The sequence below is a fragment of the Deinococcus maricopensis DSM 21211 genome (genome assembly GCF_000186385.1).
Taxonomy (GTDB): Bacteria; Deinococcota; Deinococci; order Deinococcales; family Deinococcaceae; genus Deinococcus_B; species Deinococcus_B maricopensis.
In genome coordinates, this window is the sequence record NC_014958.1 from 420,705 (window position 1) to 520,000 (window position 99,296).

At 69.2% G+C, this 99,296-nt stretch carries 85 protein-coding genes and 1 riboswitch (2 of these 86 cut by a window edge); of the genes, 44 read left to right on the forward strand and 41 right to left on the reverse strand.

The window, feature by feature from the left end; genetic code table 11:
* Positions 1-15, reverse strand: a riboswitch (cyclic di-GMP riboswitch) (it extends 61 nt beyond the left edge of the window).
* A 207-nt stretch (positions 16-222) separates the two neighbouring features.
* The gene (locus tag DEIMA_RS01800) at positions 223-1,863 is read right to left on the reverse strand and encodes a polysaccharide deacetylase family protein (RefSeq protein WP_013555523.1); all 1,641 of its coding nucleotides are present in this window, start codon (positions 1,861-1,863) and stop codon (positions 223-225) included.
* Between the two features lie 216 nt (positions 1,864-2,079).
* Positions 2,080-3,234 carry a family 16 glycosylhydrolase gene (locus DEIMA_RS01805; protein ID WP_013555524.1) on the reverse strand — a complete coding sequence of 385 codons (1,155 nt, stop codon included), beginning with the start codon at positions 3,232-3,234 and terminating at the stop codon, positions 2,080-2,082.
* Positions 3,235-3,405: 171 nt separating this feature from the next.
* Here DEIMA_RS01805 and DEIMA_RS01810 point away from each other — a divergent pair, with 171 nt between their 5' ends.
* Positions 3,406-3,816 (forward strand): hypothetical protein, encoded by a 411-nt coding sequence (locus DEIMA_RS01810; RefSeq protein ID WP_013555525.1) that lies wholly within the window; start codon positions 3,406-3,408, stop codon positions 3,814-3,816.
* 19 nt (positions 3,817-3,835) lie between these two features.
* On the opposite strand, the gene DEIMA_RS01815 is transcribed toward DEIMA_RS01810, so the two are convergent.
* Positions 3,836-5,260 carry a replication initiator protein A gene (locus DEIMA_RS01815; RefSeq protein ID WP_013555526.1) on the reverse strand — a complete coding sequence of 475 codons (1,425 nt, stop codon included), beginning with the start codon at positions 5,258-5,260 and terminating at the stop codon, positions 3,836-3,838.
* A 1,314-nt stretch (positions 5,261-6,574) separates the two neighbouring features.
* Between DEIMA_RS01815 and DEIMA_RS01820 the strand changes: the two genes are divergently transcribed.
* The 3 genes from DEIMA_RS01820 to DEIMA_RS01830 are packed head-to-tail and all read left to right on the forward strand — an operon-like array spanning position 6,575 to position 8,297.
* Complete coding sequence (locus DEIMA_RS01820; RefSeq protein ID WP_013555527.1) at positions 6,575-6,973, forward strand: hypothetical protein; 399 nt, start codon at positions 6,575-6,577, stop codon at positions 6,971-6,973.
* Positions 6,974-6,995: 22 nt separating this feature from the next.
* A complete protein-coding gene (locus DEIMA_RS01825) occupies positions 6,996-8,051 on the forward strand; it encodes an NAD-dependent epimerase/dehydratase family protein (protein WP_013555528.1) in 1,056 nt (351 codons plus the stop codon).
* A gap of 39 nt (positions 8,052-8,090) precedes the next feature.
* Positions 8,091-8,297, forward strand: a complete 207-nt coding sequence (locus DEIMA_RS01830; protein ID WP_043816371.1) for a helix-turn-helix transcriptional regulator — start codon at positions 8,091-8,093, stop codon at positions 8,295-8,297.
* A 148-nt stretch (positions 8,298-8,445) separates the two neighbouring features.
* Here the strand turns inward: DEIMA_RS01830 and DEIMA_RS01835 are convergent, their stop codons facing one another.
* Positions 8,446-9,462: an FUSC family protein gene (locus tag DEIMA_RS01835; protein ID WP_013555530.1), complete on the reverse strand. Its 1,017-nt coding sequence runs from the start codon at positions 9,460-9,462 to the stop codon at positions 8,446-8,448.
* 164 nt (positions 9,463-9,626) lie between these two features.
* Between DEIMA_RS01835 and DEIMA_RS01840 the strand changes: the two genes are divergently transcribed.
* Positions 9,627-10,169, forward strand: a complete 543-nt coding sequence (locus DEIMA_RS01840) for a 3'-5' exonuclease family protein (RefSeq protein WP_013555531.1) — start codon at positions 9,627-9,629, stop codon at positions 10,167-10,169.
* On the opposite strand, the gene DEIMA_RS01845 is transcribed toward DEIMA_RS01840, so the two are convergent.
* The 3 genes from DEIMA_RS01845 to DEIMA_RS01855 form a co-directional block, all read right to left on the reverse strand.
* A complete protein-coding gene (locus DEIMA_RS01845) occupies positions 10,162-10,758 on the reverse strand; it encodes a DUF2239 family protein (protein WP_013555532.1) in 597 nt (198 codons plus the stop codon). The two genes, DEIMA_RS01840 and DEIMA_RS01845, sit on opposite strands and share 8 nt — an antisense overlap.
* Positions 10,759-10,830: 72 nt before the next feature.
* Positions 10,831-12,195, reverse strand: a complete 1,365-nt coding sequence (locus DEIMA_RS01850; protein WP_013555533.1) for a HAMP domain-containing sensor histidine kinase — start codon at positions 12,193-12,195, stop codon at positions 10,831-10,833.
* Positions 12,192-12,872, reverse strand: a complete 681-nt coding sequence (locus DEIMA_RS01855; RefSeq protein ID WP_245528340.1) for a response regulator transcription factor — start codon at positions 12,870-12,872, stop codon at positions 12,192-12,194. The genes DEIMA_RS01850 and DEIMA_RS01855 overlap by 4 nt, the downstream gene beginning before the upstream one ends.
* Before the next feature lie 139 nt (positions 12,873-13,011).
* On the opposite strand from DEIMA_RS01855, the gene DEIMA_RS01860 reads away from it, so the two are divergent.
* Together DEIMA_RS01860 and DEIMA_RS01865 are read left to right on the forward strand one after the other, a co-directional pair.
* Positions 13,012-13,602 carry a YceI family protein gene (locus tag DEIMA_RS01860; protein WP_013555535.1) on the forward strand — a complete coding sequence of 197 codons (591 nt, stop codon included), beginning with the start codon at positions 13,012-13,014 and terminating at the stop codon, positions 13,600-13,602.
* Between the two features lie 16 nt (positions 13,603-13,618).
* A complete protein-coding gene (locus DEIMA_RS01865) occupies positions 13,619-14,059 on the forward strand; it encodes a hypothetical protein (protein ID WP_013555536.1) in 441 nt (146 codons plus the stop codon).
* A 51-nt stretch (positions 14,060-14,110) separates the two neighbouring features.
* Here DEIMA_RS01865 and DEIMA_RS01870 read toward each other — a convergent pair whose 3' ends face one another.
* From DEIMA_RS01870 to cuyA, 4 genes are read right to left on the reverse strand one after another with little or no spacing between them, the layout of a single operon-like run.
* Entirely contained in the window at positions 14,111-15,154 is a 1,044-nt protein-coding gene (locus DEIMA_RS01870; RefSeq protein WP_013555537.1) for an LLM class flavin-dependent oxidoreductase, read from the reverse strand.
* A gap of 32 nt (positions 15,155-15,186) precedes the next feature.
* Complete coding sequence (locus DEIMA_RS01875; RefSeq protein ID WP_013555538.1) at positions 15,187-16,467, reverse strand: carboxylate--amine ligase; 1,281 nt, start codon at positions 16,465-16,467, stop codon at positions 15,187-15,189.
* Positions 16,464-17,195 (reverse strand): cysteate racemase, encoded by a 732-nt coding sequence (cuyB, locus tag DEIMA_RS01880; RefSeq protein WP_013555539.1) that lies wholly within the window; start codon positions 17,193-17,195, stop codon positions 16,464-16,466. The genes DEIMA_RS01875 and cuyB overlap by 4 nt, the downstream gene beginning before the upstream one ends.
* Positions 17,192-18,187 (reverse strand): D-cysteate sulfo-lyase, encoded by a 996-nt coding sequence (gene cuyA, locus DEIMA_RS01885; RefSeq protein WP_013555540.1) that lies wholly within the window; start codon positions 18,185-18,187, stop codon positions 17,192-17,194. The genes cuyB and cuyA overlap by 4 nt, the downstream gene beginning before the upstream one ends.
* Positions 18,188-18,309: 122 nt before the next feature.
* On the opposite strand from cuyA, the gene DEIMA_RS01890 reads away from it, so the two are divergent.
* The gene (locus DEIMA_RS01890; RefSeq protein WP_148234869.1) at positions 18,310-19,335 is read left to right on the forward strand and encodes a branched-chain amino acid aminotransferase; all 1,026 of its coding nucleotides are present in this window, start codon (positions 18,310-18,312) and stop codon (positions 19,333-19,335) included.
* A 218-nt stretch (positions 19,336-19,553) separates the two neighbouring features.
* Here the strand turns inward: DEIMA_RS01890 and DEIMA_RS01895 are convergent, their stop codons facing one another.
* From DEIMA_RS01895 to DEIMA_RS01905, 3 genes are read right to left on the reverse strand one after another with little or no spacing between them, the layout of a single operon-like run.
* Positions 19,554-20,219: a 3-oxoacid CoA-transferase subunit B gene (locus DEIMA_RS01895; RefSeq protein ID WP_013555542.1), complete on the reverse strand. Its 666-nt coding sequence runs from the start codon at positions 20,217-20,219 to the stop codon at positions 19,554-19,556.
* Entirely contained in the window at positions 20,219-20,923 is a 705-nt protein-coding gene (locus DEIMA_RS01900; protein WP_013555543.1) for a CoA transferase subunit A, read from the reverse strand. Before DEIMA_RS01900 ends, DEIMA_RS01895 begins: the two co-directional genes overlap by 1 nt.
* Positions 20,920-22,992, reverse strand: a complete 2,073-nt coding sequence (locus DEIMA_RS01905; protein ID WP_013555544.1) for a 3-hydroxyacyl-CoA dehydrogenase NAD-binding domain-containing protein — start codon at positions 22,990-22,992, stop codon at positions 20,920-20,922. The genes DEIMA_RS01900 and DEIMA_RS01905 overlap by 4 nt, the downstream gene beginning before the upstream one ends.
* Positions 22,993-23,151: 159 nt before the next feature.
* Here DEIMA_RS01905 and DEIMA_RS16655 point away from each other — a divergent pair, with 159 nt between their 5' ends.
* The 7 genes from DEIMA_RS16655 (at position 23,152) to DEIMA_RS01940 (ending at position 31,231) form a co-directional block, all read left to right on the forward strand.
* Entirely contained in the window at positions 23,152-23,808 is a 657-nt protein-coding gene (locus tag DEIMA_RS16655) for a TetR/AcrR family transcriptional regulator (RefSeq protein WP_013555545.1), read from the forward strand.
* A gap of 46 nt (positions 23,809-23,854) precedes the next feature.
* The gene (locus DEIMA_RS18930) at positions 23,855-24,439 is read left to right on the forward strand and encodes a putative glycolipid-binding domain-containing protein (protein WP_148234870.1); all 585 of its coding nucleotides are present in this window, start codon (positions 23,855-23,857) and stop codon (positions 24,437-24,439) included.
* 428 nt (positions 24,440-24,867) lie between these two features.
* The gene (locus DEIMA_RS01920; protein ID WP_013555546.1) at positions 24,868-25,998 is read left to right on the forward strand and encodes a hypothetical protein; all 1,131 of its coding nucleotides are present in this window, start codon (positions 24,868-24,870) and stop codon (positions 25,996-25,998) included.
* A 100-nt stretch (positions 25,999-26,098) separates the two neighbouring features.
* Positions 26,099-27,568, forward strand: a complete 1,470-nt coding sequence (locus tag DEIMA_RS01925) for a hypothetical protein (protein WP_013555547.1) — start codon at positions 26,099-26,101, stop codon at positions 27,566-27,568.
* 18 nt (positions 27,569-27,586) lie between these two features.
* On the forward strand, positions 27,587-28,063 hold the full coding sequence (locus DEIMA_RS01930; RefSeq protein ID WP_013555548.1) for a hypothetical protein: 477 nt from the start codon (positions 27,587-27,589) through the stop codon (positions 28,061-28,063).
* A complete protein-coding gene (locus DEIMA_RS01935; protein ID WP_013555549.1) occupies positions 28,060-29,466 on the forward strand; it encodes a hypothetical protein in 1,407 nt (468 codons plus the stop codon). Before DEIMA_RS01930 ends, DEIMA_RS01935 begins: the two co-directional genes overlap by 4 nt.
* A gap of 88 nt (positions 29,467-29,554) precedes the next feature.
* Positions 29,555-31,231, forward strand: a complete 1,677-nt coding sequence (locus DEIMA_RS01940) for a hypothetical protein (RefSeq protein WP_013555550.1) — start codon at positions 29,555-29,557, stop codon at positions 31,229-31,231.
* Between the two features lie 84 nt (positions 31,232-31,315).
* Here the strand turns inward: DEIMA_RS01940 and DEIMA_RS16665 are convergent, their stop codons facing one another.
* The 3 genes from DEIMA_RS16665 to DEIMA_RS17690 form a co-directional block, all read right to left on the reverse strand.
* Positions 31,316-32,323: a serine hydrolase domain-containing protein gene (locus DEIMA_RS16665; protein ID WP_013555551.1), complete on the reverse strand. Its 1,008-nt coding sequence runs from the start codon at positions 32,321-32,323 to the stop codon at positions 31,316-31,318.
* 89 nt (positions 32,324-32,412) lie between these two features.
* Positions 32,413-33,867, reverse strand: a complete 1,455-nt coding sequence (locus DEIMA_RS01950) for a hypothetical protein (protein WP_013555552.1) — start codon at positions 33,865-33,867, stop codon at positions 32,413-32,415.
* Positions 33,868-34,205: 338 nt separating this feature from the next.
* A complete protein-coding gene (locus DEIMA_RS17690; protein WP_148234871.1) occupies positions 34,206-34,856 on the reverse strand; it encodes a hypothetical protein in 651 nt (216 codons plus the stop codon).
* A 307-nt stretch (positions 34,857-35,163) separates the two neighbouring features.
* On the opposite strand from DEIMA_RS17690, the gene DEIMA_RS01960 reads away from it, so the two are divergent.
* A complete protein-coding gene (locus tag DEIMA_RS01960; protein ID WP_013555554.1) occupies positions 35,164-35,985 on the forward strand; it encodes a nucleotidyltransferase family protein in 822 nt (273 codons plus the stop codon).
* Positions 35,982-36,734 carry a metallophosphoesterase family protein gene (locus DEIMA_RS01965; RefSeq protein WP_013555555.1) on the forward strand — a complete coding sequence of 251 codons (753 nt, stop codon included), beginning with the start codon at positions 35,982-35,984 and terminating at the stop codon, positions 36,732-36,734. The genes DEIMA_RS01960 and DEIMA_RS01965 overlap by 4 nt, the downstream gene beginning before the upstream one ends.
* 98 nt (positions 36,735-36,832) lie before the next feature.
* Here DEIMA_RS01965 and DEIMA_RS01970 read toward each other — a convergent pair whose 3' ends face one another.
* Together DEIMA_RS01970 and DEIMA_RS01975 are read right to left on the reverse strand one after the other, a co-directional pair.
* The gene (locus DEIMA_RS01970) at positions 36,833-37,168 is read right to left on the reverse strand and encodes a hypothetical protein (RefSeq protein WP_013555556.1); all 336 of its coding nucleotides are present in this window, start codon (positions 37,166-37,168) and stop codon (positions 36,833-36,835) included.
* Positions 37,165-37,806, reverse strand: coding sequence for a ParA family protein (locus tag DEIMA_RS01975; protein WP_148234872.1), 642 nt, complete (start codon positions 37,804-37,806; stop codon positions 37,165-37,167). Before DEIMA_RS01975 ends, DEIMA_RS01970 begins: the two co-directional genes overlap by 4 nt.
* Positions 37,807-38,063: 257 nt before the next feature.
* On the opposite strand from DEIMA_RS01975, the gene DEIMA_RS01980 reads away from it, so the two are divergent.
* Entirely contained in the window at positions 38,064-40,211 is a 2,148-nt protein-coding gene (locus tag DEIMA_RS01980; RefSeq protein ID WP_013555558.1) for a HelD family protein, read from the forward strand.
* A 101-nt stretch (positions 40,212-40,312) separates the two neighbouring features.
* Here DEIMA_RS01980 and DEIMA_RS16670 read toward each other — a convergent pair whose 3' ends face one another.
* Positions 40,313-42,643: an EAL domain-containing protein gene (locus tag DEIMA_RS16670; protein ID WP_013555559.1), complete on the reverse strand. Its 2,331-nt coding sequence runs from the start codon at positions 42,641-42,643 to the stop codon at positions 40,313-40,315.
* A gap of 271 nt (positions 42,644-42,914) precedes the next feature.
* Positions 42,915-44,066 (reverse strand): S8 family serine peptidase, encoded by a 1,152-nt coding sequence (locus tag DEIMA_RS16675; RefSeq protein ID WP_013555560.1) that lies wholly within the window; start codon positions 44,064-44,066, stop codon positions 42,915-42,917.
* A gap of 181 nt (positions 44,067-44,247) precedes the next feature.
* Here DEIMA_RS16675 and DEIMA_RS01995 point away from each other — a divergent pair, with 181 nt between their 5' ends.
* Positions 44,248-45,198 carry an aldo/keto reductase gene (locus tag DEIMA_RS01995; protein WP_013555561.1) on the forward strand — a complete coding sequence of 317 codons (951 nt, stop codon included), beginning with the start codon at positions 44,248-44,250 and terminating at the stop codon, positions 45,196-45,198.
* Between the two features lie 174 nt (positions 45,199-45,372).
* Here the strand turns inward: DEIMA_RS01995 and DEIMA_RS02000 are convergent, their stop codons facing one another.
* Entirely contained in the window at positions 45,373-46,428 is a 1,056-nt protein-coding gene (locus DEIMA_RS02000; protein WP_013555562.1) for a hypothetical protein, read from the reverse strand.
* Positions 46,429-47,057: 629 nt separating this feature from the next.
* Between DEIMA_RS02000 and DEIMA_RS02005 the strand changes: the two genes are divergently transcribed.
* Entirely contained in the window at positions 47,058-48,128 is a 1,071-nt protein-coding gene (locus DEIMA_RS02005) for a GAF domain-containing protein (RefSeq protein ID WP_013555563.1), read from the forward strand.
* 154 nt (positions 48,129-48,282) lie between these two features.
* Positions 48,283-48,591, forward strand: coding sequence for a hypothetical protein (locus DEIMA_RS02010; protein WP_013555564.1), 309 nt, complete (start codon positions 48,283-48,285; stop codon positions 48,589-48,591).
* Between the two features lie 61 nt (positions 48,592-48,652).
* On the opposite strand, the gene DEIMA_RS02015 is transcribed toward DEIMA_RS02010, so the two are convergent.
* The gene (locus DEIMA_RS02015) at positions 48,653-49,408 is read right to left on the reverse strand and encodes a MerR family transcriptional regulator (RefSeq protein WP_013555565.1); all 756 of its coding nucleotides are present in this window, start codon (positions 49,406-49,408) and stop codon (positions 48,653-48,655) included.
* A 297-nt stretch (positions 49,409-49,705) separates the two neighbouring features.
* On the opposite strand from DEIMA_RS02015, the gene DEIMA_RS02020 reads away from it, so the two are divergent.
* From DEIMA_RS02020 to DEIMA_RS02035, 4 genes are all read left to right on the forward strand, one after another.
* A complete protein-coding gene (locus tag DEIMA_RS02020) occupies positions 49,706-49,996 on the forward strand; it encodes a hypothetical protein (protein WP_013555566.1) in 291 nt (96 codons plus the stop codon).
* Between the two features lie 120 nt (positions 49,997-50,116).
* Positions 50,117-50,986 carry an alpha/beta fold hydrolase gene (locus tag DEIMA_RS02025; protein WP_013555567.1) on the forward strand — a complete coding sequence of 290 codons (870 nt, stop codon included), beginning with the start codon at positions 50,117-50,119 and terminating at the stop codon, positions 50,984-50,986.
* A gap of 233 nt (positions 50,987-51,219) precedes the next feature.
* Positions 51,220-52,221: a TerC family protein gene (locus DEIMA_RS02030; RefSeq protein ID WP_013555568.1), complete on the forward strand. Its 1,002-nt coding sequence runs from the start codon at positions 51,220-51,222 to the stop codon at positions 52,219-52,221.
* Positions 52,222-52,457: 236 nt separating this feature from the next.
* Positions 52,458-53,018: a carbohydrate-binding domain-containing protein gene (locus tag DEIMA_RS02035; RefSeq protein ID WP_013555569.1), complete on the forward strand. Its 561-nt coding sequence runs from the start codon at positions 52,458-52,460 to the stop codon at positions 53,016-53,018.
* A 42-nt stretch (positions 53,019-53,060) separates the two neighbouring features.
* Here DEIMA_RS02035 and topA read toward each other — a convergent pair whose 3' ends face one another.
* The gene (gene topA / locus DEIMA_RS02040; RefSeq protein WP_013555570.1) at positions 53,061-55,070 is read right to left on the reverse strand and encodes a type I DNA topoisomerase; all 2,010 of its coding nucleotides are present in this window, start codon (positions 55,068-55,070) and stop codon (positions 53,061-53,063) included.
* A gap of 335 nt (positions 55,071-55,405) precedes the next feature.
* Here topA and DEIMA_RS02045 point away from each other — a divergent pair, with 335 nt between their 5' ends.
* The 3 genes from DEIMA_RS02045 (at position 55,406) to DEIMA_RS02055 (ending at position 59,020) form a co-directional block, all read left to right on the forward strand.
* The gene (locus DEIMA_RS02045; protein ID WP_013555571.1) at positions 55,406-56,968 is read left to right on the forward strand and encodes a DEAD/DEAH box helicase; all 1,563 of its coding nucleotides are present in this window, start codon (positions 55,406-55,408) and stop codon (positions 56,966-56,968) included.
* Between the two features lie 336 nt (positions 56,969-57,304).
* Entirely contained in the window at positions 57,305-57,766 is a 462-nt protein-coding gene (locus DEIMA_RS02050) for a universal stress protein (RefSeq protein WP_013555572.1), read from the forward strand.
* 123 nt (positions 57,767-57,889) lie between these two features.
* Positions 57,890-59,020 carry an FAD-dependent monooxygenase gene (locus DEIMA_RS02055; protein WP_013555573.1) on the forward strand — a complete coding sequence of 377 codons (1,131 nt, stop codon included), beginning with the start codon at positions 57,890-57,892 and terminating at the stop codon, positions 59,018-59,020.
* Between the two features lie 8 nt (positions 59,021-59,028).
* Here the strand turns inward: DEIMA_RS02055 and DEIMA_RS02060 are convergent, their stop codons facing one another.
* Positions 59,029-59,871, reverse strand: coding sequence for an AfsR/SARP family transcriptional regulator (locus DEIMA_RS02060; RefSeq protein ID WP_013555574.1), 843 nt, complete (start codon positions 59,869-59,871; stop codon positions 59,029-59,031).
* Between the two features lie 140 nt (positions 59,872-60,011).
* Positions 60,012-63,113 (reverse strand): GAF domain-containing protein, encoded by a 3,102-nt coding sequence (locus tag DEIMA_RS18815; protein WP_013555575.1) that lies wholly within the window; start codon positions 63,111-63,113, stop codon positions 60,012-60,014.
* Positions 63,114-64,132: 1,019 nt separating this feature from the next.
* Between DEIMA_RS18815 and DEIMA_RS16685 the strand changes: the two genes are divergently transcribed.
* The 6 genes from DEIMA_RS16685 to DEIMA_RS02095 all read left to right on the forward strand — a co-directional run bounded on the left by DEIMA_RS16685 (position 64,133) and on the right by DEIMA_RS02095 (position 71,743).
* Complete coding sequence (locus DEIMA_RS16685) at positions 64,133-64,828, forward strand: hypothetical protein (RefSeq protein WP_013555576.1); 696 nt, start codon at positions 64,133-64,135, stop codon at positions 64,826-64,828.
* A 17-nt stretch (positions 64,829-64,845) separates the two neighbouring features.
* On the forward strand, positions 64,846-66,054 hold the full coding sequence (locus tag DEIMA_RS02075; protein ID WP_013555577.1) for a toxic anion resistance protein: 1,209 nt from the start codon (positions 64,846-64,848) through the stop codon (positions 66,052-66,054).
* A 185-nt stretch (positions 66,055-66,239) separates the two neighbouring features.
* Positions 66,240-67,589, forward strand: coding sequence for a vWA domain-containing protein (locus tag DEIMA_RS02080; protein ID WP_013555578.1), 1,350 nt, complete (start codon positions 66,240-66,242; stop codon positions 67,587-67,589).
* A 261-nt stretch (positions 67,590-67,850) separates the two neighbouring features.
* The gene (locus tag DEIMA_RS02085) at positions 67,851-68,447 is read left to right on the forward strand and encodes a TerD family protein (protein WP_013555579.1); all 597 of its coding nucleotides are present in this window, start codon (positions 67,851-67,853) and stop codon (positions 68,445-68,447) included.
* 903 nt (positions 68,448-69,350) lie between these two features.
* A complete protein-coding gene (locus tag DEIMA_RS02090) occupies positions 69,351-70,460 on the forward strand; it encodes a glycoside hydrolase family 43 protein (RefSeq protein ID WP_013555580.1) in 1,110 nt (369 codons plus the stop codon).
* Positions 70,461-70,558: 98 nt separating this feature from the next.
* Positions 70,559-71,743 (forward strand): alpha-hydroxy-acid oxidizing protein, encoded by a 1,185-nt coding sequence (locus DEIMA_RS02095; RefSeq protein ID WP_043816379.1) that lies wholly within the window; start codon positions 70,559-70,561, stop codon positions 71,741-71,743.
* 447 nt (positions 71,744-72,190) lie between these two features.
* On the opposite strand, the gene DEIMA_RS02100 is transcribed toward DEIMA_RS02095, so the two are convergent.
* Both DEIMA_RS02100 and DEIMA_RS02105 read right to left on the reverse strand, forming a co-directional pair.
* On the reverse strand, positions 72,191-72,709 hold the full coding sequence (locus DEIMA_RS02100; RefSeq protein WP_013555582.1) for a DinB family protein: 519 nt from the start codon (positions 72,707-72,709) through the stop codon (positions 72,191-72,193).
* A 53-nt stretch (positions 72,710-72,762) separates the two neighbouring features.
* On the reverse strand, positions 72,763-73,521 hold the full coding sequence (locus tag DEIMA_RS02105; protein ID WP_013555583.1) for a DeoR/GlpR family DNA-binding transcription regulator: 759 nt from the start codon (positions 73,519-73,521) through the stop codon (positions 72,763-72,765).
* Between the two features lie 371 nt (positions 73,522-73,892).
* Between DEIMA_RS02105 and DEIMA_RS02115 the strand changes: the two genes are divergently transcribed.
* The 6 genes from DEIMA_RS02115 to DEIMA_RS02140 all read left to right on the forward strand — a co-directional run bounded on the left by DEIMA_RS02115 (position 73,893) and on the right by DEIMA_RS02140 (position 79,707).
* Positions 73,893-74,870 (forward strand): ABC transporter substrate-binding protein, encoded by a 978-nt coding sequence (locus DEIMA_RS02115; protein WP_013555584.1) that lies wholly within the window; start codon positions 73,893-73,895, stop codon positions 74,868-74,870.
* A gap of 78 nt (positions 74,871-74,948) precedes the next feature.
* Positions 74,949-76,505 carry a sugar ABC transporter ATP-binding protein gene (locus tag DEIMA_RS02120; protein ID WP_013555585.1) on the forward strand — a complete coding sequence of 519 codons (1,557 nt, stop codon included), beginning with the start codon at positions 74,949-74,951 and terminating at the stop codon, positions 76,503-76,505.
* Positions 76,492-77,508 (forward strand): ABC transporter permease, encoded by a 1,017-nt coding sequence (locus DEIMA_RS02125; RefSeq protein ID WP_013555586.1) that lies wholly within the window; start codon positions 76,492-76,494, stop codon positions 77,506-77,508. Before DEIMA_RS02120 ends, DEIMA_RS02125 begins: the two co-directional genes overlap by 14 nt.
* Positions 77,509-77,520: 12 nt before the next feature.
* The gene (locus DEIMA_RS02130) at positions 77,521-78,531 is read left to right on the forward strand and encodes an ABC transporter permease (RefSeq protein ID WP_013555587.1); all 1,011 of its coding nucleotides are present in this window, start codon (positions 77,521-77,523) and stop codon (positions 78,529-78,531) included.
* 82 nt (positions 78,532-78,613) lie between these two features.
* Positions 78,614-79,447 carry a phytanoyl-CoA dioxygenase family protein gene (locus tag DEIMA_RS02135; RefSeq protein ID WP_013555588.1) on the forward strand — a complete coding sequence of 278 codons (834 nt, stop codon included), beginning with the start codon at positions 78,614-78,616 and terminating at the stop codon, positions 79,445-79,447.
* A gap of 5 nt (positions 79,448-79,452) precedes the next feature.
* Positions 79,453-79,707, forward strand: coding sequence for a hypothetical protein (locus DEIMA_RS02140; protein ID WP_013555589.1), 255 nt, complete (start codon positions 79,453-79,455; stop codon positions 79,705-79,707).
* Positions 79,708-79,755: 48 nt separating this feature from the next.
* On the opposite strand, the gene DEIMA_RS02145 is transcribed toward DEIMA_RS02140, so the two are convergent.
* The 5 genes from DEIMA_RS02145 to DEIMA_RS16690 all read right to left on the reverse strand — a co-directional run bounded on the left by DEIMA_RS02145 (position 79,756) and on the right by DEIMA_RS16690 (position 87,875).
* Positions 79,756-80,238 carry a hypothetical protein gene (locus tag DEIMA_RS02145; RefSeq protein WP_013555590.1) on the reverse strand — a complete coding sequence of 161 codons (483 nt, stop codon included), beginning with the start codon at positions 80,236-80,238 and terminating at the stop codon, positions 79,756-79,758.
* Positions 80,239-80,258: 20 nt separating this feature from the next.
* A complete protein-coding gene (locus DEIMA_RS02150; protein WP_076736909.1) occupies positions 80,259-80,900 on the reverse strand; it encodes a response regulator in 642 nt (213 codons plus the stop codon).
* A 40-nt stretch (positions 80,901-80,940) separates the two neighbouring features.
* A complete protein-coding gene (locus DEIMA_RS02155; RefSeq protein ID WP_148234873.1) occupies positions 80,941-82,143 on the reverse strand; it encodes a sensor histidine kinase in 1,203 nt (400 codons plus the stop codon).
* 59 nt (positions 82,144-82,202) lie between these two features.
* Entirely contained in the window at positions 82,203-83,357 is a 1,155-nt protein-coding gene (locus DEIMA_RS02160; RefSeq protein ID WP_013555593.1) for a hypothetical protein, read from the reverse strand.
* 468 nt (positions 83,358-83,825) lie between these two features.
* Positions 83,826-87,875: an ATP-binding protein gene (locus DEIMA_RS16690; protein WP_013555594.1), complete on the reverse strand. Its 4,050-nt coding sequence runs from the start codon at positions 87,873-87,875 to the stop codon at positions 83,826-83,828.
* A 102-nt stretch (positions 87,876-87,977) separates the two neighbouring features.
* On the opposite strand from DEIMA_RS16690, the gene DEIMA_RS02170 reads away from it, so the two are divergent.
* On the forward strand, positions 87,978-89,006 hold the full coding sequence (locus DEIMA_RS02170; protein ID WP_013555595.1) for a GAF domain-containing protein: 1,029 nt from the start codon (positions 87,978-87,980) through the stop codon (positions 89,004-89,006).
* 366 nt (positions 89,007-89,372) lie between these two features.
* Positions 89,373-90,824, forward strand: coding sequence for an MDR family MFS transporter (locus tag DEIMA_RS02175; protein ID WP_013555596.1), 1,452 nt, complete (start codon positions 89,373-89,375; stop codon positions 90,822-90,824).
* 59 nt (positions 90,825-90,883) lie between these two features.
* On the opposite strand, the gene DEIMA_RS18135 is transcribed toward DEIMA_RS02175, so the two are convergent.
* From DEIMA_RS18135 to DEIMA_RS02185, 3 genes are read right to left on the reverse strand one after another with little or no spacing between them, the layout of a single operon-like run.
* Entirely contained in the window at positions 90,884-91,054 is a 171-nt protein-coding gene (locus DEIMA_RS18135) for a hypothetical protein (RefSeq protein WP_013555597.1), read from the reverse strand.
* Between the two features lie 43 nt (positions 91,055-91,097).
* Complete coding sequence (locus tag DEIMA_RS18820; protein WP_013555598.1) at positions 91,098-92,606, reverse strand: AMP-binding protein; 1,509 nt, start codon at positions 92,604-92,606, stop codon at positions 91,098-91,100.
* Complete coding sequence (locus DEIMA_RS02185) at positions 92,603-93,418, reverse strand: SDR family NAD(P)-dependent oxidoreductase (RefSeq protein ID WP_245528341.1); 816 nt, start codon at positions 93,416-93,418, stop codon at positions 92,603-92,605. Before DEIMA_RS02185 ends, DEIMA_RS18820 begins: the two co-directional genes overlap by 4 nt.
* Before the next feature lie 129 nt (positions 93,419-93,547).
* On the opposite strand from DEIMA_RS02185, the gene DEIMA_RS02190 reads away from it, so the two are divergent.
* Entirely contained in the window at positions 93,548-94,036 is a 489-nt protein-coding gene (locus DEIMA_RS02190; RefSeq protein WP_043816385.1) for a hypothetical protein, read from the forward strand.
* Between the two features lie 24 nt (positions 94,037-94,060).
* On the opposite strand, the gene DEIMA_RS02195 is transcribed toward DEIMA_RS02190, so the two are convergent.
* From DEIMA_RS02195 to DEIMA_RS02205, 3 genes are read right to left on the reverse strand one after another with little or no spacing between them, the layout of a single operon-like run.
* Positions 94,061-94,495: a hypothetical protein gene (locus DEIMA_RS02195; RefSeq protein WP_013555601.1), complete on the reverse strand. Its 435-nt coding sequence runs from the start codon at positions 94,493-94,495 to the stop codon at positions 94,061-94,063.
* Positions 94,492-95,058: a GNAT family N-acetyltransferase gene (locus tag DEIMA_RS02200; protein WP_013555602.1), complete on the reverse strand. Its 567-nt coding sequence runs from the start codon at positions 95,056-95,058 to the stop codon at positions 94,492-94,494. Before DEIMA_RS02200 ends, DEIMA_RS02195 begins: the two co-directional genes overlap by 4 nt.
* Positions 95,059-95,060: 2 nt before the next feature.
* The gene (locus DEIMA_RS02205; protein WP_013555603.1) at positions 95,061-95,627 is read right to left on the reverse strand and encodes a helix-turn-helix domain-containing protein; all 567 of its coding nucleotides are present in this window, start codon (positions 95,625-95,627) and stop codon (positions 95,061-95,063) included.
* A 370-nt stretch (positions 95,628-95,997) separates the two neighbouring features.
* Here DEIMA_RS02205 and DEIMA_RS02210 point away from each other — a divergent pair, with 370 nt between their 5' ends.
* Positions 95,998-97,443, forward strand: coding sequence for a multicopper oxidase domain-containing protein (locus tag DEIMA_RS02210; protein WP_013555604.1), 1,446 nt, complete (start codon positions 95,998-96,000; stop codon positions 97,441-97,443).
* A 111-nt stretch (positions 97,444-97,554) separates the two neighbouring features.
* Here DEIMA_RS02210 and DEIMA_RS02215 read toward each other — a convergent pair whose 3' ends face one another.
* On the reverse strand, positions 97,555-98,205 hold the full coding sequence (locus tag DEIMA_RS02215; protein ID WP_013555605.1) for a LuxR C-terminal-related transcriptional regulator: 651 nt from the start codon (positions 98,203-98,205) through the stop codon (positions 97,555-97,557).
* Positions 98,198-99,296, reverse strand: the 3' portion of a protein-coding gene (locus DEIMA_RS02220) for a sensor histidine kinase (RefSeq protein ID WP_013555606.1). 341 nt of this gene lie beyond the right edge of the window; the window shows 1,099 of its 1,440 coding nt (coding positions 342-1,440); its start codon lies off the right edge, out of view — the gene reads right to left on this strand; it ends in the stop codon at positions 98,198-98,200. The genes DEIMA_RS02215 and DEIMA_RS02220 overlap by 8 nt, the downstream gene beginning before the upstream one ends.

Sequence of the window (99,296 nt, forward strand, 5' to 3'; positions counted from 1 at the left end):
TTGCCTGTTCGTGTGGATGCCTGTGGTCCGAAAACTACCCTCAACATAAAGGAAAACTTCAGGCTCTCCAAGGGGAAAACTCACACGCACGCCAAGGAACCCTTCGCCTTGGTGTGCGCGACCCACAGCTCTCCACCCCACGCGCCGGAACGCTGACCGTGGGATTCACCGAAACGACAAGGAGCGGCCCCGGAAGAACCGGGGCCGCTCTGAACGCTGCGCCTACCTGAGGCCGAGACGCGCCAGGGCGTCTGCCGCCGTCACGATGGGCACGCCCTGCTCGCGCAGGTAATCGATGGTCTGCGCCAGGTACTGCTGCTGCTGCTCATCATGCTGCTCGCGGTTGCCGGGGTGCAGCATGAACACCAGCCACCCGCGGCGGGCCACAGCGTCGTCGATGGCGGCGCGGTACGCGGCCATGGTGTTCTGCCCGGCGTCCGTCCAGGACCCGAACGCGACGCGGCGAATCTGGTAGTTCGTGTCGAGTGGCGTGTCATTCACGCCGCCACGGTCGATGAATGCCGTGCGGTACGTCTGGCAGACCTTTTCCCGCACGGTCGCGTTCTGACTGCCATACGGGTACACGAAGGTGTTCACCGTGAACCCCTGCTCCTCCAGGTCCTGCCTGGACCCCTGAATTTCCGCGTCGAGATCCGCGTCGCTGAGCGTCACGAGGTCGGGGTGCGTGCGGGTGTGGCTGGCGATTTCCCACCCGGCGCGCTGCAGGTCCCGCACCTGCTCGGGCGTGGCGAAGTACGGGTCGCCGGACAGCATGTTGCGGCTCTCGATGGCGGCGGTCGCCACGACGCCCTTCTGCCTGAACAGGGGCAGCAGGCGCGAGTGGTCCGCGGCCGTGCCGTCATCACTGAGGAACGTGACGAGGGGCCCGGCAGCGTTCAGCCGCCGCAGGCTGTTCGGGCTGACCCCCTGCACGCAGCTGCTGAGTGGGCCTTCCTGATCGAGCAGGTACGTGGGGTGGTCGCCGGTTGTGAGACGGAGGTTCGGGAGGCGCACCGTCGTGAACCCCCTGGGGGCGGTGGCCGCGTCCGGGCCGATGTACGCGATCTCGCGGGCGCCGCTGAGACGCGCACGCAGGGCCACGCTGTCGTTGCTTTCGCCAACGTTGCGGGTGACGCGGCGGGCGCCGCCGGTGCTGAGCAGCAGGCTCATGTTGAACTTCTGCGGGGCGTTCCCGGCGAGCAGCGGGAGTTTCGTGGCGAGGACCAGCGTGCCCGTTTCGCCGGGGCGCAGCACCTGGCTGCCGTCGCGCGGGTTGATGACCGTGAACCCGTACTCGAGGACGTCATCGCCGGCCGCGAGGGTGCCGCTGGCTTTGGCGCTGTTTTCCAGACGCTGCGCTTCAGCCGCCGCGAGGCCCTGGAAGGCGTAGCTGCTGAGGACGTTCAGGTGGTCGCCCGGGCGGATGTTCTGCGCGACGCGCTCGTTCAGGTACGGTCGGCCCTGCGCGTCCTGCAGGCGCGTGATGGCCGTGCCGCCGATACTGCCGTTCGCCTTGCTGTAGGCGACCATGGTGAGGTTCGTCAGGGTGGTCGCTGACGTGTTCGTGACCTCGAACACGCCCCACAGGTACCGGCGGTTGCTGCGCTCATCGTCGTACGTGCCGGTACCGGCCGTGCGGACGCGCACCGCGCCGGTGGGGGCCGCCGGGTCGAGGGCGACGCTGGCGGCGAGCTGACGCGCACCGACGGGGCCACCCAGCGGGTTACTGAAAGTCGCGTTGAACGTGCCGAGTTGCGTGAGGGTCTCGGGGGTGTCCGGTGTGGTGGGACGGACAGGAGCGGTCGTACAGGCGCTCAGCAGCGCCGTAAGGGTGATAAGGAGCGGGCGACAAGGTACGTGCATGGGGGTTCTCCGGGGCGTGTGAATGTCGCGGCGCCCAGGGCGTGTGGACGCTCGCTGGAGGCCGCTCAGGGGACGCACGCATGTTAAAGACCTCACACTTTGAACGTTCGCACGCCGAACTCATGGTTCGTTCATCCTTGATCCGTGAACCAATGAAGGCCACCCGTTGCCGTGTGACCCTCTGGGAATCCGCCTGAACCTGTCGGGCAACTGCCCTTACTGCACCGCGCCGCTGGCACTCACCGTGTATGTCGGCGTGCCGGAGGCCCACACCACCCGCACGAAGTACGTGGCATTCGGCTGCACCCGCACCGTCACCGACTCGGCGTTCGCTTTTCCGCGCGCGCTGCGGCCCAGCAGCGTCCGCCCATCAGCGGCGTACACCTCCAGGTCGCTGTTCGTGGCCGTCGTGAGTTTCACGGTGGCCGAGCCGCCCGCGCCATTCGCGCGCAGCGCGTACCAGTCCTGCGTGTCACTGGCGCTCACCGCGCCCGTCGCGGGCACGCCAGCGCGGAGGGTCGTGGCGCCCTGCGCCGTATCGTCTGTGAGCGCGGGCGTCCCGTCCACGACGGACGGCGTGAAGCTCACGTAATCCACCAGCAGGTATTTCGTGCCCGGCGTGGCCATCCCGCCCCACCCTGCCGAGTTGGTGGGCCAGAGGTTCAGCATCAGGTTCGCGGCGGCCTGCGGGACGTTCACGGTCGTGCTGCGCTTCAGCGTGCCGTCCAGGTAGAAATTCACCGCGGTGGGCGTCCAGTCCCAGCGGTAGGTATGGAAATCCTGGCTGAGGTCCGCGCCGGCGCTTACGGCCCCGACGTCGTGCAGGCTCGTCGTCTTCCAGGCGCCCGCCCAGGTGGTCGTGCGGTTCTGCCCCTCGACCTCGTGGTCGATTTCGGTTTCCGAGTCGTTGGTGTAGTTGAAGAAGGCGCTGACGTCACCGCTGCTGCCGACGCCCGTCATGGCGGGGTTTGCACTGGTGCTGGCGGAACGCAGGCGCGCCTCGTAGCGGCCGTAACCGTACCTGGCGAGGGTGGAGAGCTCTGCACCGCGCGCGGACAGGTCCGCGTTGACGTCGAGGCGCAGCACGAGGTAACCGTCCTGAACGCTGACGTTCTCGGGCGCCCAGGCGCCGGTCAGGCCGTTGTGCGCCCAGAACGGCGTCCATCCGCTCGTGGACAGCGCCCAGCGGCCCGTATCGAGGGTGTTGAAGTCGTCACGCCAGCTTCCGGCGACCGGCGCGGTCGGGTCACTGGTGCCGTTGGCACTGATGGCGGCCTCAGGCACGGCCACCGGTGAGGTGGCGGGCGCGCTGGTGCACGCGGCGAGCATGGTGGTGAGCGTGACGGCGAGCAGGTGCAGGTGACGCGGCATGGTGTTCCCCCACCGCTTAACCTAAAGGTTTGCTTAAGTGACGTCTGTTAAATCCTCGCGCCTTTTGTGCGCTGTACCAGAAAAAAGCCACACGCCCATGCCCACCGTCCCTGAAGTTCCCTTCAGCGGACCTCATCCCGGCACGCTGGCCGCCGTCAGTAGAGTCCGCCCATGCGCTCCCTCCTCGCCGCCGCTCTCCTCGGCTGGAGCAGCGCCGCCACCGCCACTCCGACCCTGCACGGCGCGTGCCTGCACCTGCTGACCAGCAACACAGCTCACGTGCCCTTCGGGGTGCGCGAATACGAGAACCTCATCCGCACGCACACCCAACCGCTGACCGGCCCACAACCGAACTGCACGCACACGGCCACCTTCCAGCTGGCCCTTACGCCCACCACCGCAGCGGACGTGCAGCTCACCCTCACCCTCGCCCTCGCCGATCACGACGTCACCCCCAGCGACCTTCAGGACACCGCGTACACGCAGACGCTCACGCGCACCCTCCACCCCAGCGACGACGCCCTCAGCGCCACCCAGGCCATCCTCCGCGAGCTGCTTGCACCCTTCCAGGCCCAGCAGTAGCGGGGCGTGACCGGACCCCTCAGCGCTCCACAGACGGCGCGTTCAACGCCGCCTGCGCACTCGCCTGCGTGAGCTCCTCCGCGAGGTCCTCCAGACCCAACTCCATCGCGGCGCGCGTCGTCCGGCGCACCAGGTCCCCGGGCGTGACCTGCCCGCTCAACATGGCGTCCCGCAGGTGCGCGAGCGTCTGCGTGGACAGCCGCTTCCCGAACATCACCATGACAGTCTTCATGGCCTGCTCCGTCTGCTCCACCAGCGGCAGATCCTGCCACGACGCTTCCCGCCGCGCCGCCTCCGCGTCCAACTGCTGCTCCGTGGCGCGCGCCCGCGCCTCCTGCTGCGTACGCAGGTGCTCACGGCGACTGCGGGACACGAACCCGGCCGGGTCACCGTACTTGCCCTCCTCGTCCCGCACGACGTCCACCAGGAGCGCCGCCCGGTTCCGGGCGCTGTACCCATTCGCCAGAATCGCGTGGTACCGCTCCAGACGCTCCTCCACCCGCGCGGCCCCGTATTGCCGCACCAGCTGCCGCGCGACCGTGGGGGTCACCCCGTGCTGCGTGAGCTGCGCCACCGTCGCCGGCTCCGCAACCTCCTCGGCCACGTCTGCCATGAACTCGTACCGGATGGTCTGCCTTACGCCGCGCCCCTCGTACGTCACGCCGCGCAGGTAGCCGTGCTGCACGAGCTCCGCGTGCGCGCCCTCCAGCGTCCGCTTCACCTTCGCGGGCTTGAGGTCCACGATCTTGCACGCCTGCGCCCACTCAATGATGTTCACCTCGTACGCGAGGACGGCGGGCGCGTCGGGCGCGGCGCGCTGCGCGTCGAGCAGGCGGTACAGGGCGCGCGTGAGCGGCCGCTGCAACCGCGAAAGCAGCGACAAATTGATGGGCTTGATGTACCGCGCCCGGACGGACTGCACGATCTCCCGCGCCAGGGAAATGCGCAGGATGCTCGCGCCGGACAGTTGCAGCCGGTCGTCGTCGCTCGTGAACTCCAGACGGTCGATGTACCGGAAGCGCACGGTTGTCCAGCGGTTCCCGGACCGCCAGGCTTCACTGACGCTGTAGGACGCTGTGGAGAGCCGGTCCAGACTGGCCCGCAGGGCGTTGTAGTAGTAGCCGCTGGTGTCCAGGCCCGTGACTTTCAGGATCTGGTACGCCGTGGTGCTGAACGTGCCGTCTTCGGGACTTCCCGCATCCAGGTACAGTGTAATGAGGGCCAGGGAGACGTCGTTGTCAAGGCCGTGGGGCACGCCACCGTGCTGCGGGAGGGCGTCGCAGGTAAGGCGTGCGCGGCGCCCGTCCACGACGTACTCGACGCGCCAGCTGTTGTGGTCTTCGGGGATGCGTTCCTGAATAGAGATCAGGCCGAGACGCACAGCGTTCGCTTCGTCAAATCGCTGCAGAACGGGCGTTTCTGGGGTTCGGCGCTTCCGGGTCATGACCTCAGCATCATTCTAGAGCTTTCCTCTGAACGCACTGCGTCAAGCACATTCGTGCTTGGAGAGCCTGGTATCGGAAGACTCGGGCCATTTTAGCCGCAGCGCCCGAGGCGCACACTGCGGGTATCGGAAGACTTGGGCCATTCTACCCGCTGTAGGTATCGGAAGACTTGGGCCAAAACCAGGGAAATGACTGATGCACTCGACGTTTTTCGCTGGCCCATCACTGTGGAAAAGCAATGGAGGTCTGGGTATCGGAAGACTTGGGCCGTTTGGCCTCCCGAGTATCGGAAGACTTGGGCCGTTTAGCCTCCCGAGTATCGGAAGACTTGGGCCGTTAAGAAGTTTTCCCCAGGAAAAGCACGGAAGACTTGGGCCAAATTATCCACAGAGGCATCGGAAGACTTGGGCCAAAACTATCGGAAGACTTGGGCCGTTTGGCATCCCAAGTATCGGAAGACTTGGGCCAAAACTATCGGAAGACTTGGGCCGTACGAGCCTCTTTTTATCGGAAGACTTGGGCCAAAAAGCTCCGTAAACATCGTCCAGCACAGGTCTCGACCAGTGCCTTGTTGTTGACATCAATATTTTCTTTTTTTAAAAACATATATCAATCAAAAACAAACAACAGGACCCGCCTAACCATCGCATTTTGGCTGCCTACCCCCAATGGCCTGGTCGAAGAAGGGAAAATCGCGTGCAGAAAACGGCCCGTGTCTTCCGATAACCATTTCTCCTCTCCCCTGCGCGACGCTGCCCTCAATCAGCTGGCGCACTGGCCATTGGTGTGAAGCGTTGCTCTGACAGACGTGCGTTTCTGTGCGCAGAGCTGGCTGGGTTCCGCTGTGGGTAACAAGGTCTTCAGGTGCTGGCCTGGCACACCAAGGGTGTTTACCGCTTCTGAGCTGTTTCTAGTCAGGCGGTTGAAAGTGCGGCATATACTCGAACGGCTATCCAGAAAACTTATCAGAAAGAAAACTAGTAAAACATTTATGGTATTTGGTGGACTGGCCATCTGGACTTGGTACGTCTGGAGCACGGTGAGGCCGACCAACTGACCGCAATTGGCTCGACTCCTAAACAGGAGGCTGGGCTTGCCCATAGCTTGTGGAACCCTGAGCGCCTGGGGCTTCGGCTTTTTGATGAGGTCGGCGTTGGGTGCCCGCTCCCTCGAACGGTCGGCTCCTGAACCTGTTTGCGGGAAAGCGATGAGGGGCCGTCAATTCCTATAGGTCTTTTGTCAAGTGATCTTGACATCCTGTGCTTCGCAACGCATCCTGTGTAAAGGAATGTTGACATTCCCCGGAGGATGCCATGAACGACCGTCCCGCTCCCCCCCTGGACCGCCTGTACCTCCTCAAAGTGCTGCTCGGCCTCCTGGCACTGGCCTCGCTGGTGCTGCTCGCGCAGACCCTCGACCTCCTCGGCCTTCCACTTCTTCAGCAACGACTGTTGCTCAGCCTGCTGGTCCTCCTTGCCGCCGCCATCGTGCCCGCCTCACGGATCATCTACCGACGAACGGACGAACTGGAGCAGATCCTGCATCAGCACGCCAGCATGAACAGCCTGGCCATCATCGCGTCAGCCTCGGCGATCCTCGGCATCCTGCAGGCCGGACACCTGCTCCCGGTCTTCAATCAATTCTGGACGCTCGGGCTGGTCATCGGCATCTGGGGTGTACAGCTGATGCTGACCGACCGTCGCTACAAGTAATACCCGCACGAACGGAGACTGTATGCCTGAGACGCCACAACGCATCCTGGTGACCGGCGCGGCCGGTTACCTAGCCTCCTGGATCGTGGAGGATCTGCTCCGCAACGGCCACACTGTTCACGGCACGGTGCGCCACCTGAAGGACCACAGCAAGATTCAGCACCTGACCGACTTGGCAGCCAGGTACCCGCAGCGCCTCCTGCTGTTCGAAGCAGACCTCCTGAGCGAAGGAAGCTTCGATCAGGCCATGCAGGGCTGTTCGGTCGTGATTCACACGGCCTCCCCCTACTTCCTCGATCGGCCGCGTGACGTGGAGCAGCAATTGATTCAGCCTGCACTCGGCGGAACCCGAAATGTGCTCGCCGCCGTAAAACGCACCGAAACCATCAAGCGTGTGGTGCTGACGAGCAGCATCGCAGCCCTGTACAACGACGCCTGCGACCTGAGCGGTGTGGACGGTCAGACCGTGCAGGAGGGCGACGTCAACCCGAACACCCGCAAGACGCACAACCCGTACGCGTATTCCAAGACGATTGCCGAACAGGCCGCCTGGGAAGAATGTCGGCAGCAGCAGCGCTGGGACCTGGTGTCGATGCATCCGGGCGCCATCTTCGGTCCTTCGCTGTCCAAGCGTCCGGACGCGACCAGTGTCGGCATGATGATGCAGTTCCTGAATGGCACCTACCGTCAAGGCGTCCCCAGACTCTGGCTGGGGCTGGTGGACGTGCGGGACGCCGCCCGGGCTCACGTGCGCGCTGCAACGCTCGCCGAAGCGCACCACCGGTACATTGTGGTGGCCGAGAGCCTCAGGCTCCTGGAGATCGCCCGGTTGATGCGGGTGCGTGAATTTGGCGTTGAGGACAAGCTGCCACAGGCCGAAGTGCCCAAAGGGCTCATGTGGTTGATGGGACCGATGGTCGGATTGCAGCGACGCTACATTGCACGTAATGTCAACTTCCCTGTTCACTTCAACAACCAGCGCAGCCAGACGGAACTGGGCGTGCATTACCGCGCCCCGGCTGAAACCTTGAATGACCATATTCGGCAGCTGGTCGGTGATGGGCTCATCCGGGCATGAGGCGGTGCGGGTGTTCGTGGCTACGTGGGACGTCCAGCGGTGAATAACCACATTCGGGCCCTGCGGAAGCAGCGGGGCTGGACGCAATCCGACCTGGCAGAGCAACTGGACGTGTCACGTCAGACCATCAATGCCATTGAGACGGGCAAATACGACCCGAGCCTGCCGCTTGCCTTTCGGATCAGCCTTTTGTTTGCGGCCCGCATTGAGGACATCTTCCTGTTTCAGGAATCTGCGGGCCAGTAACGGGCATTGACGTGGGTCACAAGGTGATGCGTGACGCAGGCAGATGCGATGTGCGCCTGAGCCGTGTCCTGAGCTGGCGTGGCCAGTGCGCACATCCTGTGGTGAGTGGCTGGGGGGTGCTGGTCCGTGCCTGCGGTGGCGCCTTGGATCAGACGGATCGGCGTTCCTCGGCGGAACGGACGACCCACACGACGCCAAGGCCGATGGCGGCCCCGACCACTGTTTCGACGGTGCGTGATGCCAGCAGCCCCCAGGTGCCGGACGGGTGCGCGAGCTGCGTCATCAGGAGCGCCAGCGGGGTGACGAACAGCAGCGCGACGCTGTAGTTTCTCGCCACGAACAGTTCCGCGAGGAACTGCAGGGTCACGATCCACACCACCTGGGCCCACGGCTGCCACGGCACCGCCAGCAGCACAGCGGAGAACACCACGCCCAGCAGGGTTCCGACAATCCGCTGAATCCCGCGTTTGACGCGGCCCTGGTGGTCCTGAGCGGAGATAGGCGCGACGGCGGCCACCACGGCCCATGCCCCGTGCCCGAACGCGGCAAGCAGGGCGGCCGCGGCGCCGCCCAGCAGGGCCGCCAGCGTATGGCGCAGGCCGTGCCACGTCAGTTCCACCTCGCGCAGCGAGTTCGGGGGTGGCAGGTGCAGTTCGTCCGGGCGGGTGCGTTCCGAGAAGCGCGCGCCCAGAACGCCGAGCGTCACACTGAATGCCGCGGCGGCCACGCCAACGCCCATGGCCAGCCCGAACGGCGCTGGCTTCGGGAGGCTCGCGATGCTCGTGACGGCGAACACGAAAAACAACGATCCGGCGGGTCGTAATCCCAGTGCGGCGGCCAGGACGGCGCCCACACCGGAGGTGACGGCGGCGGCCAGGGCGAGGCCCCAGGGGCCGATGTGCGTTGCGGCGAGCCACCATCCGAAGGCCTCGCAGGTCAGGAGCAGGACCGCGCTGGTCAGTTGATGCCGGAAGCGGGAGCTGAGGGGTTCGTGCCGCGCGTAGATGCCGGTGAACGCCGCAAACGAGGCGTAGATGGTGAGGTCGAGGCGGTTCAGGGACAGCAGGAGCAGCAGCGGCAGCGCGACGCCCAGGGCGATGCGGCCGGCGGGCAGGTGGTCACGCTGTGCCGGCGCCAGCTGCAGGAATTCTCGTACGTAGCGCATCATCGCGTCCTGGTCCCTGTTCGTTCCTGCACGACCCGTAGTGTACGTTGGTCCCGGCGGCGGGGCGCTTTCGCGTGCGTGAAGGTTCGTTGCACGACAGGGGCTGGCGGCGTGGGCCATGCTGGAGCGGTGCTGTGGCGTGCGCCACGCGGAAAGGAGCCCGCATGACTCTTCCCCCTGCTCGACTGGACGCCTACCGTGAGGCGCTGCGCGCGTATGGCCTGACGCCTGGGCAGCCGTACCGGGTGCTGGCGGTGTTGACGACGGGCCTCCCTGGGGAGGCGATTGAGGTGGCGGTGTTGCGTGAGGACGGGTCGGCGTTCGTGCGCCGCGCGTTCCCGAGCGTGGAGGTCGAGGTGGGCGCTGCGCGCGTGCATGGGTTGGACCGTTCGGGGCTGCTCGGGGAGGCGCCGCTGGCGGAGTGGCGTGAGGCGCTGCTGGCGGAGTTGCGGGGGTTCACGGTGCGGGCGTGGGCGGCGGCGTTCGCGTTGCAGGCGCTGAATGCGGCGCTGGCGGCGGGCGGGGCGGAGCCGATTCAGGGAACGGTGACGGGCGTGCAGGATCTGCTGGAGCGCGCGTACCCGGATGAGCCCCGCCCGGCGTTGCGCGCGGTGTGCCTGCAACTGCAGGTGCCCGTGCCGGATGGACGGAGTGCGCTGGGGACGGCGCAGGCGACGCGCGCGGTCGTGGACGCTCTGCTCAGCTGAGCGGTTCGGCGTTTTCGGGCGCGGCAGGCGTTTCGGGTCGGTGCAGGGCGGGCGCGGCGAGGCGCAGGGTGTGCGCGCGGATGTCAGCGGGCCAGTCGGCGGTGAGCGCGTCGAGGCGGTCGCCCTGCCCGGCGTAGAGGGCGCGTGAAGCTTCCTCGTAGTGTGGGAGGTCGCCGGCGAGGGCGGTCATGAAGCGTCCGGCGGCTTCAGCGGCGCGCGCGGCGCCCTGCGGGTCGGGCTGGAGTTTGCGGGCGTCGTCGATCAGGCGGCGCAGGGTGGCGGACGCGCCGCCGCGTTGCTCGTCGAGCCACGCCCAGTGTCGGGGGAGCAGGGTGACTTCGCGGGAGGTGACGCCGAGTTTTGGGCGGCCCGGGCCTTTTTTGGCGGGTGGGGGCAAGTGGCGTTGGAGGACGTCGTCAAGGGTGCCGCGCAGGTCGAAGTCGACCTGCTGGCCGGTGTGGTCGTCGAAGATCAGGGTGGGGGCGCCGTGCTGGTCGTGGTGGGTTTTGAGGGTACGCAGCAGATCGGGGAGCGGCGCGGTGATGAGCAGGTTCGGGCCGCTGAAGGCGGTGTAGGTGCGGTCGTCCATGCCTGCAGACTACGCGCGTGACCGTACTGCTGTCGATAACACCCCGGTAAAATCTGTTTGGGTGGGTCGTGCTCAGCGCAGCGCCCTCGGGTACGCCGCTGCCGTGAAGCGCACGAACGCCCCGCCGGACGCGCGGTTGCCGAGCCTGGCGAGCCCGCCGTGCGCTTCCGCGATGCTGCGCACGATGGCGAGGCCCAACCCCGCGCCGTGCGCATCGCGGTGCGCGCGGTAGAACCGCTCGAAGCCGCGCTGCAGGCCTTCCACCGTGAAGCCCGGCCCCTCGTCCTCCACCGTGAACGCCACGGCGTCCAGTTCCTGCGCCGCGTGCACGTGAATGACCGTGCCGGGCGGGGCGTGCCGCGCGGCGTTGCGCAGCAGGTTCCAGAGGGCCTGCTCCAGCCGCAGCGCGTCCGCGTGCGCCCACACCTGCTGCAGGCCGCGCACGCTCACCCGCAGGTCATGCTGCGGCAGCACCGGGCGCACACGGTCCGCGAACGCCGTCAGCCACGCGCGCACCTCCAGCGGTTCAGGCCGCAGCGCCTCGCCCGAGTCGAGGCGCGTGAGCGTCAGCAGATCCTCCACGAGCCGCCCGGCGCGCTCCGACTCGCGGCGCGCCGCCATCAACAGCTCCAGGCGCACCTGCGTGTCCTCTGGCGCGCGCGCGAGCACCTCCAGGTACCCGTTCAACGCCGCCAGGGGGGTGCGCAGCTCGTGGGACGCGTCCGCCGCGAACGCGCGCGTGCGTGACTCCTCGGCGCGCAGGGCCGCGAACGACCCGTCGAGGCGGTCCAGCATGCCGTTCAGGCTCTCCGCGAGGGCGCGCACCTCGTCGTGCGTGGCGGGCACGGGCAGGCGCTCACTCAGGTGCGCCGCCGACAGGCGCCGCGCCTGCCGCGTGATGCCCCGCAGCGGCTGCAACCCCAGGCGCAGCAGCACGCCGCCGGTCAGGGAGGCAACCAGCACCAGCGCCGCCGCGATGGACAGGTTGATGCGGCACAGCCGCAGGATGAACGTCGTGATGCTTTCCAGGTCGCCGGCCAGGCCGATCACGCCGCCGGGCACGGCGCGCAGCTGCACCAGGGTCTGCCCGGCGCGGTACTCGGCGGGCAGACCCTGCCGCGCGCGCGCGAGCGCCGACGCGGGAGGCGGGGCGTGCGGCACGCCGTCCGTGAACCACGCCTGCCCGCCGCGGTCCACCAGCACGCCCCAGCTGCGCGTCGCGTCGGCGGCGTCGGCGAGGCGGTGCCGCGCGTACCCGGGCGAGCGCGCTGCGAGCGCGAGGTGCTGCGTGAGGGACGTGCGCAGCTGCGCCTCGGTGTAGTTCCGCGCCTGCACCAGCACGAGGCTGTACAGCGGCAGCGTGATGATCAGGATGGCCACCAGCAGCGCCACGAACAGGCGCGTTTCCAGCGGCAGCCGCGCGAGGCGGGCGCTCACCGCTGCTCCTTGAGCATGTACCCCGCGCCGCGCAGCGTGTGCAGCAGGGGCGGCGTGCCGAGTGCGCGGCGCGCGTACCCGACGTAGAGCTCCACGACGTTGTCACTGCCGAGAAATTGCGGGCCCCACACGGCGTCCAGAATGACGCTTTTCGGCAGGACGCGCTCCGGGTGGCGCGCGAGGAACACCAGCAGGTCGAAGGTGGTGGGGCGCATGTCGAGCCGCTGCCCGCCGCGGCGCGCCTCGCGGCTCGTCTCATTCAGTTCCAGGTCCGCGTACCGGACGATGCCGAGCGTGTCAGGGCGCGCGCGGCGCAGCACCGTGCGGATGCGCGCCACCAGCTCACCGAACGCGAACGGTTTCGTGAGGTAGTCGTCCGCGCCGCTCTCCAGCCCGAGGATGCGGTCGTCGACGCTGTCGCGCGCGGTGAGCATCACGACAGGCACGGCGTCGCGCGCGCGCAGGTCCCGCAGGAACGCGAACCCGTCCGGGCCGGGCAGCATCACGTCCAGCACCACGAGGTCCGCGCCGTGCTCCGCGTACTGTGTGAGGCCCTCGCCGCCCGTGGCGGCGGAGCGCACGTCGAACCCCTCGTACCGCAGGCCCAGCGACAGGTACTCGCGAATGCCGGGATCGTCCTCGACAATCAGAATCCTCGGGCCGCTGCTGGTCGTCACGAGCCCTGGATACCACGCGCGGCTGTGCGTCACCTGTGCGCCGGGCGCGCCCGGGCACAGCGGGCGCACAGGTCCACTGCCTACCTTGACCGCAGGTCCACGTGACCGCTGAACTCTCGATCCCTTTCAAGGAGCCCCGATGCGTACATTCCTGCTGCCCCTGTCCCTGCTGATTCTCTCTTCTGCCAGCGCCGCGCCGTCCACGTTCACGGTCGTCGGCGGCAAGGAGGACCTGACGCTCATGACCGTGGAGAGCGAAACGAGCGTCGAGAACTTCACGGGCCGTACCAGCAACGTGACCGGCACCGTCACCTTCGACCCGGCCACGCGCACGGGTCGCGGCACCATCATCGTGAACGGCGCGAGCATCCGCACCGGCATGGCCCTGCGCGACGAGCACATGCGCAGCGCTGGCTGGCTGAACTTCGACAAGGTGCCGACCCTGCGCTTCCAGACGACCAGCGTGAAGCACGTCAGCGGCGACGCGTACGAGGTGCGCGGCAACCTCACGCTCAACGGCGTGACGCGGCCCGTTACGACCCGCGCGACCGTGAAGCTCACCCCCGCGAACGCCGCCACGAAAGCCGCCGGCCTCAAAGGCGACGCGCTCGCCATCACCACGGCCTTCCCCGTGAAACTCAGCGACTTCGGCGTGAAGAACGCCAGCATCGACGGTGGCCGCGTGAACAACACGTTGCAGGTCGCGCTGAAGTTCATCGCGAGCAACTGAGCGGAGCGCGCACGCCATGATCCTCGCTCGCTTCCAGCGGACCTTCAACGTCCTCGCGGTGCTCGCGCTGTTCGTCGCCGCGCTCGCGTTCGGTGCTGCAGCTATTGTGAGCCGCGACGCGCACCGCGTGCAGCTCGTCGAGCCGGCGGACGCGAGCGTGAACGCCCTGTTCGGCAGCAGCGCGCCCGGCACGCCCATCGGGTCGCCGCAGACGCTGATCATCCGCGACGCCGGCGCGTTCATGGATGGCCGCACCGACGACGGCGCCCGCTACGTGGACGCCACGTACCTGCAGACGCACGGGCAGTACCCCCTGCAGGTCAAGACCGTGACGTTCGTGCGGAACCTCGTGGTCGCCGGAGCGCTGGGCGCAGCAGTCCTTATGGCGCTGCTCGGGCTGCTGGCAGGCCGCGCCGCTCGCGCGCCCGTCACGCACCGAGGGTCAGCGAAACCCTGAACCCGAAGGGCGCCGCGTCTGCAACGCGGCGCCCGCCTCACCGGTTGGAGGTCAGGACGGAACGGCAGCCTGAGCGCGGAAGTGCGCCTGAATGACGTCCCGCCCGAACCGCGCCATTTCCTCGCGCTGCGGACTGAACTGCAGCAGCAGCAGGTCCAGGCCCGCCGCCTCGTACTCGCGGATGCGCGCGGCGATCTGCGCGGGCGTTCCGATCAGGCGCGGGCGCAGGCCCCGGTTGCTGACGCTGTACTCCTCCAGGCTCACCTGGCTTTCCAGCTGGCTGCCACGCAGGAAGTCCTGGTACGACGCGTACGCCTGCGGGCTCTGCTGCACGTCCGTGATGCGCGCCCGCTCCGCCTGCGCCTCCTCCTCGGTGTCGCGGCAGATGACGTACGCGGCCATGCCGAACTGCAGGGGCGGCGCGCCCGCCGCCTCGCGACGGGCGCGCATGTCCGCGATCTTCGCGGCGATCACGTCGGGCGCGTCGCCGTGCATGACGTACGCATCGGACTGCGCGCTGATGAGTTCCTTCGCGCGTGGGGACTCGCCGCCCATGTACACGGTCGTGGGGCGCGCGGGTTTGGGTTCGAGGTGCGTGCCGTACAGCTGGTACAGCGCGCCCGCGTGGTCCACGACGGGCTCCGTCAGCAGGCGCCGCACGACGCCCAGCCACTCCTCGGTGCGGGCGTAGCGGTCGTCGTGCTGGTCGAAGGGCATGCCGTACTGCCGGGCTTCGTCCGCCCACCAGCTGCTGACGACGTTCAGGCTGATGCGGCCGGGCGCGATGACGTCCAGCGTGCTGATGGCTTTCGCGGTGAGGGCGGGCGCGTGGTAGTTCGGGCGGACCGCGAGCATCAGCTCCAGCCGCTCCGTGACCGCCGCGACGGCGGGCGCGAGCGTCCAGGCGTCCAGGCTGGGCGCCTGCGGGCCCTTGATGTCGTTCAGGTTGAGTTCCGCGATGAGGCTCAGGTCGAACCCGACCTGCTCGGACTGCACGGCGACGTCGCGGACGTACGCCCAGTCGGTGCTCATGCCTTCCTGCTCGACGTTGCGGAGCCACCCGCCGAAAATAGGCATCCAGTAACCAAAACGCATTCGTGTCTCCTTGGGGGCGCGGGGCGGGGTGTTCAGCAGGCGCAGGTGTAGACGAAGCCGAACAGTTCGCCTTTCAGGACCTCGTAGAAGGGCTCGGGGTCGTCCGGGTCGAGGATGCCGTCCACGAGCGTGCCGTCGGCGGGGCGTTCCCCGCGGATCAGGCCCAGCCACTCGTCCTTGCGGACGTGCTCCTCGGGGATGACGCCCGCGCGTTCGCGCACGAGCTTCACGTAGTCGCGCAGGAACGTCCAGCGCACGCCGTCACGCTGCGCGGGCGCGTCGAACGTCTCGCCGATGGCGTCGCGGTACGCGAGCAGCGGCAGGTCGATGCCGCTCGCAATGGGCAGCCCGATCCACTTCCAGCTGCGGGTGTTCACGTCGAGGAGCAGGTGCTCGCCCGTGTCGGGGTCCTGCACGAACTCGATCTCGCTGATGCCGTGGAACCCCAGTGCCTGCAGGACGCGCACGCCGCGCTCCGCGATGTCCGGCACGTACCGCGCGTCCGCGAGGCAGGACGTGCCGAAGTCTGGCGGGTACTGCTCCAGCTTGCGGCCCACGAACACTCCGCGCGGCTGGCTGCCCGCGTCGAGGTAACTGCACACGCTGTAGAACCCGCCGGGTTTCGTGTGCACGATGCGCTGCGCGACCAGCCGCAACCCGAGGGCGGCGGCGTCCTGCACGCGTGCGGCGAACTCCTCGGGGGTGTTCACGACGAACACCTTCGCGCGGTACGCCTCGTAGAACGCGCGGGACTCGTCAGGCTTCAGGATGACCGGGTACGGCACCTGCGCCGCGACCGCCTGCACGGTCGGGTGCGGCCCGGCGGCGAGGGCCTCCAGGGGCGCGCCGTCCAGGAACCAGCTTTGCGGAATGGGAATGCCGAGCGCGTCGGCGGCGCGGTACAGCGCGGTCTTGTTCAGGGCGGTGTCGATGACGTCCTGCCCACTGAACGGCACGTGGTAATGCCGCTCCAGTTCCTGCTTGTGGCGGGCGGTGGCGAACACCCAGTCGTCGTTGGTGGGGAACAGCACCGGCTTGTGCGCGAAGTGCGGCCCGAGGTCCAGCAGGAAGTCCACGAACGCGCGCCCGCTGTCCGCGACGTCCGGGCAGAGCGCGAGCGCGCTGAGGTAACGGCTGCGCTGGCCGAGGCCGCCGCCCTCGCGGTCCAGGCCGAGCACGGGCACGCCGTGCCGCCCGAGGCTGCGTGCGATGGCGAGCGCGGTGATGTGTGTGTTGAAGGTGATGGCGGCCGGAACGCCCGCCGCGTTGAGGCGGTCAATGGCGGCCAGCAGTTCGGGGCGTTCAGTGATCATGAGGGAACCTCGGTGGACCGCGTGGGCAGAGGCGCGAGGCCCCGGGCGTACTGGACGGTGCGTTCCACCAGCACGTCCGTGGAGCTGATCAGGGGCACGGGGACGTCCGCGGCGCCCAGCACGAGCGGCACTTCCGTGCAGCCGGCGACAAGGGCGTCCGCGCCGGCGTCCGCGAGCGCGAGGCCGAGGGCGCGCATGTCCGCCCGCACGGCCGCGCCGGTGTCCCCGGCCTTGATGCGGTACAGCACCTCCATGAAGCGCGCGCGGCCCGCGGCGTCCGGTTCGATCATGCGCACGCCGTGCGGCGCGAATGCACGCTGGTACAGTCCCGCGTCGAGGCAGGTGGTGGTGGCGAGCAGCCCGACGGCGCGCGCGCCCGGCACGGCGCGGAGGGTCGCGTGGACCGTCTCGTCGATCAGGCTCACGAACGGCACCCGCACGGCCGCCTCGATGTCCGCCTGGTACGCGTGGGCGGTGTTGCAGACCATCACGAGGAAGTCCGCGCCGGCGGCTTCCAGGCCGCGCGCCATACCCGCGAGCGCCGGGCCGGGCGACGCCCCGCGGCCCGTGAGGGCGGCGTTGCGGTCCGGCACCTGCGGGTTGTTGTCGATGAGGAGGCGCAGGTGGTCCTGCTCCCGCTCGGCGCGGCTGGCGCGCAGGACCTTCGCGAAGAAGTCCAGCGTGGCGTCCGGGCCGAGGCCGCCGAGCACGCCGACGGTGCGGGTCATGCGCGCAGCACGTCCTCGTACGCGTACAGCGCGGGCGCGCCGCCGGTGTGGACGAACAGCACCTTCTGCCCACGCCCGAAGTGCCCGCGGCGCACGAGGTCGATCAGGCCAGCCATGGCCTTGCCGGTGTACACCGGGTCAAGGAGGATGCCGTCGAGTCGTGCGAGCAGCTGCACGGCCTCGACCATGCCGGGCGTGGGGATGGAGTACCCCTCCCCCACCCACTCGTCGAGGGCGGTGACGGCGCCGCGGGGAACAGCGCCGAGGCCGAGCAGGTCGGCGGTCTGCTGCGCGAGCGCGTGCACGTTGCCTTCCTGCACGTCACGGACGCGGCGGACGTTGATGCCGGTGAGGGGAATCTGGGCGTTGTTGCCGTGCAGGCCGACGAGCAGCCCGGCGTGCGTGCCGGCGCTGCCGCTCGCGCACACGATGTGGTCGAGCGGGAGGCCCTGCGCGTACGTCTGCGCGAGGAGTTCCTCGGCGCAGGCGACGTACCCGAGCGCGCCGAGGGCGTTGCTGCCGCCGCCCGGGATGATGTAGCCCTTGCGGCCCTCGCGGGCGAGGTCGTCCTGGATGGCCTGCATGGCGGCGTTCAGGTCGCTGCCGCCGTCGACGACGGTGACGCTTTCCACGCCGAGCAGCTGAAACAGGAAGTTGTTGCCGCTGGCGTCCTCGCGGTAGCTGCCGGGCACGCGCTGCTCCAGCACCAGACGGCACTTGAGGCCTTCCTTGACGGCGGCGGCGAGGGTGAGGCGGCAGTGGTTGCTCTGAACGGCGCCGACGGTGATGAGCGTGTCGGCGCCCTGCGCGAGAGCGTCGGCTACGAGGAATTCGAGTTTGCGGGTTTTGTTGCCGCCGCCGGTGAGGCCGGTGAGGTCGTCGCGTTTGATGTAAAGGTCAGGGCCGCCGAGATGGGCGCTGAGGTGCGTGAGTTTCTCGATGGGGGTGGCGTGGGGGGTGTAGACGCGCCGTGGGAAGCGGGCGAGATGCATGGGGTTCCTCCTGAAAGCCCACCCACCGTAAGTTTGTTGATAATTCTTGTCAACAGAGTGTGTAGACAACCCGCCGGATGCCCACTCCCCCCAGCGTGTCCGCCGTCAGACACAATAGGACCGTGGACGCACAACCGCTCGACTGGCAGAACCTCGGCTTCAACTACATCAAAACGGACCTGCGCTACCTCTCGCACTGGCGGGACGGCGCATGGGACGACGGCACCCTCACCGAAGACAACCAGCTGCACATCAGCGAAGGCAGCACCGCCCTGCACTACGGCCAGCAGTGCTTCGAAGGCCTCAAGGCGTACCGCGCGCAGGACGGCTCCATCAGCCTCTTCCGCCCCGACCAGAACGCCGCGCGCATGCAGCGCTCCTGCGCGCGCCTCCTGATGCCCGCCGTCCCCACCGACAAGTTCATCGAGGCGTGCCGTCAGGTCGTCCTCGCCAACGAACGCTTCGTGCCCCCCTACGGCACGGGCGGCGCGCTGTACCTGCGCCCCTACGTCATCGGCGTCGGCGACAACATCGGCGTGCGCAGCGCCTCCGAATTCATCTTCGGCGTGTTCTGCATCCCGGTCGGCGCGTACTTCAAGGGCGGCCTCACCCCCACGAACTTCATGGTGTCCAGCTACGACCGCGCTGCCCCCAACGGCACCGGCGCCGCCAAGGTCGGCGGGAACTACGCCGCCAGCCTCCTCGCCAACCACGAAGCCAAGGCGCGGCACTTCGCGGACTGCATCTACCTCGACCCGGCCACGCACACCAAGATCGAGGAGGTCGGCGCCGCGAACTTCTTCGCCATCACCCGCGACGGCCGCCGCTTCGTGACGCCCAAATCCCCGTCCATCCTCGAAAGCATCACCAAGTACTCCCTGCTCGACATTGCCCGCGACCGCCTCGGCCTGGACGTCGAGGAAGGCGACGTGTACATTGACCAGCTCGACCAGTACAGCGAAGCGGGCGCGTGCGGCACCGCCGCCGTCATCACGCCCATCGGCGGCATTCAGCACGGTGACCACTACCACGTCTTCTACAGCGAAACGGACGTCGGCCCGGTCACGCGCGCTCTGTACGACGAACTCATCGGCATTCAGTTCGGTGACCGCCCCGCCCCCGACGGCTGGCTCGTCAAGGTGAAATGACCGCCTGAGGACCCACTGGGCCCTGAACCCCACTCGATACGCTGTGGGCACTTCAACCCGCCCGGCGGTTGGTCTTCAAGCTTCAGGCATCGCCCTCAACACAGCGCCTGCACTTCAGGCGCTGTGTCCACCGGGAAGCCGCCCGCGCGGGGTGCCCTGAAGGCGCGTCCACTGCTCCATTTGGTCCAGTGGACGCGCCCAGGCATTGCCGCGCCTGCTCAGGGCGCGCCCGGGGTCAGGGGCCCGCTCCTTTCCGGCACGCGAATGGCTGCGGCCGTGTGGCCCTGCAGGGCCTCCAGCGTCACGCCGGGCGCCAGTTCCACCAGTTCCAGCCCGGCGGGCGTCACGTCCAGCACGCCCAGGTCCGTGATGATGCGGCTCACGACGCGCTGCCCCGTGAGCGGCAACGGCGTTGCCCGCACGACCTTCGGTTCACCGCGTTTGTTCACGTGCTCCATCAGCACGATCACGCGTTTCGCGCCGATCACGAGGTCCATGGCGCCGCCCATGCCGCTCACGAACTGCCCCGGCACCATCCAGTTCGCCAGGTCGCCCGTCTCGCTCACCTGCAGGCCGCCCAGGATGGCGAGGTCAATGTGCCCGCCGCGGATCATCCCGAACCCGTCAGCGCTGCTGAAGCAACTCGCGCCGGGCACGAACGTCGCCGTTTCCCCGCCGGCGTTCAGCAGATCCGCGTCCACCTCCGCCTCGGTGGGGTACGGGCCCAGGCCGAGCAGACCGTTCTCACTCTCGAAGAACACGTTCACGCCGTCCGGGACGTGGTTCGCGACGAGCGTCGGCAAGCCGATGCCGAGGTTCACGTACGTGCCGTCACGGAGTTCCTGCGCGGCGCGCGCGGCCATTTCGCTGCGTGTCCAGGGCATCAGCGGTCCTCCCGGAGCTTCAGGTTGCGGATGGTCCGGTCCGGGTGAGGGTTCAGCACGACGCGCTGCACGTACACGCCGGGTGTGTGCACGTGGTCCGGGTCGATCTGTCCGACGTCCACGATCTCCTCGACCTCCGCGATGGTCACGCGCGCGGCCGCGGCAACCTGCGGGTTGAAGTTCTGCGCGGTGCGGCGGTACACGAGGTTCCCGGAGCGGTCCGCACGCCACGCCTTCACGAAGCCGACGTCCGGCACGAGCGCCTCCTCCAGAATGCAGGGGTGCCCGGCAATCTCGCGGGTTTCCTTGCCGTTCTGCACGACCGTGCCCGCGCCGACCGGCGTGAAGAACGCCGGGATGCCCGCGCCCCCTGCGCGCAGGCGCTCCGCGAGGGTGCCTTGCGGCACGAGTTCCACCTGCAGTTCCTTGTTCACGTACAGGCCCTTCACGACGTCGTTCGGGCCGAGGTAACTGGTCGTGAGCTTCGTAACCTGCCGGTTCGTGAGCAGCAGGTTCACGCCGAAGTCCTCGCTGCGCTGCGTGGAGCAGCAGATCAGGGACAACGCCCGCACGTTCAGGGCGCGCAGGGCGCCCAGCAGCAGCGTCGGCACGCCCGCCGACGCGAATCCGCCCACCGCCAGGGACACGCCGTCGCGGACGACGTCCTGCAGGGCCGCCTCGGCCGTGTCGTACACCTTGTTCATGCGTTCCCCGTGAACGTCTGCCCGTCGCGCGCGAGGCGTTCCAGCAGCGGCGCGGGCGCCCAGGTGCTCCCGTGTTGCGCGTGGAGCGCGCGGATGTCCGCGAGCACGCGCGCCAGGCCGACCTCGTCCGCGTACCGCATCGGGCCACCCCGGTACGCCGGGAAGCCGTACCCGTACAGGTAGATGACGTCAATGTCGCTCGCGCGCTGCGCGACGCCCTCCTCCAGGATGCGCGCGCCCTCGTTGACCAGCTGGTACACGAGGCGTTTGGTGATCTCCTCGCGCGGCACGTCGCGCGGGGTCACGCCCTGCTCCGCGCGGTACTGCGTGAGCACGTCGTCCGTGACGGCGTCCGGTTCGGGCGTCCGGCCGTCCGCATAGCGGTACACGCCCGCGCCGGTCTTCTGCCCCTTGCGGCCCAGGTCCACCAGGCGGTCGAGGACCGTGTCGCTGCGGTCCAACCCCGCCTCGTGCGCGTGCCGCTGCCGGATCGCGTACCCGATGTCCAGGCCCGCCATGTCACTCATCTCGAACGGCCCCATGGGCAACCCGAACGCGTGCATGGCGTCGTCCACGTCGCGCGGGGACGCGCCCTCCACGAGCAGCTGGTGCGCTTCGCGGCCGTACGCGTTGATCATGCGGTTCCCGACGAACCCATCGCACACGCCGACGACCACGCCGACCTTGCGGATGGTGCGCGCCACACGCATGACCGTCGCCAGGACGTCCGGCGCGGTCCGCTCGCCGCGCACGACCTCCAGCAGTTTCATGACGTTCGCCGGGCTGAAGAAGTGCATGCCCAGCACCCGCGACGGATCGCGGGTGCCCGCCGCGAGCGCATCCACGTCGAGCGTGGACGTGTTCGTCGCGAGCATCGCCGTGGGTTTCGCGTGCGCGTCGAGCTGCGCGAACACGGCCTTCTTCACGTCCATGTTCTCGAACACCGCCTCGATCACGAGGTCCGCGTCCGCGATGTCGGCCATGTCCAGGGTGGGCCTCAGCAGGCCCATGCGCTCCTCCACCTGCTGGGGCGTCAGCCGCCCCTTGCGCGCGGACTGCTCGTAATTCCGGCGGATCACGGCCAGGCCGCGGTCCAGCGCTTCTCGCTGCGTCTCCACGAGCGTCACGGGCACGCCCGCGTTCGCGAAGTTCATCGCGATGCCGCCCCCCATGGTGCCCGCGCCGATCACCGCCACGGACCGCACGTCACGCGTGGGGGTGCCCTTCGGGAGGCCGTTGATCTTCGCCGCTTCGCGCTCCGCGAAGAACGCGTGCCGCAACCCGCGTGACTGCGGCGTCTGCAACGCGCGCATGAACGCGTCCGCTTCCAGGCGCAGGCCCTCCTCGAACGGCACGCGCGTGCTCGCCTCCACGAGGTCCACGATCAGGAACGGGGACGCCAGCCCGCGCGCGCGCTGCTGCAGGGCCGCACGGACCGCCGCGAAATCCACGGTGGCCGCGTTCACCGGGCGTTCGCTCACGCGCGGCAGGGGCCACGCCGCGGCCACGCGCTCCGCGAACGCCTGCGCGCCGGTCAACAGGTCCCCCGTGATGACCTCGTCCACGAGGCCCATCGCGTGCGCCTGCGCGCCGCTCACGCTGTCCCCCGTCGTCATCAGTGACAGGGCGGCCTCCACGCCGATCAGCCGCGGGAGGCGCTGCGTTCCGCCCGCGCCCGGCAGCAGCCCCAGCTTCACTTCCGGCAGGCCGAGCTGCGCGTCCGGCACCGCCACCCGGTACGTGCAGGCGAGCGCGACCTCCAGCCCGCCACCCAGGGCCGTTCCGTGAATGGCGGCGATGACCGGCTTCTCGCTCGCGTCCAGGGCGGCCATCAGGCCGCGGACATCCGGCGCGTCCCCTTCCGCCCCGCTGAACGTCCTGACGTCCGCACCCGCGATGAAGGTCCGCCCACCGCCGACAATCACGACCGCCTGCACCTGCTCGTTGGCGTGCGCCGCGTCCAGGCCTGCCATGAGCCCTTCCGGCACGCCCGGTGAGAGGACGTTGACGGGGGGGTTGTTCACGGTGAGGACGAGCGTTCGGCCCACGATCTGCTGTTCGATGCTCATAAGCTCCTTTTGCCCGGGCGGGGTGGCCCTCCCCTCCGGCGGCCGCCCAGGCTGAACCCACGCAGCGTAAGTCCGCGCGGGCCGCTGGAAGCGTGGGCAGTTTACTTTCACGACACACGTCCGCCCGGTGTCGCGTGGCACGCTATGGTGCGTCGCGGTATGGCTGACTTTCCCCTGTCGGCGCGGCCCCAGGACGCCCGGTCCCGCCGGACGCGCCTCGCGTTGCGGCGGGCCCTCGTGGAACTCGTCCGCGAGCATGGGTACGCGAATGTGAGCGTGCAGGCCCTCACGGCCCGCGCGGGCGTGCACCGTACGACCTTCTACCGCCACCACCAGGACAAGTACGACGTCGTTCAGGACGTCCTGAACGACCTGAGTGCCGCGCTGGAGGCGGCGCATGCGCGCCTGCGCGGGCCGGTGCGATCACGTGCGTGGCTGGACCCTGCCGTAGACCCGCCGGAACTGACGCTGGTGTTCCTGGCACACGTGGAGGAGAACGCCGACTTCTACCGCCTGATGCTGGGCGCGAACGGTATGCCGGCGTTCTTCCTGGAGCTGCATCAGCGGCTGGAGGACTTCCTGGAGCGGCTGCTCCCTCAGCACCTGCTGACCAGCACGCCGGCGCTCGTGCCGCCCACGTTGTGCGCGCCGGTCCTGGCGAGCATGGGCCTCTCGATCGTGCTGTGGTGGCTGCGGTCCGGGTTGCAGCCGGACCGCGTGCAGGTGGCCCGCTGGCTGGTACGCCTGGAAGTCGTGGGCCTGTTTGGTGGCGCCCTGCCGGACGCTCCGCCCGCCGGGCCGGAGCGCTCGACCTGAAAGCCACGCTCACCGAGGAGTGAGCATGACCATGCGCAGGGGAGGTATGGCCAGAGCGGTGCTGTGGACCTCGTCGGTGCTTCATGCCGTGAACCACGTTTCACGGCATGAAACGCAGGACAGCGTCCGGGCGGTCGGTAGCGCGATTGGACAGGCGCTGGGGCATCCACACGCCGTGCGGTACGACGTGACGTGCGGCCCGCATTGGTGCGTGCGGACGCTGCACCTCGAAGTCCACGGCGCCGCGTCCGTCCGGGCCACGGACCACGCGGATGGGCGGGGCCGCTGGACAGGGGATGACGGTGCCCCCCTGCCTGACCTGGACGGCTGCCTGGACGTAAAGCTGAGCGGTACGCCGTTCACGAACCTGTTGCCTATTCGGCGCCTCCGCCCTGCGGAGGGCGAGTGCGCGCGCGTGCTGGTAGCGTACTGGCGCTGGCCGGACCTGCAGCCTCGCCGGGATGAGCAGCGGTCTACCTACCTGGTGGCTGCGCGGCGCTCCCATACGAGGCGCTCGGTCGCGGCGTGCAGCATGACCTGCTGGTGGACGCGGACGGATGGTGCTGGACTATCCCAACCGCTGACCACTGCACAGAGTTTGACTCTCGCCCTGAGGCGCTGGGGCTCGTAGGCGCCCGCGATGATGGGGTGTCCGGAATGCTTCAGGTGACGGTGCCATGGGGGTGCACGCCATTGCACCCCCATGTCGAATCACTTAATCTAGACTTTAGGTCCTTCATGACTTCCTTACATCTCTCTTACTCCAGTCGCATTGCCGGAAGTCCAGTTTTTGCCGGTGCACCCAGCCTGTACCGGCAACACTGAGTTAGGCGGGCTTCGTGAACATGAGGAAGCTGTAAGAGGGCTGTAAGGGCGTTTGCCGATTGTGAAGAGAAGGATTAAGCGTTATTCGTTTCAACCTGCGACGCAACGACGTCTGTTCAGTATCCGGGCACCTTGAACGGACCGAGCCAGTGGTGCGCCCACCGCGGTCATCAGACCTGTCTCCACCCCCCCAGAAGACAGCCAGTACCCCGCGACACGCGGGAAGGAGCCCCGATGCGTCAACCCTCCCCCCTGATCCTTGCCACCCTGGCCCTCGCCCTCGGCGCGTGCATGCAGACCCCGGCGGCCACGCCCGCACCGGCACCGTCCGGTGAACTGGTCACCCTGACCCTCAACGCCCCGTTCGGCCCGATCAAAACGCAGGGCCTCCCGGGCGGCGCGGGCACCGTCAATACCCTCAAGGTGGTCGTCCACGACGCGAGCGGGCACGCCGTGACCTTCGATGGTCAGAACGTCTATCAGGCGGACGGCCCCCAGGCGTACCTGCAGCTGGACGTCACCTCCCCCAACCTCAAGGTCGTCCTGCCCAAAGGCACGTACACCTTCGAGAACATCGGCAAGAACAGCACCTCCGGCGCGTTCCTCGCGTACGGCACGAACGCGGACGTGAGCCTCACGGACCTGACCACAAACGTCAACCTGAGCGTGCACACCCTGCTCGACCCCGCCCACCTGGCGCTCAGCCCCCGCATGCCGGTGTCGTTCACGTCGACCACGGACGTGCTGGACCTGCGCCTCCGCGTGCCCACCCCGCTGAGCGGCAACGTGGCGTACGACGTGCCCCTGAGTGACTATGACGTCACCTACGACGCGCCGCTGACCACCACGCTGGGCGCCAGCCCGCTCGGCACGCGCCTCAAGGTGATCGGCAGCACCGACGCGACCGCCATCAACGCGACCGCCACCGTACAGGCCTGGGTTGCTGACGGTCCGGAACACGCCGCGCGCCAGACGCGCACGGTCACCGCCACGTTCCCCCTCAAGGTCGACACCATCAGCGCCGACCTCGGCGTGCCCGACGTGACGCTGGACGAACTGCCGGTGGCGGTGCAGAACCTGCCCCTGCAGGTCAGCGGCACCGCCAACGACCCCGAGAGCCGCGTCGCGGCCGTGCAGGTGTACGACGGCACCACCCTGATCGGCAGCACCAACCCCGAGGATGACGTGGCCGCCATCACCTTCGGCGAGGACGGTACGGGCGCCACGTCCACCGCGTGGACGATGACCTGGACGCCCGACAGTGACGGCGCGCACGACCTGACGGTCATCGCCACGGACCCCCACGGTAACGAGAGCCGCGCGCAGCGGAACGTGGACGTCCTCGCGTACATTCCCGGCGTCTGAGGCCCCGAGGAGCGCTTGGGCGTGAAGGTCAGCCCTTTCACGCTCAAGCGCTCCTCAGCGTCCGCACGAACCCTCCCCCTCGCCCGACTGAAGGAGCCTCATGACCCGTCAACGAAACTTCGCTCTCGGCCTCGCCGCCCTTACCCTCAGCCTCGCCGCGTGCAGCCAGACCCCCGCGGCCCCCGCCCAGAGCAGCGACCTCGTGAGCTTCACGCTCACGGCGCCGCTCAGCGCGGTCCGCACGCAGGGCCTCCCCCTCGATGACCAGGGCGCCCCGGTCATCAACACCGTCGACGTCCGCGTGTACGACGCCAGCGGCCAGCCCGTGCTGTTCAACGGTCAGAACGTGTACCAGAGCGGCGGCGCGCAGCAGACCCTGACGCTCACGCGCGAAACGCCCAAGACCAGCGTCCTGCTGCCGCGCGGCACGTACACCTTCGAGAGCAGCGGCCTCGCGACCGGCGGGGAATTCCTCGCGTACGGCAAGACGGCCCTGCAGGACATCACCGCCACCCCGGCCGTGAACGTCACGCTGCACACCCTCGCGGAAGAGGACGCCGCGACGTTCAGCAGCAAACTGCCCGCCAGCGCCGCGTTCACGCGCGACGAGTTCGACCTGCGCCTCGCCGTGCGCAGCCCCAGCGCCAACAACGCGCATCACAGCGTCCCCCTGAGCGATTACACCGTCTCGTACGACGTCGTGAACGACCAGGGCACCCCGGACGCCACGCTGGGGGAACTGCTGGTGAGCAGCAAACTGGGCGCCCGCGCCCGCGCGCTCGGCACCGTCGACGCTCAGAACCTGAACGTGCGCGCCACCGTCCGCGCCTGGGTCGCCACCGGCGAGCACACCGCCGAGCAGATGACGTTCACCAAGACGTTCACGCTGCCGTTCAGTGCCACGGCCATGCAGGCCGACTTCGAGGCGCCCACCCTCACGCTGGACGCCGTGAACGCCCAGGCCGGACGCCCCACGCAGCTGCGCGGCACCGCCAGTGACAACGCCAGCATCGCCAGCGTCCGCGTGTACGACGGCGCCCGCCTGATCGGCAGCACCGACGACGCCGACGCCACCGCAGACACCGAGGTGTTCCCCGTGCTGTTCGACGGGTCCTCCTGGACGCTCGACTACGCGCCGGACGCCGCCGGTGAGCACGATTACACCGTCATCGCCGCTGACCCGTCCGGCAACGAGCGCCGCGCGGAAACCACCGCGACCCTCACGAGCGCGAACCTGCTGCCCGTGCTGCGCCCGACGCCCGGCTTCGACGGTCAGGTGAACTTCAACGTCACCAGCGGCTCCGACACGTGGTACCTGCTGGACCTGCGCGCCATGAACCCGAACTTCTGGTTCGACTCGCACAACAACTGGGGTGACGGCTGGGGGTACGCGCAGCGCACGTACCACGCCACCCTGCACCGCAACGCGGACATCGCCCTGCCCACCAGCGTGAACGACGACGGCTGGCACTCCATCAGCTACGGCACCCAGAACGCCACCAACCGCCTGTACTTCTGGCACGTCACCGGCACAAGCACCGGCAACGTCATCATCGAAGCGTACAACTGAGCGCCCGGGAGACCCTGCATGAAACGTACCCTTTCCCTCCTTGCCCTGCTGGCGTGCGGCGCGGCCTCCGCTGCCCCGCTCGACCTCGGCTTCAGCGTCGGCATTCCCCGCGCGGGCCTCGTCCCCCTCGACCTGAGCGCGACCGCGCCCCTGTTCACCACGGGTGACCTGACGATGTGGGCGCGTGCGGACGTCACGTTCGCTGCGGGCGCGTCGCTCGTGCCCGCATTCGGCGCGACGCTGATCGCTCAGCCTGCCGAGTCGTACGGCGCGTACCGCCCGTTCGTCGGCGTGGGCGCCACCACCATCAGCGCGTCCACCGGCACGCAGATCCGCCCGACCGTGCTGCTCGGCGTGCAGACGCGCCTGAACCGCCCCGGCCTCGAAGGGCTCGGCGCCCGCTTCGACACCGCGATGGTGTTCATGAACGGCGGCCCGCGCTTCAACGCTGCCCTCGGCCTCACGTACCGTCTGCCCCTCGGCGGTCACCAGTGAAACGCGCGACCCTTCTGACGGCCCTCCTGCCCGCCCTGCTCGCGGCGTGCGGCGGCAACGGCGGCGGCAGCGTGAGCATCATCGGCGTGGACCCCAAAGCCGAACTGAGTGTGGACATCACCGGCCTGCCCGCCGGGGCGGGCGCGAACGTGACCGTCCAGGGCCCTGGCGGCACCGTGGTGCTCACGAGCAGCAAGGTGTTCCATGACCTGCCGCTCGGCACGTACACCGTGCGCGCGCAGACCGTCACCGCCGACGGCGCGCCGTACCTCGCCGCCGTGACACCCGCCACCACGACGTTCACTGAGCAGGCGCAGCGCGCCACCGTCAAGGTCCGCTACGACCTGCCGCTCGTCGGCCAGCTCACGCTGAACGTCGCGGGCGTCCCCGACGGGCAGAGCACCCAGCTGCACATCAGCGGCCCGAACGGCTTCCAGAAGGACCTGCCGGGCCTCGCCACGCAGACCCTCACGGACCTCGCCGCCGGAACGTACACCCTCACCGCTGACGCCGTCCGCGACCAGAACTTCACGTACCCCGCGACCATCGACCCGTCGACCTTCACGGTGGAGCGCGGCCGGACGCGCACCGCCAACGTCAGCTTCGCCCGCGACCCCCGTTACGGCAACCTCAGCGTCCACGTGCTGGGACTTCCCGAGGGCGTCACGGGCACCGTCACCGCCCAGCTGCCCGGCGGCGCGCCCCGCAGCCTCACCGGCAGCGGCGTCCTCACCGACCTGCCTGTCGGCACGTACACCCTCACGGGCGCCGACGTGCGCACCAACGGCCTGACGTACCGCGCTCCCAGCAGCCAAGTGCAGATCCAGGGCGCCACCACCGCCGCCAGCGACGTGACGTACGCCCCCATCACGGGCCGACTGAACGTCGTCGTGAACAGCCCCGTGCCGGTCCCCGCCGGGCAGATCAGCGTCACTGCCAGCGGCCAGCCCACCCGCGCCGTGACCGCCACCACCACCTTCGATGACCTGACGCCCGGCACGTACGGCGTGCAGGCGCAGCCCTTCACTGCCGGCGGCTGGACGTACGTGCCGACCATCGAGGGGGCCGTCACGGACGTCACCGCTGGCAACACCGCCGGGGCGACCGTGACGTACGTGCCGCTGACCGCGCGTCCCGGCATCACCCTGGACTTTATTGCGCCGACCGTCACGCTCGCGCCCACCCTCGACGGCAACCAGCTGCACGGCACCGCCAGCGATGCGAGCGGCCCCGTGAAGGTGCAGGTGTACGTCGGCGTGGATCTCCTTGGCGAGGTGAGCGCGACGGACGGGATGTGGGCGGTCGAGTGGCCCAACGCCACCCCGGACACCACCGACGTGACCGTCATCGCCACGGACGCGAACGGCAACAGCAGCCGCGTCCACGGCACCGTGACGCGCTGACCCGCCCTGTCAGGCCGCCCGCGCGGCCTGACGCGCCCTGCTTTCCCTGACCGTCCAGCCCACTGCGACGCGTCCGCCAAGGAGCCCCATGACCGCACGTCGTCCTTCCCTTCACCTCGGCCTGCTCAGCCTCCCGCTGCTTCTCGCAGCGTGCGGGCAGGGTACCCCCACCGCCACGCCCACCAGCGCCGGCCTTGTCCAGCTGCACCTCAACGCGCAGGCCCTCCGGGGCACACTCGCGCCCCAGACGCTGCGCCCGCAGGGTGCCCCCACGGACGCGGCGGGCGCGCCGCCCGCCGCGCAGATGACCATCACAGTGCGTGACCGCCACAACGCCGTCGTCACGTTCAAGAACGGCGTGTACGCGCCCGACGGTGACGGCGACGCCGCCGTCCGCCTGAACGCCGCGAACGGCTTCGACGCGGCGCTGCTGCTCCCGGCCGGCACGTACAGCTTCGAGAACGTCACCAAGGACCTTGGCCAGAACGGCGCGAGCACCGACACGCTCCTCGCGTACGGCCCGGAGAGCGAGAACACCCAGCAGATCGACAAGGTGAACACCACCGTTCCGCTGAAGTTCCACGCGGTCGTCGACCCGAACCAGAGCCGCCTCGACTTCGTGGAGACCGCGCACAAGGTGTACATCAACGACGCCGCGAACCTCCGCGTGTTCGCCCGGACGGGCGCCGTGAATGGCGTGGCGTACACCGTGCCCACCACGGACCTTGCGCTCGGCCAGACGCCGTACACCATCGCCGACCCGGCACAGGGCACCCTCGGCGCGTCCAGCCTGCTCGGCGTGAACGTCAAGGTTGCCGGCGGCCTCAACGCCCAGCAGCTGAACGTCACGGCGTCCCTGCGCGCCTGGGTGCGTCAGCCCGGCACCGACACGGCCGCCCTGCAGCCCATCAGCCTGAACTACAGCGCCCCCATCGAACTGCAGTCGCCGAAGGTGCCAGCCACCATCGCCTCCCCCGGCGCCAGCTGGAACGCGCCGAACACCCTCACCGGGACCGCGGAGAGCGTGAACGGCCTCTCGAACGTCCGCGTGTACGACGCGGGCGTGCTGATCGGCAGCAGCGACCCCGCCGACCAATCCGGCAGCGTGGCTGCCGTGACCTTCCTCAAGGACCTCTACGGCAACAACACCCCGAACTGGACCATGCCGTGGTCGGCGGCGCCTGGTCCGCACACCCTGTCCCTGCGGGCCACCGACGCAGCTGGCAACGTGACCCTCACCACGCCGTTCAGCACGGTCTACTCTGGTGACTTCGAGGCATGGACGGCGAACCAGTGGTCGTCCGCACCCCTCGACCAGACCCCCACGGGCCGCATCTACCTGGGCCCCTTCGCTTACAGCGACGGCACGACCCTCAGCGTCGGCAGCCTGCCCGAGCACCACAAGGTGACGGTCACGTTCGACCTGTACATCAACAACAGCATGGACGGTCAGCAGTTCAACGACGAACGCTGGACGCTCAGCGTGGCAGGCGGCCCCATCCTCCTGAGCACCAACTTCGCCAACGTGAGCGGCTTCATGCAGGCGTACCCTGGCAGCCTGCCGTCCGGCAGCTTCCCCGCCCGCACTGGCACCATCGAGAACAACACCCTCGGCAACGACGGCTACGGTGATTCCGTCTACCGCATCACCAGGACCTTTGACCACACCGGCAACACGCTGGACCTGACGTTCGCCGGGTATGGCATTCAGGACTACGGCGACGAAAGCTGGGGTCTTGACAACGTCCGCGTGAGTGTCCAGTAACTGCACAGGCGTTCACAACAAGGAAGAGGGCCACGCACGTGGCCCTCTTCCTTAATTCTTGACCTGCCGAAGACGCGGGAAGCCCTACTCCAGAAGCACGCGTGACACTTCCACCTCGGCGTGCAGGCCGTGCAGGGCGTTGTTGAACACCACCCCGGCCCGCTGCCGCTCCGGCACGATGAAGGCCACGCCGTGGATGCCCATCAGGCTGCAGCGCTGCTTGTACACCAGCTGCTCGCCGCTCGATTCCACCTCCCACGCGAGCGTCCGCGTCCGCCCGCGCTCCAGCGGCGAGACGGGCGTGAGCAGCTCCTGCGCGGACGATGCCGACAGCAGCGCTTCCCCCGTCGCCGTGACGCTACCACGCAACACGAACTGTAGGTACGTCAGGATTTCCTGGACGGTGAGCCTTAGGCCTCCTGTGGGCGCGACGTACGGCCCGTACGTGGGCCCGTTGTACCGCGCCAGCGTCTGGTCCGGCGTCAGGACGTACCCCCACGCCGGGTGCGTGCCCGGCGTGGGCGGCTCGTGCAGGAATCGAGCGTGCGCCAGGCCGACCGGCCGCAGCAGCCGCTCGCGCAGCACCTCCTCGAACGGCCGGGCCGTAATGAGCTCGATGATGCGGCCCACCAGCAGGTAGGCCACGTCGCTGTAGCTGTACGTCCCGACCGGTTTGCGCTGCGTGATGGTCGAAAGGCGGGACACGACGGTCGCGAGCGTCATGTCCCCGCTGGGTGCCAGGCGCTGCGGTGGCCCGAACCCGGCGGTGTGCGTGAGCAGGTGCCGGACCGTCAGCGTACGCGCGGTGTCCGGGTCTTCGAGCGGCAACCCGGGCAGGAAGGTGGCGACGAGCGCGTCCAGGTCCAGCTGGCCGGCGTCGCGTAACTGGAGGGCCAGCGTGGCCGTCATGGTCTTGGTGATGGACCCGATAGGGAACGTCGTGGCGGCGTCCATGGCGCGGCCCGTTTCGAGGTCGGCGACGCCGTACGAGAGGTGCTGCGTGTCGTGACCAACCTGCGCAGCGACGGCCATGCCGGGAACATGCCGGGTCTGGCTGAGGCGAGCGAGAAGGTCAGGGGTGAGGTGCGGCATGCGGGGCATCCTTCCAGCCTGGGGTGCATGAAGCACGAACGCAAGCGCGGGGGTCGCTTGCGTTCGTGCGGAACCTGGTGGCGCGGGGCTTAGGGGAGCGGCTCGGGTTCGACGCCAGGCACCACGTACGTCACGGGCTCGCTGACGTTCTGAGCTGCGTCGTACGCCGAGATGACCAGCACGTCGCCGGGCTGCACGCCGGATTCGTTGTTGAAGAACACGAACATGTTCGTGCTGGTGGGGTCGTTGTCATTGTCAGAGGTCTGCGCCGTGCCGATCAGTTCGCCGTTGCGGAAGACGCTGCCGGATACGGCGCCCACATTGTCCGTGACCGTGAAGGACAGGAGGCCGCCGGACGCGTAGATGCTGTCCTGGTTGATGACCGGCGCTTCGCGGTCGTGGAAGCTGACCTCGAACGTCTGCGTCTGGCGGGTTTCGTTGCCGGCGCTGTCCTCGGCGATCAGGGTCAGCTCGTGCGCGCCCATAGCGGGCGTCCAGGCGGTCTGCCAGGTGGTGCTGCCGTCTTCGAAGGTGATGGGGGCGGCCCCGGCATCCTGCTCGTCTTGCGCGGTGCTGGCCACCAGTTCCACGCCGTCGAACAGGCGCACGGCCTCCACGCGGCCCCCCTGATCCTCGGCGGTGCCGCTGACGGTCACAGGGCTGAGTTCCTGGTTGACCGTCAGCGTCGCGGTCGGCGCGGTGACGTCCGTGCTGATGCTGTTGAGGACCACCGGGTGCGTGAACGAGACGTTGAACGTCGTGAGCGTCGCGTGCTCGGCGTTGGCTTCATCCTGCACCCAGGCGGTTACAGGGACGGTCACGGTCACGCTCGGGTCGCTGGTGGTGCCGACGGCCGTGACGACGGTGCCCAGTTTGCTGGACTTCGCGGCGTTGACGACGCCGTTCGTGGCGGTGTACGCGCCGACGCTGTAGTCGTTGAGCGGAACGTTGAAGGTGTCGGTGCCGCCGTCGCCGTTGTCGAGGGCGTGGCTCTTGGCGCGCAGGCGCAGGTCCAGCTTGTCGCTGGTGTAGACCGTGTCGGTCGGGAGCGCGAAGCCGAGCGTCGTGTCGTCCGTGTTGAGGACGGTGTGCACGGTGAGGCGGACGTTGCTGTGCTGCGCGTTGACGGCCGTGGCGTCGCTCAGGTTGTAGCCGAGCAGGGTGTTGCTGGTCGTGGATTCGTCCGTGCCGTCTTTGAGGATGGTTTCAAAGCGGTAGTCCTTGGCGGGCAGCAGGACGTCGACGCTGAAGTTGTTCGCGGCGTTGAGGGTGAGGAAGGTGTCGCCGTCGCCAGCAGGGGCGTACACGCCGTTCTTGAACGTGACGAGGTGACCGTCGGCGGTCGTCACGATCACTTTGAGGTGCGTGCGCGCGGGCGTGAGGCCGCTGGGGATGCCCTGCGTGCTGAGGCCGCCGAGGGGGCTGAGGTGCAGTTTGATGTTCTGCGCGTCGACCGTAGGGGCGCTGGGCGTGCTGGGTGCCGTGCAGGCGGCGAGCAGCAGGGGGAGGGTAAGCAGGGCAAGCGGACCGGAACGTAAACGCATGGGCACTCCAGGGGGGATGGGGGGGTGGTTGTGTGTTGCGGATGAGCACAATATGTGTCTCTTTAGTGTACGTCAAAAAAACTCTCACGAACGATGTTGGAGGCCCTACGAGTGCATTCTGGGATCGGCTTTTTAAGCCTTGCAGGTCATGCGCCGGGACGCCTCAGCGAGTATGAGAACTTTCGCGGACCGCCCATAAAACACCGCCCCCGGCGGACTGCGCTCCTGACTCTGACCAACCGGGGCCGCAGAAGGTGCTCCACAGCAAGCGACGTTTAAGAAGGCCGCCTCGGTGCGTGGTTAGGGCGCAAGCTTCGGAAACATCACTCCTGAAGTGCCTACGCGCCCGCGCCCCACAACGAGGGTATGTTCCAGAAAGGCATGTACTCATGCCAGCCCACGAAAAGCGAGAACACCGCGTGAATGACGGGCGATGATGCGAACGCAAGCACGACGTAGCGGGCGAATTCACTGAACCGCATGCGCAGGACGAGTGGCGGGAGCAGCAGGGTGGTCGCTGCTGGAACGCCGTAGTAGATGGGCCACGGCATGCCAGCGTTGGCGCCGAACCGGGCAAAGTACATACCGACGATGACCACGATGAAGGCCAGGCTGGCCGTTACGCCCGCTGTAGGCGTGACGGCTCGGGCCCGTAAGGTCCACCTGAGAATGTAGATGTAGACCACCAGGGTAACGACGATAAACACGAAAAACCGAATTGAGGACATGACCAAAACTAAGGATGGTGGGCTCAGCCTGAAAACCAAAACTCTGGGTTTTATTATCAAGAATAAAATATTAAATAGCACCTTTTTATAGAGAAGGGGGCGGCGGTGTGCTACGACCTCTCTAAAAACGCGGCGTGATCCGATCAACCTGAGAAAGGTTCCGTACGAGGGCTTCACCGAGAGGCACCCTGCTGCGGCAAGCACCTGCGCAGACAGCGACAGCCACGGCGCCGAGCGCGCAGGGCGGTCCCGCAGCTGCAAGAAGCCAGTGTGCGCCTTTCAGAACGCGTGGAAGTTGGGCTGCGCGGCCTTACCGGGCCGCCACTGCAAGGACCAATCCCGGTGTCTCCCGATGGTTTGAAGTGCGCGCGGCTCCATAACGGGCTTGCGTCCTGCCGAGACTGGCCCACCGGTTGCGTCCTGTCGACTCTGCAGCATGAGGGGAGCGTCAAGCGGCGGTGCTGGCGTCCCTGAAGAACTCTTGCTTCGCGTCAAACCTGACAGCCACCCGCACCCTCCACCCTGAACGCATGACCACCCCTTTCCCACTCGTCGCTGGCGGGCCGTCATGACCACGGGTCACCACGTACTCGACGAGCGTTCCCGCGACTTCTACATTCAGACGCTGACCGTTCTGAACGAGGCCGGCCTCCCCTACCTGCTGGGCGGCGCGTACGCCCTCGCGCGGTACACCGGCATTGAGCGGCACACCAAGGACCTCGACCTGTTCACCCGCCCCGAGGACGCCCCCCGTGTCCTCGATGCGTTGCGGCGCGCCGGGTACAGCACGCACACCGCCTTCCCGCACTGGCTGGGCAAAGCGCACCAGGGCGACGATTTCGTGGACATCATCTACAGCAGCGCCAACGGCGTCGGCACTGTCGATGACGAATGGTTCGAGCGGGCCACGGCCGACGAGGTGTTCGGCGTGCCCGTGCACCTCGTGCCTGTTGAGGAGCTGCTGTGGCACAAGGCGTACGTGTGCGAGCGCGAACGGTTCGACGGGGCGGACGTCGCGCACCTCATTCGCGCGAAAGCGGAGGACATCGCCTGGGGGCGCCTCGTGCAGCGGTTCGGGCCGCACTGGCAGCTGCTGTTCGCGCATGTGATGATGTTCGGCTTCGTGTATCCGGGGGAGTCGCACCGCATCCCCGAGAAGTTCATGCAGGGCATGCTGAGCCGCCTCACGTCGCACGACAACCTCAACCCCCCACCCGGGAAGGTCTGCCTGGGGACCCTGCTGTCCCGCGAGCAGTACCTGCCGGACGTGGAGCGCTGGGGGTACGCGGACGCGCGCGAAACGCAGGGGTACATGCAGCCGCAGGACATCACCACATGGACAGCCGCCATCGGCCAGCCGGACCCGACGCCCCCTCAGGAGGACGTATGACGCGCACCGTTCGTATTGCCGCTGTGAGTGACATTCACTGCACGAAGACGTCGCAGGGTACGCTCGCGCCCCTGCTGACGCAGGCGGCCCGTGAGGCGGACGTGCTGCTGCTGCCCGGCGACCTCACGGACTACGGCCTGGCGGACGAGGCGCACGTGCTCGTGCGCGAACTCGCGGGCGTCCGCGTGCCGGTCGTGGCGGTGCTCGGCAACCACGATTTCGAGAACGGCACGCCCGACGACGTGCGCGGCATCCTGAGCGACGCGGGCGTCACCATTCTCGATGGGGAGGCGTGCGAGGTGCACGGCGTCGGGTTCGCGGGGGCCAAGGGATTCGGGGGCGGGTTCGGGCGGTTCACGCTCGGTGCGTGGGGCGAGGCGCCCATCAAGGCGTTCGTGAAAGAAGCGCTGGACGAGGCCATGAAACTCGAAGCGGCCCTCGCGCGGCTGCGCACACCGCAGCGCGTGGCGGTCCTGCATTACGCGCCGGTGGCGGCCACGGTGCAGGGCGAACCGCCCGAGATCTTCCCGTTTCTCGGCACCAGCCGGCTGGAGGAGCCCCTGACCCGTTTCCCGGTGGCGGCGGTGTTCCACGGCCACGCACACAACGGCGCGCCTGAGGGCCAGCTGACGAACGGGACGCCCGTCTTCAATGTGGCGTTGCCGCTGCTGCGGCAGCACCGGGCGGACGCGCCGTACCACCTGCTGGAACTGAACCCGGAGCCAGCGGACGGGACCCCCACGGCCTGACCCGGCGTGGACGCTGACGCGCAGGCCGATGCTTCAGCATCGGCCTGCGCGTCATGAAGGCACGGAGGACTCGGGCCGTATGGCCGTTCCGTGCGGGGTTAGCGGGGCAGGTCGCCGTCCACGGTGGCGCGGAAGGTGTCGTCGCTCAGGTACCGGGCGATGAGGGCTTCCATGACGTCTTCGAGGCGTACGCGGTGCCCGAGGTCCTCTTCCAGCGCGAGCATGTGGCGTTTCAGGCCGAGGCGCAGGCTGGGTTTGAGTTTCGTGGAGAACGTCTCGCGCGCTTCCGGGCGGGCGGCGGGCACGGCCGGTTCGGCTGGCCGGGTGACGCGTGGTGCCGGCGTGGCGGGGGTCGGCTCGGGCGCGTCCTGTTCGGCGTCCTCGGTACCGCGTTGCGCGCGCAGGGCGCGCAGGCCGGCGCTGAGGCCGCTCACGCGTCCACCCCGATGCGGCGCAGCAGTTCGGTGGTGACGGCGCCGTAGTCGCGCCAGCACTTCCCGGCGAGGTCGTTGCCGCGCACGTCGCGCACGAGCGTGGCGGCGTTGTTCGCGTCGCGGAACGCTTCACTCTGACGCACGCCCGCCTTGAGGGCGGGGATGTTGTTTTCGGTGAGGGCCTTGCGCGCGAGGGCTTCTTTCATGCTGCGCGGGCGGATCATGGTGAGCAGGGCGGCGTACCGGTCGGCGGGGATGCCATGCCGGTCGAGCACCTCGATGGTCTGGATCATGCCGTCCATGCCGGAGAGGTCGGGGGTGGTGGGAAGAATCAGCTGGTCGCTGTTTTCGGCGAGGTCGAGCAGTTCGGTGTCTTCGGGGCCGCCGCGGGAGTCGATGACGACCGCGTCGTAGTCGCCGGCGCGGGCGAGCATGGCGGCGCTGCCGACCTTGAAGGGGAGGCGCCCGCCGCGCCCCCAGGCGCTGGCGGTGCGGATGCGGTCACCGTCGGCGAGCAGGACCTGCAGGCCGCGGTCGGCGAGGTGCGCGGCGATGTGAACGGCGGAGGTGGTCTTGCCCACGCCACCTTTCAGGCTGGCCAGTCCGATGATCAGCGGTCCAGAACGTTTGTTACTCATCTTGCTGGCAGTGTAACAGGTCATAAAAGAAACCAGTAGGGAAACAAGAAAATCAGAAAACAAATTTACTAGTAAACAGATCAGAAAGTTTTCTGCTCACCTGCTCAGCTGACCTGCCATCCACCCAAAAAACCTGTCAGACAGCGAAAAAAGCAGCCAGTGAGCAAGACGGTCAGCCTGCTGATCAGCCCGCCACGCAGCCCACGGCGTCGTCACGCTCACAACGCCCCCCGCACGAACGCACTACCTTAGGGGGCGTGACGACCGCCCCTCACCCCACCCACCCCGACCACCCCCAGGAGGCCGCTCACCTGCAGGGCACCATCCAGGCGATGCTCGAACGCATCAACGCCTGGGAAGACCGCGACCGCAACGTCGGCGCGGACCTCGAAACCAGCGTCACCATGGCCGACGTCGCCGAGGAGCACGCCGCCGTCCTCAGCCCCCACGTCCACGCGCCGTACTTCGGGAGCCTGCGCGTGCGCGTCGGCGGCAAAACCCACACCCTGTACATCGGTAAGCACGCCTTCCGCGACCTGAAAGGCCCCCACAGCGTCACCTCCTGGGAATCCGACGTGGGCAGCCTCTTTTACAGCGAAGCGCTCCGCTGGACGCCCAAACGCGGCCCCGAAGGGACCATCCTGCGCCGCCGCCAGCTTGACGTCCGCGACAAGACCCTGCGCGCCGTCGTGGACCTCTACGACGTGGACGCCGGCGGCGACACCGGCGGACGCGAGGAAGTGCTGCTCCGCCGCCTCGCCGAAGGCAGCACCACCGGCATGCGCGACGTCGTCGAAACGCTCCAGCCGGAACAGAACGACGCCATGCGCGCCCCCGCCGGCACCCACACCCTCATTCAAGGCGCCGCCGGGTCCGGGAAGACCACCATCGGCTTCCACCGCCTCGCCTGGATGAGCCACCCCGACCGGGGCGTGCACATGGCCCGCCCCGAAGCGTGCATGGTCCTCATGCCGAACGCCGTCCTCGCCAGCTACGCCGCGCGCGTCCTGCCGGGCCTGCAACTCGAAGGCGTCACGGTCACCACGCCCGAAACGTGGGCGGTGGGGTTCCTGGGCCTCGAGAAGCTCGAAATCACCGACCGCACCCTCACGCTGCTCCTCACTGACCGCGACAACACCCGCCGCGCCGCCGCGTGGCGCAAAGCCAAACTGCTCGGGGACCTGCGCATGCTGCAGGTCGTCCGCCAGCACCTGCACGGCAAATTCCGCGCGGGCCTCGCCGGCGCGGACCTGCGCCTGAACGTGGAGGTCCGCCGCGCGCCCCTCACCCTCACGCTCGACCACGCCACGCTCAGCGGTCTGCTGGAAGACGTTCTCGCGCGCGACCCGCTCGAAGGGTACCGGCACGCGTACCGCGCCGCCCTCGAAGCGGAAGTGCTCGCCCGCGCCAACGCCAGCGACGCCGAGGAAGCCGGCGTGCTCCGCCAGGTGGCGCAGGACCTCACGCGGCTCCTCGGGCGGGTCTTCGGCAACGTCCTGCCCGTCAGCGAAGCGCGGCGCCTGCTCACCGACGAGGCCGCCCTGCGCGCCGCCGCCGACGGCATCCTCAAGGACCGCATGATTGACGTGCTCCTCAGCGACCCGCTCACCGCCGTACCCCGACCGCGCCGCGCAAACGCCGACGTCACCGAACTTCCCCTGATGCTCGCCGTGCAGGCCCTGATGGGCGGCCTCGGGCGAGTCGTCGGCCGCACCCTCGAACCGTACGACCACCTCGTCCTCGACGAAGCGCAGGATTACAGCCCGCTCCTGTACACCCTGCTGGGCCGCGCCACCCGCCCCGGGCACCTCACCGCCCTCGGCGACCTGAACCAGGGCCTGCACGGCTACAAGGGCCCCAGCCAGTGGGCGGACGTGCAGGCCGCGCTGGGCGGCGGCACGCAACTCACCCTCACGCGCACGTACCGCAGCACCCGGCAAATCACCGCGCTCGCCGCGCAGGTCGCCGCAACGTACAACCGCGCGGGCGCCGTGGTCGGCGTGGACCGCGACGGCCCGGAAGTGCTGCGCCTCACGGGCGGCGGCGTCCCGCACCTCGCCGCGCAGGCCGTGAAGGCCATGCAGGCCGCCGGGCACACCAACATCGCCCTCGTGACGCGCCGCACCGCCGACGCCGACGCCCTCGTGCCGCAACTGCAGGCGCACGACGTGGACTCGCAGCCCATCACCAACGAACAGGCCCGTTACCGGGGCGGCGTCGTCATCCTGCCCGTCAACCTCGCCAAGGGCCTGGAATTCGACGGGTGCGTCGTGGTCGGCGCGGACGCGGACAACTACGACCCGGACACCGAGTACGAGAACCGCCTGCTGTACGTGAGCGCCTCGCGCGGGCTGCACATGCTCGCGCTCGTCGCGCAGCGCGACCTGCACCCGCTGCTCGGGTAACGCTTACAGGGGAGAGGGGCAGTCACCGGGCTGCCCCTCCTGACGTTGAGGGGGCCGCCGACCTGGAAGGACACCCGCCGGGCTGCTCGCCCGTAGGCGCCTCACTCGTCGTTCGGGAAGCCCAGCCGCGCGCGCAGGTCACGAATCGGCATGGGCCGCCCCGTGAAGTACCCCTGAATCAGGTCCGCCCCCATCAGGCCTGCCGCGTCGAGTTGCGCCTGCGTCTCCACGCCCTCCAGCACCGTCGCGAGGTTCAGGCCGTGCGCAAGGCCGATAATCCCTTCCAGCACCGCCCGCTCGCGGTGCGGCGCGTCCGGTGCGAGCCCGCCGATGAAGCTCCGGTCGATCTTCACGCGCGTCACGGGCAGCTTCGCAAGCAGGGACAGGCTGCTGTACCCCGTCCCGAAATCATCAATGGCGATGCGCACGCCGTACTCATGCAGCTCCTCCATCACGGCGCTCGCGTGACCGGGGTCCGTGAGGAGCATGCTCTCCGTGAGTTCCAGCACCAGCCGCCCCGGCGGCAGACCGGACTCCGCGACGGCGGCCTTCACGGCGTTCATGACGAACCCGTCGTGCAGGTCGCGGGCGCTGATGTTCACGGACACGTCAATGCCGAGCGGCGCCGCCTCCAGGCAGGCGTGCCGCAGCACCTGCGCGGTCGCTTCCACGATGTCGCCCCGCTGCTCCAACAGGGGAATGAACAGGTTCGGGCCGATGAACCGGTCCTGCCAGCGCCAGCGCAGCAGGGACTCCACGCCCACCAGCTCGCCGGTGCCGGCGCGCACGATCGGCTGGTGCGCGAGCGTGAACGTCCACGCGCGCAGCGCCTGCACGAGCGCGCCCTCCAGCTCCAGCAGGTCCTCGCCCGCCTCACCGGCATGCAGGGTGAGGCCGCCGCCGCCCGCGCGCTTCCCGCGGTACATGGCGGCGTCCGCGAGCGACACCAGGCGTTCGCTGGTGTTCGCGTCGTCCGGGCCGAACGCGACACCCAGGCTCATCTGCACCTCGACGGTCCGGTCGCGCAGCGTCACGGGCCCCTGAATGGCCGCGAGGATTTCCGCGGCGCGTTTCTGCCCACCGATGCGCGGCCCGGGCAGCAGCAGCAGGAACTCGTCGCCGCCCATGCGGGCGGTCAGTTCGCCGGGGCGCAGCGCGCCCCGCAGGCGCCGCGCGAGTTCCGCGAGCAGCTCGTCGCCGGCTGCGTGCCCGAGCGTGTCGTTCACGACCTTGAAGCGGTCGAGGTCCATCACGCCGACCGTGGCGCCGCCCACGCCGAGCGCACGGCGCGCGACCTCATGCCACGCGGCGGCGTTCAGAAGGCCGGTGAGCTGGTCATGCGTGGTGAGGTGCAGCAGCCGCTCGGCGTGCGCCATGACCTGCTGCTCGGCCTGCTCGCGGGCGCGTTCCGCCGCCTGCCGCTCCGCCTCGGCGCGGCCGAGGGCGTGCGCGCGCTCCAGGTCAGCGGTGCGGTTGCGCCGCCGCTGCTGCAGCGTGCGCTCCTCCAACTGCATGGCCTGCTCCAGGGCGTCCAGGGCCGCGGCGTGCTGGCCGAGGTCTCGGTGCGCCGCAGAGAGGGCGCGCAGTGCGCCTGCCTGCAGGGTGGCGCGCCCGGCGGACGCGACGCGCGCCCTCTCCGCCCAGGCAGCGCGCTCCGCCGGGTCGCCGTGGGCCGCGAGGGCAATGGCGGCCTCCACGATCACCTCGGCGTCGCCCACCTCGTACGCCTCGCGGTGCGCAGTTTCCAGGAAGGTGCGCGCCTCTGGCGTAGGGCAGCGCCCGAGGCCCAGCAGCGCCCGCAGCCGCAGGGCCAGCAGCTTGTGGCTCGTGGCGCGCGCCAGCACTGAACGGTACCGGGCGTCCGCTTCGGCAGTTCGGCCCAGGCCCGACTCGGCGAACGCGGCGTTCGTCTCGGCGGACAGCTGCAGGCCGAGCAGTTCCGTGTCCTCCGGGCCGCTGCGTTGCGCGGCGTCCTCAAGGACGCGCAGGCTGTCAAGGGCGAGCACGAGTGCACGCTCATGCTCCCCGAGGCGCGACAGCACCGCCGAGAGGTTCGAGGCGAGCACCGCCGCACGCATCGGGTCGTGCGCCTGCATGCCTTCGAGCGCGGCGCCCAGGTGTTCCGCCGCGACCTCCAGGTTCCCGGTGTTGAGCGCGACCGCGCCGAGATTGGAGCGGATACTCAACGTGAGCGCCTCCTCGCCGGCCTCCACCGCCACGCGCAGCGCCTCTTCGAGGACGTCCTGCGCAGCGGCGTCGTTGCCCTGCATGCTGAGGCAGGCGGCGAGGCCGTTGAGGGCGCGGACCCGGTCCGTGCCGCTCAGCAGATCCGCAGCGGCGCGGTACAGGTGTTTGGCCTGCTCCAGTTCGCCGTGGTCACGGGCGCGTCTGGCTCGCTGCATCAGGGTCGCACCTTGTTGCGCGTCCGTCATGCCGGTCCTCCCGGTGACCGGGGGCGGACCGGGTGACCGCAGCGTACGCCGGGTGCGTTCATGCTCCGCAGTTTAGCGGACGTGCCAATCACGCTGTGGCCGCGGCTGTTCATTGACAGTTTTGCTCGGCGGATGCACAAATGCAGGCGACCGCCCGTCGTCCTGGGCGGTCGCCTGCGGGGCTGGTTGACTCCTCCGGGCACGATGCACCCCTGAACTGAAATGCCCTGGGGACAGGCCGCCGGGTTCTTCCGGCGGCCTGCGGGTGGGGTCAGTGGAGGTTGAACGTCGCCTGGCCGGTGAACTCCGTGGCCACCTGCGCGGGCGTCAGGCCCCCGGCGAGGGCGCGCGCCACCGCGCCGGACGCGACGGCGGTGCTCATGGACGAGCCGCTCCAGTGCGCGTACCCGCCCGGGACGGCGGCGATCAGCTGCTCGCCGGGCGCCTGCACTTCCCCGCGACCTCCATTGTTCCAGGGGGCGCTGGTGCCGTCGCGCATCAGGCTGGACACCGAGAGATGCAGCGCGCCCAGGCCGGCGTTGCGCGCCGGAGCGTCGGCGACGCTGAGGCCGGCGTTGCCGACGGCGCTCAGGACCAGTACGCCCGCGGCTTGCGCCGCGTCGACGGCAGCGTTGATGGCGGGCACGTCCTCGTCGGTGCCGAGGCTGAGGTTGATGACGTTCGCGCCGCGGTCCACGGCCATCAGGATGGCGGCGGCCACGTCACCGGTCTGTCCCGTGCCGTTGTGGTCGAGAACGCGCATGGGCAGGATGCGCGCCCCGGGCGCGGCGCGGCGCACGAGGGACGCCACGGCCGTGCCGTGTCCGAAGCCCCCGTCCGCAGCGGCGGCGGTGTCGCTGGGGGTGGCGTCGCCGTCCACGAGGTCCACCCATTGCGTGGCGGGTGTGTACGCTTCCTTGAGCATGGGGTGGTTGAGGTCGACGCCCGTGTCGATGACCGCGACGGTGATGCCGGCGCCCGTGGTGTTCGTGGTGGTGGTGGTGTCCAGCTGGACCTGCAGGTCGTCCTTCTGGCCGTCAATCCAGGCGATGTGTCCACCGTCAATCCAGGCGATGTGCCCGCCGTCGATCCAGGCGATGTGCCCGCCGGACATGTGGGCTTCAGGCACGTGAACGGTGGTTTCGGTCTGCGGCGCGGCGCCCTCGCTGCCGGTGTTTAGGGCGCGGAGGGTGTGGGCGGGCGTGCCACGGAGGACGGCGAGGCCCGTGCGGGCGCTGAGCGTGACGACGTGCATGCCGGTCTGCGCTTCGATCTGGCTGGCGGTGCGGCCCTGCGTCTCGACGACGGCCACCTGGGTGGCGTTGGGGGTCTGGACCTGGGTGGCGGGTTGCGAGCAGGCGCCCAGCATCAGGGTGAGTCCGAGGAGCACGCTGGCGACCCGGCGGTTGCGTGGGTGAGTCATGGGAGTATTTTCAATGTTTCTTCATGTTTCCGCGCGGAACTTTTCTACAAACTTGCTCAATGCTTAATCTTAAGGGTGATTGATTATAATAAATGTTACGTTCTTGGATTAAAACCCGAAAAATTTCATATCCAGATCGCTTCAGGCGCAAACCCAGCGCGCCGCATGATAAGACGGGCGCATGTTCGCCCCTGCCCGCCTCGGCCTTGGCCTCGCCGCGCTTGGCCGCCCCGGCTACATCAACCTCGGCCACCACGAAGACCTGCACGGCGCCCGCCACCCCGAAGGCCTCCAGGCCCGCACGCTCGAAGTGCTCGACGCCGCCTACTCAGCCGGCATCCGCGACTTCGACGCCGCCCGCTCCTACGGCCACGCCGAGGCGTTCCTGCACGCCTGGCTGCAGCAACGCGCCCCCCAAGACGTCCATATCAGTTCCAAATGGGGATACACGTACGTTGCGGACTGGCAGGTGACCGCCGAACAACACGAAGTCAAAGACCACTCCGTGAACACCTTCGAGCGGCAATGGCCGGAAACGCGCGCCCAGCTCGGCCGCTGGCTGCGCACGTACCTGATTCACTCCGTCACCCCTGACAGTCCCGCCCTGCACGACCCCGCCCTGCAGATCCGCCTCGCCCGCCTGCGTGAGGAGGGTGTGACCCCCGGCCTGTCCCTCAGCGGCCCTCACCAGGGCGACGCGCTCGCCCGCGCCCTCGACATTCACATCGAAGGGCAACCGCTGTTCGGCGCTGTACAGGCCACCTGGAACCTCCTCGAACCCAGTGCCGGCCCGCAACTGCAGGCCGCCCGGGACCAGGGCTGGCACGTCATGATCAAAGAAGCCCTCGCGAACGGTCGCTTGGGCCCGCGCGGGTACGGACCGCACCGCGCTGCCCTGCAGGCCCTCGCTGACCGCCACGACGCCACCCTCGACGCCGTCGCGCTCGCTGCCGCCCTCGCGCAGCCATTCGCGGACGTCGTCCTCAGCGGCGCCGCCACCACAGAGCACGTCGTCAGCAACGCCCGCGCCCTCCATGTGAACCTCAGCCCCGCGGACCTCCAGGAACTGCTGTCCCTGGCCGAGACGCCCGCCGCGTACTGGGCGGCGCGCGCGCACCTGCCCTGGAATTGACCCCGAGCCCATCAAAACGGCTGCAGGGATCGTGGAGTGGCCTCAACGAAACCCCGGCCGGGAATCGGCGTCAGGTCACGCCCTTGAGCGCCCACTGAATCAGCCCATCAAGCGCTGGGGTGGCCCTCTGAGAAAGCCACCCCGACGGTTCATTTCACCGCTCTGGAAGGCGGGTCAGCGGGTGTACGGGTGAGAGGTGTCGAGGGTGGGGGCGGTGGTGGTGACGGTGTTGCCGGAGGTGGTGCCGGTGGTGCCGTTCAGGAGCTGCGCCACGGTCAGGCCGTAGAGGGTGTTGTTGGTGATGGTCATCGGCACTTTGCTCGGGTTCAGGATCCCCACCACACTCGAGCGGCGGTTGACGATGGTGTTCCCGGAGATGTTCACCGTGCGGCCCTCACGCGCCAGCCCCTCCGTGCCATACGTGAAGATGGCGGAGTTCTGACTGTTGGCGCCCTGCTCGATCACGCTGCCGGTGATGGTGAGGTTGCCGCCGTTGGGGATGTCCACGCTGTAGCTCGCGTTGCCCTGAAGATCGAACAGGCGGCTGGCGGTGATGGTGGTGTTGCGCGCGCGGCTCTTGAACTCGTGGCCCACCACGGCGTCGTGCGAGTAGCTGCGGTCGAAGGTCAGCTGCGCGAGGTCGCCCACGTACAGGTTGTGGGTCTGCCCGGTGCCGCCGATGCCGTTGTGCGCGAATTCGGTGCGGGTGATGCGGATGGTGCCGAGCGGCACGCTGTTGGCGAGCAGGCCGTTTTCGTTGTCGTGAATGTAGCTGTCCTCGATGACGAGGTTGCCGCCCTGGTAGCGCACCCCTGCACCGTTGCGGTCGGCGACCTTCGCGCCGGTCAGTTCCAGGCCGCGCAGGGTCACGTCCGTGTTCGTGGTGATGATGCCCTTGCCGTTGGTAGGTGCGACGGTGGCGACGAGGCGGGCGAGGCCGCTGGCGCTCTCGATGGTGATGCGCCGGTTCACCTCGAAGAAGTCGTTGGTGTAGGTGCCGGGGTCCACGCGCACGGTGTCGCCGTCCTGCGCAGCGGCGACCGCCGCGCGGATCGTCGAGTACGTCTTGCCGACCCCCACCGTCAGCACCCGCCCGGCGGTGGGCGTGGGGCTACTTGCGGGGGTGTCCGTGGTGGTTTCCGCGACGGGGAGTGCGGTGGTGGGCTGCGTGCACGCCGCGAGCAGAAGGGTCACGCCGAGCAGAGGAGCGAAACGGAAGCTATTACGCATCGGAAACTCCTTTCGATGGATGCCGGACGCGACCAGAGAGCCGTCCTGCAGTGACGCAGCGAGCGGACTTCCCTCCCATCCTGGCAGGTTCACCCTACCGCAAAGCCCTGCTTGCCGGGAGCGTTTTTTGGCAAGCATGAAGGCACTGGGTTCAGAATGAGCGGTGCTGGATGGACGGGCGGCCAGAGGGGCTCGCGCGTGATGGTTTGACCACTTCCAGGAGGTGATTTCCTTCTTGCGCCCGTCAGGTTGGCCCTCATGAGGAGAGGCAGCAAATTTTCACTTTGGCTCCGCGTCCGCTGGTGAACCGTTAACCATGGGCCAGAACGCAGTGCCGGGGGCCTGTGCAGGGGTTGCTAGGATCGTTGCCCGAACATGACCAGGTACAGGAAGAGCGAAAGTTCAGGCGTCTTCTGGAGTTGGGCTGTTCTGGAGGATGCCGAAAAAGGCACCCGTGTCCTTTTCAACATTCGGCTGCCAGGCACCTTAGATTCTCAACTGAGGCCTGACACCTCACGAGTTCAGTGACTTCATCATGAATCCTTCATGTGTGTGGTTATCGCCATGAACCGTGTTCAAGCGCGAGGTCCGTCACGGCTTCATTCATGAAGGGTCATTAAACTGACGCCATGATCGCTGCGCCTTTTCCCCAAGACGAGTACGCGCGCCTGCTCGATCTGGCCCGGTATGACGTTCTGGACTCGGCGCCCGAGGGTTCCTTTGACCGCATCACCACGCTCGCCGCGCAGCTCTTTAACGTGCCGGTCGCGCTGATCAACTTCATTGATCAGGATCGCCAGTGGAGCAAATCCTGCTACGGCGTCGACGCGAGCGCCGCCCCGCGCGCGCTGTCGCCCTGCGCCTGGACGATCCTCAGTGATGAGCCGACCGTCGTGCTCGACGCAGGCGCTGACCCGCGCTTCAGCGACAACCCCCTGATGAACGGCGACCCGCGCATCCACCTGTACGCGGGCGCGCCGCTCACGACGCCGGCAGGGCACCGCATCGGTACGCTGTGCGTGCTTGATGTCCGCCCGCGTGAATTCGGCGCTCAGGAGGTGCAGGCGCTGCAGGACCTGGCGGCCATTGTGCAGGACGAACTGGAGCTACGGGTGCGCAATGCGGAACTGCAGCGGCAGGTGGGCGCTCAGGCGCAGGTCGTGCGGGAGTTGCGCCGTACGGTGTCGCACGCGCAGACGCTGGAGGCCGTTGCGACGCTGCTCGATACGCCCCTCACGGCCGAGGAGGCCACGCGCGCCGCCGCGGGGTTGGTTGGCCAGGCCATTCAGGCGGACTGGACGGGCCTGGCTGTGTTCGAGGGGCAGGTCGTGCGGGCGGTGACGGCGTATCACCGCCCGGACCTGAATCCGGCGCTGCTGGCCCGCATCGAGCGGCTCGAGGAGACGCCCGGGGGGGTGACGCGGCATCTGCAGTCGGTGCAGCGGGCGTACTACGTGGATGATTACGCGCTGCATCCGCAGGCGATGCCGGAGATGATTCAGGAGGGGCTGATGGCGGCCGCCTGGGTGCCGGTGGGTGAGGCCGGTTCGGCGAGGCTGCTGCTGGTGACGATGCGGACGGCGGGCAGTCGCCTGTCCGGGTGGAGTGCGAGTGACCGGGCGCTGCTGGAGACGGCGGCGAGGACGATGCGTCTGGCGTTGACGCAGCGAGCGACGGGGGAGCCACGTTCAAGCTCCTGATCGGTGGCAGGGGAGGGGGCGCAGGGGCGCCCCCTCCGTATTGACCGGGCGTTGACGTGCCTGGGGGAGAGTGAGCGAACTGTGGGGTGGCCTGCGGTGTGCGGGTGTGTTTCTGCAGATTGTTTGCTGCACTATCTCAGCGTACGCTCATGGTATGACCTGTGATAGGAATCACACCATCGCGCTGGAAGCGCACCATGCGGAAACCATCCGAACATTCCTGCTGACCACCGCAGAAGCCACCCCCGACCTCCTGGCCGCCCTCGACACCCACTCCCTCACCGCCACCCAGGCTCACCTGCTCACTGTCCTGATCGCCGTCCACCTCCAGGCGCTCACGGACCGCGGCCAGCCCAGCGCCCACCCTCACCTCCACGAGACCCTCACGCATCTCGACCCACAAGGCCGCATCCTGCAGGCCATCACGACCGTGAACCTCGACCTGTCCCTCGCGCTCGGCTGAACCCGCCCGGCAAACCACAGGCCCCGGTTTTCCGGGGCCTGCCTCCACGCTCCGCACCCACTTACTGACGCGCCACCCACGCCTGCACCGCCGCGCACTGATACGCCGCAAGCCCGGCGCGCGCCCTGTCGATGTTTCGCGTGAAGCGCTCATCGCCGACCCACATCCACCCGAGATTTGAGAACATCTCCGGCGGGCAGTCGTAAAACCACCGCTCCAGATGCGCGTGATGCTCAGCCGCGACCGCCACCGCCTCCGGCGCTTCAGGCGCCACTCCCGCCTCCATCAGCGCCACGTACCGCGCCGTGATGGCCTCCATCTCGCCTTTCAGGCGCGCCCAGTCGTCGCGGGTGTACCGCCGCGTCCGTTCACTTGACTGGCGGTAGGCGTCGGTGTCCCCCCAGCGCTCCTTCACTTCATCCTCGTACTGCGCGGGGTCGAAGCCCTCGAACAGGGTCTTGAACTCGTCTTGCGTCATGGTCGTTCCTCCAACGGTCGCGGCCAGGGCCGCGTCAAGGGCGCTCAGCATCATGCTGGTGCGCCGGGCGCGCTCGACCAGCAACGCGCGCTGCGCACGCAACGCTTCCGCGCGGTCAAAGTCCGGGTCGAGCATGAGCCGGCGAATGTCCGGCAGGGCGAAGCCCAACTCGCGGAACAGCAGAATCTGATGCAGCCGTTCCAGGTCACTCGCGGTGTACAGGCGGTAGTTGGCTGCGGTGCGCCCTGATGGGCGCAGCAGCCCGATCTCGTCGTAGTGGTGCAGGGTGCGGACACTCACCCGGGCGATCCGGGCAGCGTCGCCCACGGTCCACGGCATGGTCGGTCACCTCCTGTCCTGCAAGGTAAGCCCTCACGTTGCGTGAGGCTCAACAGGTCAAATGGCAGAGGCCCCCGCCTGGGCCCACCAGCGCCCAACCGGGCAGGGATGCCCTGAACTGGAAGCCTCGTCCGCTCATGCGGGGAGCGGCGTGGACTTTCAGCGGCCTGACCGTCCTGCATTCCCTGGCGGGGCCGAACAAGGTGCGCAGGCGCCAGGCAGGTTCTGCAGTTTTGGACCCTTGGGGCAACATTCAGAATGCCCACGGCCACGCCGGGCAGTGCCTATGCTCGGGGTATGAACCGCCTCGAAGTTGCGATCCGCGAAAGTGACGAGCAGGCCATCAAGGACCTCATCACGCTGGCCGTCGCCACGGAGCACGCTCAGGCTGGCGAAACCGCCACCAAAGACGGCACGCCCGTCGAGCAAAACGCTCATCAGGACAAGATACACACCGCCCTGCGCCGCCGAACGGACGCCCTCATCGAAGGGATCCTCAGCGGCAACACCGCCGACATCGAGGAGGGCGCGCGGCTGGTGGAGGCCATGGATGCCCTGGAGGTGGAACAGGGCGAGGTGCCCTCCTGAGCCGCACCTGAGCGCGCGGACCCGCACCGCTGGGGAGCCGCGCCCAGCCTCGCGGACGCGCGAACATCGCTCAAGGCCGTCTCAAGACCGGCATCGGCGCGTGCATGCCACGCTGAGCGCATGACGCCCGACCATCATCACGCGATCCTGAACGGCGTTCGCCTGCATTACGTGTCCGCGGGTACGCCCGGCGCGCCCCTGATCGTGTTGCTGCACGGCTTCCCGGAGTTCTGGTACGCGTGGCGGCATCAACTGGCGCCACTTGCGCGCGCCGGGTACCGCGTGGTCGCGCCGGACCTGCGAGGGTACAACGCGTCCGAGAAGCCGCCCGGCGTGCGCGCGTACCGCCTGAGCGAACTCGTCGCCGATGTGGCCGCCCTGATCCAGCATGAGGGCGCGTCGCGCGCGGTCATGGTCGGACACGACTGGGGCGGCGTGATCGCCTGGGCGTTTGCCATGCGCCGCCCGGAGCTGACCGAACGGCTCGTCGTGCTGAACGCCCCGCACCCGCGCGCGTACCGCCGTGAACTGAAGCGCCGCCCGGAGCAGCGCCGGCGCAGCGCGTACGTCGCGTACTTCCAGCTGCCGTGGCTGCCGGAGCAGACGCTCCGCTTCGCGTTGCCGCGCCTGTTCCGCCGGACCGCCACGCCGGGCGCGTTCACCGACGAGGACCTCCGGGCGTACCGTGAGGCGTTCGCGCAGCCGGGCGCGCTCAGCGCCACCATCAACTACTACCGCGCGCTGCTGCGGCACCCGTCCGAGTCGCGCGCGGCCGTCATTGAGGCGCCGACGCTGCTGATCTGGGGCGAGCAGGACGTGGCGCTCGTGCCGCAACTCACTGAGGACCTCGGGGAGTGGGTGCCGGACCTGCGGGTCGCGCGGCTGCCGCACGCCACGCACTGGGTGCAACACGACGACCCGCTGCGCGTCACGCAGCTCATCCTCGCGTTCCTGCACCCGGATGATCCCGGGTTCCCACCGGGATTGTGAAGTGCGCTGCAGACGCCTCGCTGCGTCCGCCCGTACGGTGAGGACACAACCCTTGGGGGAGTAGCCGCCTCGGTCACGAGGTGCACGCGTCGTCAGTACGGTGGCCGAAATGGCGCCCGGTGCGTGCAGGAACGGGCGAGACCCAAACTGGAGGTTCTTCATGGAACTGACCGTTTGGCTTCTCGCCCGCTTGTCGTCGCTGCCCGCCGCGCACGCCCACCCGGGGGCCTGACATGGACGCCCTCAACTTCCTCAGCGCGCCGTGGCTGGGACAGAGCGTCGGCGTCTGGCTCGGCTTCCTGACGCTCGTCGTCGTCCTGCTCGCGTTCGACCTGGGCGTCCTGCACCGCAAGACCCGCGAGATCGGCGTGCGCGAGAGCCTGCTCATGTCCGGCTTCTACATCCTCGTGGCCTGCGCGTACGGCGCGTGGGTGTGGGCGACGCTGGGCGGCACCGCCGGCATGGCGTTCTTCACGGGCTTCGCCATTGAGAAGTCCCTCGCACTCGACAACATCTTCGTCATCTCGCTGATCTTCACGACCCTCGCCATTCCCCGCGCCGCGCAGCACCGCGTGCTGTTCTGGGGCATTCTCGGCGTTATCGTGCTGCGCGGCATCATGATCGCCCTCGGCGCCGCCATCGTCACGCAGTTCGACTGGGTGATGCTCCTGTTCGGGGCCTTCCTCGTGGTCACGGGCGTGCGCATGCTGTTCGCCGGCGACCACGAAGCGGACGTTTCCGAGAACAAGGTCCTGAAGTTCCTGCGCCGGCGCCTGCGCGTCACCGACGAACTGCACGGCCAGCGCTTCTTCGTGACGAAGGCGGACGCGGCGCGCGGCGGCCAGCTCCAGCGGTACGCCACCCCGCTGTTCCTCGCGCTCATCCTCGTGGAACTCGCGGACCTCGTGTTCGCCGTGGACTCCATTCCCGCGATCTTCGCCATCACGCAGGAGCCGTTCATCGTGTACACCAGCAACATCTTCGCGATTCTGGGTCTGCGCGCGCTGTTCTTCGCGCTCGGCGCGCTCCTGCACCGCTTCACGTACCTGAAGTACGCCCTGTCGCTCGTGCTGGTGTTCATCGGCGGGAAGGTGTTCTACACGCACTTCTTCGGGAAGATGCCGCCGGTGGTGTCCTTGAGCATCACGCTCGGGCTGCTGGCCGCTGGGGTGCTGTTCTCGCTGTGGAGGACGCGCGGCGAACCGCGCCCGGAATCCGGCTCGCCGTCCCACTGATCTGAACGCGCGGCGGAGCGGGGCATGCCCAATCGGCGTGCTCCCGCTCCGCTGCCCTGAGGGCTCGATCGGAGGCTGCCGGCCGGGGCCGCGCGTGGGTGAGCGACGGCTGCGCATGAGTCAGCGCTCGCTAACACCTCATGCCGCGTTCATACTGCAGGAACGGGGACCCCCTTGAACACGTGTGGCACGCAGTGCGCGCCGCTCATCCCCGCATGTCGCCAGGAGGAACACGCATGAACCGCAACCGCTCGCGTCTCGCCCCTCAACTGTTCGCCGCTACGCTTCTCGGCTTCACGCTCATGGCGTGCAGCCCCACCGCCGACCTTCCCGCCGAGGGCGCCGTCCAGCTCGAAGCGACCCAGGCGGGCATCGTCCCGACCCTGAAACCGCAGGCCGTCGCCACGCCCAACACCGGCGGGTGGGTCATCAACGACCCGGACGCCACGGACGGTCAGGCCGTCATCCTGCTCGGCACGCGTGACGCCGTACGGTTCGTGCTGCCCAAGAACCTCAAGACCCGCGCGTACACCGTGTCCATCGTCGGTCGCGGCGAAGCGTACCAAGGCGCGCCCATCGTGGAACTCACCACCGACGACGGCGTGCGCGTCGGTACGGCCACGCTGGACAACGCCACCTACGACCGGCGCACGTTCGGGCGGGCCACGCTGCACGCCGGGCAGACCGTGACCCTCTCGTTCCTGAACGACGCGTACGACGGTCCCGGCAAAGACCGCAACGCGGTCGTGGACTACCTCGTCCTGAACCAGAGCCACGCGAACGGCAGCGACGACTGACCCCGGTTCGTCCCGGCGGGCCCGACCTCAGGTCGGGCCTGCTTATTTCGGCCGCGCGGCCTTGCGGGACGACCGGGCGCGGGAGGTGCGCGCGCCGCCGGAACGGGCCCGTTTCCCGCCCGACGCGCGCTGCGCGGCCTTCCGCTCTCCGTTCAGCACCTGCTCGGCCACGTCGGGCGTCAGGTCATCCGGGACGAGGTCCGCCGGGAGGGGTGCGCTGCGCCCATGCAGACGCAGGAGGGGCGTGCCGTCCTGCACGGTCACGGTCGCGCCGGGCACGCGCGGCACCGTCAGGACCGGCGCGGCCCGCCCCGCCCGCCCGATGGTGCCCGCCAGGCCCTCTGACCAGAAGCGCGTGAGGTACGCCTCGCGCGTGAGGGCTCCACCGGCGATGCGGTCCAGGTCCGCCTCCATGCTCGCCGTGAAGCCCGCGTCCACCAGGTCCGCAAACGACCCCGCGAGGTACGCGCTCACCAGCAGCCCCACCCACGTGACCGTCAGCTGCCGCCGCACGACGCGCGTGTACCCGCGCGCGTCGAGGGTGCTCAGAATGGACGCGTACGTGCTCGGGCGGCCCACGCCCGCCCGCTCCAGCGCGCGCACCAGCGACGCCTCCGTGAACCGGCCCGGCGCGGGCGTCTTGCGTTCCTCGGCGGCGGCGTCCCGGACCGGCAGGACCGCGCCGACCTCCGCGTCTGGCAGGGCCTGCGTCTCGTCACCGTCCCCTTCGCTCGCGTCCTGGTACAGGCGCGTGAAGCCCGGGTCGTGCACGACCCGGCCGGTCGCGCCGAGCGCCACCGCGCCGACCTTCAGGTGCATGACCGTGCGCGTGCCCGTGAGGTCCGTCATCTGCGACGCGACGGTGCGGCGGTAGATCAGGTCGTACAGCGCGCGTTCATCGCCGGTGAGGGGCGTGTCGTCCGGCGCGCGGAAACTTCGCCCGGCCGGGCGGATCGCCTCGTGCGCCTCCTGCGCGTTCGCGCCGCGCGCCGCGTACGTGCGCGGCCGCGCGGGCACGCTGCCCTCACTGAACAACGCCGTGGCGGCCTCGCGCGCGGCCTGCAGCGCCTCGTCACTCAGGGCTGGGCTGTCCGTGCGCATGTACGTGATGAACCCGTTCTCATAAAGGCGCTGCGCGACGTCCATGCTGTGTTTCGGGCTGAACTTCAGGGCCTTGCTGGCCTCCTGCTGCAACGTGGACGTCGTGAACGGCGCGGGCGGCCGGGACGTGTACGGGGCGCGTTCCACGCCGGTCACGGTGGCGTCACGCGCGCGCAGGAACGCCACGAGGCGATCGGCCTGTTCGGGCGTCATCAGCAGGGCGTCCGCAGCGAGCTGCCCGGTGCCCGCGTCGAAGTCCTTCGGCGTGGCGAGCCGCTGCCCGTTCACGCTCAGCACCACGGCCGTGAAGGGCCGCCCCGCCCCGACGCGGGCGGTGACGCGCCAGTAGTCGGCGGGCACGAACGCCATGCGCGCGTGCTCCCGCGCGGCCAGCGCCGCGAGCGCCGCGGACTGCACGCGCCCCGCCGACAGTTTCGGCCCGACCGCCGTCCACAGCGTCGGGCTCACGCCGTACCCGACGAGGCGGTCCAGGGTGCGCCGCGCCTCCTGCGCGCCCACCAGCGCGTAATCGAGCGGCCGGGTGGCGCGCGCCGCCGCCTGAATCGCCTCACGGGTGATTTCGTGGAACGTCATCCGCTCCACGCTGCCTTTCAGACCAAGGGCGACCATCAGGTGCCACGCGATGGCCTCGCCTTCGCGGTCCGGGTCGGTGGCGAGTAGTACCCGGTTCGCGCCGCGCGCGAGCTCGCGCAGTTCCCGCACGACCTTCGCCTTCCCACGGCTGATGACGTACAACGGCCGGAAGCTGTCCTGCACGTGAATGCCAAGCCGCGCCCACGGCTCAGCCGCGTACCGCGCGGGAATGTCCGCCTTGCTGGCCGGCAGGTCCCGGATGTGCCCGAGGCTCGCGCGGACGGTGTAACCCGCCCCGAGGTACGCCTGGATTTTCTTGGCCTTGCTCGGCGACTCCACGATGACGAGTGTGCTCATGACCCTCCTGGCGGCGCGCCACGCCCCGAAAGGTCCACAGTCTAGCAGCGGCGCGCGCACCCACCGGGGCGCACGTCACGACGCGCGGGACGACACTTCCGCTACACTGAGGGCAGATTCACGTGCGCGCAACAGGCGAAGCACGAATCCCGCCGGACGACAGCGCCCGCGCCACCCCCCACGAAGCAGCGCCGATGCGCTTCCCCGACCCCGCAGGCCCTCGCCTCGCGCCACCGGGACCGGCCTGCCCGCAGCCCCACGGGGCTGACCTTCCACCCCCGCCGGCAGGTGACGCGCCGGCCGCTGCCGCCACGTGCCGCAGCAGACAGGACCCCATGACCGACCCCAAACGCGCCCCGCGGGCGCCCCGCAACACGGCTGAAACCTCCCACAACGCCCGCCGCGGCAGCCGCGGCCCCGCCCGCACGAACGCGAACACGTCCGCCGCCCCGGCGCCCACCCCAATGATCACGGCCACGCCCGACACGTGGCAGACGCTGCTCGGCGACCGCACCCCCACGCCCGTGCAGGCCGGCGCGATCCCCGCGCTCCTCGCGGGCCGCGACGTTATCACGACGGCGCGCACCGGCAGTGGCAAGACCCTCGCGTTCCTGATTCCTGCGGCCGCGCGCGGCCTCGGCGTGCGCGCCGTGACCGGCATGCGTCCCGAAGTGCTGATCATCACGCCCACCCGTGAACTCGCCGTGCAGATCCGCGACGTCGCCCGCGAACTCGGCATGAGCGCCGGACGCATCACCGGCGGCATCACGCCCGGCCAGACCCGCAGTGAAGCGAGCGGCAAGGGCGTCATCACCGGCACGCCCGGCCGCCTCCGCGACCTGATCCTCCGCCGCGAACTGAACCTCGCCGACATTCGCTACATCGTCCTCGACGAGGCCGACGAACTGCTGTCCCTCGGGTTCCTCCGCGACGTGAGCGACATCCTCGGCGCCGCGCAGGCGCAGGTGGGCGCCCGCCACCCGCAGATCGCCATGGCGTCCGCGACGTTCCCCGCCGCGATCCGCAAGGTCGCCGAGCAGTTCATGCGCGACCCGGAACGCATCGACGTCGCCCCCAGCAGCGCCACGCCCGAACGCAACGCCGCCGACGCGGACGTGCTGAGCGGCGCGACCGGCGCCACGCACCTCCTCATGAACACCACCCGCGAGGAAGTCATGCACATCGCCGCCGCCAAGGCCCGCGCGGCCCTGCGCGAACCCGGCGGGTGCGTCGTGATCTTCAGCCGCACGAAATACCTCGTGAAGCGCCGCGCCGAACAGCTCGGCCGCCTGCTGCCCGACGAACTCGTCAGCCCCCTCGAAGGGAACATGGACCAGAAGAAACGCGAGCGCACCATGGACGCGCTCCGCGAAGGCCGGTCCCGCGTGCTCATCGCCACCGACATCGCCGGGCGCGGCATCGACCTGCCGGAAGTGCGCCTTGTGATTCACATGGACGTCGCCGCCACCGCCGAGGACCACGTGCACCGCTCCGGCCGCACGGCCCGCGCCGGCCGACCCGGCACGAACCTCGTGCTGCTCATCCCCGAGCAGCGCGGCCTGTGGCAGTCCGTGCGCCGCGCCCTGCCGCCCGCCCTGCACCCGCCCCTCACGCCGGAAGAGCGCCTGATCGACCGCGACATCCAGGAGAAGCAGGGCCGCGGGTCCGGGCGCGGGCACGCGCCCGGCGGTACGGCCGACGCCCGCCCCTCCGGCCAGAACGACGGGAAGCGCGGCGGCCGCAGCACGCAGAGCGGCAGTGGCCGCGCCGCCCAGGGCGGACGCGATGCGGGCCGCGCCCACACCGCGCGTGACGCCGGGCGACCGGGCACCCCGAGCGGCACCGGCACCGGCGGCGGCCGCGTCGGGCCGCAGCGCGCCCGCCGGGGCCGCCGCTAACCGCGCCGAACACCGCACACCATGCGACCCCCCTGCCGGGCATGCCCGGCAGGGGGGTGTCTTATGCCTGGACGCAGGTCGTCCCCGGAACCTTCACCGGGCGGAAGGCACTGCATGCCCCCGCGCCGGCCTCCCCTTGTGCCCGCGCGGTAATGGGGTCGTAACAGCCGGCCTTAATGCTCTACCTGCAAGGCGACCCGCATGATCCCGCCGTGCACTTCCCCCTTCCCGAGCGGCGCCGCACCGCGCTGCAGGAGGCCCGGAACGCCGCGGGCGCGACCGGCACGGTGCCGCCGCAAGGTCACCCTCAGCCCCCTGCTCTCAAAAGGAGACGTGATGTTCCGGCACATTCTTGTTCCCGTGGATGATGCGCTCACCAGCGCGCAGGCCGCGCAGTACGCGTTCACGCTCACGCGCGCCCTCGGAGGGCAGGCGACGCTCCTGCGGCTCCTCGAAAACCCCTCGCCCGCAGCGCACGAACGGGCGAGCGCGCAGCTGAGCGCGCTCGCCCGCGAAGCGCGCCGCCCACCCCGGCAGGTGATCCTGCCCCTGCATGACCACGACGCCGTGCAGGCCATCACCGCCTACGCGCAGGGGCAGCAGGTGGACCTGATCGTGCTGGGCGTCACGGGGGAGGGCGGCCTGACCGACGAGGCGGTCGGCCGCCTGGCGACCACGCTGGCACGCACCAGCGGCGTCCCGGTGCACCTCGCGGCCGTCACGCGCGCAGGCCGCCCGGCCGGGTCGAACGCCTGGCGCCGCGCGGTCACGCGGAACCCACCCCCGCCTGACCGGTAATGCCGTGGTAACGCGCCAACGAGACGGTGGGCCCGAGGAGAACGACATGATGACTTCGACCCATCCCTCCCACCCCCGCCACACCCCGACGCCCATCCTGCCCTGCCTGACCGGAGGTCGCGCGTGAACGTGCAAATCATCGGCGCAGGCATTGGCGGCCTCGCGTTCGCGCGCGCACTGCACCGCCGCGGCCTGAACGCGCAGGTGTACGAGGCGCAGCCGCACCTGCGCTCCCTGGGTGGCGGCCTGCTGATCCCCCCGAACTCCGCGCGCGTGCTGGAACGCCTCGGCATTCAGGCGGTGCTGGACACGCACGGCGTGCCGCTGCGCGACATGCAGATCCTCGACCACCACGGTCGCCTGCTCTACAAACGCGACCAGGACGCCGTCGCGGCGCAATTCGGGCGTGGACTGTACAGCGTTGCCCGCACGGCCCTGCACCGCGCGCTCGCCGCCAGCCTGCCCGACGGCGCGGTGCAGGTGGGGCACCCGCTCACGCGGCTTGAGCACCACTTCGACGGCGTCTCCGCCTTCTTCAGCACGGGCCGGGAAGTGCAGTCCGACGTGCTGATTGCCGCGGACGGCCGCGACTCCCGCGCGCGGCAGCTGCTGTTCCCCGAAACGCACCTCGCGCCGACCGGACAGGTCGCGTACCGCGGCATGACCCGCCTGGACCCGTTCGATGACTGGCGGGACTCCTTCGTGGAGTTCTGGGGGGTGGGCCGGCGCTTCACGTTCTTCCGCATGGGGGACGGCGTCACGTACTGGCACGCGCCGCTGCACGAGGGCGCGGCCGGGGGGCGCGCCCTGCGCAAGAGTGAAGTGCTGCGCGCGTACCGTGACTTCCCGCTGCAGGTGACCGAACTGATCGCCGCCACGGACGAGGCGCACCTCACGCACGTCAGCCTCGCGGACCTGTCGCCCATGCCGGCGTGGTGGCGGGGCCGCGTGGCCCTGCTCGGCGACGCCGCGCACGCCACCAGCCCGAACCTCGGGCAGGGCGCCGCGCAGGCGCTGGAGGACGCGGACGCGCTGGCGGACCTGCTCGCGCTGGAGGACGACTTCAAAACCGCGTTCCGGCAGTACCAGGCGGCGCGGGAAGGCGCCGCGAACACCGCCGTGGCCGAGTCCCGTCAGCTCGGCGAGATCGGGCAGGCGGGCGGACCGGCACGCTGGCTGCGAAACGTCGGGCTGGCCCTCAGCCCGGACCTGGCACGACGACGCCTCGAAGCGTTCTACGAGCAGCGCCCCTGAGCGCCCCTTCAAAGGAGCTGCAGCAGCTGCGCGTACGTGCCGTGGCACTGCCCGTCCGGCGTGAGCGGGCAGCGGTGCGCGCGCGCCGGCGCCGGCGCGCCGGACGCGCCGCGCACGCAGATGTGCTCGCCGGTCTTCACGCGCTCCGCGAGCGCGCGCGTTTCCGGCATGGGCGTGTCGCCCAGGTCGTCGTGCAGGAACTTCGCGAAGCGCCGGTAGTGTTCGGTGGCGGCGTACTTGTCCTCCACGACCGTGAGGCAGGTCATGAGTTTCTGGTGGTGGTTCTCGCCGATGAACGGGTCCGTTTTCAGGGCGGCTGTGAGGTCCTGCACGGCCAGGTCGCAGTGCAGGTGCTCGCAGTGCAGCAGCGACCGTTCCAGGCGCGCGCGGACGTACGCGGCGCAGTGCTCCTCGCGGGCGGCGTGCGCCCACTCGGCCTGAACGTGCGGCAGGAACGCCCCGCCGTACGCCTCGATGGCGCGGTTCAGGGCGAACGCGCGCGCGTCGCCCTCGGCGCGGTCCGCTTCCTCCAGCGCTTCGTACATGCGGTAGATGTCGCTCGCCCGCAGGACGTCGTCGGCGAGGCGGTAACGGCCGTGCGCCTCCACGATCGTGTCGGTGCCGCCCAGCGCCGTGCGGGCGCGGTGAAGCGCCACGCGGAAGCGGTTGCCGGTGCGCGCGTCCGGGTCGGCGTGCCACAGCGCCTCGATGATCTCCTCACGGTGGCGGCCGTCCGGGCTGGACAGCAGGTAGAACACGAGGTCGCGCGCGCTTTCGGCGCCCCACTTGATGGGCTGGGCGTCATGGAGGACGTCGGCGTGGCCGAGGGCACGAACGGTCAGGGCAGTCATAGGAACCTCAGGAGGGGCAGAGCGCGGGGCGAGCTTCATCACCCGTTCATTCAGGATGTCACGGCGCGCCCCGCTGCACTATCGAAGGGTTTACAAAATGCTTCGGTCGCCGTCCTGACGCCTCCATGCCAGCGGCGCCCTCACCTCGCCCGGGCGCGCTTCTCCATGTGCGGCAGCGTGAAATGAAAGGTGCTGCCCTCGCCGGGCGTGCTCTCGACCCACATCCGCCCGCCCGCCTGCTCCACGATCTTCTTGCACACCGCCAGGCCGATGCCCGTTCCTTCGTACAGCTCCCGGGTGTGCAGCCGCTGGAAGATTTCGAAGATCCGGTCGAGGTACGCCGCCTCAATGCCGATGCCGTTGTCCTGCACCGTGAAATGCCACGCGGCCTCCTCGCGCTCCGCGCGGACGCGCACGCTGGGCGTCACGCCGTCACGGCGGAACTTCAGGGTGTTCCCGATCAGGTTCTGGAACACCTGCGTCAACCGACCCCGCTCGACCGGCACGCGCGGCAGCGGTCCCACATCAAGGCGCGCGCCCGTGTCGGCGATGGTCGCCGCCAGGTTGCTGAGCGCGTCCGCCACCGCTGCGTCTGCGTCCACCTCCCGCCGCTGCCCGTCCGCGGGCGCCGTGGACAGCCGGGAGTACCGCAGCAGGTCATGAATGAGCGTCCGCATCCGCAACGCCCCACTCGTGATGAACCCCAGGTACTTCTCCGCGCGTTCGTCCAGTTGCCCGCTATACCGGTGCGCCAGCAACTCCGCGTAACTGGCGACAGTCCGCAGCGGCTCCTGCAGGTCATGTGACGACACGTACGCGAAGCGCTCCAGCTCCGCGTTGCTGCGCTCCAGCTCCCGCGTGCGCTCCCGCAGCGCCGCCGTGGACGACGCCGCTTCCAGCGCCAGCCCCAGGCTGCGCACCACGGTCTCCAGCAGCGCGCGGTCCGCGTCCGTCCACCCCCGCTGCCCGAACAGCCCAATCGCGAAAATTCCGTGCACGTGACCGCCCACCATCACCGGCAGCGTCGCGACCGCGCCCACCTGCGCCCAGTCAATCTGGAACTGATCCTCGGTGTAATCGTACGCGTCCTGGTAGTGCGCGCGACCCGTCTCGTACGGCACGCGCAACGACTGCGACGCGTACGGCAGGCCCGCCTCCACGATGCGCTGCATGTCCGGGTTGCGCCGGTCCCCCACCTGCGACATCAGGCGCCACACGTCCCCGTCCCGCTCGTAGTACGGCGCGTACCCGTCCGGCAGCAGGGACAGCACGATCTCCTGCGCGCGGCTAATCAGGCTGTACGGCTCGGCCTCCACACTCAGGTCCCGCGTGAGCTCCGCGAACGCCTCCAGCGCCTGCGTGCGGTTCGCGAGGGCCGTGCGCTGCGCCTCCAGCCTCGACGCCACCTCCGCACGCTCCAACGCCAGGTTCAGGCTGCGGCCCGCCGCGCGCACCACCGCCTTGTCCTGCTCCCGCCAGCGCTGCGCGTCCTTCAGCCCCACCGCCAGAATGGCGTGCGTCGCCCCCTGCACCAGCAACGGGTATAACGCCACCGTCCCGTACGCTTCGGTGGCCGCGACCTGCTCACGGTCAGGGTCCCAGCCGTCCACGAACACCGGCGCCCGCGTGCGCGCCGCCGCCTCGAACGCCGGCGCGTCCACCGGAATTCCACTCGTGATGCTCGCGATCACGTCCGGCTCAAGGTCCTCCGTCCACGCGCGCGCATGCCAGAACACCCCCGTCTGCTCGTAGTACGCGGCGCTGCACTCACTGAAGAACGCCCGGAACACCCCCATGGTGTGCTTCGCGAGGCGCTGCACGTCCCATTCCGTCCCGGCCGCCTCCGCGAACTCCACGAACGCCTGCAGCGCCCGCGTCCGCTCCGCGAGTTCCGCCGTGCGTTCCTGCACGAGTGTCTCCAGGCTGCTGTTCAACTCCCGCACGGCCTCTTCCGTCCGCTTGCGTTCCGTGACGTCATCCACCACGACCACCGCTGCGATGGCGTTCCCGTCCGCGTCCCTCACCGGCGCGGACGTCACGTCAATCACGCGGGACGTGCCGTCCGGGCGGACGTAGATCATCTCCTCCCCGCGCGTGGTCTCGCCGTGCATCGCCACGCGCGCCAGCGGCCACTCGTGCGGCTGCACCGGCCGCCCATCCAGATGAAACCCCCGCCACGCGGCGTACTCCTCGACGTTCTGCGAGTAATACACCGGGTGCCCGAAAATCTCCTCCACCCGCGCGTTCCCCTGCGTGATGCGCGCGCTCGGCACCTCCCCCAGCAGTACCCCCACCGGCAGGTGCTCCAGTACCGCCTCAAGCCGCGCCCGCTCAGCCGCGAACGCCCCCTCGCTCGCCTGCCGCGCCTGCAACTCCTCCTGCGCGCGCCGGTACTGGTGTGCGCGGTCGATGGCCTGCGCGCACTGCCCGGCCAGCGCCGTCAGGAACTGCCGTTCCGAATCGTCGAACACCCGCTCGGGCGAACGGTAGATCAACGCCAGAAACCCGAACGTCCGCCCCGACACCGTGAGCGGCAGCACCGCCATGCTGGTCGTCCCCTTCGACCGCACCTGATGGTAATCCCGGAACCGCCTGCTCAACACGTCCGCGTCCGCGAACACGGGCTCGCCGGACCTCGTCACGAACGTCGCGGGAATATCGATGCTCAGCGGCACTGCCCGCAAAAATGCCTCCACCGTCCGCTCGTAGTTGTACGCGCCGAGCAGCTGCAGATGCTCGCCGGCCTCGTCGAGCACGCCGACCGAGGCGCTGTCCGCGTCCGCGGCGGGCAGCGCCTGCTCCAGAATGACGTCCACGACCTGCTGCGGCGTGACCGCCCCGCTCAGCTCACTCGTCACGCGGTACAGCGTCGCCTGACGCGCCTCCGCGCGCTTCTTGACGCTCACGTCCTGATACAGCACGCCCAGGCCACGCCCGAACGTGAACACCGTCCCCTGCACCCAGATGCCCGACTCCGGCGTGGACGCCTCGAACGTCTCCGGCTCGCGCGTCCGCATCACCCGCCGCGTGACCTCATCCAGAGGACTGCCGAGCGCGATGCCGAACACCTCCTGAAAAGGCCGCTCCAGAAGCGCAGCGCGGGGCAGGCCACTTAGGTGCACGGCGGCATCATTGGCGAACAGGAGGTGCCAGTTTTCGTCAATGAGCACGAACGGCTCACGCCAGTGATCGAAGGCGTCCGGGGCGAGCGAGAGAACCGGGAGGGGCTGCTGGGGCTTCATGAATCATCCTGGGGGTGGAAAGGGGCGCGGAGGGAGCGGACGTCAGCGGCCCGCGGCGCAGCGTACGTCATGAGAAGCGGTCTGCCCCGCAACCGCTGGCGGACGCACACCCGGAACGCAGGCGTTCGGGGAATCCGCCAGTCGAAGCGGACCGGACGCCCCTCAGGGTAACGTCCCGGAAGGCTATGCGTGCGCGGCCCGGGGAAGCACGGAGGGGCAATCAGGTCAGGCAGGGGTCCGGACCGGCCAGACTGCCGAATGGGAGGGAGCACGCTCAAAGTTGGCCTGAACGTCAAGAAGTAAACGGTTCGGGCCCGCCGCCCTGCGCCGATGCCGACGGTCCCGAGCGCAGCCGGAGTGCTGCATCAGTCCTGCAGGTCCGGACACGAGGCATACCCATCGGTTGCTCCCATTCAGCAATGCGCGTCATGTCATCGGCCCTCCTGCTGCGGGGAGCCCCTGTCACCACTGGGAGAATAGTGCTGGCAGAGGAGCGCGCCCTGATTCGTGACGCGGCACGCGCTGTCAGATTCAGAAGACGCATCCGGTGGTTTTCCAATGGGCCCGGAGGACTCCCACCCGGGTTGAAGCTTCACCGCGTGACCGGGTCCGCCCCGGCACTGACGCGGAGGCTGCGTGCGGGCGTCTCCGCAGCTCCGGACTTGAGTCGGGGTAAGCCAACCGTCGGCGCGAGTCGTTCGTCCTCGAGATGATCCACGGCACCTCAACCCTGGCTGCGGCATGCCCGCCCCACAGGTTCCAACCGCATGCGCAGAAAGCCCAACACATCCTCATGCCTGAACCAGTGGCGACCTCCGGCCAGTTGCCCTGAAGAACCACGGGGTGCCGTCCAGGGTTGACGAGGTGAGATCAGCGGGCGCTACACCACTTACGTGCTGTTCGGAAGGGCGGATCATTGCACGTCACGCGACGCGCGCAGCCTCCCGGAGGACGCCTGGAGTCATAAACGAGGCGCGGGCCTCTGCCCTGAACGTTTAGACTGCCTGTGGAGACGCCCCATGTACAAACCCATCCTCACCACCGCCGGAACCGCCGTGGCCAGTGCCGCAGCACTGGGCGTCGCCCTGGCCGTTCACTCCACCCTGCTGTGGACCGTGCTGGCCCTGGTGTTCAGCGTGCTGTACGTCCGGCAGACATTCGTGCACGCCCAGGCGCGGCAGGCGCTCGAGCGCGCGCAGCCTCCGGCGCTGTTCGGGGCCACCCAGGCGGGCGATCGCGCCACCCCCGCGCTGGGCGCGGCGAGCCCCCAGCGCAGCGCCGCGCCCGCGCAGCCCGTGCCTGAACAGCTCAGCACCCGAACCGGCGAGATCATCCACCGTCACCGTGATCGGCTGGAGGAAAATATCCTCCAGCGCGTCCACATCATCATGAAGCGCCTGGAAGCGGTGGACAAACTGCTGGCCGGGAACAACCTCACGCCGGAGCAGGCGCATGTCGCCCGCAAGATGGCCACCGAGTACCTGCCCGAAGCGCTCGAAAACTACCTGCGCATTCCCCCCGCGCTCGCCAAAACCAAGCACCTGACGCCGGGTAAGACCGCGTACGACATTCTGGTCGAGCAGCTGTCCACCCTTGGCCGCGCCGCCAAGCAACTGCAGGACGAAGCCACCACCAGTGAAGCGCAGAACCTGCTCGCCAACCACAACTTCCTGCAGGCCAAATTCAAACAGGCCAGCACCGACTTCGACACCTGAACCCCCGGAGGTCCACCATGACGAAACTCGAAGCGCCGGCCCCACTCGAAAAGATTCAGGCTCCTGAGCAGGTTCAACCGGCGCAGAGTGCGCAGATGATCGACCTCGACCCCGAGCGTCAACGTACCCTCGACGGGCAGATTCAGGCGTTCCTGGACGTGGTGCTGCGCGAACACGTGCACAGCGACGCGTTCAAGCAGAAGGTCCAGGCCGTCCACGACCTCGGCAGTGAGGAGATCCGCCGCGCCGCCAGCTCCTCGAACCGCCTGCTCGAGAAGCCGGTGCAGGCCCTGTCGCAGGGGGCGGACAATCCCCAGACCAAAGTCAGCACCACCCTCGTGGACCTGCGCAAGACCGTCGAGGACCTCGACCCGAACCGCGCAGGTGACCTGTTCAAACCCAGGAAGATCCTCGGGTTGTTCCCCGGCGGCAACCGACTGCGCGACTACTTCCTGAAGTACGAAAGCGCGCAGAAGCACCTCAACGCCATCGTCACCAGCCTCTACGACAACAAGGACGAGCTGCTGAAGGACAATGCCGCCATTGAGCAGGAGAAGACCAACCTGTGGGGCATCATGCAGAAGCTCAAGGGGTACATCTACGTCGGTCAGCAACTCGACGGCGCCCTGGCCGCACGTGTGGAGCAGCTGCAGGCGCAGGACCCGGAAAAAGCGCGCGTCGTGCGTGAGGAGATGCTGTTCGCGGCGCGTCAGCGGGTGCAGGACCTGCTGACGCAACTGGCCGTGAGCGTCCAGGGGTACCTGGCGCTCGACCTGGTGCGCAAGAACAACCTCGAGCTGATCAAAGGGGTGGACCGCGCGACCACCACCACCATCAGCGCGCTGCGCACCGCCGTGATGGTTTCGCAGGCGCTGGGTCAGCAGAAACTGGTGCTCGACCAGATCAGCGCCCTGAACGCCAGCACGTCCGCCATCATCGAGAACACCTCGAAGATGCTGCAGCTGCAGACGCAGCGCACGTACCAGCAGGCGGCGGACACCACCGTAGACATCGAAGCGCTCAAGCGCAGCTTCGATAATGTTTACGGCGCCATGGACGCCATCAGCGAGTACAAGCGCACCGCCCTGGATCAGATGCAGCAGAACGTTCAGGTGCTCGCCGGTCAGGTCGACCGGGCGCAGCAGTACCTTGACCGCGTGCGCGGCGAAACCATCACGGAAGTGGCCGGGACCCTCAACGCCCCCCGCAGCGACTTCAACCTCTGACGGCGGGGGCGAGCGGCGCGCCGCGTCCCGGGCCATCAGACCAGCGGAACTGCGACCATACCGGCGTCCATGGGCGCCTGAACGTCCGCCGACCCGTGCAGTAGGGCCACGCGTTCCTCAGGACCGAAGGGTTCACCGTCAGCCCCTCAATCTCGCCGGGTGGGCGCCTTCCGAAAGGACATGCCATGCTCATGCTCGTCAAAGGCCAACGCCAGCCGCTGGGCAGCGCCGAACTTCACCTGACGGCTGGGGTGAGCGGCGCAGACACGGCGCTGATCGCGCTGGACGCGCAGGGCCGCGCCCTCCAGGGCGCGTTCGTGAACGCCGCCGTGCCGCGCGCCCTGGAGGGCGCGCTCACCTGGGCCCCCGGCGACGCCTACACCCTGCGCCTCGGCGCCCTCAGCGCGGAAGTGGACGCGGTGGTGCTGGTCGCCACCGGCGACCTGGCGCGCGCCAGCGTGGAAAGCCTGCTGGCGGTCGGTGCGGAGCAACTGGCCTTCGAGCTCGGCGCCGGGGCGCTCAGTGGGCGTGCCGCGCGGGTGCTGCTGGTATACCGCAGGAGTGGGCTGTGGCGAGTCTACGCGGCTGCGGAGAGCGCGGCGTCACTCGGGGCGCTCGTGCCCGGCGTGGACCTCAGCGTCTCCACCCCCAGGGGCGCCCCCACGCCCGCCACGGTCGCGGCCACCCCGGCGCCACGACCGCCCGCGCCAATCACCCTCGCGAAGGCTGAACGGCAGAAGGTCCTGCTGGCCAAGGCCGAACGGGCCGCGCCGGACGTGGTGCCGCTCATCCAGCTGGCCAAGAGCAGCCTGCACAAGCGCGGGCTGGATGTGGAGACCTTCGAGGTGAAGCTGGTGCTGGACGTGAGCATCAGCATGCGCGGCCTGTTCGCGTCCGGCGCGGTGCAGCGTCTCGCGGAGCGGTCTCTGGCCCTGTCCGCCCGCCTGGACGACAACGGCGAGGTCGAGGTGATCCTGTTCGGGCGTGGCGCACGCGACGGCGGCACCGTCCAGCTCGACAACGTCAACGGCTTCGTGGGCCGCATGCGGTTCGAGTTCGACCCGGTCACCCAGTACGCGCCGGCGATGCAGGCGGTGCGTCAGCAGGCGCGCACCGCCGCCTACCCGACGCTGGTGTTGTTCATCACGGACGGGGACGCGCACGACGCCGACGCCGCCACACGGGAGATGGTGGACGCGAGCCGCGAACCGATCTTCTGGAAATTCATGGCCATCGGCGCGAGCGGCTCCGGCTTCCGGTTCCTGACGCAGCTCGACACCATGAGTGGACGCGCCGTGGACAACGCCAACTTCTTCAGCGTCGCCGATCCTGCCCGTATGGGTGACCAGCAGCTGTTCGAGCTCCTGTCCGAGGAAATTGACGCGTGGCTCGAGGCGGCGCGCGCTGCCGGCATCGTAGGTTCTGCGCCCGGCAGTCCGTTGCCGCCCCGCGCTGGTGTCAGGGGCGCCCCCACGCCCCCTGACAGGGAGACGGCTGAGCGGGCCGTGCCGTGGTGGAAGAAACTGTTCGGCTGACGCGCACGACGACCGGCACTGACCTTCCCCAGGGCCAGCCTGCACCCGGAAAGACCGTTCCGGCCACAGTCCAGCCTCCGGACCACCGCGCCTTGTTCGCCGTGCGACTCATGAATGCCGCTGCCCTGCGTTCATGAGTCGCACGCGGGAACGTTTTCGGTGCTGGCGCGGTATTTATGATCGGGCACGTCTCCCGAAAAGGGCATGATCTGCGCCGTCACTTCATTCACCCCTGAGCATCTTGCGGAAGGAGAATTACCCATGACCCAGATCATCAGCCTCAGCAAAGGTGGCACCATCAGCCTCGGCAAAGAAGACCCCGCTCTGCGGCGGGTACTGGTCGGCCTGGGGTGGGACCCTCGAAGCAGCAGCGGTCATGAATTCGACCTGGACGCCAGCGCGTTCCTGCTGGGCAGCGACGGGCGAATCTTCGACCCCAACCAAGCCCTGAACGCCTTTGTGTTCTACGGCAACCTCAAGCTGGCCAACGGCTCAATTCAGCACACCGGCGACAACCGGGACGGCCAGGGCGACGGTGATGACGAAGCCCTCAAAGTCGATCTCGCACGCCTGGACCCGCGTGTACAGAGAATCGTTTTTGCCGTCACGATTCACGAGGCGCAGGTTCGTCACCAGAACTTCGGGATGATCGGCAGCGCCTTCATCCGCATCGCGAACGAGGAGACCGGCCGAGAAGTCGCCCGCTATGACCTCACTGAGGACGCCAGCACCGTGACCGCCATGATCTTCGGGGAACTCTACCGGTATGGGCAGGACTGGAAATTCCGCGCCGTCGGCCAGGGCTTCCAGGGGGGCCTGAAGCAGATGTGCGACACCTACGGCGTACCCACCGAGTAACCACTGCACATTCCGACCACCACCGACACCACTCAGAGGTTCTTCAGGACCCCGAAGGGACGTGCTCTGGTTGTCGGGTGTTGACGGCCACCAGGTGCTGCCTCTCAAACAGCGCGAGCGAAATCCGCTGAAGCTCTGACGGTTCGCCGTGACCTCATTCACGCTCCGCCGCAGGGCGGAGCGTGAATGATCAAGATGGACGCTCCTGCAAAACTTCAGGAGGGCGGGCGGCGGTGCGCACTCAGCGCACCGCCTTACAGGCGTCGCCACTGAAGCTGACCAGACACGCCGATGACTTGAACCCCAGGATTCCTGCCAGCACCCGGCTCTGGAGAATCGGCTTCCTTCAAGGGCGGTGTTCCAGGTTATCTACACCCTGTTCAAGGGTACGTATCCGCTCAGGCTGGCCCGAATGCCAGGCACGACTGATGAGCCGAACCACCAGGAAAATGCCCCCAAGCAGCAAGGCCCGCAAGAGTAGAAGCACGAGCAGCTCAAGTGGAGTGATGTGGGGCATATCCGCGCTACGACCGTAGGCGCCAATCTGTTCCGATCACCCTCAACCGTAACCCCTGGTGTCCACTGGCTTGCGTGCCCCTATGAATGTTTGATTTTCCCTCGAAAGAACGAAATTTCCGAAAACCATTGCCCCCTATTTGTTTCTGAGTTGGTCTCAATTGAGTCCTGAAGCGAGACTTGACGGCGTGGACCGCGCATGTCATTAATGGCGCGTTCCTTCAAAAACTTCGAGAGGAGACCGCACACCCGGCGTGCGTTCACGCGCCCGCCCCCTTCAGGAGCGCGCTGAACGGCCGCGCCCCACACATCCCATTCCGCTCAGAAGACCAACCCCGTCCGGCATGACGCCGCGCGGCGCCATTCGCCTGCCCCTCGGAGGTCCGCATGCCTGCATCACCCACCCGGCCACCCCTTCTTGCCACCCTCGCTCTGCTGCTCGGTGCCTGCGCACCCACCGGGACGGACACCGTCACGCCCCCCACGACGGCCACGACGCCCGGCCCGCCCGCCTTCCACGCCCAGACGCAACTCTTCAAGCAGGCCGACCCGAGCGTCATCCGCGTTGGCGGCACGTACTACAGCGTGCAGTCCGACGGCAACCAGACCATCCGGGTCCGCGCCGCCAGCAGCGTCGATGGTCTCGCCAGCGCCACCCCCACCACCGTGTACGCGCACCCCACCAGCACGAACGAGGTGTGGGCGCCGGAACTCATTCACGACGGCAGCACCTACTACATCTACTTCACCATGGGCGCCGGCGACAGCCACCGCATGTACGTCATGCAGTCCAGCAGTCCGACCGGCGGGTACTCCGCCCCCGCGAAACTCAACCTCCCGGACGACAAGTGGGCGATTGACGGCACGCTCTTCACCTACAACGCCCAGCGGTACTTCGTGTGGTCCGGGTGGGTGGGCGACCGCAACGGCGAGCAGACGCTGTTCCTGTCCCGCATGAGCAGCCCCACCACCGTCGCGAGCGGCGAAACGCGGCACGTCATCTCCCAACCGCGCGAGTCGTGGGAGCAGGCCGACCCGAACCCGCCCACGCGCGTGAACGAGGGCCCCGAAGCCATCAAGGACCCCAGCGGGCAACTGCACATCGTGTACTCCGCGAACGGCAGCTGGGACAGCAACTACTGCCTCGCGGACCTGCGCCTCCGCGCGGGCGGCGACCCCACGTACGTATGGGACTGGTACAAAAGCAACGGCTGCCTGTTCGGCTCGAAAAGCAACCTGATGATGAGCGGCTGGGACCCCACCCTGTCCGTCAACGGCCCCGGGCATCACAGCTTCGTGCTGCTGGACGGCGACATCAACACCAGCCCTCCCAGCGGGCAGAAATTCCCCCTCATGTACCACGCCGTCAGCAAAAGCCTGCCGTACACCTGGGCGAACCGCTTCTGGTACTCGGGCAGCTTCATGTGGTGGGGGAACATGACCTACACGCGTGGCGGCGCGTCGAACACCGGCTGGAGCCTGAAGTTCTTCGAGTGATCCCTGTCGGGGCCGTTCCGGGCATCCCGCAGCCCCAACGGCCCGAGTCTTCCGTGCCTTCCGCCAGAATCCACATGCGTGTCCGGCACAATTACGGCATGACCCGCACTCCACCGGAAGGCCGCCCATCCATCGGGCTCACCCGACAGACGCAGGTGTACCTCGCGGGCCTGCAGCAGCAGCGCCCCCACCTGCCCGTCGACCCGGAACGCCTCGAACGCGCCGCGCACGCCGCCATGACCGCCGAAGCGAGCGGCTACCTGGACGGCATGCCCCAGGCGATGCAGGCCAACCTGGACGCCTTCCGCCGCTGGCGCATCGTGCCCCGCATGCTCCGCAACGTCGAGGAGCGCGACCTCGGCATCACCCTGTTCGGCCATCATTACCCCGCGCCCATGCTCCTCGCGCCCATCGGCGTGCAGTCCATCGTCCACCCTGACGGCGAACTCGGCGTTGCGCGCGCCGCTGCCAGCGCCGGCCTGCCCCTGATCTTCAGCACGGCGTCCAGCGCACCCCTCGAGCACCTCGCCGCCGCGATGGGCGACGCGCCCCGCTGGTTCCAGTTGTACTGGAGCAAATCCGAGGGGTTCAACGCCAGCATCATCCGCCGCGCCGAAGCGGCCGGCTGCCACGCCCTCGTGGTCACGCTTGACACCTTCCTGCTCGCCTGGCGGCCCCGCGACATCGAGAACGCCTACCTCCCGTTCATACAGGGGGTCGGCATCGCCAACTACCTCACGGACCCCGCCTTCAACGCCGAACTCGCCGCGCCCGCCCGTGACCACCCGCAGGGCGCCATCGAGCACTTCCTGCGCGTTTTCACGAACCCCGCCCTCAACTGGGACGACCTGCGGTGGCTGCGCGCGCAGACGAAACTCCCGATCCTGCTCAAAGGCATCCTGCACCCCGACGACGCCCGGCGCGCGCTGGACTTCGGCATGGACGGCCTGGTCGTCTCGAATCACGGTGGTCGCCAGGTCGAAGGGGCCGTCGCGTCCCTGGACGCGCTGCCGGCCGTAGTGGACGCCGTCGAGGGCCGCGTGCCGGTGTTGCTCGACAGCGGCGTGCGCCGCGCGTCCGACGTCATCAAAGCGCGCGCGCTGGGGGCGCAGGCGACCCTTCTGGGGCGGCCGTACCTGTGGGGCCTGGCGCTTGCCGGGGAAGCGGGCGTGCGGGAAGTCCTGGCGAACATGCTCGCCGACCTGGACCTCACGCTCGCGCTGAGCGGTCACCGGACGTTCGACGAACTCACGCGCGCCACCGTCGTCCGCGAGCCCGCCTAACGGTCCAGGCCGTCCCGGGCGCCTTCGCGCCTTTGCCTGGCCATGAGGGCAAACGGCCCCGCACCGTGCGGGGCCGGCTTTCTGATGACCCCTCCGCTCCGGAGAGGCGCGGCGAGTTTACCAGAGGCCCCCCGCCCGACTCCTTCAATATGGGGCATTCAAGCGTGGCGCGGACGCCGAACCGCAGAGGGACCGCGCTTCACCGCGCAGGCCAGGGCTCAGCCGCGTGCCTCAGGGCAGAACGGTGCGGGTGCAGCGCCGTCCGGTGAAGGTTGGCTGGCCTGAACGCCGCGCCGGGCGTCGATCCGCGCCTCTTCGCCACTTCCGAACAGCCCCTGCATCCGCGCATCCGCACCGTAGCCGAGGCTCGCCAGGGGGCGGCCTGATGCCCCTCGGGACCTGAGGTGCATCAGGTGGGGAGGGCAGACCCGAAGGGTCCGCCTCCCCTCACTGCGCTGCGAGGAACACGAGGTCCAGGGCGGGCGGTTGGTGCCCGAGCAGGCGCAGCATCGTGACGATCTGGGCGCTGTGCCGCACCTCGTGCTGCATGACGTGCCACAGCACCTCGTCGGGGGAGATGGTTTCCGGGCGGCTTTCGTCCACGGGGACGCGTCGGTCCGCCTGCGCGGCGGTCATCAGGGCGGGCCAGCGCTGGAGCGTGTCGGTTTCGACGGCCTCCCAGTACCCGAGGAGGTCGCCGAGGGGTTCGTGCTCGTGGTGCCAGTACGCGTCGGCGGAGTGCGGCGTCCGGCCGAGGGTGTCCTGCACCATCGGCTGGCCGAGCAGGTCCGCGCGGAACCAGCCGTCCTCGACGGCGGGGATGTGCGCGACGAGGTCCTTGATGCAGCGTGGGCCGTCGCCCGGCAGGAGGGGCCTGGAGAGGTCCTCGTCGGGCACCTGGCGCAGGGTGTCCCAGAGGCGGCGGCGGGTGTGCATCAGGTAACGGTAGAACCCTTCGGCGTCCATGGCCCGAGCATAAACGCCAAACCCGTCAGTTCCGGTCGTGAATGCGTGTGCGCTCAGACGCTCATGATGTTCAGGCCGGTGTGGCGGAGGGCCTGGAGGTGCGCGGCGTTCGCGCGGGTGTCGGTGATCAGGGTGTGCACGTCGCGCAGCGGGGCGATGGCGGCCGCGGCCACCTGCCCGATTTTGCTGTGGTCCGCGACGACGTACGTGGCGCGCGCGTACGCAACCATCTGCGTTTTGATCTCCGCTTCCTCATGGTTGCTGTTCGTGACGCCCTGAACGGCGTCCACGCCGTTGCAGCCGAGGAAGAACTTGTCGGGTCGGAAGCGGGACAGCAGTTCCAGGCCGTAGGGGCTGACGAGGGAGTGCTGCAGGCGCCGGAGCGTGCCGCCCGTGACGACCACGCGGACGTTCGGGAGGCGTTCAAGTTCCAGGGCGATGTTCAGGCCGTTCGTGACGATAGTGACGCCGCTGAGCGTGAGGGGGAGGTGCCGGGCGATTTCGGTGGTGGTGCTGCCGACGTCGAGGAAGATGGTGTCGTTGTTGCTGATGAGGCCGGCGGCGGCCTGACCGATGCGGCGTTTGGCGGTGGCGTGGTGCTTGCTGGATTCTTCCAGGGGCGTTTCGTTGCCGGGCAGGAGGGGGCGGGTGGCGCCGCCGCGGACGCGGCGCAGGAGGCCCTGCTCGTCGAGGTCAGCGAGGTCCGCGCGGATGGTGACTTCGGACGCGCCCAGCAACGTGGCGAGCTCGGAAACGCTGACGCGCTCCCGCTTCTGCAGCTGCGAAAGAATCTCGATGTGGCGTTGGCGCATGTCCACGCATCTTCTGGGCGTGTCCGGCGTTTGTCAATGTGTGCCCGGGTGGGAGCGGGGGCGCACGGGGGACCGCGTCTGGATTCGGTGCAAGGAACGTAAGTCGCGTGCGTCGCGAAAACGAGAAAAATCCCCTGGTTACGTGTTCCTGGGGTTTTGGGGCGTCAACCGAGCGTAACTTCCGAAGAAAAGTTTTTGCAGGGCGCTTGACAGCCCGGGAAATATGGGTCTTAAGTAAAGCAAGCTCAGCACTTCAAGAACGGGCACGTCCCCTGCGCAGCGCCACCCCGGCGCCGGCACCGGTCGTTGCTGCACCCTCCCACGCCCGAGCCACGCTGTCGTCTCCACCCGGGGACAGAAGGACGGAGATCATGAACCACCGCCGCGCCCTCACGTTTGCTCTCGCCGCGCTCACCGGAACGGGCCTCACCGTGATCGCTGTCGCGCAGGGCCTCCCGAAACTCGCCAAGAAATCCACCTACAAAGTCGGGTTCGCGCAGACGGAAAGCAACAACCCCTGGCGTCTCGCGCAGACCAAAAGCATGCAGGACGAAGCGCGGCGCCTCGGCTACCAGCTGGTGTACACCGACGCCGGCGGCTCCGCCGCCAAGCAGGTCAGCGACGTGGACAGCATGATCGCGCAGCGCGTCGACGCCATCTTCCTCGCCCCCCGCGAGGAAAAACCCCTCGCCGCGGCCGTCAAGAAGGCGCGCGCCGCCGGCATCCCCGTGATCCTCCTCGACCGCACCGTCGACGCGAAACTCGCGAAGGCCGGCACCGACTACGTGACGTTCATCGGCTCGGACTTCATTCAGGAAGGCCGCCGCGTCGGCGAGTGGCTCAAAAAGACCACCAAGGGCAAAGCGACCATCATCCAGCTGCTCGGCACGACCGGCTCCTCCCCCGCGAACGACCGCCGCAAAGGCTTCGAGGACGCCATCCGCGGCCAGAGCGGCATGAAGATCGTCGCGTCCCAGGACGGCGACTTTTCCCGCGACAAGGGCCGCCAGGTCATGGAAACGCTCTTGCAGGCCCACCCGGACGTGAACGTCGTGTACGCCCACAACGACGAAATGGCCATCGGCGCCATCGCCGCGCTGGAGGCCGCGGGCAAGAAACCCGGCAAGGACGTCATGGTGCTCTCCATCGACGGTGGCCGCGAAGCCGTGAAGCTCGTCGCGGACGGCAAGATCAACTACATCGTCGAATGCAACCCGAAATTCGGCCCGAAAGCCTTCGAGACCCTCAAGAACTACGCCGCCGGCAAGCAGATCCCCGCGAAGATCATCAACCCGGACCGCGAATTCACCCGCGAGAACGCCAGCCGCCTGCTCAGCAGCGCCTTCTGACCTGAGCACCGCACCTCGACCGGGCCCGCCAGTTCCCTCCCCTGGCCGGCCCGCCTCGCCTTGAAGGGGACTCCCGCCGTGACGCACACCACCACCCCCGCGCCGCTCCTCAGCATCGAGGACGTCCACAAGGCCTTTTCCGGCGTACCCGCCCTGCAGGGCGCCACCCTACACGTGCGCGCCGGCGAGATCCACGCCCTCATCGGCCAGAACGGCGCAGGCAAATCCACCCTCATCAAGGTCCTCACCGGCGCGTACCGCCGCGACCGGGGCCGCATTCACTTCGCCGGCCGCGACGTGGACTTCGGCTCGCCGCAGGCTGCGCAGCTGGGCGGCATCAGCACCATCTACCAGGAAGTGAACCTCGTCCCGTACCTCTCCCTCACCGAGAACATCTTCCTGGGCCGCGAAATCCGCCGCGGCCCGTTCCTGCAGTGGCGGCGCATGCACGACGAGGCGCGCGCCCTGCTGCGCCGCTTCGACCTGAACGTGGACGTCCAACGACCCCTGATGGAGTTCAGCGTCGCCGTGCAGCAGATGGTGGCCATCGCGCGCGCCGTGTCCACCCGCAGCCGCCTCGTCATCATGGACGAACCCACCTCCTCCCTCGACGACCGGGAGGTCGACACGCTGTTCGGCGTGATCCGACAGCTCAAGGCCGACGGTGTGTCCGTGATCTTCGTGTCGCACCGCCTCGACGAGCTGTACGCCGTGTGCGACCGCGTGACCATCATGCGCGACGGCCGCACCGTGGACGCGCGCGCCATGACCGACATCCGCAAACTCGAACTGGTCGCCACCATGCTCGGCAAGGACCCCAGCGAACTGCGCCGCGACGGCGAAACGGCGTTCGCCCGCGCCGACCGCACGCCCGGCCGGGAACTGCTCGCCGTGCAGGACGCCCGCAGCGGCGCCGCCCTGCACGCCGCGACCCTGAGCGTCCACGCCGGCGAGATCGTGGGCCTCGCCGGGCTGCTCGGCTCCGGCCGCACCGAAACGGCCCGCGTGATCTTCGGCGCGGACCCCCTCACCGGCGGGCAGGTGCGCGCCGCCGGGCGGGACGCGCACTTCCGCGCGCCCACCGACGCCATCCACGCCGGGTTCGGGTTCTGCTCCGAGGACCGCAAAACCGAAGGGATCATCCCGGACCTGTCGGTGCGGGAGAACCTCACGCTCGCGCTCCTCCCGCACCTCAAACGCGCCGGCATCATCGACACGCGCCGCCAGACGCAGATCGTCGAGCACTTCATCGCGCGGCTCGGCATCAAGTGCGCCAGCCCGGAGCAGCGCATCCGCGAACTGTCCGGCGGCAACCAGCAGAAGGTCCTGCTCGCCCGCTGGCTGTGCATGAACCCGCACCTCCTGATTCTCGATGAACCCACGCGCGGCATCGACGTCGGCGCGAAAGGTGAGATTCAGGCGCTGCTCAGCGAACTCGCTGCGGGCGGCCTGGGCGTCCTGATGATCAGCAGCGAACTCGAGGAACTCACCGAAGGCTGCGACCGCGTCGTCGTCATGCGCGACGGCCGCAGCGTCACCGAGCTCCCCCAAGCGCAGCTCACGCAGGACCACCTCATGAACGCCATGGCGCACGGCGCGCCCACCCCGGAGGCCCAGCACCATGAACGTATCTGAGCGCGCTCCCACCGACGCGCCCCCCGCCCGCGCGCCCCGCTCACCCCGAACGGACCTGCTGAGCGTGCTGCGGCCCATCCTCGGGCCCCTCATCGCCCTGGCGGCCCTGCTGCTCTTCAACGCGCTGTTCACCCCGAACTTCCTGACCGTCCAGACCCTCAACGTCAACCTCACGCAGGTCGCCACCATCGTCATCGTCGGCGTCGGCATGACCCTCGTGATCGCCACGGGCGGCATCGACCTGTCCGTCGGCGCGCTCATGGCCATCAGCGGCGCCCTCGCGCCCCTGCTGTTCCTGCACCCGCCGCTCGGGAACGCGGCGCTCGGCGTGGCCCTCGCCTTCACCGTGCCGGTCCTGACCGCCGGGGCGTTCGGGCTGTTCAACGGCGCGCTCATCACCCGCTTCGGCATTCAGCCGTTCATTGCCACGCTCGTGCTGTTCATCGCCGGGCGCGGCATCGCACAGGTCCTCACGAACGGTCAGCTGCAGACCTTCACGAACCCCGCCTTCCAGTACGTCGGCCTGGGCCGCCCGCTCGGCGTGCCGTTCCAGGTGATCCTGATGCTCCTGATCGTCGCGCTGTTCGCGTGGGTGCTCGCCCGCACCGTCTTCGGCCGGCACGTCCTCGCCGTCGGCGGAAACGAACGTGCCGCGCGCCTCGCGGGCGTGCCCGTCGCGCGCGTCAAGCTCGCCGTGTACGGCCTGCTCGGCCTGCTGTCCGGCCTCGCGGGCCTGATCGTCATCGCCATCAACTCCTCCAGCGACGCCAACCAGGTCGGCCTGAACATGGAACTCGACGCGATCGCCGCCGTCGCCGTGGGCGGCACCGCCCTCACCGGCGGGCGCGCCACGATTATCGGCACGCTGCTCGGCGCGCTCGTCATCCAGCTCATCCGCTACACGCTGCTCGCGCGCGGCATCCCGGACGCCGCCGCGCTCGTCGTGAAGGCGGTCATCATCCTGTTCGCGGTGTACATTCAGCGCGCCCGCCGCGCCGCCTAAGCCGGAGGACCCATGACGCCCACCACCCCCACCCGCACGCCCGCGCCGCGCCGCCGCGCGCGCCTCGCCAGCCACCTGCAACGCTACGGCGTGCTCATCGCCCTCGCGCTGCTCGTGCTGTTCGGCGCGCTCCGCTACGACGGCTTCCTGTCCGCGTACAACGTCGGCAGCGTCCTCTCGTACAACGCCATGTTCGGCCTGATCGCGCTCGGCATGACGTTCGTGATCATGACCGGCGGCATCGACCTGTCCGTCGGGAGCGTCGCGGCGCTCGCCAGCGTCGTCGGCGCGATCCTCAGTCCGCACGGCCTGCTGCCCGCCCTGATCGGCGCCGTCGCGGTCGCCGCGCTCCTCGGCCTCATCAACGGCCTGATCATCGCGTACCTGCGCATCCTGCCGTTCATCACGACGCTCGCCATGCTGCTCGCCGCGCGCGGCCTCGCGCTCATGACCGCCGGGAACCAGTCCGTGTCCGCGGACTTCGACCACGGCTTCACGACGCTCGGGCAGGGCAGCGTCCACGGCGTGCCGTACGCGGCGCTGCTGCTCCTCGCGGCGTTCGCGATCGGCGCGGTCGCGCTACGCACCACGCGCTTCGGTCGGCACGTCCTCGCCATCGGCGGGAACGAGGAAGCCAGCCGCCTGATGGGCCTGCCCGTCGAGCGCACGCTTGTGTTGGTGTACACCCTGTCCGGCGCGCTCGCCGGGCTCGCCGGCGTCCTCCTCGCCTCGCAGTTCGGCGCGGGCCAGCCGACCGAAGGGGTCGGCTGGGAACTCACCGCCATCGCCGCCGTCGTCGTCGGCGGCACGCTCCTGACCGGCGGCGTCGGGTCGGTCGGCTCCACCCTCGTCGGCGCACTCCTGCTCGGCGTGATCTTCAACGTCCTGAACTTCGAGAACGGTAAAGGCACCATCAGCCTCAGCGTGCACTGGCAGTCCGTCATCCGCGGCGCGTTCCTGCTCGTCGTCGTGATCCTCCAGCAGCAACTCGCCGGGCGGCGCGCCCGGGCCGCGTCACACTGAGCGTTCACCCCGCACGTTTCTTCTCGGGGGACAATAGGTAGCGTCCCGTCACCGTCCACCCTCACCCTGTCCGGAGGACCGTATGACCCAAGCCATTGATACCCCCACCTACGACGTCGCCGCCATCATGGGCAGCCTGTACGGCGCCGGCATCACCGGCCTGAAAGGCGCGTTCCCGCGGGAATGGGTGCAGCAGCTCGGCGAAGACCTCGCGCGCCTGTACACCGAAGCGCTGCAACGCCCTGGCGGCGCCGTCGGCCGCGGCACCAACCGCCACTACGTCGAAATCCACCCGGAGGACATCCGCGGGTTCGAGACGCTCATCACGCACCCGTGGGTGCAGCAGGTGTGCGCGGCCGTGCTCGGCCCCGACTACCAGATCGTCGAGATCGGCTTCGACGTCCCGAACCCCGGCGCGAAGGACCAGCCGTGGCACCGCGACTTCCCCGCCACCGACACCACCCTCCGCGAACGCCGCCTTGATTCTCTCGCGTTCAACATCACCACTGTGGACGTCGAACCGGACATGGGCCCATTCGAGATCGCGCCCGGCACGCAATGGGACGACCCCAGCAGCTTCGACCACGGCATGTTCCCGCCCGCCACCCTGTACCCCCGCTACGAGGCGCTGCGCGAGCAGAAGATGCCGCGCATGGGCGACATCAGCGTCCGCTCCGCCCTGACCATCCACCGCGGCACCGCCAACACCTCCAATAAGCCCCGCCCGGTGCTCGTGCTCGGCGTGGACGCTCCCGGCGCCGGCCACCACGAGAAGCACGACCTGCAACTCACCCGCCGGTACTACGACACCCTCGCGCCCGACGTGCAGCGCCACTTGCTGTGCCGCCTCGTGGACGAACTCGAACCGATCATGCAGGGCCACACCATCGAGGGCCTCATGATGGGCGACGCCTGAACGCCATGACGAACCCCCAGGCGTTCACCGCTCATTTCGGCGACACCGCCGTGCCCGGCGAGATTCAGGCGCTGGAGGGCCGCGGCGGGTACATGCGCGTGCACCTGCGCGCCGGGAGCGTACCCACCGCGGAGGGCACGCCCTGCGAACTGGAAATGCACGACGGCGCGCGCTTCCGCATGGTCATCACCGAAGACCTCGGCGACGCCGGGCCGGGCGCCCGGAACGTCCGCCTGAAACTCGTGGGCCGCGGCGAGTAACCAGCAATCATGCAGGGCGACCCTGCTCTTGGGGTCGCCCTGCATGATTCAGAACCCGTAGGGAACGTCCGGCAGCAACCGCACCGGCACCCGGCCCGGGTGCAGGACGCCCTGCACTTCCTCCGGTAGGTCCGGCGCCCGCACGATGCACCACTGCTCTCTGGTCAGCGTGCCGCGCGCCTCCAGAAGGTCCGGGGCGCAGGCGCCGCCCGCCAGGGACTCAGGCATCAGCGTCCACGCGAACCGCCCTCGCCAGCAGTCCAGAACGACGTTCGCCTCCGTAGCCTCCAGCGTGCTCAGCAGCGCCACGAACGAACCGAACCACTCAGCCCAGTCGTCCTCCAACGCCTTGAACGTTCCACCGAAAATCACCGACGGCGCCTTGTACCGCGCTGCGGGCTCCAGGTGGAAGATGTCCCGGAACGGATGCATCTCGTCGTACGGAAAGCCGCGCAGGGCGCGTTCGTTCGCGGCGTGCGCCGCCTGATCCAGCGTCTGAACATGACCGAACACCACCGACCGGAAGCCCATACCTACCCCATGGTGCGGCGTTACGGCAGCAGCCGCAACTGTCGCGCGCGGTACACGGCCTCCGTGCGGTTCGCAGCGCCCAGCTTGAAGAACAGGTTGCTGAGGTGCGTCTTGACGGTGCCGTCACTGATGCCGAGCCGCTGCGCGATCTGCTTGTTCGACGCGCCCGCGCTCAACGCCCCCAGAATCGCCTGCTCGCGCGCCGTCAGCGGCGCCTGCAACGTCACCCCCGGCGCCGCGTCGACGGCCTCGGCGTCCGCGACGGCCTGCGCGACGCGCGGGTGAATGACCCGCTCGCCCGCCCGCACACGCCGCATCGCGTCGTGCAACTCGTGAATGTCGACGTTCTTGAACAGGTACCCGCTCGCGCCCGCCTGTAAGCCCGCCACCATGTCTTCCGGCTCGTCGAACGTCGTCATCAGGATCACTGGCGGGCCTCCGCGCGCGTGGAACGCCCGCGTCGCCTGCGCGCCGTCCATCACGGGCATACGCACGTCCATCAGGACCACGTCCGCCGCGAAGTGCCGCGCCACATCCAGCGCCTCCTGCCCGTTCGCCGCCTGCCCGGCCACCACCACGCCCGGCAGGAGCTCCAGCAGCAGACTCAGGCCCTGCCGCACCATCGGCTGATCATCCACGATCAGCACGCGCAGCGCACTCACACCCCACCCCCAGGCGCCCACGACACCGGCAGGTGCACGGTCAGGGAAGTGGCAGCGTCAGGCATACCTCGAACTCCTCCTCGGCCCGCGCGGCACTCAGCTGACCGCCCAGCCCCGCCACGCGGGCGCGCAGGCCCGTTAGGCCTTGACCGCCCACCCCGGAACGCCCGTCCACCCCGAGAGCGTTCCGGACCGTGAGCGTCAGCGCCCCGGACTGCACGTCCAGATGCAGCCGCGCCGTCTGCCCGGGCGCATGCTTCTGAATGTTCGTCAGCGCCTCCTGCACGCACCGGTACACTGCCAGGCGCTTCTCCGGCTGCATGGCCGGCTCCGCGTCCGGCAGGTGCACCCGCACCACGCCCGGCCACTGATCCACCAGGGCGTCCAGCGCCGCGAACAGCGAGAACCCCTGCGGCACCCGCAGGGTCCGCACGACCTCCTGCAGCCCGGTCACGACCTCCTGACCGCGGCGCTGCACCTGCCCGAGCGCTTCCTGCAGCGGCGCGGGCGCGTCCGCCTGCACGGCCAGCAGCGCCGCGCGCTGCGCGTGCAGGTGCAGCGCCGTCATGTGATGCCCGATGGTGTCGTGCAGTTCCCGCGACAGGTGCGCCCGCTCCTCCAGCGCCATCCGCTCCAGCTGCTGCGCCTGCGACACTTCCAGCTTCAGCAGCGCCGCGTTCAGCAACTGCCGCTCCTCGTTGCGGCGCAACGTCAACTCGAACGCCGCGTACGCGAACCCCCCCTGAATGAGCGTGAGCACCACCAGCTGCACCAGCCCCTGCCAGTCCTCCGCCGTATGGAAGGACGCGACCGGCGGAATCAACGCGTACGCCACGAGGCTCAGCACCAGCAGCCCCGCACTCACCCACAGCGTGCGCCGCAACGGCCACCAGTACCGCAGCACCATCGGCACGACCATCAGGACCGCGGCCGGACGGTCGAACCACAACGCCCACGCCGCGTACGCCACCCCGGCGACGCCCAGCACCACGAACTCCCCCGCGCGGCGCCGCCCGGGCCGCATCGCCCACCCGATGATCGCCAGGAACGCCGCCGCGCCCGCCACGCGCCCCGCCACCTGCCCGGCGTGCATAACCGGCAGGTCCTCCTGCGCGTCCAGGGGAATCACCAGCGTTCGCACCAGCGTCGTCAGGACGCCCAGACCCGCGAAGATCAGCACCGCCTGCGCCCGCGCGGACGGGCGCCACGCAGGCCAACGGGGAAGTCCAAGCACAGGCGACACGACCGCCCAGCCTATCACCCTCGCCCACGCCCGCGCGCCGCGAAAAGGCCGCGGCGCGCTCAGGGCGCCACGCGCTGCAGCTGCACCTGGTACCGACCGCGCACGTCCTCCCGCCACGCGACGATCACCGCGCCGTCCGCCGTCACTGCCACCGCCGGGGACCGTGCGTCCCGGCGCTCATCACGGTTCAGGCGACCCACGTCCCGCCACGCCCGGCCATCCCAGCGCGCGGCGCGGACGCGGCCCACGCCGCCCACTTCCTCCACCCAGGCGAGCACCGGCTGCCCCGCACGGTCCAGGGCGAGCGCCGGTGCGGACGCGAACCCCGCGCTGACCGGCCCACCCAGCGCGGTCCACTCGCGCCCCGTCCAGCGGGACGCGAACAGCGTGTCCCGTCCGCCCGCATCCTCCAGCCACGCGACGACCGGACGGCCCGCCAAGTCGAGCGCGAGCCGCGTGCTCGCCACGTACGCGTGCGGATGCCGGTTCAGGCTCGCGCCGAGCGCCACCCACCCACCGGATGTCCAGCGTTTTACGAATACGTCGCTGCTCAGCACCTCACCCTGCAACCACGCCACCGTCGGCTGTCCAGCCGCGTCGAGCGCGAGGGCCGGCGTGCGTGAGAACGCGCGGATGTCGTTGAACGGGGAGGTCCGCACCCAGCTTTTCGCCGCGGCGTCCCACCTGCGCACCGTCAAGCGACTCCCGTACGGCTTGCGCAGGTACTCGCCCCACGCCAGCACGGGTTCGCCGTCGTGCGCGGCGAGCGACCGGGTGCGCGCCGCGTACGGCAGGTCATCGCCGAGGTACCGTTCCCGCCAGTCCGTCCACGCGCCGTTCAGGAAGGCGCGGAACACCACCACGTCGTTGTCGCCGTAATTCTCGTTCCACGCGAGGAACGGCGCGCCCTGCTCATCGAGCGCGAGGTTCAGGTTCGACGCGGGGCGCGGCTGATCGTAGTTCAGGAGGCCCCCGAGTGGCTGCCACGCTCCGCCCTGCAGCGTCCACATGGTGACGTGCCGGGCCGTGAACTCGCCGCGGCCACTGTTGTACTCGCCGGCGTCCGTGAGGAGTGCGAGCAGCAGGTGCCCGTCGGGCGCGGCGGCCAGTTGCAGCTCTCGAACAGGCGTGGCGGTGGGGAGGCCCGGCACGTCCGCCGAGGTGGACGGCATGAGGGCGGCGAGGGCCGCGACCAGCAGGGAAGCTCGATGCATGGTTCCTTTCCGAAAAGGCCACGCGAACGTGGCGCCGAGGGGCGATGGTGCCTGTATTGTGCAGCCGCGCATGCTGGCGCACAACAGGGCGTGCGGGCACTCGGTTTTACCCCTGAGGAGCAGGAGCCAGGGGTTTCCTGGGTGGCCGGTCCGGAGGCCCAGCCTGATGCGGCGCTCAGGGGACGGCGCGGGCCGCGCAAAGACACTGAACCCGAACGATTCAAGGCACCGCACGACCTTGAAGGAGGCATCGCCATGACGGAGTTGGGGATGTCCGCGTTGGCGTGCAGGTCGTCCCTGTGTCACGTGGCCTGCCCCCGGGTGGAACTTCAATGCTGCAGGACTGTGGGGCCATTCATGCGGGGCATGCTTGGAACCGGCCTGATCATGCCCGGGCGGTCTGAGGTGGCGTGCGCTCCGGCGCGCGTCAGGGGCAGGCTGGCTGGGGTGCCGTCCACCAGGAGAACCTCAATGGGCCGTGTCCAGGTCGCCTTGGGGGGTGTCGGGGAGGGTGAAGGAGAAGGTGCTGCCCTGGTCCGGCGTGGAGTGAACCATCACCTGCCCGCCATGGCGTTCCACGATGCTCTTGACGATGGCGAGGCCAATGCCGTTGCCTTCGCGCTCGCCGACGGCGTGGAGCCGCTGGAAGATGCCGAAGATGCGCGCGTGGTACGCCGGTTCGATGCCTACGCCGTTGTCCTGGACGTCGAACTGCCACGCGCCCGGGACGCGGACCGCGCGGACGCGGACGTGCGGGGCGCGGTCCGGGTGATGGAACTTCAGCGCGTTCCCGATCAGGTTTTGGAACACGTGCCGCAGCAGTTCCGGACTGCCGTGCACGGACGGCAGGGCCTGCGCGTCCACGACGCCGCCCGTGCGGTCCCGCAGGTCGCCGAGGTCCGCGATGACGTCGCGGACCACTTCGGCGGTGTCGACGTGCGTGAAGGCGTCGACGGGCTGACGCGTCCGGGAGTACGCGAGGAGGTCCTGGATGAGCCGCTTCAGGCGTTCCGTGGCGGACAGCGTGAAGTTGATGTACTGGTCGGCGCGGTCGTCGAGCTGGCCGGCGTACCGGCGGGCCAGGAGGTTCGTGAAACTCCCGATGGTCCGCAGCGGTTCCTGCAGGTCGTGACTGGCGACGTACGCGAACTGCTCCAGCTCCCGGTTGCTGCGTTCCAGCTGGTGCGTGCGCTCTGCGAGGTCCGCGAGGCTCTGCGCGCGCTCGACGGCCAGTCCGAGGCTGCGCGCGACCGTTTCCAGCACCGCGCGCTCGCCGGGGCCCCACGTGCGGTGCACCCTGAGGGCCACGCCGAAGATGCCGTACACCTCGCCGTGCACCATGACCGGCACGCTCGCCAGCCCGCCGCGCCGTTCCTGGAAGCCGCTCAGCTGGTCCGTGCGCTGGTCGTACTCCGCGACGTAGTACCCTTCGCGGGTCCGCCACGGCACTGTGAGGCTGCTGGTCGTCTCGAACGGAAGGCCGGCTTCCACGTACGCCTGGAGCGCGTCGTCCTGCCGGTCGCCGACCTGACTGCGCAGGCGCCACGTGCGCCCGTCCAGTTCGTAGTACGCGGCGTACCCTTCGGGGAGGAGGGGCAGCACCAGTTCCTGCGCGCGGCGCACGAGGGTGAGCGGGTCGTCGTGCACGCTCAGGTCCCGGGTCAGCAGCGCGAATCCCTCCAGCGTGCGGGTGCGCGCGTCGAGCGCGGCGTTCTGGAGTGCGAGCTGTTCAGTCTGCTCGGCCCGCTCGAACGCGAGGTGCATGCTGCGCGCCACGGCGCTGAACACCGCGCGGTCCTGCTCCGTCCACGCCTGATGCTGCTGGGACGCGACCGTCAGCAGGCCGTACGGGCGTCCGCCTATGAAGTACGGTGCGAGCGCGGCGGCGCCGTACATGTCCGTGGCCGCCGCGCCTTCGCGCTCGGCGTCCCAGCCGTCCACGAAAACGACCCTGTGCTCCTCGAAGGGCCGCGCGAAGCTCGGCAGGGCCGCTGGGAAGCCTTGCCGGGCACTCTGCACGACTTCCGGGGGGACGTCGTCCGTGAGGACTTTCGCCTTCCACAGGTCGCCGTCCAGTTCGTAGTACCCGACGCTGACGTTCCCGAGGGTCAGCCGCAGGACGCCCGCTGCGAGTTCGGCGAGGCGCGCGCCGTCGGTGGTGAGCGTGGACGCTTCCGTGAAGCGCACGAATGCGTCCAGGGCCGTCGTGCGCTCCTGCAGTTCCCGGGTGCGCTCCGCGACGTGGCCTTCCAGTTCCGCCTGCCGGGCCTGCGCCTGCTGCGCCGCCGCGACCCGCAACCGCGCGAGTTCCAGGTGCGTGTGCACGCGCGAACGCAACTCCCGCGCGGAAAACGGCTTGACGAGGTAATCGTCCGCGCCGGCCTCCAGGCCGTCCAGGCGCGCTTCCTCGCCCGCGCGGGCGGACAGCAGGATCACCGGGACGGCGTGCGTGCGCTCGTCGGCGCGCAGGGCGCGCAGCACGCCGAAGCCGTCCAGGTTGGGCATCATCACGTCACTCAGCACCAGGTCCGGCGTGCGGTCGTGCGCCGCCGTCACGGCCTGCTCCCCGTCAGTGACGGCGTGCACCTCGTACGTGTCGTCCAGCAGGCGCGTCACGTACGCGCGCAGGTCCGCGTTGTCATCCGCGAGCAGCACGTACGGGCGTTGCCCTCCGGCGGCGCGCGTCGGGTGGGCGTCCATGCGGGCGTCGTCGGTCGTGCCGACCGGGGTGGTGAGCCACTGCGCCGCTTCCGTGACGTGCAGGGCGGCGGGCCGCGCCGCGCGGTCCGCCGTGGCGTCCACGATCCGGTCGGCGGGCAGGTGCGCCTTGCCTTTCGGGAGGGTGACGGTGAAGGTCGTCCCCACGCCCACCTCGCTGTCCACGCGGATGTCGCCGCCGTGCAGCGTCACCAGTTCCCGCACGAGCGCCAGACCGATGCCTGTCCCTTCGAAACTGCGGCCGCGCGCGCCCTCCACGCGGTGAAAGCGCTCGAACACGCGCGGCAGGTCCGCGGCGGGAATGCCCGTGCCGGAATCCGTCACCTGCAGCGTGAAGTGCCCCTCGTCCTCACGGAGCGTCACGCGAATGCGCCCCTCGAACGTGAACTTGAACGCGTTCGACAGCAGATTCAGCACGACCTTCTCCCACAGGCCATGGTCGACGTACGCGGCCTCGCTCAGGGGCGGGCACGTCACCTCGAACTGCAGGCCGGCGCCCTCCACGAGTGACCGGAACGCACTGGCGAGGTCCGCCGTGAGCGCCGCGAGGTCCGTGGCCTGGAAGGTCGCCTCTGCGCGGCCAGCCTCGATGCGCGTGAAGTCCAGCATGGTGTTCACGAGCTTCAGCAGCCGCAGGGCGTTGCGGTGCGTGACGTCCAGCTCGCGTCGCTGCGCGGGCGTGACGTCCGCGTCGTTCAGCAGTTCCTCCAGCGGGCCGAGCATCAGCGTGAGCGGCGTGCGGAATTCGTGGCTGACGTTCGAGAAAAACGTCGTCTTCGCGCGGTCCAGTTCGGCGAGCGCTTCCGCGCGCGCCCGTTCCTGCGCGTACGCGTTCGCGCTCGCGATGCCCGCGGCGACCTGCCCCACGAACAGCGTGAGGAAGCCCTGGTACGCGTCGTTCAGCGGCTGGTACGGGTTCAGGCCGATCAGCATGATGCCCGTCGGCCGCTCCTGGCCCTGCGCGGCGAGCGGCACGGCGAGGGCCTGCGTGGCCGGGCGGTCCCACGGCCCGCCCTGGAGGGGGCCCACGCCCGCGAGGTCCGGCAGCAGACACGGCGCCTGCGCCGAGAAGGCCTCGGTGATGACGTCGTGTTGCGCGAGTGTCTGGGCGTCCCACCCGTGCGCGCCGCCGAACGACGACGCCAGCGTCAGCGCGCCCTGCGGACCGGTCGCCAGAAACGTCAGCGCGAACGGCACGTCGTGCGCCTCCTCAGCGAGGGATGCCTGCACCGCGCTGAGCACGTCCGCCGTGGTGCGCTGCTGCGCGACGCGCGACGCGAGGTCCCGCAGGACGCGCAGGCGGCGCTCGCCGATCATGCGTTCCGTCTCTTCCGTCACGACGCACAACATGCCGTTGATCCGCCCGGCATCGTCCGCGACCGGGCTGTACGAGAACGTGTGGTACGTCTCCTCCGGGTAGCCGCGGCGTTCCAGGAACAGCTGCAGTCCCTCGTCCCACGTGGCGACGCCCTCCTGCAGAACGTGGTCGATGCGCGGCCCGATGTCCTTCCAGATTTCCGCCCAGACGACGTCCGCGCGCGCGCCGAGCGCCCAGCTTTCTTTCACGCCCAGCGTGGGGAGGTACGCGTCGTTGCAGAAGAAGGTCAGCTCCTCGCCCCACGCCATCCACATGGCGAACCGCGAGGTCAGCAGCGTCCGCACGATGGTCTTGAGGCTCTGCGGCCACTGCTCGGGCGGGCCGAGCGGCGTGCTTGCCCAGTCGAACGCGCGCATCCGCGCGCTCATTTCACTGTGGCCGACGAAGGTGTCATGAGGCGTGGAGGACGGGGGGAGCATCATGGAGTACCGCGAGCATAGCGTGACTGGCTCCGGGGCTTCCTGCACGTTAAGGGTGCGTTTCTGCTTGCGGTGCGCGCGTCCGCGCGCCTGTTATCGTGCGGCATGACTGCCGCGCCACTGCCCGCTGATGAGTACGCGCGTCTGCTGACCCTCGCGCGTTACCAGATTCTCGATACCCTCCCGGAACCCGGTTTCGACCGGATCACGCGCCTGGCGGCCGCCATCCTGCGTGTTCCCGTCGCGCTCATCAATTTCGTCGACGCGGACCGGCAGTGGGGGAAAGCGCTCGTGGGTCTGCAGGACAGCGAGGCTCCGCGTCAGGATTCGTTCTGCGCGTGGGCGATCCTGAACCCGGAACCGCTGATTGTCCGGGACGCCCTTCAGGACGCGCGGTTCGTGGACAACCCGATGGTGCGCGGCGAACCGCACGTCCGGCTGTACGCGGGCGTGCCGCTCATCACGCCTGCCGGGCACCGGGTCGGCACGTTGTGCGTGACGGACACGGCGCCGCGCGACCTGCAGCCGAATGAGGTGCAGGCCCTGCAAGACCTCGCGGCGCTCACGGTCGAGATGCTGGAGTTGCGCCTGCAGGCGCTGACGCATCAGGCCCTGCAGACGCGCGCTCAGCAGCAGGAGGACCTGGAGCGCACCGCGCAGCACGCGGACACGCTGGAGGCCGTCAATGCCCTGATGACCTTCCCGCTTACACCCGAGGAAGCCACGCTCACCAGCGTGGCCCTGATCGGGGAGATGGTGGACGCCGACTGGACGGCCCTGCTGAGCCTGCGCGGGGCTCAGCGGACGGCGCAGGCCGTGCACCACCGCCCGAAGGCCGACGCGGCCTTTCTTGAGGCGGTGGTTAGCCTGACGGAGTGGCCCGTCAACCTGGGGGGCGGCGCCGTGTACGTGGACCGGACCGGCACAGCTCACGCGTCCGCGCTGCCGGTGTCCGTCGGGGACGCCGTGTGGCTGCCCCTGGGGACGTTTGGTGACGTCACGTACGCCCTTGTGGGGGCCCGGAGCCCGTTGAATCCGGTGCAGCAGTGGCGGCCGAGTGACCGGGCGCTGCTGGAGGCGGCGGCCAGCGCGGTGCGGGCCGCGCTGGCGCGGCGCGCTCCTCCGGGGAATTGAGGCCCTGAGCGGTCAGTGGGGTGGTGAACCCTGGCGGCTTGGAGGGTCCGGGGCACAGGAGGGGTGCTGAACGCGCTGCGGGTGAGTACCCCGCAGCGCATGGTGCCCGGACGTTCCTCCGGGCGGGTCGTGGCTGGGTTCGCCAGGGTTCTAGGTGAAATGGACAGGGGCGTTGAGTTCCGCGCGTCATTCTGTTACGACTGAAGCGAACGGGGGGGATCACGCCGCCAACCAAGCGTGAGCCTGCACCCAGCCTCAACCGTTCGCAGAAAGGAACGCCCATGAGCGACGCCGCGCACGCCCGCCCCTGACGGCCCAGCCCGCCAGGTTCCGGCTCAAGGTCACGTTCACTACTGAGGCCCACCCATGACACACCCCCACACCGAAGCCCGCGACCGCACCGTCATCCTGGTTCTGCTGATCGCCACCTTCGTGGTCATCCTGAACGAAACCATCATGAATGTCGCGCTGCCGCGCCTCATGACCGACCTGCGCGTCAACGCCAGCACCGTCCAGTGGCTCTCCACGGCGTTCATGCTCACCATGGCCGTCGTGATCCCCACCACCGGGTTCCTGCTGCAACGCCTCACCAGCCGCGCCGTGTTCCTGACCGCCATGACGCTGTTCAGCGTCGGCACGCTCGTCGCCGGCCTCGCTGGCAACTTCCCCATCCTGCTCGGCGCGCGCATCATTCAGGCGACCGGGACAGCCATCATGCTGCCGCTGCTCATGACCACCATCCTTACGCTCATTCCACCCGAGCGGCGCGGTGCCGTCATGGGGAACATCAGCATCGTCATCTCGGTCGCGCCCGCCATCGGTCCGACCATCTCCGGCGTGATCCTGCAGACGCTGTCGTGGCGCGCAATGTTCCTGTTCGTGCTGCCCATCGCCCTGGGCGTCCTCGCGTACGGCGCGCGCACGCTCGTGAACATCACGGAGCCGCGCCGCCTGAGCCTGGACGTGCTGTCCGTGCCGCTGTCCGCGCTGGGCTTCGGCGGCATCGTGTACGGCCTGAGCCGCCTCGGGGACACGCCCGGCGGCGTCAGCACCCCGACCGTGGCCGTGCCGCTCGTCGTGAGCGTCGTCAGCCTCGCGCTGTTCATCGCGCGGCAGGTGGCGTTGCAGCGCCGCGACGCCCCGCTCCTCGACCTGCGGGCGTTCCGCTACCCGATGTTCACCCTCGGTGTGGCCCTGATGATGATCGCCATGATGGCCCTGTTCGGCGGCGCCATCCTGCTGCCGATCTACCTGCAGAACGTCCGCGGCCTGACGGCGTTGCAGACGGGCCTGCTGCTGCTCCCGGGCGGCCTGCTGATGGGCCTGCTCGCTCCGCCCGTCGGGAAGCTCTTTGACCGGTACGGGCCGGTGTGGCTGGCCACGCCCGGCGCCGCCCTGCTGACCCTGGCCCTGTGGCAGTTCGGGACGATCACGCCGGGGACGTCCATCGCGGCGCTGCTGGCGCTGCACCTCACGTTGAGTGCCGGGCTGGCGCTGCTGTTCACGCCCGTGTTCACCGCGAGCCTCGGACCGCTGCCCATGCACCTGTACTCGCACGGCAGCGCGATTCTCAGCACCCTGCAGCAGGTGGCGGGCGCGGCCGGCACGGCCCTGCTCATCACCATCATGACGGGCCGCAGCGCCGCCCTGGTGCAAAGCGCCGTGACTCCGCAGCTGGCGCTGAACGCGGGCCTGCAGTCGGCCTTCATGGTCGCGGCGGGGATTTCCGTGCTGGCGGTGGTGCTGGCCGTATTCACGCGCCGCCCGGCGGGCCACCCGCACGGCGCGCCGGACGGACACCCCGTCAGCGCGCACTGACGAGCGGTGTGAAGGCGGGCCGACCTGGACTCCAGGTCGGCCCGCCTTCATACGGGGGGTTACGCTGCGAACGGGCTGCGCGGCGGGGTGCCCTTGAGTTCCTGAATTTCCTGAAGCAGGGCCGCCAGGGTGGCTCGGTGCGCGTCCAGGGAGCCGCGGTGTTCAACGAAGTCGTTCAGCGTTTTCACGAACGCGTCGATGACTTCCTGCAGCCGTTCTTCTTTGGTCATGCCAAAGGGTAACCGGGCGGTTCTTTCAAACTTCATACAACCTTTACCTTGCGTTTTCCGGAGGGCGAAGCTGGGCGCGCACGAGCTTCCCGAGAGCAGTGCGTGGCAGCGCAGGCACGAACTGCCAGCATGCAGGCCGCAGCGTTCGGGGCAGCAGCGCGCGCAGGTCGGCCTCGACCACCGTGTCCGGCACCGGCGGGTGGGTGTCCTCATGCACCATCAGCGCGGCGAGCCGCTGCCCGTACTCTTCGCTGGGCACGCCCAGCACCGCGCATGCGCGGACGTACGGCAACTGCGCGATGCGGCCTTCCACCTCCTCCGGATACACGTTCTCGCCGCCACAGATGATCAGGTCGTCCCGCCGCCCGCGCAACGTCAGCCACCCGGACGCACTCAGGTGCCCCACGTCGCCCGTGCGCACCCCACCGACCACGACCTCGCCCACCTCGCCCGGGGCGGCGCGCCCGCCATCCTCGCGGCGTAGGACGACGGGCGCGCCCGGCAACAGCTCACCGACGCTGTCCGGCGCGGCCAGCAGCTGCGTGGGCGTGGCCAGCGCGATCAGGCCTGCCTCGCTCGCGCCATACAGGTTGAACAGCACCGGCCCGAAGCGCCGCAGCGTCCGGGTGGCGAGGTCCACGCTGAGCGGCGCGGACCCGCACACGATGGTCCGCAAGGTCGGCGCGCGGCCCATCGCAGGCCGTTCCAGCAACCGGTGCAACACGGTCGGCGCGACCACCAGCACCTCTATACCCTGCGTGAGCAGGGCGCGTTCGTACAGTTCGGCCGTCCCGCGCCTGAACAGGTGCAGCGGCGCCCCGAACGTGAGGCTCAGCGCGAGCGTCATCAGGCCGTGCCCGTGGAACAACGGCAGCGTCAGCAGCGTCGGCGCGCCTGCTCGAACGTCCAGGCGCGTGAGCAGCGCCGTGAGCGTACGGAGCGCCTCGCCTGGACGCACGCGGCGGTCCACCACCTTGGGCTGGCCCGTGCTGCCCGACGTCAGCACCACCAGCCGCCCGCCGCGCCGAGCGCGCACATGGGCGGGCGCGCTCGGACGTTGGAGCGCCTCCAGGGTCGCGGCGCTGCAGATCGGCAACGTCGGGTCAGCGCCCTGCACGCCCGCCAGAAATTCCTCGTCGGCGACCAGCAGGTCCAGCTGATGCTCGCGCGCCACCCTCGCCACCTGCTCGGGCGCGTGGAAGGTGTTCAGCAGCAGCACCCGCACCCCCAGTCGAAGTCCAGCGAGCAGCGTCGCCACGAACGCCGAGTGGTTGCGGCCCAGCAGCCCCAGCGTCCCGCCGGGCGGCACGCGCGTCGCCAGCGTGTCCGCGATCAGGTCCGCGCGCTCCACCAGCCCCCGGAAGGTCGTCACGCCGGACGCCTCGATCAGCGCGGGCGCGTCCGGGCAGCGGGACGCCGTCCACACCGTCAGGCTGTACAGGGACGCGCCGTACCGCGCGGCCACCCTCCCGCCCAGCACCACCGCCCGCAGAGGGGACGGCCAGAGCAGGCCCGTGCTCAGCACCGCCCGCACCGCCGCGCGCACGCTCACGCGGCACCCCGCCGCGCCCCACGCAGGCGCTCACGTGCCTCCAAGCGCGCCAGAGCCCAGTCCGTCACGCCGGGGAGCAGGAACGCCGCGGCCTCCTGAGCGGACAGCCACCACGGGGCCACCCGTGCCCGTGGGCGCACCACGGCGCCCGCAAGCACCTGCGCGGCCTCCAGCGGCGTCAATGCTGGTGCGTGCCGGTACAGGCCGCCCGCCGCGCTCATGCGCGTCCGCACCAGCGGCATGTACACGCTGCTCACGCGCACGCCGTCGAGCTGCACTTCCGCCGCCACACTCCGCAGCCACAGGTCGAACCCTGCCTTGCTTCCCTGGTACGACGCCCAGCGCGGCGCGGCCGGCGGCTTCACGGACACGGTGGACACGTTGATGATCTGCCCTCCCCCTGCGGCGATCATGTGGGGCAGCAGCCCGAGGAGCAGCGCCGCCGGGCCCGTGAAGTTCACTGCCACGGACCGTTCCAGGTCGCGTCGGTCCAGTGCCCGCACCGCAGGACGACGAATGGAACGGCCCGCGTTGCTGACCACGACGGCGATGCGCGGGTGCCTGCGGACCAGTCGGTCCACGAGGAGCGGGATGTCGTCCGGGCAGCTCAGGTCCAGCGGGTACGCGAACGCCCGCCCGCCGGTCCGCTCGATGTCCGCGACGAGCTCGTGGAGTCGCTCGCCTGTGCGGGCCACCACGAGCACTTCCGCGCCCGCCTGCGCGAACAGCCGAGCTGTCGCCTCCCCAATCCCGAACGACGCTCCGGTGATCAGGACCGTCTGCCCCCCCAAGGCCGCCCGGAGGGCGGTCAAGTTCCGGCATGCGGGCGGGGAGAGGAGCAGACGCGCGAACGGGGACACGACCCTGTCTATCACGCACGCTTCAGGCGTACCTGCAGAGCTGCGGGGTTCCTCATGCGCGCCGCAGGTAGGGTGAGCGCCATGAGTGTGGACCACCGACCGTTCGGGACGCTGCTGGTGCAGCACGGCCCGCTGATCCTGTCCGTTCCCGACGTGCCCTCCACGCCCGCCGCGCAGTACGTGAGCTTCGAGCACGTTGACCTGCTGAACCTCGGCTCGACGCCCGCGCTGCTGCGCCGCTGGGGGTTCGCGTCCCCGTCGCTCGGGCACGTGCCCAGCGCCGCGTTCCTGATTCCGCCGCCGCTCATCGAGGTGCTGCAGCCCGGCGAGTGGACGCGCGTCTCGGTGGGCGCGTGGTTCGGCGCGTGGGCCGCGCAGGTCACGCCCGGCGGCGGCCACCCGGACCTCGTGCAGCGCCTGTGGCAGGACACCGCCATGCTGCTGCTGGACGTCTGGACGGCCGCCGGACCGGTGGAGTTACGGGTGGACGTGGAGGTACAGGTGCCTGAAGGCGCGCTCAGCGAGCGGCCGGAAACCCTGCGCGCCACCTTCGAGCATTACTTCGAGTGACGTGACCGGCCCACGGCGTGGCGGTCACAGCTCCAGGTCGCTCGCGTCCTGAATGACGAACGAATCGCCGGACTGCCGGAGGAGCGTCATGGCGCGAGTGAACACCGTCGCCCGCTCCACGTCCGTGAGCGGCGGGCCACTCACGGGCCGGACGGCATTGCGGAATACCGCGAGGCCGCCCCCTTCCTCGGTGTCCACATTGACGGCGTACGCCACGTCGCCGTCGCGGTACGTGAGGGCGTCACGGCCTGTGCGCTGAATACTGCGCGTTCCGTCGTCGGCCGCGACCCACCACGGGCCGAGCCGCTGCGCGCTCCCTACCGGGCGTGGAGGGGACGGGGTGTCGGCGGCGCGCTTCTGCTGTTCGATCAGCGCGAGCAGGCGGGCATGCGCAGCCTGCAGTTCCGGATGCTCGCCGCGCAGCGGGGACGGCGGGGCTTTCGGGTCGCGGGCGCTCATGCTTCAGGGTACTCCGCGTGGCCTGAGCCGGCCATGACTGCGCCTTCAGGCGAGCCTATGCGCTTGTAGTACAGCCGCGTTCCGGTCAGCCCACCGTGCGGTTTGAGGGCGTAATCCGGGATTTCTCCGGCGAACACGAACCCGAGCCGCTCGTACAGGCTGGACGCGCCCCCGTCCGAGGCCGTGTCGAGCACGAGCAGCGTTCGGGCGTGCTGCACCGCGAGCGCCTCGGCGGCCTGCAGCAGGGCGGTGGCGGCGCCGCGGCGGCGGGCGCCGGGGTGCGTCATCATCTTCGCGATTTCCGCGCGGTGCGGCTGGTTCGGGGGGCAGTCGAGGATGAGCGTGACCGTGCCCAGCAGGGCCTCGCCTTCCCAGGCGCCCAGGATGATGCGCTCGCCGCGCGCGGCGCCGCTGAGCGCGCGGTCCCAGAAGGCCGTGGCGGCGTCGGGCGTGAGGGGATGCATGAAGCCGACGGAGCCGCCTTCGGCGACGGTGACGATGAGCAGGTCGCGCAGGCGCGCGAGCGTTTCGGGCGTGGCGTGCAGTGGGCGAATATCCGGCATGGTTACCCCCGGGCGAGCAGCACGACGTACGTGCAGGGCGTGTCGGTGTCGTTGGCGAGCGTGACGTCGGACGGCGCGCCGAAGCCGAGGCAGTCGCCGGCATGCAGGAGGTGCATCTGGCCGTCCTCGTGCACGGTGAGGGCGCCGTTCTGCACCCAGATGACCTGACGGATGTGGGTGTACGACGCGGCCGGCAGGGTGACGCGCTGCCGTGCGGGGAGGTCGATGCGGGCGAGTTCGAGGGGGTGGTCGGGGCGGGCGAAGACCTGCGTGCGGACGTACCCGGTGTCCGGGTCGCGCCAGGTGGGCTGGTCGCTGGCGCGGGACAGCCGGGCGCCTTCCGTTTCGGCGCGCAGGAGGAGGCCGGCGAGGGTGAGGTCGAAGGCGGTGGCGAGACGGACGAGGGTGACGGCGGTGGGGCTCATGTCGCCGCGCTCGACCTTGCTGATGGTGGCCTTGGCGACGCCGGCGCGTTCCGCGAGGTCCGCCTGGGACCATTGCCGCGCTTCCCGCTCGACGCGGATGCGCCGGGCGATCAGCGCGCTCGTGTCGTCTCCTATAGTGGTCATACGTTCATTATAGGAATCAATGCGCGGTGGGTGTCAACCGGCGCTGAAACCGCCAGCGCCTTCCCACGAACTCCACCAGAACGCCTCCGCCTCCTGGATCAGACCCTCACCCACACCGAACAGCAGCACCTTGGCGCTCAGGCCTACCGGACCAGCGGTCCGGGCTCAGCCTGATGCACACGGTGCTTATGGGCCTCTGCACGCTCCCCATCCGCCAGCGCTCCCCCGTAATGCTCCCGTAACACCCCCACCGGACACTCAGCTCACCAGGAAGCTCCGGTGCCGCGCACCGCCGCAGGGTGAGCTTCCCCGAGCGCCTCACACGCACTCGGCAGGCCCCCACCCCCTCCCCACCAAGAAGGTTCAACCCATGCGCCCCAGCCACCGCCGCACCATCGCCGTCCTCAGCGCCCTCACCCTCGCCACCGCCGCCGCCACCACCGCCGTCGTCCTGCACCTCCCCCAGGAGGACAACGACCGCGCCGCGCGCATCACCGCATTCCTGCAGGCGCCCAACACCACCGCCACCACCCGCGAAACCACCGGACAGCAACGCGAATTCACGCTCGAAGTCCACAAGATCACCACGGAAATCGCGCCCGGCGTGAACGTCGAACAGTGGGCGTACAGCTTCCCCGGTCAGAAGCCCACCGTCCCCGGACCGGAAATCCGCGTTCAGCAGGGCGACCACGTCACCATCCACTTCAAGAACACGCACGACCAGCCGCACACCGTGCACCTCCACGGCGTCGCCCGCCTCGCGCAGCAGATGGACGGCCTCACGGACGTCATGCCCGGCGAGGAAGCCCTCTACGAGTTCGTAGCGACCGACCCGGGCACCTTCGCGTACCACTGCCACTACCAGACGTACCTGCACGCCGACATGGGCATGTACGGCGCGATCGTCGTCGAACCCCGGGACCCCAGCACGAAAGTCTGGCAGAGCGAACACACCCTGATCCTCGACGAATGGGACAGCCGCCAGAACCCCAAAGCGCCCGTGCATCACAGCGAGCCGAACTACTTCCTCGTGAACGGCCGGTCCTTCCCGCTCATTCCCGACATCACCATCCCCGAAGGGCAGACGAGCCTGCTGCGCATGGTGAACATGGGCGAGGAACTGCACAGCTGGCACCTACACGGCAACAGTTTCCTGGTGCTCGCGAAGGACGGCTACCCCCTCCCGCAGCCGGAACGGCTGGACACGCTCGCCATCGCTCCGGGCGAACGCATCGACATCCTCGTGAAAGGCCGCGACGGCAGCTTCCCCTTCCACGACCACATCGTCCGCGACGTGACGAACAACGGCATCTACCCGGGCGGCATGCACCTGATGCTCAAGGGCGGCCCCGCCCTCGACCCGTACGGGCGCCTCAGCACCGGCCCTTCCATGCACGCGCACACGGCCCAGCCCACCGCAGAGGCGCACGACCATGACCACGAACACGCCGGCGCGCCCGGCATCGTCCCTCACGGGGACCCCGCCCATAACGACGTGTACGACCACCTGCCGGCGAACTCGCCCATCAAGGTCGTGAACATCCGCAACTTCGCGTTTGACCAGCCGGAGCTGCACGTGAAGGTCGGCACGAAAGTGGCGTGGGTGAACCGCGACGCGGTCGGGCACAGCGTCACCGCCGGACAGCCCGGGGGGGCGCCGGGCGCGCGGGCCTTCGACTCGTCCAACGAGGCCAAGGGCCTGCCGAGCATGCTCGAGCAGGGCGAAGCCTGGACGTACACCTTCACGAAAAAAGGCACGTTCGCGTACTACTGCCTGCCGCACACCAACATGACCGCCAAGGTCATCGTCGAGTAGACCAGCAGCCCTCGACAGAGGACCACCTCCGAAGTGCGCGTGCCCTCCCGTGAGGAGTGGCGCGCGCACCATCTCCTCGTCGCGGCCTGGTCCGGCTGGAGGGGCCGTCCGCTACTTCTGACGTTGCATTTCGCGTTGTGCGAGCAGCGCGGCCTCCACGCGGTTGCGCACCTGAAGTTTCTGCAGCACGTTCGTCATGTAGTGCTTGACCGTCTTCTCGGTGAGTTCCAGCTCCCGCGCGATTTCCTTGTTGCTGCGACCAGCCGCGACGCCCTCCAGAATCTGCCGTTCGCGCGCGGTCAGGGTGGTCATCAGTCCGCCGGGCGGCTCGCGTTCCGGGCGGGCGAGTTCGTACAAGAGGCCGCTGGCGAGCATGGGCGTGATGCTGACTTCGCCCTGGCTGACAGCGCGGATCACGCCTCGCAGTTCACGCCCGGTGACGCCCTTGATGATGTACCCGCGCGCGCCGGCTTTCAGCGCGGCGAGGACGTCCGCCTCGTCTTCACTGAAGGTCAGCATGACCACGCGCGTGGCGGGGTACGAGGCCGCCACTTCCCGCAGGGCTTCCAGTCCGCCGCCGGGCAGGTGCAGGTCGAGGAGCATGACTTCCGGCAGGTGGTGCGCGGCCGCCTGGACGGCGTCGGGGGCGCTGCCGCCCTCGGCGATGACGTCAATGTCGTGATCGGCTTGGAGGGCGGCGATGACGCCTTCGCGGAACAGGGGGTGGTCGTCGATGACGGCGACGCGGATCGGGTCAGGCATCAGGGTCCTCCGGGGCGAGGGGCAGGCGCGCGCGAATGAGGGTGCCGCTGCCGCCGCGGCACGTCACCTCGAAGGTGCCGCCGAGGCTTTCGGCGCGTTCGCGCATGCCGGCAAGGCCGAGGTGCTGCGGGGTGGACGCCCCCGTCCAGTTCAGGCCGTTCCCGCCGTCGGACACCTCGAGAACCACGCAGTCGTCGTCGTTGCGGACGTGCACGTGCTGTTCGCGTCCGCCGGCGTGTTTGTACGCGTTCGTCAGGCTTTCCTGCACGATGCGGAACGCCGCCATCTTGACGCTGACGGGCACGCTGGTGAGCGTGGGGGGCGCGTCGACGTTCAGGTCCACGGGCGTTTCGGTGCGGCGCACGTGGTCGCGGACGGCGCGGGCGACGACGTCCTGCACGCTCAGGTGGTCGAGGTCGGGGAGGCGCAGGTCCCGCGCGAGGGTCCGCATTTCCGTCAGGGCGGAGGCGAGCGCCCGTTCGATGGCGGTGACGTCGCGTTCCAGAGCGGGGCGTTGATCGGCGGGGACGGCGTGCAGGAGCGTGTCGAGTCGCAGGAGCGCGTGGCTGAGTTCCTGCGCGGGGCCGTCGTGCAGGTCGCTGGCGACGCGGCGCAGGAACCGTTCATTCATGGCGACCGTCCGCGACGCGGCCCGCTGCACGCGTTCGTGCAGTTCGTGGTTCTGGTGCAGCAACGTTTCGAGGTGCTGCACGTGCGCGTCGAGTTCGGCGCGTTGCCCTTCGATGGTGAGGCTGCCGCGCCGCACGAGGCCAGACAGGATCAGGTACGTGACGATGATGACGAGCGTCACGACCACCCAGCTGCGCGCCTGCGCCCAGCGGACCTCCCGGTCGAGCTGCTGGACGTTCTGGTAGAACTCCGCGACGGCGAGCACGCGGTCGGACCCTTCGAGGCGGATGGGGGTGTACGTTTCGATGAGGCGCGGGTACTGCGCGCGCATGTCCTCGTTCTCCTCGTCGTCGGGCACGGTGATGTGCGAGACGACTTCGCCGCGCCATGCGCGCGCCTGCTCGTCCTTGACGGGGAACACCTGCCCGGCGTGCTCGCCGTACACGACGCGTCCGCCTGGA

Coding starts and splice junctions, on each gene's coding strand:
- DEIMA_RS01800 (WP_013555523.1), bottom strand. CDS start 1,863: ATGCACGTACCTTGTCGCCCGCTCCTTATCACCCTTACGGCGCTGCTG.
- DEIMA_RS01805 (WP_013555524.1), bottom strand. CDS start 3,234: ATGCCGCGTCACCTGCACCTGCTCGCCGTCACGCTCACCACCATGCTC.
- DEIMA_RS01810 (WP_013555525.1), top strand. CDS start 3,406: ATGCGCTCCCTCCTCGCCGCCGCTCTCCTCGGCTGGAGCAGCGCCGCC.
- DEIMA_RS01815 (WP_013555526.1), bottom strand. CDS start 5,260: ATGACCCGGAAGCGCCGAACCCCAGAAACGCCCGTTCTGCAGCGATTT.
- DEIMA_RS01820 (WP_013555527.1), top strand. CDS start 6,575: ATGAACGACCGTCCCGCTCCCCCCCTGGACCGCCTGTACCTCCTCAAA.
- DEIMA_RS01825 (WP_013555528.1), top strand. CDS start 6,996: ATGCCTGAGACGCCACAACGCATCCTGGTGACCGGCGCGGCCGGTTAC.
- DEIMA_RS01835 (WP_013555530.1), bottom strand. CDS start 9,462: ATGCGCTACGTACGAGAATTCCTGCAGCTGGCGCCGGCACAGCGTGAC.
- DEIMA_RS01840 (WP_013555531.1), top strand. CDS start 9,627: ATGACTCTTCCCCCTGCTCGACTGGACGCCTACCGTGAGGCGCTGCGC.
- DEIMA_RS01845 (WP_013555532.1), bottom strand. CDS start 10,758: ATGGACGACCGCACCTACACCGCCTTCAGCGGCCCGAACCTGCTCATC.
- DEIMA_RS01860 (WP_013555535.1), top strand. CDS start 13,012: ATGCGTACATTCCTGCTGCCCCTGTCCCTGCTGATTCTCTCTTCTGCC.
- DEIMA_RS01865 (WP_013555536.1), top strand. CDS start 13,619: ATGATCCTCGCTCGCTTCCAGCGGACCTTCAACGTCCTCGCGGTGCTC.
- DEIMA_RS01870 (WP_013555537.1), bottom strand. CDS start 15,154: ATGCGTTTTGGTTACTGGATGCCTATTTTCGGCGGGTGGCTCCGCAAC.
- DEIMA_RS01875 (WP_013555538.1), bottom strand. CDS start 16,467: ATGATCACTGAACGCCCCGAACTGCTGGCCGCCATTGACCGCCTCAAC.
- cuyB (WP_013555539.1), bottom strand. CDS start 17,195: ATGACCCGCACCGTCGGCGTGCTCGGCGGCCTCGGCCCGGACGCCACG.
- cuyA (WP_013555540.1), bottom strand. CDS start 18,187: ATGCATCTCGCCCGCTTCCCACGGCGCGTCTACACCCCCCACGCCACC.
- DEIMA_RS01895 (WP_013555542.1), bottom strand. CDS start 20,219: ATGCCCTGGACACGCAGCGAAATGGCCGCGCGCGCCGCGCAGGAACTC.
- DEIMA_RS01900 (WP_013555543.1), bottom strand. CDS start 20,923: ATGAACAAGGTGTACGACACGGCCGAGGCGGCCCTGCAGGACGTCGTC.
- DEIMA_RS01905 (WP_013555544.1), bottom strand. CDS start 22,992: ATGAGCATCGAACAGCAGATCGTGGGCCGAACGCTCGTCCTCACCGTG.
- DEIMA_RS16655 (WP_013555545.1), top strand. CDS start 23,152: ATGGCTGACTTTCCCCTGTCGGCGCGGCCCCAGGACGCCCGGTCCCGC.
- DEIMA_RS18930 (WP_148234870.1), top strand. CDS start 23,855: ATGGCCAGAGCGGTGCTGTGGACCTCGTCGGTGCTTCATGCCGTGAAC.
- DEIMA_RS01920 (WP_013555546.1), top strand. CDS start 24,868: ATGCGTCAACCCTCCCCCCTGATCCTTGCCACCCTGGCCCTCGCCCTC.
- DEIMA_RS01925 (WP_013555547.1), top strand. CDS start 26,099: ATGACCCGTCAACGAAACTTCGCTCTCGGCCTCGCCGCCCTTACCCTC.
- DEIMA_RS01930 (WP_013555548.1), top strand. CDS start 27,587: ATGAAACGTACCCTTTCCCTCCTTGCCCTGCTGGCGTGCGGCGCGGCC.
- DEIMA_RS01940 (WP_013555550.1), top strand. CDS start 29,555: ATGACCGCACGTCGTCCTTCCCTTCACCTCGGCCTGCTCAGCCTCCCG.
- DEIMA_RS16665 (WP_013555551.1), bottom strand. CDS start 32,323: ATGCCGCACCTCACCCCTGACCTTCTCGCTCGCCTCAGCCAGACCCGG.
- DEIMA_RS01950 (WP_013555552.1), bottom strand. CDS start 33,867: ATGCGTTTACGTTCCGGTCCGCTTGCCCTGCTTACCCTCCCCCTGCTG.
- DEIMA_RS01960 (WP_013555554.1), top strand. CDS start 35,164: ATGACCACGGGTCACCACGTACTCGACGAGCGTTCCCGCGACTTCTAC.
- DEIMA_RS01965 (WP_013555555.1), top strand. CDS start 35,982: ATGACGCGCACCGTTCGTATTGCCGCTGTGAGTGACATTCACTGCACG.
- DEIMA_RS01975 (WP_148234872.1), bottom strand. CDS start 37,806: ATGAGTAACAAACGTTCTGGACCGCTGATCATCGGACTGGCCAGCCTG.
- DEIMA_RS16670 (WP_013555559.1), bottom strand. CDS start 42,643: ATGACGGACGCGCAACAAGGTGCGACCCTGATGCAGCGAGCCAGACGC.
- DEIMA_RS16675 (WP_013555560.1), bottom strand. CDS start 44,066: ATGACTCACCCACGCAACCGCCGGGTCGCCAGCGTGCTCCTCGGACTC.
- DEIMA_RS01995 (WP_013555561.1), top strand. CDS start 44,248: ATGTTCGCCCCTGCCCGCCTCGGCCTTGGCCTCGCCGCGCTTGGCCGC.
- DEIMA_RS02000 (WP_013555562.1), bottom strand. CDS start 46,428: ATGCGTAATAGCTTCCGTTTCGCTCCTCTGCTCGGCGTGACCCTTCTG.
- DEIMA_RS02005 (WP_013555563.1), top strand. CDS start 47,058: ATGATCGCTGCGCCTTTTCCCCAAGACGAGTACGCGCGCCTGCTCGAT.
- DEIMA_RS02010 (WP_013555564.1), top strand. CDS start 48,283: ATGACCTGTGATAGGAATCACACCATCGCGCTGGAAGCGCACCATGCG.
- DEIMA_RS02015 (WP_013555565.1), bottom strand. CDS start 49,408: ATGCCGTGGACCGTGGGCGACGCTGCCCGGATCGCCCGGGTGAGTGTC.
- DEIMA_RS02020 (WP_013555566.1), top strand. CDS start 49,706: ATGAACCGCCTCGAAGTTGCGATCCGCGAAAGTGACGAGCAGGCCATC.
- DEIMA_RS02025 (WP_013555567.1), top strand. CDS start 50,117: ATGACGCCCGACCATCATCACGCGATCCTGAACGGCGTTCGCCTGCAT.
- DEIMA_RS02030 (WP_013555568.1), top strand. CDS start 51,220: ATGGACGCCCTCAACTTCCTCAGCGCGCCGTGGCTGGGACAGAGCGTC.
- DEIMA_RS02035 (WP_013555569.1), top strand. CDS start 52,458: ATGAACCGCAACCGCTCGCGTCTCGCCCCTCAACTGTTCGCCGCTACG.
- topA (WP_013555570.1), bottom strand. CDS start 55,070: ATGAGCACACTCGTCATCGTGGAGTCGCCGAGCAAGGCCAAGAAAATC.
- DEIMA_RS02045 (WP_013555571.1), top strand. CDS start 55,406: ATGACCGACCCCAAACGCGCCCCGCGGGCGCCCCGCAACACGGCTGAA.
- DEIMA_RS02050 (WP_013555572.1), top strand. CDS start 57,305: ATGTTCCGGCACATTCTTGTTCCCGTGGATGATGCGCTCACCAGCGCG.
- DEIMA_RS02060 (WP_013555574.1), bottom strand. CDS start 59,871: ATGACTGCCCTGACCGTTCGTGCCCTCGGCCACGCCGACGTCCTCCAT.
- DEIMA_RS18815 (WP_013555575.1), bottom strand. CDS start 63,113: ATGAAGCCCCAGCAGCCCCTCCCGGTTCTCTCGCTCGCCCCGGACGCC.
- DEIMA_RS16685 (WP_013555576.1), top strand. CDS start 64,133: ATGTACAAACCCATCCTCACCACCGCCGGAACCGCCGTGGCCAGTGCC.
- DEIMA_RS02075 (WP_013555577.1), top strand. CDS start 64,846: ATGACGAAACTCGAAGCGCCGGCCCCACTCGAAAAGATTCAGGCTCCT.
- DEIMA_RS02080 (WP_013555578.1), top strand. CDS start 66,240: ATGCTCATGCTCGTCAAAGGCCAACGCCAGCCGCTGGGCAGCGCCGAA.
- DEIMA_RS02085 (WP_013555579.1), top strand. CDS start 67,851: ATGACCCAGATCATCAGCCTCAGCAAAGGTGGCACCATCAGCCTCGGC.
- DEIMA_RS02090 (WP_013555580.1), top strand. CDS start 69,351: ATGCCTGCATCACCCACCCGGCCACCCCTTCTTGCCACCCTCGCTCTG.
- DEIMA_RS02095 (WP_043816379.1), top strand. CDS start 70,559: ATGACCCGCACTCCACCGGAAGGCCGCCCATCCATCGGGCTCACCCGA.
- DEIMA_RS02100 (WP_013555582.1), bottom strand. CDS start 72,709: ATGGACGCCGAAGGGTTCTACCGTTACCTGATGCACACCCGCCGCCGC.
- DEIMA_RS02105 (WP_013555583.1), bottom strand. CDS start 73,521: ATGCGCCAACGCCACATCGAGATTCTTTCGCAGCTGCAGAAGCGGGAG.
- DEIMA_RS02115 (WP_013555584.1), top strand. CDS start 73,893: ATGAACCACCGCCGCGCCCTCACGTTTGCTCTCGCCGCGCTCACCGGA.
- DEIMA_RS02125 (WP_013555586.1), top strand. CDS start 76,492: ATGAACGTATCTGAGCGCGCTCCCACCGACGCGCCCCCCGCCCGCGCG.
- DEIMA_RS02130 (WP_013555587.1), top strand. CDS start 77,521: ATGACGCCCACCACCCCCACCCGCACGCCCGCGCCGCGCCGCCGCGCG.
- DEIMA_RS02135 (WP_013555588.1), top strand. CDS start 78,614: ATGACCCAAGCCATTGATACCCCCACCTACGACGTCGCCGCCATCATG.
- DEIMA_RS02140 (WP_013555589.1), top strand. CDS start 79,453: ATGACGAACCCCCAGGCGTTCACCGCTCATTTCGGCGACACCGCCGTG.
- DEIMA_RS02145 (WP_013555590.1), bottom strand. CDS start 80,238: ATGGGCTTCCGGTCGGTGGTGTTCGGTCATGTTCAGACGCTGGATCAG.
- DEIMA_RS02160 (WP_013555593.1), bottom strand. CDS start 83,357: ATGCATCGAGCTTCCCTGCTGGTCGCGGCCCTCGCCGCCCTCATGCCG.
- DEIMA_RS16690 (WP_013555594.1), bottom strand. CDS start 87,875: ATGATGCTCCCCCCGTCCTCCACGCCTCATGACACCTTCGTCGGCCAC.
- DEIMA_RS02170 (WP_013555595.1), top strand. CDS start 87,978: ATGACTGCCGCGCCACTGCCCGCTGATGAGTACGCGCGTCTGCTGACC.
- DEIMA_RS02175 (WP_013555596.1), top strand. CDS start 89,373: ATGACACACCCCCACACCGAAGCCCGCGACCGCACCGTCATCCTGGTT.
- DEIMA_RS18135 (WP_013555597.1), bottom strand. CDS start 91,054: ATGACCAAAGAAGAACGGCTGCAGGAAGTCATCGACGCGTTCGTGAAA.
- DEIMA_RS02190 (WP_043816385.1), top strand. CDS start 93,548: ATGAGTGTGGACCACCGACCGTTCGGGACGCTGCTGGTGCAGCACGGC.
- DEIMA_RS02195 (WP_013555601.1), bottom strand. CDS start 94,495: ATGAGCGCCCGCGACCCGAAAGCCCCGCCGTCCCCGCTGCGCGGCGAG.
- DEIMA_RS02200 (WP_013555602.1), bottom strand. CDS start 95,058: ATGCCGGATATTCGCCCACTGCACGCCACGCCCGAAACGCTCGCGCGC.
- DEIMA_RS02205 (WP_013555603.1), bottom strand. CDS start 95,627: ATGACCACTATAGGAGACGACACGAGCGCGCTGATCGCCCGGCGCATC.
- DEIMA_RS02210 (WP_013555604.1), top strand. CDS start 95,998: ATGCGCCCCAGCCACCGCCGCACCATCGCCGTCCTCAGCGCCCTCACC.
- DEIMA_RS02215 (WP_013555605.1), bottom strand. CDS start 98,205: ATGCCTGACCCGATCCGCGTCGCCGTCATCGACGACCACCCCCTGTTC.